The following is a 110867-nucleotide window of genomic DNA, read 5'->3' as shown; positions in this document are numbered from 1 at the left end:
GTATTGGGCCAAAGACGGCTCAACGCGTCGTCAACGAGCTCAAAGACAAGGCACCAGCCGTGATGGCGATGGGGGCCACCACGCCCGCAACCGCAGCCTCTCCCGAAGTGGCGACCGATGATGTCATCGAGCCCGTTGCACCGCCCGCCCCTGCCCCAAGCTCAAATGCGTCACAAGCCGAAGCGCTCTCTGCGCTCAGCAATCTGGGCTATGGCCCCGGCGAGGCGGCCTCCGCGGTCGCTCAGGCTGCGGGCGAACTGCCCGAGGCGGATACAGCAGCGCTCATTCGCGCCGCGCTGAAGCTTCTGGCACCTAAAGGGTAAGTGATGGATCAGCCCGACCCGACCTTGCGCCCGGACCGTTTGCCCGAAGATGTAGATCGCGCCTTGCGTCCGCAGGCCCTGGACGACTTTATCGGACAGGCCGAAGCAAGAGCCAACCTGTCGGTCTTCATCCAATCTGCCCGCCAGCGCGGCGAGGCGATGGACCACACGCTGTTTCACGGCCCTCCCGGGCTCGGCAAGACGACGCTGGCGCAGATCATGGCCAAGGAGCTTGGTGTGGGCTTCCGGATGACCTCCGGGCCGGTTTTGGCCAAGGCTGGCGATCTGGCGGCAATTCTGACGAACCTCGAAGCGCGAGATGTGCTCTTTATCGATGAGATCCACAGGCTCAACCCTGCCGTTGAAGAAGTGCTTTATCCCGCGCTGGAGGACTTCGAGCTCGATCTTGTCATTGGAGAAGGCCCTGCAGCGCGCACCGTGCGCATTGAGTTGCAGCCCTTCACGCTGGTGGGCGCGACCACCCGGCTTGGCCTTCTGACGACGCCCCTGCGTGACCGGTTTGGCATCCCGACACGGCTGCAGTTTTACAGCACCGACGAGCTCTTTGAGATCGTCTCACGCAACGCGCGCAAGCTTGGCGTTCAGGCAGATGACGAGGGCGCACGCGAAATCGCCCGCCGCGCGCGCGGCACCCCCCGGATCGCCGGGCGGTTGCTGCGCCGTGTCGTCGATTTCGCAGTGGTTGAGGGCGACAACAAGATCAATAAGGCGCTGGCTGATATGGCCCTGACCCGGCTGGGCGTGGATCATCTGGGGCTGGATGGCGCAGATCGCCGGTATCTGGCCCTGATTGCCGAGAACTACGCGGGTGGCCCTGTGGGGATTGAAACGCTGTCCGCCGCGCTGTCTGAGAGCCGTGACGCGCTGGAAGAAGTCATCGAGCCCTACTTGTTGCAGCAAGGACTTATCCAACGCACGCCGCGCGGACGTATGCTTGCGCGCAAGGCGTGGCGGCATCTGGGCCTCGCAGACCCCAGCCCCGCAAAACGCGATGGGCCAACGAGCCAAAGCGATCTATTTGAGTGACCCATGAAACTTAAACTGCATCATATCAACCTCGTGACCGAAAACGTCGCCCGTGCGGATGCTTTCTATCAGGACATCATGGGCCTGCCGGCGCCTACGACAGGCCTGCCCACGCTTGAGAAAGACAAGGGTTACGCGGGCGATGTGGCGTTTCGTCATGACGGCGATGTGCAGCTGCACCTGGCGCAAAAGGACGTGCAGGCAGGGTTCAATGCCGGGCAGATCGTCAATCCGGTTTCCCACGGGCATATTGCCTTTCGCACTGATGATCTTGATGCGTTCAAAGCGCATCTGGAGGCAAAGGGTGTGGCATATGCCAATTGGGAACGTGCGGCGGTCAAAGGATGGCGGCAGATTTTCTTTTATGATCCTGACGGCAATGTCGTTGAGGTCCACGAGGTCGCGGACGACGCCTGAGCCGCTGAATAGAAAAGCTGCGCTTGGGTAAATTTCAGTAAAAACTCTGCGGATCGATATCCACGGCCAGTCGCAACTGCCCTTTCAGCGTAAATTGCCCGACCCATTCCGCCAACGCGTTTTGCAAGGCCACGCCCTTCGGCGCTTTGACGAGCAAGCGCACCCGGTGTCGTCCACGCACACGGGCAATCGGCGCGGGCGCAGGCCCGTAGACTTGCGCCCCAACCCGGCGCAGAGCTGTGTCCTGGCGGGCCAGCGCATTGCCCAGATCGAAGGCTTCCGCCGCCTCGGTGGATGAAATGATGATCCCGGCCATGCGTCCAAAGGGCGGCACACCCGCCACGCGACGCTGTTCGGCTTCTGCAGCCCAAAAGCCCTCCTCATCCCCGGCCAGGATCGCGCGGATCACGGGATGATCGGGCTGATGGGATTGCAGCAGGGCCTCACCCGGCTTCTCCGCCCGGCCCGCCCGTCCGGCGACTTGCCGCATCAACTGAAAGGTGCGTTCTGCGGCGCGCAGGTCCGAGCCCTGAAGGCCCAGGTCCGCATCAATGACGCCAACCAATGTGAGCAGCGGAAAGTTATGCCCCTTGGCCACAAGCTGCGTCCCGATGATCACGTCTGCCTCGCCGCCCGCGATCGCTTCGATCTGCTCCTTCAAGGCGCGCGCCGAACCAAAGAGATCTGACGATAGGACCGCGATGCGCGCATCTGGGAAAAGCGCCGTGGCCTCTTCCGCCAAACGCTCCACGCCCGGACCCACGGCGGCCAATCGATCTTCAGCTGCACAGGCGGGACATGCCGTCGGTTTGGGTTCCGTCTCGCCGCATTGATGGCACACCAAGCGTTTGAGAAACCGGTGTTCGACCATCCGCGCATCGCAATGCTTGCAGCCGATCTGATGGCCGCAGGCCCGACACAGCGTGATGGGGGCATAGCCGCGGCGGTTGAGAAAGAGCAATGCCTGCTCGCCGGCCTCGACGCGAGCCTCGACCGCGCGTTGCAGGCTGGGCGAAATCCAGCGATCTCCCGGCAAAGTCTCGGCGCGCATATCAATCGTGCCCATGCGCGGCATGACGGCAGGCCCGAAGCGCGCGTTGAGTTCAACCCGTTCATATTTGCCCGCCTGTGCATTGACCCAGCTTTCCAGAGACGGGGTTGCAGACGCCAGCACCACCCGTGCGCCCTCGATGGAGGCACGCAGAACCGCCATATCCCGGGCGTGATAGAGAACGCCGTCTTCCTGCTTGTAAGACGTGTCGTGCTCTTCATCGACGACAATGAGGCCGAGATTGGAAAACGGCAAGAAGAGCGCCGAGCGGGCGCCCACGACCATCTGCGCATGCCCCTGACCAAGCATGCGCCACAGTCTGCGCCGCTCCGTCATCGTCACGCCGGAATGCCACTCCGCAGGCGGCGCGCCAAACCGCGCCTCGACACGGGAGATAAACTCCTGCGTCAGGGCGATCTCCGGCAACAAGACCAGGGCTTGCCGCCCCTGGTCGAGACAGGCGGCCACAGCTTCAAGATAGACCTCCGTCTTGCCCGCCCCGGTCACACCGCGCAAAAGCGTCGTTCCGTAGCCGCCCGCGCGCAATCCCGCGCAGACATGGTTCGCAGCCTCTGCCTGGTCATTCGTCAGGGGTTTGCCGGGGCGATGCGGGTCGAGCTTGGGATAGGGGCTGTCGCGCGGGGCTTCGACTTCAAGGATGGCGCCCTGCTTGACAAGGCCTTTGACCACCGAGCTGGTCACTCCCGCCAGATCCGCCAATTCCTTGCCGGTGTAGGACAGACCGCCCGTGCTTTCGAGAACCTCAAGGACACGCCGGCGCGCATCGGTTTGCCGATCGGGCTCAGCTTGCCCGCGCACATAGACTTTGCGCATCGACGGCGGATCGCCCAGCCCCGGGGCGCGCGTCGCCAGACGCAGCATTGCAGGCAGGGGCGTCAGCGTATAGGCGCCTGCGCGTGTCAGGAACGCCTGCATGTCGTCGCGCATCGGAACCGCGTCCAGAACCCGGTGAACCGTGCGAAGCTTTGCGCAATCATATCCGCCTTCGCCTGCGTTCCAGACCACCCCGATGACCTTGCGCGGCCCCAGCGGGACTTCCACGAACGCTCCCAGCACAAGGCCGCCTTCGGGCGCAAGGTAGTCCAGCACGCCAAGACGACCGCCCATGATCTGTGCCGTCAGAACGCCCACACGCGCGCCTTCGTCAAAAAACATCACTTCACGCATGATCGCTCAACCCGTATCGCACTGGAAAGCCGCCCCAGAGCGGTGTATGTGCGAGCGCAAACATTCCAAGGAGCGTCCCCATGAAATTCTTCGTTGATACCGCCGACGTCGCCGCCATTTCCGAACTCAATGATCTGGGCATGGTTGATGGTGTGACCACAAATCCCTCGCTGATCAAGAAGTCTGGCCGCGATATTCTCGAAGTGACCAAGGAGATTTGCAATCTGGTCTCTGGTCCGGTGTCTGCGGAAGTCGTGGCGGTCGAAGCAGATGCGATGATTGCCGAAGGCCGCAAGCTCGCCGAGATCGCTGAGAACATTGCCGTCAAAGTCCCGCTGACCTGGGACGGCCTGAAAGCCTGTAAGACCCTGACGGGCGAGGGCAAGATGGTCAACGTAACGCTGTGTTTTTCGGCCAATCAGGCGCTTTTGGCGGCGAAAGCCGGTGCGACCTTTATCTCGCCCTTCATTGGCCGCCTCGACGATATCAACATCGATGGGCTCGATCTGATCGCGGATATCCGTGAAATTTACGACAATTACGGCTTTGAGACGCAAATCCTCGCAGCGTCCATCCGCACCGCCAACCACATGAGCGATTGCGCGAAAATCGGCGCAGATGTCGCCACGGCCCCCCCCGGCGTTATCAAGGCCATGGCCAATCACATTCTGACCGATAAAGGGCTGGAAACATTCCTGAAAGATGCGGCAGACGCGGACATCAAGATCGTTTGATCCACACCTGACTGTGGATTGCTCAGAAGCCTGTGGGTAAATTTATCCACAGGCTTTTTTCATATCCTTCAGTTCGGCACATCACTCATCTTTTACATTCAAAGTGCCCGGTAACTTTTTGTTAATCATTGCAGACCTCTGAGCGGCGTTCGTCAGAAAACTCTCAAATGATGCAAAAATGCGGCAGCCCTGAGTGCGCGCGCATGTTATAGACGCCGAAAAGCAATATGAGGCGCATTATGAGTTCTACCGCACGTATCGACGACAAACTCCGCGAGACGATTATCTCGAAACCATCCGTCATCCTTGATGATCACGATGTGATGCATGCGCTGATTGCGGCCAATGAAAAAGCGATGGGCGGCAATATCGTGGATCTGCGCGGCATAGCGATGGAGCGTCTGGAGACGCGTCTGGATCGTCTGGAAGACACGCATCGCTCCGTCATTGCTGCGGCTTATGAGAACCTTGCGGGGACCAATCAGGTCCACCGTGCCATTTTGCGCATGCTGGACCCTGTCGAGTTCGAAGAGTTTCTGCTCAATCTCTCAGGCGAGGTTGCGGATATCCTGCGGGTGGACGCGGTGCGGCTGGTTCTGGAATCTGATGACGGGCGCGACGATCTTGTGCAACGCAAACTCGGGGACGTGCTGACGACGACCGAACGCGGCTTCATTGAAACCTATCTCGGCGGCGGGGCCACCGGCACGCAACGCGCCGTAACACTGCGCCAGATCGCCGAAGGTATGGACTCGGTCTATCAATCCGACGCCGCAAACATGCGCTCGGAGGCCTGCCTCCTGTTGGACTTTGGCGAAAAGCGGCAACCCGGCTTGCTCGTTCTGGGCTCGGAAGACCCTCATATGTTCACACCACAGCAAGGCGGCGATCTCCTGGGCTTTTTCGCTGGTGTCTTTGAGCGGGCCATGCGCCGCTGGTTGGCGTGAGCTTAGAGATATCCCCTCAGGCGCGCGATGCGCTGGAAGACTTTCTGGACCATCAGCGCGCGCTCCAGGGGCGCTCTGAGAATACGCTCGATGCATATCGCCGGGATGTGCTGGAGTTCATCACCTTCATGACGGGCTATCACGGTGCGGCGCAGGGTCTCGCACCGCTGTCCCGCATCACGCTGCGGGATATGCGCGCCTGGATGGCTGCGTTGCGCGGCCCAAACCTCGGGCCCCGCTCCCAGGCACGCAAACTGTCTGCCGTGAAAACATTTTACCGCTGGCTTGCGGAGCGCGAGGGATTTGAACCCACGGCGGTTCTCTCGGCCCGGGCACCGAAGTTCACGAAAAAGCTGCCGCGCCCGTTGTCGGAAGACGCAGCAAAGGAGATGATCGAAACCGTTGAGTTGCAATCTCAAGACGCATGGATCGCGGCCCGGGATACTGCTGTGGTCACATTGCTCTATGGATGCGGTTTGCGGATATCGGAAGCGCTTTCGCTCAAACGGGCGCAGGCTCCGCTGGGGACATCCTTGCGTATTTTGGGCAAAGGCAGCAAAGAGCGGCTCGTGCCTGTTTTGCCCGCAGCGGCACAATCTGTGGAACGCTATCTGGCCGCCTGCCCCTTTGCACTCAAAGCCGATGATCCACTTTTCGTCGGCGCACGCGGCGGCGCCCTGAACCCTCGGATCGTGCAAAAAACCGTGGCGCAGGCGCGTGCGCAGCTGGGCTTGCCTGCAACCGCGACGCCCCATGCCATGCGCCACAGCTTTGCCACGCATCTGCTCATCGCGGGCGGTGATCTGCGCGCGATCCAGGAATTGCTGGGCCATGCCTCACTGTCGACGACCCAAGGCTACACCGCCGTTGATGCGGCACGGCTGATGGACGTCTACAATCGCGCGCATCCGCAAGCCAAAGGCGCGTGAAAGCCGCTTGATCACACAGCCCTGATCGGTCATCACAATGGGATGGTAAGACTTAAGGCACTCTCCATTCACTGGCTGACCGCGACAGGTGCCGTTTTTGCCATGCTGGCAATGTTGGCCGCCGTTGAGGCCAAGTGGTCCCTGATGTTTCTGTGGCTCGTGGTGGCCTTTGCGGTGGATGGGATCGATGGCCCCCTGGCGCGCAAATATGACGTCAAACAGAACGCCCCGCGCTTTGACGGCGTGCTTCTGGATCTGATCATCGACTACCTCACTTATGTCTTCATACCGGCCTTTGCCCTGTTTTCCTCGGGTCTGTTGCCCGGCTGGACAGGCTGGTTCGCCATCATCGTCATAACCTTCACATCCGCGCTCTATTTCGCAGATACAGGCATGAAGACAAAGGATAATTCCTTTTCGGGCTTCCCGGGATGCTGGAATATGGTGGTGATCGTGCTCTTTGCCCTGCACCCCAACTTCTGGGTTATCCTCGCCATTGTTGCGCTCTTTGCCATCGCGATGTTCTTCCCGCTGAAATTCATCCATCCCGTGCGCACCGAGCGCTGGCGGAGTGTCTCGCTGCCGATGTGTCTGGCCTGGACATTCTTCGCGGGATGGGCGGCCTGGGTCGATTTCTACCCCGACAGCTGGGCGCATTGGGGCCTGATCATCACGTCGCTCTACCTCACCTGTGCAGGGATCGCACAACAGCTGCTGCCAGAGCGGTCTTGAAGCTCGCGCTGACAGTCGCGTTGGTGATGGTGGCCTTTGCGGCCAATTCCATTCTGAACCGTGCGGCCCTTGAAGGCACTGGGACGGGTCCGGCGAGCTTTGCGGCCGTGCGTCTTGCGTCTGGCGCCGCGCTTCTGTGTCTGATCGTAGCCCTGTCAGGTCAGGCCACACACCTGCGATTTACCCGCGCCGCACTGCCCGGAGTAGCGACGCTGGCGCTCTATATGGTGGGCTTTTCGCTGGCCTATCTGTCGCTCGCGTCCGGAACAGGGGCGCTCATCCTCTTTGGCGGCGTGCAGATCACCATGTTTGTGGGCGCTATCCTCTCCCGCGAAGCCTTGCCGCCTTTGCGCATCCTCGGTGCTCTGTTGGCCTTTGGCGGCCTCGTTTGGCTGATGGTGCCCGGCGCAGATCAGCCAGATCCCCTGGGCGCGATTTTGATGAGCATCGCAGCCATCGGCTGGGGTTTGTTTTCTCTCATCGGGCGGACCTCCGGCGCGCCTTTGCCCACGATGGCGACGAGTTTCTTGTGGTGCACCCCGTTGGGTCTGTTGGGTTGGATTCTGGCGCCCGATGGCATGGATATGGCGGGCTTCGGTCTTGCGCTGATCTGCGGCGCGATCACATCGGGGCTGGGTTATGCGCTATGGTATCGCGTTTTGCCGCAGCTGACCGCAAGCCGGGCCGCGGTGGCGCAGCTGACCGTGCCGGTCATCGCCGCGCTTGGCGGCGCCGCCTTCCTCTCCGAGGACCTTACGTTGCGATTTGCATTGGCTGCACTGCTGGTTTTGGGCGGCGTGCTGATCTCCTTGCGCGCCAAGTAACGGCTCACTTGGTCAGACGTTCCAAGGCATCATAGGCAAAATGCGCCTTCCCGAATGCCACATCTGGCAAAGACAGCGGGCGCAAATGCAAGGCTTGAGCCTCCTCAAGTGTCACCCAGCAAAAGCGGTTCACAATGCCTTCGGGATCTTCCCACGTTTGAGAAGTTTGCCCTTCCAGAATGCGGCACCGGAAAAAGACCTCAACCTGGTGGAACGCTTTCTCCGGGGCGTGGAACTCATTGACCAGACACGGCGCCTCGACCGCCACATGCAGGCCCGTCTCTTCCCGGACTTCACGCGCCAGATTGTCTGGCAAACTCGCATGGGGTTCAACTCCGCCCCCCGGCGCGCACCACAGATCGCTTTGCTGACCCGGCCATGCATTGACCAGCAGCAAACGCCCGTCGACAACAATCACTGCCCGTACGGCAAGTCGCATGCTTTTTCCTTCCACCGGCGTGCCGGAATGCCTATCTGACTGCCATGAGATATGCCTTGGCTCTGCTCTTCTTGTTGCTCAGCACCCCCGTCCGGGCCGATTGCGTCGTCCTCTTGCATGGGCTCGCGCGCACGCAGGCAAGCTTTGCCTTGTTGGAGGCAACCTTGCAAGCGGAGGGCTATCGCACGATCTCGCCCTCCTACGCCTCAACGGAATTCAATATCGCCAAACTTGTGCGCGACACCGTGCCCCGCGCCGTGTCCTCCTGCGGCGGCGACAAGGTCCATTTTGTGACCCATTCCATGGGCGGCATCCTGCTGCGCGTCTGGCTCCAGAACAACCGGCCTGCCAATCTGGGCCGCACGGTCATGCTCGCCCCGCCCAATCAAGGCTCTGAATTGGTCGACAAGCTCGGGGGGCTGGAGTTGTTCAAATTGCTGAACGGGCCTGCCGGCCAGCAGCTGCGCACCGATGCCCTTGCAGAAGACCTGCCCCGCGTGGATTTCGATCTGGGCATAATCGCGGGAAATCGCTCTCTCAACCCGTTCTTTTCAACGCTGATCGATGGGCCGGATGACGGGAAGGTCTCTGTCGCGTCGACCAAGGTGAGTGGCATGCGCGCCCATTTGACGTTGCCAGTGACGCATACGTTTTTGATGAACAACCCGCGTGTTATCTATCAAGTGCTGGCCTATCTCGAAGACGGCCGGTTTGAGCCGGACATCAGCTTGGGCGAAGTGCTCTACAAGGCGGTTGTGGATGAGTGAGATCTGGCTTGAGGGGCGGTGGCTGTCAGAGGGCGGTTGGCAGGAGGGTCCTTTGGGGCTCACGCAAGGGTGCGTGGGCGATCCGGGTGCGGCGGCACGCAGGATTGATGCGCGCGGCAAGCTCATTCTACCGGGTCTGATCGATCTGCATGGCGATGCGTTCGAACGCCATATCGCACCGCGCCGGGGCGCTATGAATTCCACGGAAAACGGCCTGCGCGCTACAGAAGCCGAACTCGCCGCCAATGGCATCACGACCGCTGTTCTCGCGCAATTCTGGAGCTGGGAGGGCGGTCTGCGCTCACCGGAGACAGCCAAGCGCATCCTTGCGGGCCTCAGTCAAGCGGCGCCGCAGCTGGACACGGACATGCGTCTGCAACTGCGGCTGGAAACCCATTTCCTCGATACGCTGGACGAGGTCCTCGCGCTCATCGACACCCATCGCATCGGCTATGTCGCCTTCAACGATCACCTGCCCCATGAACGGCTCGAACAGGGGCGCAAGCCGCCGAGACTGACAGGGACCGCGCTGAAATCCGGGCGCAGCCCCGAGGCCCATCTGGCACTCATGCATCAGCTGCACCAGCGCAGCAACGAGGTTCCCGCGGCGATGGAGGCGTTTTGCGCAAAGCTTCAGGCGCGCGGGATACTGATCGCAAGCCATGACGACGGCACCGCAGAAGACAGGCAGATCTGGCGCGCTCGCGGTGCCACGCTTTCCGAATTCCCCGAGACGCGCGCGGCCGCTCTCGAGGCCAAAGACCACGGCGAAGGCGTCATCATGGGGGCGCCCAACGTCGTGCGTGGCGCGTCGCACAAGGGCAATGTCTCTGCGCGGGAGCTTGTGCTGGACGGTTTGGTCGATGCGCTGGCCTCAGATTACCACTACCCCTCCATGCGGCAGGCATTGGTGGAGCTGGACCGTCCGCTGGAAGACCTCTGGCCCTTGGTCTCCAGCGGTCCCGCGCGCTTGCTTGGCCTGACAGATCGCGGCGCGCTCGCGTCTGGCAAGCGCGCTGATCTGGTTGTGCTCGATGCCCAAACGCATCATCTGGAACTGACCATGTCCGGCGGTGCCATCACCTATGCCCGTGGCGAGATGGCACGCCGTCTTCTTTAGGCGCGTCAGCCTTTGGGCAGGATACGGTTCACATGGCCCATCTTGCGGCCGGGCTTGGTCTCTTGCTTGCCATAGAGATGCACTGACAGCTGGCCTTCGCGCAAAAGCGCGGGCAGCCGATCCATATCATCACCGATGAGGTTTTCCATCTCGACATCGCTATGACGTTGCCCATCGCCAAGGGGCAAACCGGCAATGGCGCGAATGTGCTGCTCAAACTGATCCACAGCGCAGCCCATCTGCGTCCAATGACCGGAATTATGGACCCGCGGCGCAATTTCATTCACGATCAGCCCACCGGGCGTCACGAAAAGCTCAACGCCCATGACGCCCACATAATCCAACGCGTTCAGGATCTGCCCCGCCAGAAGCGCTGCATCCATACGGTGAGACGCCGTCAGCTGCGCGGGCACCTTGGTTGTCCTGAGAATTCCGTTTTCATGGACGTTTTCGCCCGGATCAAAACAGACCACTTCACCGGACAGGCCACGGGCCGCAATGACGCTCACCTCATGGGAGAAATCGACGAGCCCTTCGAAAATCGCGGGCGCACCAGCCATATCTGCAAAGGCCTGTGCGGCGTCTTGCGGCTCTTTGATCCGGGCCTGCCCCTTGCCGTCATAGCCAAAACGGCGGGTTTTCAGAATGGCCGGGGCGCCGTGGGCTTCCAGCGCGCGCTCCAGCGCTGCCTGATCCGGGATATCGGCGAAAGGCGCGGTAGTGAGGCCCAAATCTCGCAGAAAAGCTTTCTCGACCAAGCGATCCTGCGACACCCGCAGCGCTTCGCGACCGGGTCGGATGGGCTTGAGCGCCTCCAACACATCTAGGGCACCGGTCGGGATGTTCTCGAACTCGTAGGTGATGACGTCCACGCACGCCGCGAAAGCGCGCAAAGCAGGCTCGTCGTCATACGGTGCTGTCGTGACGCTATGTGCAACATGGCCTGCGGGCGGCGCGGCGCCGGGCTCAAAAACATGGCAGATATATCCCAATCGGGAGGCCGCTACGCTGAGCATCCGCCCCAGTTGGCCGCCCCCCAGAATCCCGATGACCGACCCGGGCGCCAATGCATCACTCATCGACCGGAACCTCGGGGATCGAGGCTGACAAGGCCTCGCGCCACGCATCGAGACGCGCTGCAAGGGCCTCATCCTGCAAGGCCAGAATGCCTGCGGCCATCAGCCCTGCATTCCGCGCGCCCGCGGCGCCAATGGCCATGGTCGCAACAGGATAGCCTCGTGGCATTTGTAAAATAGAGTACAGCGAGTCGACCCCGGAGAGCGCTTTGGTCTGAACCGGGACGCCAACAACCGGGACGCGCGTTTTGGAGGCCATCATGCCGGGCAAATGCGCCGCGCCGCCCGCCCCGGCGATAATGACCTGCAAGCCTCTGGACACGGCGGTCTTGCCGTAGTCCCACAGCCGATCCGGGGTCCGATGCGCCGAAACGATCCGCGTCTCATAGGCCACTCCGAGTTCATCCAATACTTCCGCTGCTTCGCGCATGGTCGGCCAATCAGACTGGCTGCCCATGATGATACCGATCCTTGGCGCGCTCATACCGCTCCCCCATCTGAAGACGCGCGCACTATAGGCGCGCCCGCGCGCGGCGCAATGGGCGCTCAGGCAATAATGTCGGGGGTCAAGCGATCTTCGATCAGCCGGATCCGGTCCTTCAATTGCAGTTTTTTGCGCTTGAGGCGCTGCAACGTCAGCACATCCGCACGGCCTTCGGATTGAAGCGCATCAATCGCCTCGTTCAAATCTGCATGCTCGCGGCGAAACACCTCAAGCTCAACTCGCAAGACCTCTTCGGTTTTCATCGAAAGATCGCTGGGCGCGTTCATGCGAAACTCCTGCTGGCAGTCCTCATGTTTATACTGTGTCCACCAGTTTTTTGCAAAGGCCTTGCGGGCAGCGGCGCGCCTCCCCATATTCGCATCAGCACCGGTCGCCATAAGGGGCCGGAGCTGCGTATGTCGCTTTGCAAAGGACATCAGGACTATGACAAAACTAACTCTTGCGTCTTACCCGCATATGCTCGGTTTCGAGCAGTTGGAGCGCTTGCTGGAACGCGCCGCGAAATCCGGCAACGACGGCTACCCGCCCTTCAACATTGAACAGACATCTGATCATTCCTACCGGATCACGCTTGCCGTCGCAGGCTTTGCGGAGGGCGATCTTTCGATCACGGTTGAAGACCGCCAATTGGTCATTCGTGGCCGGCAAAACGATGACAGCGACGCGCGCGTATTTTTGCATCGTGGCATCGCGGCCCGCCAGTTTCAGCGGACCTTTGTGCTCGCAGACGGTGTGGAAGTGGGCGAAGCCATTATGGAAAATGGCCTGTTGCACGTCGATCTGACCCAGGCGCGCCCCGAAACCGTCGTCCAGACCATCAAGATCAAGAAGGGATGAAAAGATGAACGCACCAGTCGCCTTGCAAGGCAGCCCAAGCAATATCGTCTACGTCAAACCGATTGCGATCACCGAGCTTCCACCGGAAGTTCAGGCGCAAGCCATTGGTTTGGAAAAGCTCTACGCCGTACACAATGACGCCGGCGAACGGCTGGCGCTTGTGGCCGATGAACGTATGGCCTTCGCGCTGGCGCGGGAAAACGATCTCGCACCCGTACAGCTGCAATAGGCAAAGACGCTATCCGCCAAGCGGCGGCCAAATGCCCAAATGCTCCGCGATGTATGTGGCAGCGATAGTGTAGTCGCGTGCACGTGATCCAGTTTGCAAAGGCGCTTCCGCGCTCTGTGGCGTGACCAATCGCCGTGCGAGGGGCACCTCCGTGATCGCGTGACCATAGGCCTCGAACCAGGCCGAAAGCCAAAGATCATCGGCATGGCGCACGGCGTCAGGCACATGATCCGGCAAGGGCACACTTGCGGGCACGTACACACCGGCAAAGCCTTGCGCGACCCGTGCACCGTCGCGCCTAAGACGGCTCACGTCAAAACAGCTCCCGGCGCAAACGCCCGGACCAGAGCGCAATGCATCCAGCCAACCCGGCGCGTAAAGGCAATCGTCGTCGCAAAAGACGATGTCCGCATCCGGGTAGGCCCCGCGCGTGGGCAAGACCTTACTGGCCGGGCCTTGATCCTGCGCGCGCAAAACCTCAACGCCGGGCGGCAGGTCTGGCACGCCACGCGCATCCGGAAATCGTGTCCAGTGGTACGGCACAACCAAAACAACACGGGCCGCGTTTTGCGCCACAAGGCTCTCGAGCACAGAAAAAATCCCGCCGAACCTCGGCGGGATTGTTGTCAGAGAAATAATGACCTCGGTCATTGAGCGGCAATCAGGCCCATCGATTCCAGTTTGAGAATAACCTGGTGCGCGCAATTGTCGACTTCGACATTTTCCGTCTCAACGCTCAGCTCCGGGTTGGCAGGCACGTCATAGGGGTCTGAAATCCCTGTGAATTCCTTGATTTTCCCTTCCCGCGCGAGCTTATAGAGGCCCTTGCGGTCGCGGCGTTCGCATTCCTCGATGGAGGTCGCCACATGCACCTCGACGAAGGCGCCAAATTGCTCCACGTCCTCGCGGACAGCCCGACGCGTTGTCGCATAGGGCGCGATGGGCGCGCAGATTGCGATGCCACCATTCTTGGTGATCTCTGAGGCGACATAGCCGATGCGGCGAATGTTCAGGTCGCGGTGCTCCTTGGAGAAGCCCAGCTCGGAGCTGAGGTTCTTGCGCACGATATCCCCATCGAGAAGCGTCACGGGGCGTCCGCCCATCTCCATCAGCTTGACCATAAGCGCATTGGCGATCGTGGATTTACCCGAACCGGAAAATCCGGTGAAGAATACTGTGAAGCCTTGCTGGGAACGCGGCGGCTTGGTTTTGCGCAGCTCGCGAACGACTTCGGGGAAGGAGAACCATTCAGGGATCTCAAGGCCCTCTTGCAGACGGCGGCGCAGCTCGGTGCCCGAGATGTTGAGGATCGTGACGTCGTCCTTATCCGTGATCTCATCGGCGGGCTCATATTGGGCGCGCTCCTGCACGTAGACCATGTGTTTGAAATCAACCATTTCAGCGCCGATTTCGGATTGATGCGCGCGATACAGCTCTTGCGCGTCATAGGGGCCGTAGAAATCTTCGCCTGCAGAGTTTTTCCCGGGGCCCGCATGATCACGGCCCACGATGAAATGGGTGCAGCCGTGGTTGGCGCGGATCAGCCCATGCCAGACGGCCTCACGCGGACCTGCCATGCGCATGGCGAGGTTGAGGAGCGACATGGTCGTGGTTGATTGCGGATATTTGTCGAGCACGGCCTCATAGCAACGGACGCGCGTGAAGTGGTCCACATCACCCGGCTTGGTCATGCCCACGACAGGATGGATGAGCAGGTTGGCTTCAGCCTCGCGCGCCGCGCGGAACGTCAGTTCCTGATGCGCGCGGTGCAAGGGATTGCGCGTTTGAAACGCCACAACCTTGCGCCAACCCAGTTTGCGGAAATAGGCCCGCAGCTCATTGGGTGTGTCGCGGCGGCCGCGGAAATCGTAGTGCACGGGCTGTTGAATGCCGGTCACTGGCCCGCCGAGATAGACGTTGCCTGCCTGATTGTGCAGGTAGTTGACCGCCGGATGCGCATCGTCATCCGCGCCAAAGACCTTCTCCGCTTCGCGTGCTTTGTTGGGTGTCCAGCGATCCGTGACAGTCATCGTCGCCAGAATAACGCCCTCTTGATCGCGCAACGCGATGTCCTGCCCCACTTCGAGAGAGGCTGCAAAATCGTCCTTCACATCCAGTGTGATCGGCATGGGCCAAAGCGTTCCATCCGCCAGGCGCATAGTCTCGACAACGCCGTTGTAGTCTTCCTCGCTCAGGAAACCCTTGAGGGGATTGAAGCCGCCATTCATCAGCAGCTCGAGATCACAAATCTGGCGCGGGGTCAGATCCCAGCTCACGAGATCAGCGGCGTCCACTTTCAGCTTTTGCGCGGAATCGTAGGAAACGTAGAGTTCCGGGATGGGAGCGAGATTGTTCTGCATCTGCAGTATCCTGTTCTTGAAGGGATTGAGATCGGTGGTCGCGCCGGTCAGCTCGGCGCACAGCGCATTGTATTCAGAGAATTTTCGCGCCAGAAATTGGTCAATCAGCCGGTTCTTCTCGGTTCGCCCAAGCGGCGTTATGGCATAGGTTACGCGGCTGCGCCGGTCGGAGCTTTCGCGCTCCTGAAGTGCTACGAGGCCGAGCTCTACAGCGCGGCGCAGCATGGTATTGATCCGGCCCAGAGACACGCCGAGCGTCTCTGCCATGGCGCGTTGCGAGGGCGTGCCGGGATCTTCCAACTGCCGGAGCAGACGAAAAAGCAGGTCATCACCATCAGCTTGCAATTCTGTCTCAGAGCGGGGCATTGGCACGAATCAATATTTGTTCACGTATGAACGTATTCCACAAAAACTGCGTTCACCAAAGAACAAACCCGATCCCGGTTAATATGTATTCAATGACGTGGCCAATCTGCATCGCGCAAAAAAGCCCTCCTGACACAGTCGGGAGGGCCGTAAATCTGAGAGAATGTTAATCAGGCCGCGCACGACGCACTATTGCGCGGCAAGTCCCGCCGTATCTTCCTGTTCGGCGAGAAAGCGCTCCGCTTCAAGCGCCGCCATACATCCCATGCCCGCTGAGGTGACCGCCTGCCGGTATTTGTGATCCGTCAGGTCGCCAGCCGCAAAAACACCGGGTATGGAGGTCTCGGTGCTGTCAGGCTTGGTCACAACATAGCCGCCCATATGGGTTTCCAGTTTGTCTTTGACGAGATCATTCGCAGGCGCATGGCCAATGGCCACGAAGACGCCCTTGCAGGGAATCTCGGTAATTTCGCCGGTCTTGGTATGTTTGACGCGCACACCTTCAACACCCTTGGGATTGTCCGTGCCGACAACTTCTTCAAGCTCGTGAAACCACAACGGCTCGATCTTGGGGTTTTTAAACAGGCGATCTTGCAGGATCTTTTCCGCGCGCAGCTCATCGCGGCGATGGATGAGCGTCACCTTGGAGGCGAAATTCGTCAGAAACAGCGCCTCCTCGACAGCCGTGTTGCCGCCACCGATCACCACGATCTCCTGTCCGCGGTAGAAAAAGCCATCGCAGGTGGCGCAAGCCGACACGCCAAATCCCTTGAACGCATCCTCGGACGGCAGGCCAATCCACTTCGCATAGGCCCCTGTCGCCAGGATCACTGCGTCAGCTGTGTAGGTCGTGCCGCTGTCGCCGTGGGCCTGAAACGGGCGGCTATCCAGATCAAGAGACTGGATGTAATCGCCGATAATCTCGCAACCCATTGCTTTCGCATGGGCTTCCATACGCACCATGAGATCAGGACCCTGCACTTCCGTGTCCCCAGGCCAGTTCTCGACTTCGGTTGTCGTCGTGAGCTGGCCGCCGGGCTCAAGGCCCTGCACGAGAATGGGTTCCAACATGGCTCGAGACGCGTAGACACCAGCCGTATAGCCTGCTGGGCCAGAGCCAATGATCAAAACGCGAGTGTGACGTGTATCCGACATGTGATTGCTGGCCCCCAATTGAATCGCTGGAGCAGATATAGACGCGCGTGGTCTGGTGTAAAAGAGCGCGCACCGGATCCATCACAGGCCCGTGACACACCCCGAGGCCCGCCTCTCCACACCATCACCGCCCATTATCAAAATTTTCTTGCGCGTCTGCGAAACATTATTGCGCATAAATGCAGGCCCTGTATAACTATCAGCATCACAGGGAGGGGAAGATGCCTGGGACCAGACTCGATCCGATCGATAGAAAAATACTCGCGGAACTGCAGGCTGATGGCCGCATGACAAATGTGGAGCTGGCGCGTCGCGTTGGCATTTCAGCGCCGCCATGCCTCAGACGCGTGCGCACGTTGGAGGAGCAAGGCTATATCCGCGGGTATCACGCCGATGTCGATCCGCGCGAATTGGGCTTCGAGGTGCAGGTCTTCGCCATGGTCGGGCTGGAAAAGCAGGCTGAGGCGGATTTGTCCGCGTTCGAAGAGCATTGCCGCGCATGGCCGCTCGTCCGTGAGTGCCACATGCTAAACGGCGAGGTTGACTTTATGCTGAAATGCGTGGCGCCGGATCTCTCGACGTTTCAAAGCTTCCTGACAGGCGAGCTCCTAACCACACCCAATGTCGGTTCGGTGAAAACGTCGCTTGTCATCCGTGGCGCCAAGGACGAGCCCGGCGTTCCCTTTGACATTCTGGAAGACCGTCTCAGCAAGTCAGCCTAGAACGCACCAACCCTTTCCAACCTGTCCCGCGACGCACGGGGCAGCGTTACCGGGCCGAAGTCCCCCAACGCAGTCAGGTGCGGGAAAAGCGACAAGAGCAGCTGACGCGCATTCTTGCCCAACCGTTCGTGAATATCCGCTCCGGGGTGATAGCTTTCCGCTTCGATGCCACCGATGTTGAAGGTTGCATGACGCCGGAAGGCGATATGAAACATTTGCACAGGCGATGGCGGCATCAACTCGATGACGCTGACCCCATCTACAAAATCCCGCGCCGGGCACAAAACACCGGCACTGGCCAGATCGGCCGCGCGCTCCTGTGAGGCATGCAGCAAACGCGCGCCCTGCCCCAGCACGAGGCAGCTTTGCGGGCGCGATGGACCAAGGCTATCAGCCATGACGCGGACCAAATGGGTCAGCGAGGATCCTTGACCGCCCGGCCCCGTCACAAGCTGAGTCGAGCCGATCCAGGTAATGGCTTGCGGACCGCGAGACGTCTCGACGTAATCCCCTGGCATCAGGTCTTCGACAGCGACAGGCCCATCCACGGTCTGGACAATACAGCCGCGCGCGAAGGCAGCAGCGGCTTCTTCATAGACCGGCAGGCGCGGTACACGATGACGGGTTGTTTTTGTTGTAAGATCCGGAAGCAGATGGGCGACTTCAATCGTGCGCATGAGAGGCTGAGTGCGCTGAAGTCGCCCGTCTGTCCGAGCAAATCGATCCTTCGACGGGACCGGAATAGGAAACATATCGGTTGCCAGGTGGTTCTGGCGCGTGGGGCGGTTCATGTGGCGACCTTTCGGTTTTCACATCTGTGTCGGCCCCCACCGACGACCCAGAAGCTCTGGTATGTCTGTTGAAGGAGTGGTGCCCCATTCTCGCCTGATTTGTCAAAAACCTGGGCCGATCGTTCACGGATCGGGTGACAAAACGGCAGTCGGCGAAAAATTAGTGAAAGAGCATGAACAGCGGCGCCACATTTCCGCCTGAGCTCAGCGGGAATCGGGCGGAATCAGCGCGTAGGGCCCCGCCGGATCAGCGGGTGAAACAAAACGCGCGCCAGACAGACCTGACGCGCGGTTGAAATTCTAGGGGTGTGGCGTATCGCTCAAGCGGATTGGCGCGCCTGCGATTGTGACTGACGCTTGGCGATAAATGCCGCCCGCCGCGCACCGCGCTGCCATGGCATATCCACCTGCGTGGCTTTGGATGTCTGGGCAATAGATTTAATGAACCGGGTATTCACGACTGCTCTCCTTGGACTTATGCCCTTAGGTTTCCCAGCGTAATGCGGCAGCGATTAGGCAAAATTGAATTAAATGCGCGGCGTTCTCAGACGCGGATGACAGAGATCAAGCGCCCGTAATCCGCTTCCAACGCATGGGTCGCGCGGCGATAGGAGTAAAACCTTTCAGGGTCGTGGTAGGTGCAATGGCGGATCCATTCGGCATCCCCCACGCCCGCAGCGCGCAACCGGGACAGACCAAATCCCGGCAGATCGAACTGATAGCGATCGCCCTGTCCATTGGCAAAAAAGCGTGCGTTGTCTGGATCGTCGGCCAGAAAATCTTCCAGAAGCTCAGGCCCCACTTCATAGGCGCGCTGCGAAATTGACGGGCCAATAACCGCCCTGATCCGTTCACGTTCTGCGCCGAGAGCCACCATGGCATCAACAGTTGCCTCCAAAATGCCATCTCGCGCGCCGCGCCAACCTGCATGCGCCGCGCCCACCACGTGCGCCTGTGTATCGGCCATGAGAACAGGCTGACAATCCGCCGTGAGAATACCCAAAGCCACGCCCGGTGTCGCACTGACCATACCGTCAGCCTTGGGTTTCTCCCCGCTCAAGGGTCCGGTGACTTCAACTACATCCGAGGAATGCGTTTGATGAACGGTGACGAGATGCGGCTCTGGCACGCCCATGGCGTCGGCAACACGCGCGCGGTTGATCGCGACGATCTCTGCTTGATCAGAAGAGCCGGAGCCACAGTTCAACCCCTCGAACACACCAGACGAGGCCCCGCCGCGCCGCGTAAAGAAACCATGCCGGAAACCGCTCAGCATGTCTGATGTCAGGATTTCAAGCGTCATAACTCAAGCCCCGCAAGCGGCAGTGCGCCTCTGGGAACAATCCCCAGAACCTTGAACAGGTTTCCCATTTCTAGCGGGCTGGTCAAGCGGCGATGTGCGGCGATATGCGCCTCCAGCGCGGACCCGCTGAGATTTTTGGCCAGCCGCTCGGCGCGCGCGGTGATGCCGAGGCGCTCCAGAAAGACACCTTGCGGCGTCAATTTACTGTGCACGTTAGGCGACGCGGCTGCGGCCAGCGCTTCAAAATCCACATGGGCCGTGAGATCCGCTTTCCCGAGATGGCTCAGGACCTCAACGCTTTTGCCCCTGCGCAGGGCTTGCAGCGTATCTCCCAAAGACCGCCAATCGCCGTAATCAATGATCAGCGCAGCGCCTCTAAACTCCGCAACACGCGCGGAAACCTGCGCCAAAACAGCCGGTGCGGAGGGGCAGATTTCCACAAGATCTCCTTCGCGCGTATCTTCCAGCCTGTGCGCCAAGGCCTCAACCGGCGCGGCGCCCGCCAGCCCAATTTGCAGATTGTCGCCTTGCAACCCGATCCGTCGCTCGCTCCAAAGCGTCTCACCCTGTCGCTGAAATTGCCGGATCGGCAGAGCATCGAAGAATTCATTGGCAACCACGAACAGCGGCTGATCCGGCAACGCATCGGCACGGTCGATCCACTTTGGCATTACGGGGGCCAATCGCGCTTTTTGCACCTGCCGCAAGGCGGGGGATGTCTCGAGAAGCACAACGTCCGCGGCCTCAATAAACCCGGGCACCCGCTCCGCTGCGCGCAACATGTCTGCCATCAGCGTGCCACGTCCCGGACCCAGCTCTGCCAGTGTGAACCGGGACGGAGCCCCTTGATCCAGCCATGCTTGCGCCAAACTGAGGCCAATCAATTCGCCAAACATCTGACTGATCTCGGGCGCCGTTATGAAATCGGCGCCAAGCGGATCGCGCGTTATATAGTAGCCATATTCGGGATGCTGCAGACACAATGCCATGAAGTCAGCGACGGTGATCGGGCCGTCTTGCGCAATGCGTTCGGCGATCACCTGCGCGAGACTCATAGCGTTGACCGAAACCGCAAGACGAGCCAAAGCCCGATAATGATCATGGGCAGCGACAGGAGTTGCCCCATGGTCAGCCCCCAGCCGCCCAAGTGTACCGCGAGGCCCAAAGGATTGCCGTCAGAGATGAATTGCGCATCCGGCTGCCGAAAGAACTCCACGAAAAACCGCGCCGCGCCGTACCCCGCAAAGAACAGTGCCGCGATCCGTCCGGGCGTTTTCAGCCATCCCCTGTGCCAGGCAAGCACCAACAGGACGACGCCCAGAACAAGCCCTTCGAGGATTGCCTCGTAAAGCTGTGACGGATGTCGTGCGCAAATGTCGACCAATGGCCCGCAATCCTGCGCGGCTTGCCCGGGAAAAATGACGCCCCAGGGCATATCCGTCGGGCGCCCCCAAAGCTCTGCATTGATGAAATTGGCCAAACGCCCGAAGAGCAATCCCGGCGGCGTGGCCAGCGCCATGAGATCGGCCAGCGGCAATTTGGGCACATCATTCCGGGCAGCCCAGATCCATGCGGCAATCACAACGCCCAAAAGGCCACCGTGAAAGGCCATACCACCTTGCCAGATCATCAGGATTTCAACGGGATTGGCGAGATAATAGGCGGGCTGGTAAAACAGAACAAACCCAAGCCGCCCCCCCAAAATGACGCCAAGGATGACCCACGTCATCAAATCCTCGACTTTTCCGGGCGCCATGGGCGGGCTCTCATTTTGCCAGAGCGCCACGCGCGCCAAGCTCCGCACGGCCAACCACCAGGCCAGCAAAATGCCCGCGATATACGCCAGAGCATACCAGCGCAACGCAAGCTCAATCCCGGCGATTTCGATTGAAAACAATTCGGGCGATATGGCGGGAAAGGGGATCATGCCGTGTGTCGTGCACTCCCCTGCGACAGAGGTCAACCTTGTGCTTGCCCGCCAAGCGCCCCATATAGAGACAAAGTGAAACAGGGAGCTTCGCCCCATGCAAACGCGCAACAAAATCTTTGACGACATGTCCCAATTGTTCACCAACGCCATGGGCGTGGCGCAGGGGGCCCGTCAGGAAGCCGAGACAGCCATGAGCTCGATGATGGATCGCTGGCTGGCCGACCGAGACTTCGTCACGCGCGAAGAATTCGACGCCGTGCGCGCGATGGCGCAGAAAGCCCGCGAAGAAAACGAGGCCCTGAAAGCCCGTCTGGACGCGCTCGAAGCCAAGAAATAGACCGCTTCTTCGCCCATGCATCCCGCGCGCCTTCATGCGGTGTGGGAACGGGCTTGGCGGCCATTTTTGTTCATTCTTCATTAACATCCACAGAAAACTGCCCTCAGCAGGGGTATTTTCCCGACTTGTCCACAAACTTCCCCTTTACACGCCCCCCTCTCAGGCCCCACCATATAGGTGTAGGGACACAGGCAAACACAGTCCCTAGAGCAGGCACCTAGCGCTTGGGCGCTGCCATTTCCCAAGCGCTACATAACAAATGAGGTGGCGCAAATGGCTGAATCCGAGGCCTTTTTCGATGAGGATGTGCATCCCATCGATATCGTCGAGCATATCGCAGAACATCACGATTGGGATTTTGACAGGATCCACGATGATCAAATCGCCATGGCCGTTGAAGGGCAATGGCGAACCTATTCGATCACGCTGGCCTGGTCCGGCTATGATGAAACACTGCGCCTAATCTGCACGTTCGAGATGGAGCCGCCCGAGCACAAGATGCCGGAGCTGCTCGATACGCTGAACCATGTGAATGACCAGTGCTGGGCGGGCGCGTTTACCTGGTGGGGCAGCCATAAGCTGATGGTCTATCGATACGGTCTGGTCCTCGCCGGCGGCCAACACGCCTCACCCGATCAGATCGACACGATGATTTCAGCGGCCGTCATGTCCGCCGAGCGGTACTATCCTGCGTTTCAGCTTGTGGTCTGGGGCGATCAAGCCCCACGCGACGCAATGCAGGTTGCCATGGCCGAGGCCTACGGGCGCGCTTGAAGCGCCCTAGCTGACCTGCCTTCCGCCGCATGTCGGACACCCGGCGCGCGGTGCGATGGCAATTTTACGGGTTTCGGACCACAGCGCATCATAGATCAGCATCTCACCCCGCAAGGGGGCCCCAGCGTCCGTCAGCAGTTTGATGGTCTCGACGGCCATCATGGCGCCAACGACGCCCGGCAGAGGCCCCAACACACCTGCTTCCGCACAGGACGGCGCGATACCGGGCTGGGGCGGTGTGTCAAAAACGCACTCGTAGCACGGCGCGCCGCGGCTCGGGTCAAAGACAGACACCTGGCCTTCCCACTGGCTGAGCGCGCCTGAGATCAAAGGAATACCCGCCCCGACAGCAGTGCGGTTGGCCAGATATCGCGTCTCGAAATTGTCCGTACCGTCCAGCACCAGATCATAATCGTCGAAAAGGTCCTGCGCGATGTCCTCGCTGAGGCGTCGATGATAGGGCTTGATGGTGATGTGAGGGTTTTGCGCCTCAAGTGCGGCCTGCGCGGAAAAGACCTTGGGCATGCCGATCCGTGCATCTAGGTGGATGACTTGACGCTGGAGATTGGCGTTTTCGACGACATCGTCATCAATGATCCCGATGGTGCCAACACCGGCAGCCGCCAAGTATTGCAACGCTGGCGCACCAAGGCCCCCTGCTCCAATCACCAGAACCCGGCCCTTGGCCAAGCGCTGCTGACCCGGCCCGCCGATCTCACGCAGGACAATGTGGCGGGCGTAGCGCTCCAACTCGGTCTCGGAGAACTGCCCCGGCACCTTTGCAGGCGCATCAGCGGCCTCTTTGGCCTCCGCGGCGCCTTTCAGCCGACGCCATACGAGGCGATAGGCCAGAACGACGCCAAAAGCGCCCGCTAGAAAGAGCCAAATCTCAGCGCTTCCGCCAGTGGCTTCGCGCAAAGGATGCCCATCCGGCAAAATCACCTGCAGGCCAACAACGGCCACAAGAAGCAGGCCGATCATGGGCAACCGCGCCGCGCGCGGCATGCCCATCGCAGCGCCGATGCCCCAAAGCGCTGCCGCCATCGCCAAGACAACCAGCATCAGGACACACCTGTCGAGCCAAAGCCGCCCGCGCCCCGCGAAGTGGCTTCCAGCGCGTCCACCATATGAAACCGGGCCTGAATTACCGGTACCAAAACCATCTGCGCGATCCTCATCCCATGCTCTATGATAAAGTCATCCTGTCCCGCATTTAGAACGATCACGCCCAGTGGCCCGCGATAATCGCTGTCAATTGTGCCCGGGCTGTTGGGCAATGTGATCCCATGTTTGAGCGCCAGCCCGGAGCGTGGCCTCAGCTGGATCTCAAACCCCTCTGGCACCGCGATCCGCAACCCGGTGGGCACCAAGAGACGCGCACCAGAAGTGAGCAAGTACGCTTTGCGATCCGGAAAATTGGCGCGCACATCCGCTCCGGCAGCTCCAGCCGTTTCATATTGGGGCAATGGAATATCCTTATCTGCCCCGTCATCCCACGTCACATCAACCCGCATTGAGTTCCCAATCTGGTTTCACATATCCCGCTGGATGCGCACTCAGGTCGCTGCAAGCGCTGTGGCGATCCGCTCTGCAAGCCGCTGGGCTACATCCGCCTTGTCCATCCGGGGCCAATCCTCGACACCTGCGTCGCTCAACAGGCTCACAGCGTTTTCATGGCCGCCCATAATGCCCGTCTCCGGGCTGACATCGTTGGCCACAATCCAGTCGCACCCCTTGCGGGCGCGCTTGGCCTGCGCATGGGCCAGCACATCATCTGTTTCAGCGGCAAAGCCAACGACCAGCCCGGGACGGCCTTCGCTCATGTGGGAGATCGTTGCGAGGATGTCCGGGTTTTCCGCGAATTCCAGAACAGGCAAAGCCCCGTTTTGCTTTTTGATCTTGCTGTGGGATTGCGTCAGAACCCGCCAATCGGCAACCGCTGCGGCAAAGACGGCTGCATCGCAGGGCAAGGAAGCCTGCACCGCCTCCAGCATTTGCTGCGCCGTTTGTACCTGCACCACCGACACTCCGCTGGGCGGCGCAACATCTGCGGGCCCCGTGACAAACACGACATCTGCGCCGAGGTTGCGCAACGCCTCCCCCAGCGCGGTTCCCTGGGCACCAGAGGAGCGGTTGGCAATGTAGCGCACGGGATCGATCGGCTCGTGCGTTGGCCCGGACGTCACAAGAATGCGCTTTCCGCTCAGGGGCTTGGGCCCGAAATGGTTCTCAATGGCCGCCAAAATGTCAGGTACCTCAACCATGCGGCCGGGGCCATATTCGCCGCAGGCCATATCCCCTTCGACCGGGCCCACCATCTCGATCCCATCGGCCTTGAGCTGCGCGACATTTCTTTGCGTCGACGGGTGCAGGAACATCCGCACATTCATCGCAGGCACCGCCATCACAGGCGTATCGGTCGCCATGAGCAAGGTGGATGCCAGATCACCGGCGAGCCCATTTGCCATCTTTGCCAGGAGATCCGCAGTTGCCGGTGCAACGACGACCAGATCCGCGCTGCGAGACAGTTGAATATGCCCCATTTCCGCTTCCTTGGTGAGATCGAACAAATCCCGATGCACCTCTTCACCCGCCAGCGCCGAGACAGACAACGGCGTGACGAACTGCTCCGCCGCCCGCGTCATGACAGGGGTCACATCCGCGCCGCGTTCGCGCAGGCGCCGGATCAGATCAAGGCATTTGAAGGCGGCAATCCCGCCCCCCAGAATGAGAAGAATGCGTTTGCCTGAAAGCACTTGGCTCGTCCCCATATGATCGGTGCCCAACAGATTAGGTCGCGTGTCCGGCCTTGTCCATGGGCCTCACGTTTGACCTTGCGCGCGCACCGCGCCACACTCGGCGCGATAGGCAGGAGATAGGCATATGCGGCGACTGATCCTTTTTGTTACGTCTCACGGGGTCGCTCTGGCCATTGGTTTTGCACTTGGCGTCTACCTGCTGCCAATCCTGACCGCGCCTGACAGCCCCGATGCCGACATGCTTGAAGCGCAGGCCCAAAGCGCGATGTTTTCAGCCGAGCTGACGCGCGATCTGCGCGGCAGTGATTTCCTGCATTGGGGGGAAGGCACGATCAGCCTTACTGAGACACAGATCATCCACGAAGGCGCTCTTGCACCCGGGCCGGATTACAAAGTCTACCTCACCAAGGAATTCGTGGAACACGAGGACGAATTCAATCCGATCAAGGACAGCGCAGCGCTTGTCGGCGATGTCAAAACCTTTGCAGGCTTCTTGCTCGATATCCCCGCCGGGATCGATGTTACGCAATACACCACCGTTGTCGTCTGGTGCGAAAGCTTCGGAGAATTCATCACCGCCGCGCAATACGCGCCGTGAAGCTCAGGTTTACTTGAACGCTTCGCAGGGGTCGGGCCGCTCGATGGTGGGCCAGACTTCGACGGCATCAAAGGGCGCACTCAGGCTCGCGCCCGTCTCCCCCTGGCCCAGAGCATGTACGCTCACCTCCGGCCGCGCCGCTTCGAGAAAGGCAGGCACGCCCCAGTCGGTGCGCGCATGACCATTGCCTGTGATCAAGACCACAGGCGCGCCGAATTCATTCAGAGCCTCCAGCACAGTGCGGGCGAAAGCCGCGTCCCGGAGACGCTGCGCCTCAACCATGCCGCCCATCATCTCCAATGGCATCGCCTCACAATGCGACATGAACTGAAGCTCCTTGCGGATCTCCAATTGGTCAGGGGCCACGGCATCGGCCAGACCATAAGCCTGCGCATCCGGCCCAAACACAGCCGCAGCACTTTCGCTGAAGGCCCGGCGCACATCCTCACGCGGGAGCGCTGCGCCAATGATTTTCGGGCTTGCAAGAAGCACATCCAGATAGTCCAGCATATTGGACCACTCTGCCTCGCCGGCCTGAACCCGCATGTTTTCCTCAACGCGCGGCGTGTCATCGATCAATTCGGCTTCCTCGGGCCGCAACATCTCAAAGACGACGGCCGTTGGTGCGATCTCCGCAATCAATTCCGCCTGACGGGCGTGATGATGTGGATTGTCGTGAATCTCACCAAGCACAACAACATCAGATGTCAAAAAGCCCGCTGCCAGTGGCAACGGGCTGACGAACAGGAGGATAGTCAGAAGGTGTTTCATGCGAGGAACGAATGCACCTCACGGCTCTGACCTTCAAGCGACTTGCGCATCTTCTGAAAGGCTGCGGCCTCCAGCTGGCGCACCCGCTCTTTGGACAGCCCCAGCTCTTGGCCGAGGCTTTCAAGGGTCCGTGCCTGATCCTTGAGCTTGCGCTCGGTCACGATGAACCGCTCACGCTCATTCAGCGAGTGCAGGGCAACCAGCAACCATTGGCGCAACTGGTCGTTGTCGAGATCGTGCTCAACCGTTTCAGCCGCCTGCGCGCCTTCATCTTCGAGCGTATCGATCCACTCGCGCCCTTCGTCTTCGACGGATTGCGTCGCGTTCAGCGAATAATCCGAGCCGGATAGACGGCCCTCCATCATCTCGACGTCATGCAGCGGAACGCCGATCTCCGTCGCAATCATGCGGCGCATCTGGTGTTTATCCAAAGTCTCACCAACCGCTGCCGCTTCGCGCTCCAGACGCGCCTGAACCCGGCGCATGTTGAAAAACAGAGATTTCTGGGAGGACGTGCTGCCTGTGCGCACCATCGACCAGTTGCGCATGACGTAGTCCTGAATGGAGGCTTTGATCCACCAAACAGCGTAAGTTGAGAAGCGCACGCCGCGATCGGGGTCGAACTTATCGGCCGCTTTCATAAGGCCGAGGCCCGCTTCCTGAATGAGGTCGTTCATTGGCGCGCCGTAGCGCTTGAACTTGGCAGCCATTGAAATGGCGAGGCGCATATAGGCCGTGATCAAGCGGTGGAGTGCCGCCTCATCACGCTCATCTCGCCAAGCATAGGCCAGTCGGAGCTCCGTTTCCGCGTCCAATAATTCCGCTTTCATTGCGGTGCGTGACAGGGACATATCGCGAGTTGTGTCCAAAGCCATAGATGCAGCTCCCGTTGCGTGTTGTTATGTGCACCGTTCCTGGTGCTTACAATTTGTTTACGCCCAGGCCTCGAGATCGGATCACTCGCTAGAGCAAAAAACGTCTACGTCGAGAAAAAACCGTCTAGACACAAAATGATACGACACATCACTAAATTGAATTTTTCTTGCGCTAAGCATGCGCCTAGGCTCATGGCATGGAAAACACATTGTATATTGGCGATTATGCCTATTCGAGTTGGTCGCTGCGCGGCTGGTTGCTCTTCGAGGCCTTTGGCATCGCGCGGAGCCAAGTGATGATCCCCTTCTCCGCCGATGAAACGGTCGGTGATCAAATCACGGCTCTGGCCTATCCCGCACGCACGGTTCCCACAGTCAGTTTCGCAGATGGTGCCATCGCGTCGGACTCTCTCTCAATCGCAGAAGAGCTTGCGACACGCTATCCCGACGCGAGCATCTGGCCTCGCGACCCCGTCCAGCGCGCCCGGGCAAGGTCGCTGGCAGGGGAAATGCACAGCGGATTTTCGCGCTTGCGCAGTGTTTGCCCGATGAATGTGCGGAAGAGCTATGTCGATGTGCCCGTGGATGAAGAACTTGCCCGGGATCTGGCACGCCTCGACACGATTTGGGCCGAGGCGCTTGATGCCTCCAGCGGACCCTGGCTCTGCGGAGCCTACAGCGCGGCGGATGCCTTCTTTGCGCCTGTTGCTGCGCGCGTCGCGGGCTTCTCCCTGCCAGTGGCGCCGCGCTCGATGGATTATGTGGGACGCCATCTGGAAGACCCTGCGTTCCGCCGGTGGCGCGCCATGGGGCTTGTGCATGGTGAAACGCTCCCCTGGTATGCTCAGGACCTTGACACACGAGACTGGCCGGGGCCGCCGCCTCGACCGGCGAAGGCGACTGAGCATGGGCCAGCCCGGAACGCGCATTGTCCGTACTCGGGCAAACCGGTCACGCATTTCCTCGAAATGGATGGAGACGTTTGGGGCTTCTGTAATGCCTTTTGCCGAGACAAAACCGTAGCCGATCCCGAAGTCTGGCCCCAGTTCATCGACATGGTCACTGATTTGACCGCCTCCGCGTAAACGCCTTCCGATGTTTAACGATTTCTAAACGCTTTGCGCAGAGCGTTAACCTTGATGAATCGTGATTGGGCGAGGAGGTGGAATGGTTGCGCGCGCATATACGGTGGCCTTTGAAGGGGTGTCGGCCAGACAGGTCGAGGTTCAGTGCGCCGTCACGCCCGGATTGCCGTCCTTCTCGATTGTGGGGCTGCCCGACAAGGCCGTATCCGAAGCGCGAGACCGGGTCCGGACCGCACTTGCAGCGATGTCGATTGCGCTGCCTTCCAAGAAGATCACCGTAAACCTCTCCCCGGCGGATTTGCCCAAAGAAGGGTCTCACTTCGATTTGCCCATCGCCATGGGGCTGTTGGCCGCGTTGGGGATCATCCCGGAGGACGCCGTGTCAGACACAGTCGCGCTGGGGGAATTGTCTCTTGATGGCGCGCTCATGCCTGTCATCGGGGCTTTGCCCGCTGCGATGGCCGCGGCAGAGGACAATCGTGCGCTTTTGTGCCCGCAAGCCTCCGGGCGCGAAGCCGCCTGGGTCGGCGGCACACAGGTCATCGGGGCGGCCACATTGGCGGACGTGGTTCGGCATTTCACTGGACAATCCCCGCTGCCGCCCTCTGAACCCGGCGAGGTCATGGCCAATTTCGTCAACAAGGATCTGGCTGACGTCAAAGGTCAAGAACGTGCCAAACGCGCGCTGGAGATCGCAGCCGCTGGCCGCCACCATTTGATTTACGTCGGCACGCCCGGCGCGGGCAAATCCATGCTGGCCTCCAGATTGCCGGGCATTCTGCCTGAACTGAGCCCAACGGAGGCCTTGGAGACGTCGATGATCCATTCATTGGCGGGGCTCCTGGATGAGGGCGGCATATCGCGCACGCGGCCCTTCCGCACGCCGCATCACACGGCTTCCATGGCTGCGATTGTTGGCGGGGGTCGGGGCGCTAAACCCGGTGAGATCAGCCTGGCGCACAATGGTGTCCTGTTTTTGGACGAACTGCCCGAGTTTGCGCGCACCGTGCTCGAAACGCTCAGACAACCGATTGAGACCGGGGAAGTCATGGTATCGCGGGCCAATGCCCATGTCAGTTATCCGTGCCGCTTCATGCTGGTTGCAGCGGCGAACCCCTGTCGGTGCGGGCATCTGAGCGATCCGGCCCGGGCCTGCTCCAAAGCACCGGTCTGTGGCGAGGAATATCTTGGCCGCGTCTCGGGGCCGCTGATGGACCGGTTTGACTTACGCGTAGATGTGCCCCCGGTGCACGTATCGGATCTTGAGTTGCCCGACCCTGCCGAAGGATCAGCTGCCGTGGCGGCGCGCGTCGCACGTGCGCGCGACATCCAATTGGCACGGTATCAAGGCTCCAGTGTCATACGCACGAATGCAGATGCCGAGGGCCAGTTGCTCGATGACATCGCCACACCGGATCCGGAAGGGCGGGACATTCTTCTGAAAGCCGCAGACAGGTTCGGATTGTCCGCGCGCGGCTATCACCGGGTGTTGCGCGTGGCGCGCACGATTGCAGATCTCGCAGGAGAGCCGCAAGTCCGCAAACCGCATGTGGCCGAGGCTCTGGCCTACAGGCTGACGGCCTGACGAGAGCGGTTCAGCAGAGCGATTTGCCCTGCACTCTGTGACGGTACATGTAGCTTCTTGCTATTGATGATGTGCCCAGCCACGAGTCTCAGCCGCGTTTTGCCTCAATCGCGTCCCAGATCTGTCCGGCGATGTTGGTCTGATCGAACCGCTCCAGCTCCTGAATACCTGTCGGAGACGTGACGTTGATCTCGGTGAGGTAATCCCCGATCACATCAATGCCGACAAACACCTGCCCCTTCTCGCGCAGAAGCGGACCGATGGCCTCGCAAATCTCGTGATCCCGTTTCGTGAGTGCGACTTTTTCGGCGCGTCCACCGACGTGCAGGTTGGAACGTGTTTCACCGGGCGCTGGCACGCGATTAATGGCGCCGACGGGTTGCCCATCCACGAGAATGACCCGCTTGTCTCCGGCGGAAACCGCGGGCAGGAATTTCTGCATGATCAACGGCTCACGGCTCACATTGGTGAAAAGCTCATGCAGCGAGGTCAGATTGCGATCATCACCTGTCAGTTTGAAAACACCAGCGCCGCCATTGCCATAGAGCGGCTTGAGGATCACATCCCCATGGGTCTCGCGAAACGCTTTCAGCATGTCCAGATCGCGCGCGATCATCGTGGGCGGGGTCAGGTCAGGAAAATCCAGCACAAGCAGCTTTTCGGGGTAGTTGCGCACCCAAAAGGGATCGTTGACGATCAAAACATCGTCGCGCAGCCGATCCAGAAGATGCGTCGTCGTGATGTAGTGCATGTCGAAGGGCGGGTCCTGACGCAACCAGATGACATCGAAATCCGCCAGATCAACATCACGCGGCGCGCCAAGAATGGCTGGCGTGCCCGGCACCCTCTGGATGGTCATGTCCTGACCACGCGCGATGACGCGCCCTTCGCGATAGGCGAGCTTGTCAGGGCTATAGTAAAACAGCGCGTGTCCGCGCGCCTGTGCTTCCTCGGCGAGCCTGAAGCTGCTGTCGGCATTGATGTCGACGCCCATGATCGGGTCCATCTGAAACGCAGTCTGCATGTTTTGCACTCCTTCTTGGAAGGCTACATGAGGCCTGCAGGCGCCAAGCGCAATCTCAATAGGCCACGAGTGCGTGTTCCATCACCTGAACACGCCCTTGTGCATCCACCAGTCCGGCGTCGTATCGGGCCTCGGCAAATGGCCCTTCCGGGCGCGTTTCGAGAAAGATCGCTGCCGCGCGATGCACACGGGCCACTTGCCGCGCAGTGATCCGCTCCAGCGCCGCATCAAAGGTTCTGCTGGCCTTGACCTCGAGGAACACATATTCGGCACCGTCGCGCAAAATGAGATCGATTTCCCCCGCAGGCGAACGCCAGCGTTCCGCGAGACAGATCATTCCGCGCGCTTCACAATGTCTGCGCACGATGTGCTCGGCACTAGAGCCTGAGAGAAAGTTGCGCTGGGATCGGCGCGCGAGGGCTCCGTATTCTCTGTCTCGGGCGCGTGGCAACATCATTCAATCCTTCATCAACTTCAACGCCAGTTGATACACATCGCGCTTCTTCAAGCCAAAAATACCCGCAACTTCTTCGGCGGCATCGCGGACCGACACACGTTGCAACGCATCCCTGAGCGTTGTTTCTATGTCCAAATCGTCAACAACTTCCGAATGCGCGCGGTCAACGACCACAACAATCTCGCCTTTCGGCGGATGGGCCTGCACGGATTGAACAAGGTCTTCGAGACTGCCGCGCCGCACGTCTTCGAATTTCTTGGTCAGCTCCCGGCAAAGCGCGCTCGCGCGGTTGGGGCCGAGAACCTCGCTCATCTGGGCGAGCGAGGCGGCGATCCGGTGTGGGGATTCATAGAAGACCAGAGTTGCGGGCACCTGGGCCAGCTCTTGCAACATGGCCCGGCGCGCACCCGCGGCAGAAGGCAAAAACCCGGCAAAGAGGAACCGGTCTGTCGGCAGGCCTGCCACCGTCAGTGCCGTCAGCACGGCACTTGCGCCCGGCGCTGCATCGACCTGCGCACCAGCCTCAACCGCTGCGCGCGACAGATCAAAGCCCGGGTCGGAAATGAGCGGTGTTCCCGCTTCGCTGGCATAGGCCACGAATTGCCCCCGCGCCAAGGCCTCAAGCAAAGCGGGGCGCGCCTTGTCACCGTTGTGCTCGTGGTAGGCCTGAATGCGACGGCCATTCAGTGCAATGCCATGTATTTCCATCAACCGGCGCAGCGCGCGGGTGTCCTCGGCGGCCAGCACATCCGCATCGCGCAGCACGTCCATGGCGCGCAGCGTGATGTCACGTGCATTGCCGATGGGCACTGCCACAAAAGTCAATCTGCCGCTCATGCGCCACCTTTCCCCATCTTTCCCTCTGGACCAAACCCTGCGTGACCGTATTATCGCGCACAATCAAGAGAGACTTGCCGCATGGGCGAGGTAACAGGGAGTTCAGGTTATGGGTCTTCAATCAAAGGCGTCGTCCAAGCGCGGCCTTCTCAAACGGGCGCTTGCAGGGTTGAGCCTGATTGCCCTGGCTGCATGTGAACCCATTTCGCTCGGTCCCGTGAGTGTCGGCGGAGGCGGGAACTCCGGACAAACCATTGATACGTCGCGCCCCGTGCCTGTTGCGCTTTTGATCCCAAAATCGGATTCCGGTGCGGCATCCGTGGCGCGCAGCCTTGAGAATGCCGCGCGTCTGGCGATTGCGGATCTTGATGGCGTCCAGATTGATCTGCGTGTCTATGACACCGCCGGGGACGCCGGTCGCGCAGCGCTACTCGCACAGCAAGCCGTCAACGATGGCGCAAAAATCATCCTGGGCCCGCTCTTTGGTGAGGCAGCCAATGCCGCGGGCGTAGCCGTCGCGGATGACAATGTGAATGTGGTGGCCTTCTCCAACAACGCCACCATCGCAGGCGGCAACGTCTTCATTCTCGGCCCGACCTTCCGCAACACGGCCAACAGGCTGGCCAATTACATGCAGCGCACCGATCGGGACTCGGTTGTGATCCTGCACAACAATGGCGCATCCGGTCAGCTTGGTCGCGTTGCCGTCCAGGCCGCCTCCGCGCAAAACGGCGTGCGCGTGGATGGCGCGTTTGGCTATGACTTCTCGCAAGAAAGCCTGTCTTCTGCCATGGCGCAGGCAACTGCTGCGATCCAAAGCGCGGGCACCTCGACCGTCATGATCACCGATGATTACGAGGGCGGTCTGCCTCTCATCCTCGATCAACTGCCCGCACAGGGCATATCTCCCGCCAATACGACTTTCGCGGGCCTCGCACGCTTTGACGTTCGCCGGGACGCCTTTTTGCTCAAAGGCATGGAAAACTCGCTCTTTGCGATGCCGGACCAAAACATGATTGGCAATTTCCGCGCCCGCTATCAGCAAGCCTATGGGTCCAGCCCGCATCCGCTCGCAGGCCTTGGTTTTGACGGCATCGCCGCGATTGGCGCTTTGATCGCCCGCGGGGACCAAAACGCGCTGACACGCTCCGGCCTCATGCAATCGGCTGGATTTCAGGGCGTTGGCGGCGTATTCCGGTTCCGTCCTGATGGGACAAACGAACGTGGCCTCGCGGTCGCAACCATTCGAGACCAACAGGTGGTGATCCTTGAACAAGCCCCCCGCAGCTTCTCCGGACCTGGTTTCTGAGCCGGACGCGTTTCACCCGTCCTTTCATGCCGCCCGTGCGATCTTTGATGCCGATGCCATAACGGCCGAGATTTCCGATCTGGCCAATGCGGTGCCGGATGATCAGGAGCTCAGACGCGCGGTCAAGGAGCGGCTCTTGCGCGCGCGCAACGACGGGCGCGCCGCTATCGCGGCGGCTTTGATGGAGAACCCTCTGGCCGCGCGTGAAGCCACGCGCGCCTATACCCACCTGACCGATAGCCTTGTCCTGTGCACCTGGACGATTGCAACGCAGTTTCTGCACCAAAACCACACACCCACAGCGGGCGAGCGCATGGCGCTATTGGCCGTTGGCGGGTACGGGCGCGGCGAAATGGCCCCGCAATCTGATGTCGACCTGCTGTTTCTGACGCCCCACAAGATCACGCCCTGGGCCGAGAGCGTCATCGAGTCGATGCTCTACATCCTATGGGATCTGAAGCTGAAAGTTGGGCATTCCTCGCGGACGATCCGGGATTGCCTCCGGTTGGGGCGCGAGGACTTCACCATCCGCACCGCCATGCTCGAACACCGCGCGCTGGCAGGCGACGCGGAGCTCGCAGAAGAGCTCGACACGCGGCTGTGGGCGGAGCTGTTCAAAGGCACAGAAGCGGAGTTCATTGACGCCAAACTCGACGAGCGCGAAGCCCGTCACAGCAAACAAGGCGGCCAGCGCTATATGGTGGAGCCCAATGTCAAGGAAGGCAAAGGCGGGCTGCGCGATCTGCAATCGCTCTACTGGATTGCCAAATACGTGCACCACACCGACAGCACGGCAGATCTTGTCAAACTCAAAGTCTTCACCGCCGAGGAATTCCGGACCTTTGAAGCCGCTGAGGCCTTTTTGTGGTCCGTGCGTTGCCAGTTGCACCTGATTGCCAAACGTCCACTCGAACAGCTGACCTTCGATATGCAGGTGATGGTGGCCGAGAATATGGGGTATTCGGATCATGGTGGGCGCCGGGCGGTCGAACACTTCATGCAGGATTACTTCCGCCATGCCACATCGGTGGGCGATCTGACCCGGATCCTGCTGACCTCGCTGGAAGCCAGCAATGCCAAGGAATTGCCTCTTCTGGAGCGTCTGTTTACGCGCAAGCCACGGGTGAAAGCGGGCTATCATGTGGTTAACAACCGCCTCGCCATTCAGGATGACGCGGCTTTTCTCGATGACAAACTCAACCTGCTTCGGCTTTTCGAAGAGGCTTTGCGCACGGGCTTGCTTCTGCATCCCGATGCGATGCGGCTTGTCAAAGCCAACCTTTCCTTGATTGACGACACTTTCCGCAACGACCCCGCCGCGCAAAAGCTGTTTCTCGGTTTGATGTTGAAACACGGCGATCCTGAGCGCGCCTTGCGGCGGATGAACGAGCTCGGCGTTCTGGGCGCTTTTATCCCGGAATTCGAACACATCGTCGCGATGATGCAATTCAATATGTATCACCACTACACGGTCGATGAGCATACCATTCAGGTCATCCACGAACTGGCGGAAATCGAGCGCGGAGAGTTGGGCGAAGACCTGCCCGTGTCCACGGAGATCATCGAGACAGGCGTCGATCGCAAGGTCCTCTATGTGGCAATGCTCCTGCATGACATCGGCAAGGGCCGCGAAGAGGATCACTCGATCCTGGGCGCCAAAATCGCACGAAAAGTCGCCCCGCGGCTGGGCCTGAACGCGCGCGACAGCGCCACGGTGGAGTGGTTGGTGCGCTATCACCTGCTGATGTCTGATATGGCTCAGAAACGCGATATCGCAGACCCGCGCACGGTGCGCGATTTTGCCAAGGCGGTGCAAACGGTTGACCGGCTCAATCTGCTTACCGTGCTGACCGTGTGTGACATCCGCGGCGTGGGTCCCTCGACGTGGAACAACTGGAAAGCGGTTCTCATTCGCGCGCTTTATCGGCAGACGCGACGCGCATTGGAAAACGGGCTGGAAGACCTCAACCGTGAAAATCGCGGCGCAGAGGCCAAGAAGCTGCTGCGGGAGCGTTTGTCCGATTGGGATGGCAAAGCGATCCGAACCGAAACGGCGCGCCACTACGATCCGTATTGGCAAGGCCTGCACGTGACGGCCCATGAGATATTCGCGCATCTCCTGCGTGATATCTCCGACGATGAGATTCGCATCGATATCCACCATGACGACGACCGCGATGCCACACGGGTCTGCTTTGCATTGTCGGACCATCCGGGCATTTTCAACCGCCTCGCGGGCGCTCTTGCGCTGGTTGGTGCCAATGTCGTCGATGCGCGGACCTTCACCTCGAAAGACGGCTTCGCCACTGCCGCATTCTGGATTCAGGATCATGACGGCGCGCCCTATGAAGAGGCCCGCATTCCGCGCCTGCAGAAAATGATCCGGCGCACGCTTGCCGGGGAAGTTATCGCCAGTGAAGCCATCAAATCCCGCGACAAGATCAAGAAGCGCGAGCGGGCGTTCCGCGTGCCCACGACCATCACCTTCGACAATGAGGGCTCCGAGATCTACACGATCATCGAGGTGGACACCCGTGACAGGCCTGGCCTTCTCTATGATCTCACGCGCACCCTGGCCAATTCAAACGTCAACATCGCCTCAGCCCTGATCGCGACCTATGGGGAGCAGGTCGTCGATACGTTTTATGTCAAAGACATGTTCGGCCTGAAACTGCACGATGCGCGCAAACAAAAGGCGCTGGAGGCCAAGCTGCGGACAGCCATCACCGAAGGGGTCGAGCGGGCACGCGAGTGATCGCACGAAACTACGGCATCTTTCACGCAGGGCCTTTGATCGCCATCGCGCGCCGCAACAGCTCATGACGGGCTGCGCACCGACACATTCAAATTCTTCGCCTCGGCAAACCGCTTTGCGCGGGAGTAATGCAAGCGCACGATAAAAAAAGCCGCCCTTGGGGCGGCTTTCGTGAGGCTCGGACCAAGAGATCAAGCGGCGTGTTTGATCCGCTGGCGCGCGATACCCAGAGCACCGAGGCCCAACAGCATGAGTGGCAAACCGGCAGGCAATGGAACCGGGGCTGTCGTTACAGTCGACATTTCGCCACGGTAGAGCGATTGCAGCGAGTTGGGTGCGATATCGGTCGTGGAGATGAACCCGACGGTAACACCGCTAAAGTCCGCCGTGGTCAGCGAAGTTGCGACAGACATGAATGTCAGGCTATCACCGAGAAACACCGACAGCCCATCTGTGGTGAAAACAACACCATCAGGCGAAATCTCTTCGCTGTATGCGTTTGCCGAAGTTGGGTCAAAGATGTTTGTTGGGCCCGTGAACTGCGCGGCGTCAAAGCCCTGAACGTAGAACGACCCGCCGCCCTCTGAGCTCAGCAAGCCTTCGAATGTGAGCGATACGCCACCACCGACTTTGTCCGAGATGCTCAGGCTCACAATGTCGTTCGGGGCGGCCGTGGATGACCCGCGCAGAGGTGTATCGTCAAACGTCGCGGTCAGCGTCGCGGCGGAGGCGCTGGCTGCCATGGCAATTGAGACCACAGCAGAGGCCAAGAGTGTTTTGAATGTCATTGGTAATTCCCCTTTAAAACATCCTTGTTAACAGGCGAAAATTCCACGCCTTAACCAACATTTTACCATTTTGCCGAAACTGAGGCAATTCGCCGTGGGTGGTAAAATCGAACCACATCGGATCAAACATTGGCTTTTCAGGGATGCGGGACGCGCGCCTGCGCTTGGATGCGCTCCAACGCTTCACGTGGCAAATGCCCTCGCGCGGCGATCACAACCACACCGGGTGCGCCATGATGGCGGGCCTTACTGAGCGCGGCGCGGCGCCCAACAAGCTGCAAGGTCACGCGCCCCTCGGGCGTTTGCACGGTGCCTTTCGCGCGCACAAGACGCAGCGCAGGTGACACCAGGAGATCCGCCAGCCTTTGCGCATCAAAGGTCCCCTCCCGCGCGATGATCTCGCTGTCAAACAGACCATCGGCATGGCCGGCGGGCCCATGTGATGCGGCGGGCAGAGAGGTTTCAAACTCCTGCAAAAGCACGGCTGTGGGCACCGACGCATGGGCGGCAGCGATCACGGCAGCTTGGGGCGTTTTGTCTTCGAGCCACTTGGTTACCTCCTGAAGCGCGTCCTCTGAGACGAGATCCGCTTTGTTCAGAAGGACAAGATCCGCATCGCTGAGTTGCCGCTCGATCGTGTCGCCAATATAGGGATCGCTGGCCTGTTTGCGGATCGTCTCGGCATCGGTCAGAACGACGATCCCGTCGAGCTTGTAGCCCTCCAGGAGCGTGACGGCTGAAGCAATCGCACCAGGCAGCGCCACGCCGCTGGCCTCCAGCAGAACATGATCCGGCGCAGGGTCCAGCTTGGCGAGATCCATCATCGCTTGAATAAGGTCATTGCCATAGCTGCAACAGACGCAACCGCCCGCGATGGCAATCACATTATCGTCTTGCGCCTCGATCAGATCCTCATCGATGGGCAGCGCGCCGAACTCATTGACCAGCACCGCAAGCCGCTTGCCGTCTGCATGGCGCAGCGCGTGGTTCACCAGCGTCGTCTTGCCCGCGCCAAGATAGCCACCAATCACCGTGACGGGGATCATCGGCGTCAGACCTTGGCGGCGTCAAACACGCGCCCACCCTGCACCGTGCCCCAGACGCGCACGTCCTTGAGCCCGTCCATGCCAACCTCCGTCGGATCATCCTCAAGGATGGCGAAATCGGCGTGTTTACCCGGTTCAATCGAGCCCAACTCCCCATCGAGCTTGAGCGTATAGGCTGCCCCTAGCGTGATCGCATAAAGCGCTTCATCCACGGTGATGCGCTCATGCTCGCCCTGCACCCGGCCCGAGGCGGTGATGCGGTTGACCGCGCACCACGCGGTGAAGAGCGGGCCCAGCGGCGTGATCGGCGCGTCGGAATGGATGCCCATGGGAATGCCATGGTCCAGCGCCGTGCGGCAGGCGTTCATCCGTTCGGCTCGTTCCGGCCCCACGGTGATATTGTAATGCTCGTCGCCCCAATAGAAGTGGTGATTGGCAAAGAGGTTCACACACATGCCAAGCTTGGCCATCTGCCGGAATTGCGCGGCATCGGCGAGCTGACAATGCTGCAACGTGAAGCGGTGATCATGGGTGGGGCGCGCATCAAGGGCGGCCTCCAATGTCTCGATGGCCAACTGCGTCGCCTGATCGCCATTGGTATGGGTGTGCACGAGCAGCCCGTTTTCCAACGCCAGATCGTAGATCTTCCGCATATGCTCCGGCGCGATGTACCACAGCCCATTGGGCGCGCCGTTGAAATAGCCCGGTTCGCGCAGCCGTGCAGAGAAACCCTGAATCGAGCCATCGGCGATGACTTTGATCGCGCCCAGCCGCATCCGGTCTGTGCTGCGCTCGCGCAATTGCATGGCATGGGCAATGAGATCTTCCGCCGTCAGCCCCTGAAAAAAGCGCAGCGCCATGACGCGCGCGGGAAAGCGCGGCTCGGACGTGACGCGCAGCATCATATCGGCCACATCATCGGACATCCGCGCGGCCAGATCGGTCACGGTTGTCACACCCGCGCGCACGCAGAGCTTGCCGAAGTCCCGCAAGCCGCGCTCATCACAGGCCAGCATGTCGCGGTCAAACCCTACATGAGCGCCCACGGGCGTCATGATATCAGGCCCCTTGAGCTCGCCCGTGGGCAGGCCATCGGCGCCCAGCGGCACACCGGGATGATTGACACCGGGCTTGAGAAGCCCCGCGAGCTCCAACGCTTTGGTGTTCACGTTCATGATATGGCCCGAGGCATGCAGGACACCCACGGGCCGTGTGGTCGAGACGCGGTCGAGATCTTCCCGGCTCACGCGGGCATTGTCGAAATAGATCGGGTCCAGTTGCCAACCGGGCAGCGGCGCGTCGGGGTCTTCGAGCTTGGCCTCGGCCTCCTTGAGCCGCTCCAGCACAGAACCGATATTTTTGAGACCGCTCCAGGTCTTGCCGTTGGGATCCACCCGGTCGAAATACCCGCAATAGGTAAAACGCCAGAGCGTACCCTCCATCGTGTGGGCATGGCCCTCCACTAGCCCCGGCATGATGACCTTGTCGGCGAAATCCGTGTTGAGCTTGTGCTCCCCCCAGCGTTGTAGCTCCTCCAAAGGGCCCGCGCCCACGACCTTTCCATCGCGCACCGCCACATGGCTCACAACGGGGCGCGCGGGGTTCATGGTGATGATTTTGCGGGCTTGATAGATGGTGATCACGACAAAGGCTCCCTCACCCGAATGGTTCTTGTTGGCAGCAAGGGTAGAGAAGTTTCGCGGCTGCACAAATGATTTTCAGCGCTTACAACTTTCGTCTGATCTCGCGCCGTTTGCGCGATGCCCTTGCGTAAACTTTCTTGCAACACGCGAAAATATCAGGCCCAATACCGTCAGGATCCGGCCCACGAGGCATACAGAGATCATCGAACCAACCGGGAGACCTCACCTTGAAACAGACATTCCGACACCTGTTGTCCGCCACGGCCATGGCCGCTCTGGTGGCCACATCCGCCGCGGCCGACGAGCCCAAGCGCGGCGGCACGCTGACCATGGCGCTGCAACAGACCCCGCGTCACCTCAACCCTGCTGTCCAATCGGGCACGGCCACCGGCCAGCCCGGCACACAGCTCTTCGCCTCGCTCCTGCGCTATGACGAGGGTTGGGAGCCGCAGCCCTATCTGGCCGAAGCCTGGGAGGTGTCTGAGGATGGGCTCAGCGTGACCATCGATCTGGTTGACGGCGCGGTCTTCCATGACGGCACGCCGATCACCTCGGAAGACGTGGCGTTCTCCATCGACACGGTGAAAGCCAACCACCCGTTCAAATCCATGTTTGCGCCTGTTGAGAGCGTTGAGACGCCGGACCCGAACACGGCCATCATCAAGCTTTCGCAGCCGCATCCGGCTCTTTTGCTCGCGATGTCCTCGCAGCTCCTCTCGATCATTCCCAAGCACATCTACGGCGACGGGCAGGATCCCAAAGCGCATCCCGCCAATTCCGAGAATGTCGTGGGCTCGGGCCCCTTCAAGCTCGTGGAGTTCAAGCGCGGCGAGCATGTGATCCTCGAGCGGTTTGACGATTACTTCATCGAAGGCTTGCCCTATCTCGACCGGATCGTGATGCGCATCATGCCCGACGAGAGCACGCGGACCATCGCGCTGGAGAGCGGCGAGCTGACGATGTCGGGCTTTGAGCAAAACCCGCGCAACATCGTGCGCCTCAAGAAGAACGACGGGCTTGTCGTCAACGGCGAGGGCTACGCGGCCATTGGTCCGGTGAACTGGCTGGCCTTCAACACCAAGGCTGACAAGGTCTCGGACCCGAAGGTCCGTCAGGCAATTGCCTATGCGGTGGACCGGGAGTTTATTAACAAAGCGCTCAACCTCGGCACAGCGCCCGACGCGCTCACAGGCATTCACCCCGGCAGCCCTTTCTATGATGCCAGCGTGCCCTCCTATGACCTCGATCTCGACAAGGCCAATGACCTGCTTGATGAGGCGGGATATCCTGCGGGATCAGACGGCATCCGCTTTGGCCTCACGGTGGACTACGGCTGGCCCGCGATGAAGGCCTATGCCGAATACATGAAGCCGCAGCTCAAGAAGATCGGCATCGATGTGACCGTGCGCTCCTCGGCGGATTTCCCGACCTGGGCCAAGCGCATCTCCACATGGGATTTCGACATGACCATGGACAACGTCTTCAACTGGGGTGACCCGGTCATTGGTGTGCACCGGACCTATAGCTCCGACAACATCAAGGAAGGCGTCATCTGGTCCAACACGCAGCAATATTCCAACGACCGTGTGGATGAGCTGATGGCCATGGCGGGCGCGACGAACGATCCGGCCAAGCGCAAGGCGCTTTATGCCGAGTTCCAGCAGATCCTCGCCGAAGAGCTGCCGCTCTACCCGATCTGGGCCTCGCCCTACCACACAGTGTCCTCCACCTCGGTGGGCAATGCGCCTGTGAGTGTCTGGGGGACGTCTACCCCGCTGGACCGCGTCTACCTGAAGTAAACGCACCAAAGCGCCCAGGCTTCTTGTGGGTCCGGGCGCTGTTTCCCTTTTTCGGGCAGAGCAGGCATATCACATGAGCCTTGGGCAAATATTGGCGAAGCGCGTGGGCTATGGGCTCGTTTTGCTTGTCGCGGTTGTTGTTCTCAACTTCACGCTGATCACAATTGCGCCCGGCGACGTGGCGGATTCCATCGCAGGTGATATGGGCGGCGCGGATGCGGAAGTTCTGGCCGAGATCAGGGCGCGTTACGGGCTCGATCAGCCCTTCGTCGTGCAGCTTTGGCGGTACATCAGCTCGGTCGCTGTGCTCGATCTGGGCTATTCGTATTTCTACAATGCGCCTGTGACAGAGCTGATCCTGCAACGCCTGCCTGCGACGCTACTGCTTGTCTTCTCGTCGCAGATCTTGGCCATCGCCCTCGGCATGCTGCTGGGCGTGATGGCGGCGCGGCGGCCCAATTCGCTGAGCAATCTGGTGGTGACCTTCCTGTCGCTTTTTGGCTTTGCCGCGCCAGTCTTCTGGACAGGCATCCTGCTGATCATCCTCTTTGTTTCGGTCTTCCCGCTCTTCCCCGTGGGCGGCATGATGAGCGCCTCGCTGATTGAAGCGGGGTTCCTCGAGCAAGCCGTGAACGTAGCCTACCACCTCGTTCTGCCGATGATCACGCTCTCGTCGATCTACCTCGCGCTTTATTCGCGGCTGACGCGGGCCTCGATGCAAGAGGTGCTGGGCTCCGATTACATCCGCACCGCACGCGCCAAGGGGCTGGCCGAAAACAAGGTGTTCTACAAACACGCGCTGAAGAACTCGCTGGGGCCGCTTGTCACGGTCGCCGGCCTGCAATTCTCCGCCGTGATGTCCGGCGCCGTGGTCGTGGAGGCGGTCTTCAACTGGCCCGGCCTCGGCACGCTCGCGCTGCAAGCGATCCTCGCGCGCGACACGCCCACGATCATGGGCATCCTGTTTTTCTCCTCCCTCGTTGTGATTGTCGTGAATATCATCACGGACCTCGTGTTGCGCGCCATTGACCCGCGCATCAAAGCGGATTGAGCCCATGACCGACATCCGAACCGACGCCACATCAGAGCCCGAGATCCACGTCACCAGCCCGTGGCGCGAAATGACGACGATGTTCTTTCGCAATTATGCCGCCGTCGCGGGGTTGATCCTGCTTATCGCGATCCTGCTCTTTGTCTTCGTGGGCCCGCTCATCCACAGGGTAGACCCGTTCGAGATGGTCTGGGCGCCCTTCACCGGGCCGATGCAGGAAGGTTTCATTCTGGGCACCGATTATCTGGGCCGCGATATCCTTGCGGCGATGATGACGGGCGGGCAGGTCTCCATGGCCATCGGGCTGGCCGCAGCGCTGGTCTCGGTGATCATCGGCGTCTCGGTGGGGGCTTTCGCGGGCTATTATGGCGGGGTGGTCGAGGAAATCCTGATGCGGTTTACCGAGTTCTTTCAGGTCTTGCCAACGCTGCTCTTTTCCATGGTGATCGTCGCGCTCTTTGGTGCCTCGCTGCTGACCGTCACTCTGGCCATCGGCGTGGTGAGCTGGACCGCTGTGGCGCGTGTGACACGCTCGGAATTCCTGCGCATCCGGGAGATGGAATACGTCGCCGCCGCCCGCTCGGGTTCGGCCAAGGATCTCTACCTGATCTTCAAGGTTATCCTGCCCAACGCCCTGCCCCCCATCGTGGTGCAGGCCAATCTCATGGTGGGCTCCGCGATCCTCTTTGAAGCAGCGCTCTCTTTCCTCGGATTGTCTGACCCCAACGTCATGAGCTGGGGCCAGGTCATCGGCTCCAACCGGCCCTATATCCTGGATGCAGGCTTCGCCGTGGCCATCCCCGGCTTTGCGATCTTCCTGACGGTGCTGGCCATCTCTCTTGTAGGTGATGGGCTCAATGACGCGCTGAACCCCAAGCTGAGGCAACGCTGATGGGCGCGCCGCTTCTCTCCGTCACCGACCTCGTTGTCGATTTCAAAACCCGCGCGGGCAATGCGCGCGTGCTCGATCACGTCTCGCTCTCCATTGGCGAGGGGGAGATACTGGGCATCGTGGGCGAATCCGGCTGTGGCAAATCCATGACGGCGCTCTCGATCATGGGGCTCATCCCCAACCCGCCGGGTCAGATCACCTCTGGCTCGATACAGCTTGAGGGCCGCGAGCTTGTGGGCATGGCACCAGATGAGTTGCGCCAGATCCGCGGCAAGGACATCGGCATGATCTTTCAGGAGCCGATGACCTCGCTCAACCCGGTCTTTACCGTGGGTGAACAGATCGCCGAAAGTGTGCGCCTGCATGAGGGCGTCACGGCCAAGGCGGCTCATGCCCGCGCGGTCGAGATGCTCAAAGCGGTGGAGATCCCCGAGGCCGAGGCCCGCGCCAATGCCTATCCGCATGAACTCTCCGGCGGGATGCGCCAGCGGGTCATGATCGCCATGGCGCTGGCCTGTCGCCCCCGCATGCTGATCGCCGACGAGCCCACGACAGCGCTGGATACCACGGTGCAGGCCCAGATCTTTGATCTGCTGCAAAACTTGCAGGATGAGATGAACACGGCCATCATCATGATCACCCATGACATGGGCGCCATTGCCGAGCTCGCGGATACCGTCGCCGTCATGTATGCGGGCCGAGTCGTCGAGAAGGGACGCGTTGAGACGGTCCTGTCGCATCCCGACCATCCCTATACGCAAGGGCTCATCACCTGCGTGCCGCATCTCTCGGCAGAGCCCGCGCCAGTGCGCGAACGGCTCATGGAGATCCCCGGCGTGGTGCCCGCGTTGACGGATCTCGGCAAAGGATGCGCCTTCGCGCCACGGTGCCCCGCCGTGATGCCACGCTGCCGGACGGAGAAGCCCATGCTTTCCGCCACGCAGGAGGCCCATGAAGCCGCCTGCTGGGCCGCGCCGGAGATGGCCTCATGAGCCCCAAGGATGCAGCCGATATCGCGCTGCGCGTGCAGGATCTCAAAGTGCATTTCGGCGGCAAGAAAGGCCTTTTGTCGGGGCGATCCAGGACCGTGCATGCGGTGGATGGCGTGAGTTTCGATGTACCGGCGGGGACGACTTTCGGGATCGTGGGCGAGAGCGGATCGGGCAAATCCACGACAGCGCTGGCGATCATGCGTCTGGTCCATATCACTGACGGCACCGTCACCCTGCGCGACACGACATTGAGCGATCTCGAGGGCGAAGCCTTGCGTGAAGCGCGCCAAAGATTTCAGATCGTCTTTCAGGATCCCTATTCCTCGCTGGATCCACGCAAACGCGCGGGCGCCATTGTGCGAGAGCCGCTCGATCTGATGCAGATCGGAACCCCTGACGAGCGCCGCAAGAAGGTGGACCAGTTGTTCACCCAAGTGGGTCTGCGCCCCGAACAGCAAGCGCTTTTCCCGCATCAATTCTCCGGCGGGCAACGCCAGCGTCTGGGCCTCGCCCGCGCGCTCTCGACCCGGCCCGAGCTGATCGTCTGTGACGAGCCTGTCTCTGCGCTCGATGTGGCGATACAGGCCCAAATCCTCAACCTGATGGCCGATCTTCAGAAAGACCTCGGGCTGACGTATCTCTTCATTTCGCATGATCTGGGCGTGGTGCAGCATATCTGCGATGTGGTGGCCGTGATGTATCTGGGTCAGATCGTCGAGATCGCGGACCGGGTGAGCCTCTTCACCAATCCGCGCCACCCCTACACAAAGGCCCTTCTTGCGGCCGTGCCCTCCGTGCATGGCAACCGTCAGAACCGCAAGGACCGGGTCCGCCTCAAGGGTGATCCGCCCAGTCCCATCAATCTGCCCAAAGGCTGCCGGTTTGCCTCCCGCTGCCCTATCGCAGAGGAGGCGTGCCGCGCGGCGCCGCCGCCGTTGGAAGAACTGGCAGATGGCCACAAGGTGGCCTGTTTTCTGGCCGACAAGAGCTGAGCTTATCGAGCAACGGCGCGTCGTCAATGAAGCACATGTCAGCCAGCGCATTGACTTTGAGGGGGAAAACCCCCATGTGCCCCCTATTCGGGATCATCTCTGCCGCGTGAGCAGAGTGCGCAGGCCCAGTGCCGCGCCACGGATGACCCGATACAACAGGTTTCCCAATTCACGCGGGGGTCCTGCGCAGTGACGGCTTCCGGACAATTCGGTCTTGAGGTCTGCGCATTGTGCAACCTCAGCTGCGCCAGCCGCCCCTCGGGCCGTGCGCGCATGCGTTTGGCCGTGCCGTTGCATCTGGCCGCTTAGAAAGTTGAAGAATGAGTTTCGAAGACCTGGGGCTGCGTCCCCGTATTGTTCAAGCCCTTGCCGCGCAAGGCATTACCGATCCAACGCCTATCCAGACGAAGGCCATCCCCTTGGCGCTCTCGGGGCGCGATGTCATGGGCATCGCCCAGACAGGGACTGGCAAGACCGCCGCTTACGGCCTGCCGATCATGAACCATTTGCTGGGCGTGGGCAGCAAGCCTGCGCAGAAATCCGTGCGCGGCCTGATCCTTGCGCCCACGCGTGAGCTTGCAAAGCAGATCATGGAGAATCTGCGCGCCTATACGCAAGGCTCCCATATCAAGGTGGGGCTGGTGGTCGGCGGTGTATCGATCAACCCACAGATCAACCGCCTTGAGCGCGGGCTTGATCTTCTTGTGGCCACGCCCGGGCGCTTGATCGATCTGCTGGATCGCAAGGCGGTGCGCCTCGATCTGACGGAATTTCTGGTTCTCGATGAAGCGGATCAGATGCTGGATATGGGCTTCATCCACGCCCTCCGCCGTATCGCGCCGCTCTTGCCCAAGGATCGGCAAACGATGCTGTTTTCGGCAACCATGCCCAAGCTGATGGCAGAGCTCGCGAAATCCTATCTCAAGGATGCAGTGCGTGTGGAAGTCTCGCCGCCCGGCAAGCCCGCCGACAAGATCGGTCAGGCGCTCTATTTCGTGGAGCAAGCCAGCAAGACAAAGCTTCTGATCAGCCATATCATGCATCACGAAGACGATCTGGCGATTATCTTCACGCGCACCAAACACGGTGCCAACCGGCTGGCCAAAGCCTTGGGGCATGCGGGGTATGAGGCCGCGGCCATTCACGGTAATCGCAGCCAGGGACAACGGGACCGCGCGCTCAAGGCGTTTCGCGATGGCGAGTTGAAGCTGCTTGTGGCCACAGACGTGGCCGCAAGGGGCCTCGATATTCCCGATGTGCGCCATGTCTATAATTATGATTTGCCCAATGTCCCTGACAATTACGTACACCGGATCGGGCGAACCGCGCGTGCGGGGCGCGACGGTCAGGCGGTGACTTATTGCGCGCCTGCGGAGATGGGCGAGCTGAAGGCCATTCAGAAAACCATGGGCAAGGACATCCCCGTCAAAGGCGGAACACCGTGGTCGCAGGGAGCTGACACGTCCAAACCCAAGCGGCCGCAAAAACCCGGCAAAGGCCGCCCCGACAACTCGCGTCGGCGCAAACAAAGGTCGTCCCGTTCGCGCAAGGCTGCCTGAGGCTTTCCACCGCACGGATCTTCGAACCGGCTGTGCGGGTTAAAAAATGCGGCAAGGGGGCGGGCCCCTTCCGCACTCTGCTTGGACATGTTGATGCCTCGCGGTAGTATCGCTTGCTCTTTCCGGGCCTCCATTTGCCGTTTGGAATGCCACATGTCGGAGCGAAGCGGCGCGCGAGGTCTTTCGAGGCAGAGACAAACCGACTAAGCCCAAGGAAAACGGCAAGGATCTCCATGAAACCTATCCGCCTCATTTCAGGTGTTCTCACGGTTGGGTTCTGGACCCTGATGAGCCGGGTGCTTGGTGTTGTCCGGGAGGTCCTGATCCTGGGGCTCATCGGTCCCGGGCCTGTAATGGATGCCTTCGTGGCAGCTTTCCGTCTGCCCAATATGTTCCGAAGGTTCTTTGCCGAAGGCGCGTTTAACGCGGCTTTTGTGCCGATGTTTTCCAAGCGATTGGAAGCGGATGAAAATCCGCTGGGATTTGCCTCTGACGCCTTTGCAGGGCTCGCGTTTGTGCTGACGGTCCTGTCGGCTCTCGCGCTCATTTTCATGCCCGCACTGGTTTACGCCACAGCGGCGGGATTTGCCGGAAACGAGCGTTTTGATCTGACGGTTGAATTTGGACGCATCGCCTTTCCTTACATTCTCTTCATCTCCCTCGCGGCGCTGTTTTCCGGAATGCTCAATGCAGCGGGGCATTTTGCAGCAGCCGCCGCAGCACCCGTCTTGCTCAACATCTTCGTCATCAGCGCCATGAGCGCAGCCTATCTGATGGACGGGCCGCTGGTAGATGTCTTGATCTGGACCATTCCCGTCGCGGGCATTGCGCAATTGGCGCTTGTCTGGCTTGCCGCAAGACGGGCCGGTCTGGGGCTCATGCCACGGCGGCCCAAGTGGACACCCGAGATGAAGCATCTGACGGCCGTTGCCTTGCCTGCGGCGTTGGCGGGTGGGGTCATGCAGATCAACCTTCTGGTGGGTCAGCAAGTGGCCTCCAACTTCGACAATGCGGTGGGCTGGCTCTACGCAGCAGACCGGCTGTATCAGCTGCCTCTGGGCGTTGTGGGGATTGCCGTTGGCATCGTTTTGCTGCCCGACTTGTCACGCCGATTGAAAGCTGCCGATGACAGCGGCGCCAAGGAGGCCTTTTCGAGAGCCAGCGAGATGGCCTTGGCCTTGACCATCCCCTGTGCGGTGGCCCTTGTCGTTATTCCTTTGCCGATTGTGTCGGTGCTTTTTGAGCGCGGCGCCACCGGCCCCGATGACAGCGCGGCTATTGCCGTGGCCGTGGCGATCTATGGGTTGGGCCTGCCCGCGTTTGTTTTGCAAAAGCTGTTGCAGCCCTTGTTCTTCGCGCGCGAAGACACGCGCAGCCCGTTTCGCTATGCGGTTTGGACAATGATCCTCAATGCGGCGCTGGCCATTGGACTGTCAGGTACGCTGGGGTGGATTGCGCCTGCGATTGCCACGACAACGGCAGGCTGGGCCATGGTCGCGATGCTGGCCTTTGGTGCGCGCGCCATGGGCGATGTGGCGCGCTTTGACAGCCGCCTGCGCGACCGCCTTTGGCGCATCGTTCTGGCCTCGATGGTTATGGGCGGGGTGCTCTGGTTTCTGAACGCAGCTCTCGGGGGCTGGCTGGTGGCGGATTATGTGCGCTACATCGCGCTTGCGGTGCTGATCGCTTTGGGTGGTGTGGCTTATGCCATTGCCGGCCAGCTCAGCGGCGCGTTCACTATGCGTGAAATCCGCGGAGCTCTGCGGCGCGGCGGCTAGACCATAAGCCCAAAGATCAATCCCGAGACGATTGCCCCGCTGATCCCCAGTGTGATGTAGGCCGCAAAAACCGGCGTTTTGACCAGCGACCAAACCGCTGCCATGGCCGGGATGCAGCTGACCGAGCCTGCGATCATGAAAGACAGCGCCGCGCCCGACGACATGCCTTGCTCAACCAAGCCCGCCAAGAGTGGCGGCGCGACGTAGCCGTTAAGATAGGCGGGCATGCCCACGAGCGCTGCGATCACCACGGGCATGACGCCGTCGCCGCCGACCACGCGTGCGATCATGTCTGCCGGCACATAGGTGATCAGCAACGCTTCCAGCACATAGGCCAGCGCGAGCCACTTCGTCAGGAACAACGCGTTTTCGATCCATTCGCGGCGGAAGGTTTCCCGGCGGGGTGCCTCGGTCCAGGGCTGCCAGTTCGGTTTGGCCTCAAAAGGAGACGGGCCGCAGCCACAACATCCGGTTGCCTTGCGCGGGCGCAGCGGATCGGAGAAGGCGCCCATCGCCATGATGCCGCGCAGAACGAACCCGCCCGCGAGGCCAAGGGCCACGGCGGAGACCGCCTTGCCCACAGCAAACGGCCAACCGAGGGCCTCGGCGGTGATCAGTAGCGTCGGCGGGTCGATCAGCGGCGAGGAGAGCCAGAAGGCCATGACCGCAGGCAGGGGCGCGCCCAGGGCGAGAAGTCCCGCGATGAAGGGGATGACCTCGCAGGAGCAAAACGGGGCAAGCCCGCCGAAGAGCGCGGCCGTGAAGATGGCCTGTGTCTGGCGGCCCTCAAACGCACGGGCGATCATCGCCTCCGCGCCCGCAGCCTTGAGATAGGCCAGGAGCGTCACGGCAAAGACAATGATTGGCGCGGTATGGGCCAGCGAGGACGCAGCCTTGGTGATCACAGCCGTGAATTGCGGCGCATCCAGTAGCGCCACCACAAGCGGCAGCGCGATGACCCAGAAGACCGGGGATTTGATGGCTGCCAAAGGGTCGCGCCAGACGGGGGTGGAGATATCAGCCATGGTTCGCAGCCCTTTGATGGTCATCGGCACAGCATTCACAGAGCAGGAAATGCGCCAGATCTTCGAGATGGGAAAACGCCGCGCGGGAGATAATGGACCGGCCAATCTTCTCCTGCGTGACCACGCCTGCTGCCGCGAGGAACTTGAGATGATGGGTCAGCGTCGAGGCGGGAATGCCCGTGCGGCTCTGGATATCTGCGACAGGCAGGCCCTCGGGCCCGGCGCGCACCAGCGTGCGCAGCACTTGCAGGCGGGCTTCAGAGCCCAGAGCCGCAAAGGAGACCGAGGCGTCATCCCAGTTCAGAGAGGCATGTCTTTTTAATTCCATAATTCTAGAATTATCGAATTAAAGACAGCCTGTCAATCCCGCCGGATGCGCGCCATTAACGAACGCCACCCGCCCGGCGTAAACAGGACGACGAGCCCAAAGCCGCACACGAAGGCCGCCACATCCGCGACCCAATCCAACCCGCCGCCAAAGAGCACGCCAAAGAGGAGCTGCAGGAAGAGCAGAACGCCGATGAGCGAAAAGGCCTTCATCTGTTGCTCGCCCACCTGCCCCAAGCGCAGCCAGAGCATGTAGGTAAAGGCGCCAATCAGCCCGTAGATCGGCGGAAAGCCCCCGACGAGCGGCATCGCGTCATCAAGCAGCAGACCGTAAAACAAAGCCCCGCCCGCACCGGAGACCACAAACACCAGAAGCGTGCGCCATCCGCCCAGCACTTCGCCCACGATCTTGCCCAAGGCGAGCAACATCACACAGGAAAACAGCGCGTGGGTGAAGGCTGTGTGCACAAAAGGATAGGTCACGAAGCGAATGAGGTGCTCCATTGGCCAATAGCCGTTGCGCAGCATCCAATCGAAAATATCGCCGGAGAAGGCGTAATCCTGCACCGCTTGCAACCGCCACCCGACGGCTGCCGGGGTCCCTAGAATGCCCCGTTCTCCCAGCGAGAAGAGCAGTTCTATGCCTGCCATGAACAAAAACAGAGCCACCACAACGGGCGGCAGCGGATTGACGGGAGAGGGGGTTTGGGCAGGCATGGGTCTCTGGCTTGACGGGCTCGGACCTTAGCGATACGCGGGCGGGATTGAAAATTCCAGACGGAGAAATGTCTCATGTCCGATGGCGTCCAAACCCAAGCGGCATTCACCCCACGCGTCTTTTCCGGGATTCAACCCTCGGGCGGTCTGACGCTGGGCAATTATCTCGGTGCGATCAAGCGGTTCGTCGATATGCAAGGCGATGCGTTTGAGACGATCTACTGCATGGTGGATCTGCACGCGATCACCGTCTGGCAAGACCCAGCCGCGCTGCGCCACAACACGCGCGAGCTCTGTGCGGGCTTTATTGCCTCGGGCATTGATCCGGAGCAATCGGTCCTGATCAACCAGAGCCAGGTGCCCGAACATGCCCAGCTGGGATGGATTTTCAACTGCGTCGCGCGCATGGGCTGGATGAAACGCATGACGCAGTTCAAGGACAAGGCGGGCAAGAATGCCGAGAATGCCTCACTGGGCCTTTTTGGCTATCCCGCGTTGATGGCTGCGGACATTCTGATTTATCACGCCACCCACGTGCCCGTGGGCGATGATCAGAAACAGCATCTGGAGCTGACGCGGGATATCGCGACCAAGTTCAACCACGATTTTGGCGTGGATTTCTTTCCCATTACGGAGCCCGTGATTGAAGGCGCAGCCACGCGCGTGATGTCCCTGCGCGACGGCTCCAAAAAGATGTCGAAGTCTGACCCGTCAGACGCCAGCCGCATCAACATGACCGATGATGGCGACGCGATTGCCAAGAAAATCCGCAAAGCCAAGACCGATCCGGACGCACTGCCCTCGGAAGCCAAAGGGCTTGAGGATCGACCCGAGGCGCGCAACCTCGTGAATATCTATGCCGCGCTTGCGGATATGTCCGTGGACGACGTGCTGCGCGATGTGGGGGGCAAGCAGTTCGGGGAGTTCAAGCCGATGCTGAGCGAACTGGCGGTCGAGAAACTGGCGCCGATCTCAGGCGAGATGGCACGTCTGATGAATGAGCCTGCGGAGATCGACCGGATCCTCGCACGCGGCGCAGAGCGCGCACGCGCGATCGCAGAACCCATTCTCCAGCAGACCTACGAGATCGTGGGGATGGTGCGGAGCTGAGCCAAGCTGGGCGGCACCAGCCCCTGGGGTGGTGCCGCACACCAATTTCAACAGCACGTTACAGCTGTCTTGGTTTCGAACCGGCCCTCAGTCCGTAGCGTAATCGTGGCACCAGCCCGCGGGAAACGCTGGCGCAGTCCGGCGATCGCGGCGGGCCTTGTTCCGGGCAATCAGGCGGGCGCTTTCACTTTGCGCAGGTAAGGCAGAACGATCTCCACCTCGCCAAACTTCGCTTCCGCATCCTCGGTCGACATCGCGCCGGGCACGATCACGTCCTGTCCGACTTCCCAATTCGCAGGGGTCGCCACGCCTTTGGCAGACATTTGCAATCCATCCAGCGCGCGCAGCACTTCGGCGAAATTGCGCCCCACGGTCATGGGATAGGTCATGGACAGTTTGAGTTGTTTGTCCGGGCCGATGATGAAGACGGAGCGCACGGTCGCGCTGTCATTGGGCGTGCGCCCATCGGGAAGGTAGGCCTCGGCGGGCAGCATGTCGAAAGCTTTGGACACGGCCAGCCCTTCATCCGCGATGATGGGAAACCCTGCTGGCGTGCCCGCGACGGTTTCGATATCGCCTTTCCACTTCTTATGGTCCTCAACCCCGTCCACGGAAACACCGATGACTTTCGTGCCACGCTTGGCCCATTCCTCCGAGAGCTGGGCTACAGCGCCGAACTCGGTCGTGCAGACCGGCGTGAAATCCTTGGGATGCGAGAACAGGATGGCCCAGCTGTCACCGATCCAGTCATGGAACGTGATGGTGCCGTGATCCGTTTCGGCGGTAAAATTCGGGACGGTGTCGTTGATGCGCAAACCCATGTGGCCTTCTCCTTGAGTGTCGTGTCATCCATGTACTTAAGCTTGTGCGCGTCCCGATACATCCCCCATCTTGCGCGACAGCGTTCGCGGTGACAGTCTGCCGCGCAAACACCCGTTTTGAGCAAGCTTTGTCAGGGAGCATCACGATGGCCACAGGCACAGACATCCGTACCTATTTCGAAGGCCGTTGGCATGAGGGGGATGTGCCGATCATGCGCGCCGCCGACCATGGCAGCTGGCTTGGCACAACCGTCTTTGACGGCGCGCGCATGGTCAATGGCATGGTGCCTGACCTGCATGCCCATTGCGCGCGGGTCAACGCCTCCGCCGAAGCACTCATGATCACGCCAACAGTCTCCACCGAGGAGATGGTCGCCATCGTGCACGAGGGGCTGAAAGCCTATGACATTGGCACTGCCGTTTACATCCGCCCGATGTATTGGGCGCTGGAGGGCGATTTTCTCGCGATTGTGCCCAAGGCGGGCGAGACAGGCTTTGCGATCTCGCTGGAAGCGATCCCGATGGCCGCGCCTGAGGCCTCGACCACGCTGACAACCACGCGCTTTCGCCGCCCGGTGATGGAAGATGCCGTGGTCAATGCAAAAGCCGGGTGTCTCTATCCCAACAATGCCCGCATGTTGGCGGAAGCGCGCGACAAGGGATTTGGCAATGCACTTGTCGCGGATGCGCTTGGCAATGTGGCCGAGACCGCGACCGCAAATGTCTTCACGGTGCGCGATGGCGTCGTCTTTACGCCAGTGCCCAATGGCACCTTCCTCGCAGGCATCACCCGCGCGCGCCATATTGCGAACCTGCGTGCCGATGGCGTTGAGGTGGTCGAGAAGGTCATGAGCTTTGACGACGTGCGCGAGGCTGATGAGGTCTTCCTGTCGGGCAATATGATGAAGGTCACCCCGGTCACCGCTTTCGATGATCGGCAATACCAGATTGGCCCCATCACCCGGCGCGCCCGCGATCTTTACTGGGATTGGGCGGCCAGCGCCTGACATAAAACCTGAGAGGACGCGGGCCGCACCGGCGCATCACAGGAAAACGATATCGTTGTCGCTGATCACATCCGAGAAGACGCCACGCAGCGTGATCGTGGTGTCGGCAAAGGTGATCTGGGTGTGATCTTCGTCGGTGTCGGTGATGGTCAGATCCTCCATCCCATCCACACCGTCGGTGCCCGCGATGACCAGAATGTCGAGATTGTTGGTGAAATCCATGACATTGTAAGTGCCTTGCGCGTTGTTGAAGATGAAAATGTCCGAGCCGCCGCCGCCCGTATATTCATCGCCGCGCCCGATGCCGCCATCGATCGTATCTTCACCGGCATCGCCAAAGAGGCGGTCAAACGCACCGTCGCCCACGCGCAAATCTCCGAGCACCATGTCATCGCCATCGCCGCCATAGATCTCGTTGTGCTGCACATTGGTGCTCTGCAGGCCTTCGAAGATCGACCGTGCGGCACCAGTGTCGAAGTTGAACCCGGCCCCTGAGCCGTGGTTTTCACCAAAATCCGCGCCCATGCCCACGAGCAGGTTGTCGCGTGCATCACCCCGGATGACATCGCCCCCTTCCCCGCCGACAATATTCTCGAAATTCGAAAAGCTGTCCTGGCGCTGCTGCTCGAAAATGACGGTGCGGCTGATCTGGCGGGAGTCGTCGGTGTTGTAATAGCTGGCGATCCCCTCATCCATATCAACGGTGAGGTTGAAACGATCGGGCGTGAGGGCGAAATGCAACGTGTCGTTGAAAATCGTCCCGGTGAAATCCTTGTTGTCGACATCAGAACTCGGGTTCACAACGGGTAGGGGGTAAATGACGGCCATATGAAAAATCCTTTTAAATTGTTTAATAAAGCGCAACTTAGAGAGCAGACACGCCCTTGTCTGGTCACGAATACCCGACTTTCCGGACACCCGTTTTAGGCGAGCCGTGTCGGGCGGCCTTTCCTGCCCCCGGCCCCACAAAGCGGTGCGCTCAATATTGCTCTTGTGTGAAAGCGGGCTTGCCGCACCACGGCGCTTACGCCATGCTGCGGGGTGGCATTGGGAGAGGTGATACAACCATGCGCAAGTTTTTGGTCATTTTGGATGATAGCCGCGAGTGCCTGAACGCGATGCGCTTTGCCGCCATGCGCGCGGCCCATACGGGCGGCGGGGTTGAAGTGCTCTCGATCATCCCGCCCGACGAGTTCAACCACTGGGTGGGTGTGGGCGAATTGATGCGCGAGGAAAGCCGGGAGCGTATTCAGGTGCATTTTGAGGTCTTCGCCAAATGGATGCGTGACAGGCAGGGGATCGACCCGGAGCTTGTGATCCGTGAGGGCGAAGCTGTCGCGGAGATCATGGCGCAGGTGCGCGAGGACACAGAGATTGGCGTGCTCGTGTTGGGCGCGGGCACGGGCTCTGGCGGCCCCGGCCCCCTCGTCACCCAACTGACCAAAAATTCGGGAACCCTTCCGATCCCCATCACGATTGTGCCTGGCGACATGTCCAAAGAACGCCTTGAAGCGATCACCTGATCCGCTTTGATGCATGTCAAGTCCAACTGAGCCCCCTGCATGCTAAACTGCCCGTTGTTGGGAGGTTCCTGTTGGGAGGTTTCTTATGCCAGCGCCTGCGACAAAGCCTGATCTGATCACAGTTTGCGACAAGGACTTCGCCAAACTGATGTCACTTTTGCACACGGTAGACGCATCCCGCGCGACGGAGCGGGATGCAGAGGGCTGGTCGATCCGCGATGTCGTTATCCATCGCAGCCATTGGATCCATCTGACCATGGGGTGGGACCGCACCGGCAGATCAGGAGCGATACCCGAGATCCCGGCGCCCGGCTACAAGTGGAACGATCTGAAAGCTTACAACGCAAACGTCATTGCAGAGGCGCCCGACGTGCCCTGGCGTGAGGCGCTTCAAAGGCTCCAAGCAGCCCATGATGCGTTGATGAGCGCAATCGCGCATTTGTCCGACGCAGAGCTTTTTGGTGCGCCCATGCCAGGCGGCAATGGCAAATGGACAACCGGTCGGTATTTCGCAGCCTGCGGCGCGAGCCACTATCGGTCTGCCGCGAAATTCATCCGAAAACGGCTTCGCGAGCAGAGTGCCCCAGCTTAGAATGGTTCCAAACTATTGACATCACGGCAGCCCGCTTGCATATCTGACCAAAGAGATAAGGAACCGCGCCCATGTTCATCCAGACAGAATCCACGCCCAACCCCGCAACGCTGAAGTTCCTGCCCGGCCAGACCGTGCTGGACATGGGAACGGCCGATTTCCCCACGCCCGATGGCGCAGGCGCGTCTCCCTTGGCCACGCGTATCTTCGGCATTCAAGGCGTGACCGGTGTGTTCTTTGGCAATGATTTTGTCACGGTCACAAAAGGCGACGCTGTCGATTGGGATCATATCAAACCTGCGATCCTGGGCGCGATTATGGAACATTACCAATCGGGCGATCCTGTCATGTCGGGCGATGCGGCCGCTCCTTCGGGCCATGCAGAGCATGATGGCGAGGATGCCGAGGTCGTGGGGCAAATCAAGGAATTGCTCGACAGCCGCGTGCGCCCCGCTGTGGCGCAGGACGGCGGAGACATCACGTTCCACGGCTTTGACCGCGGCGTTGTCTATCTGCACATGCAGGGCGCATGCGCGGGCTGCCCCTCGTCGACCCTGACGCTCAAGATGGGCATCGAGAACCTGCTGCGCCATTACATCCCCGAAGTGACCGAAGTGCGCCCCGTCGCCGTTTAACAGGCGCAGGACACGCGCATGACCAAGGCCCCACTGGTTCTGGGATTTGACACATCGGCCGCGCATTGCGCGGCCGCTCTGCTGTCAGGCGACACAATCCTCGCGCAACAGGTGGACCCGATGGAACGGGGACAGGCAGAACGGCTTGTGCCTTTCCTTGCGAGCATCATAACCCATGCGGGCCATGACTGGTCCGATCTCACCGCCCTGGGCGTCGGCACGGGGCCGGGCAATTTCACCGGTATTCGCATCTCGGTAGCTCTCGCGCGGGGCTTGTCGCTAAGCCTCGGTATCCCGGCCGTGGGCGTGAGCGCGCTTGAAGCTGCGGCTTTTGGCCTGCCCCGCCCCGTGACAAGCGTTCTGGATGCGCGGCGTGGCCGCCTTTACACCCAGCGCTTTCCCGATGGCGCTCCAGAGATGCGCGAGGATCTGCCCGCCGGGCCATTGACCGGCGGAGCAGCGCCGGAGGGTCTCGCGCAGCACACGCCCCTGGCGGAGGCCATTGCACGGATCGCCGCCACGCGGTTCGAGACGGCCTCCCCGCCCAAACCCCTCTATCTGCGCGCCCCGGATGCGGCTCCGGCAAAGGATCGCGGGCCGATCCTCCTCGATGACGTCTGAGCTGCCGGACAACGCAACCATGGCGCACCTGCATGGCGCAGCCTTCCCGCGCGGCTGGAGCGCGCAAGACTTTGCCGCGATGCGCGCCGACCCCGCCTGCTGCATCACCGGCACGGCCCATGGCTTTGCGATCGCACGGCAGGTTCTGGATGAGGCGGAAATCCTGACAATCGTGGTCGCGCCCGAACACAGAGGCCGCGGCGCGGGACAACACCTGCTCACCGGGCTCTGTGCGCAGCTGCGCGCGCGGGGCACGGCGCGGCTCTTTCTTGAAGTGGCCGAAGACAATGCTCCGGCACGCGCTCTCTACGCAAAGCTGGGCTTTGTCGAGACGGGCCGCCGCAAGGCCTATTATCCGCGCGCCAGCGGAGCCGTCGACGCGATTTCGCTCATGTGCTCTCTCTAAGCCCTGATGACGCAAGGAAACCCGGCAAGAATCGGTTGACCTTCCCGGGCAACGCGCCACTAATTGAGGGCGATCCGTGATGTTTCACGGTTTTTGGAAGGCGCGCCAATTCTTGAGCCGCGCCCCATCGAACAGGGAGCTACATATGTCCTTCATGAAAACCATTCTGGCGTCGACAGCCGCCGTCGCGCTGAGCACGGCAGCCGCCGTGGCCGAACCCGCACTGATCTTCGATCTGGGCGGCAAATTCGATAAAAGCTTCAACGAGAGTGCCTTCAACGGGGCCCAGCGTTGGGCCGAGGAAACCGGCGGCACATTCCGCGAGATTGAACTCACGTCGGAGGCACAGCGTGAGCAGGCGCTGCGCCGCTTTGCCGAGGCGGGCGCCAATCCGATCGTCATGACAGGGTTTGCCTTCGGCTCCGTTCTGGGCGAGGTCGCACCGGATTACCCGGATACGAAATTTGCCATCATCGACATGGTCGTTGATGCGCCCAACGTCCGCTCGGTTGTCTTCAACGAGCATGAAGGCTCCTATCTTGTCGGCATGCTGGCGGCAAAAGCGTCAAAATCCGGGACCGTCGGCTTCATCGGCGGCATGGATATTCCGCTCATCCGCAAGTTTGCCTGTGGCTACGCACAAGGTGTGAAAGCCGTGAACCCTGACGCAACCATCGTCGCCAACATGACAGGCACGACGCCTGCGGCGTGGAACGATCCCGTCAAAGGCTCCGAGCTGACCAAAGCGCAGATCAGCCAGGGCGCAGACGTGGTCTATGCCGCAGCAGGCGGCACGGGCGTTGGTGTTCTTCAAACGGCCGCAGACGAGAACATCCTGTCCATCGGCGTCGACAGCAATCAGAACTACCTGCACCCCGGCAAGGTCCTGACTTCCATGATGAAGCGCGTGGACAATGCCGTTTATGAAGCCATGACCATGGGCACGGACCTTGAGGTCGGCATCAATGTCATGGGCATCTCAAATGGTGGCGTGGGCTACGCGATGGATGAGTTTAACGCAGAGCTTGTGAACTCCGACATGCAGGCCGCCGTGGATGCCGCCGCGATGAAGATCGCTTCCGGCGATTTGGCCGTGCATGACTACACCTCCGACGACAGCTGCCCTGCGCTGCAATTCTAAGGCGACAGTCGCACGTTGTGATAAAAACCGCCCGCGCTCTTTCGCGGGCGGTTTTCTGTTTAAGGCGCATCGGCTCACAGTACCGGGAGGTGCATTCGGCGGGTTGGTGAAGAACACCGCCAAAGCGCTGGCGCTTTCATGGTTTCGCAAAGGCAGGTCTGGGCAAACGCGCGGGGCTCTGCAAAACTGTCCAAAGATTCTGCGAGGGGCGGTATGGGCGACGCAATCACCACATTCTTTGATGCATGGGGCATGAGCGATGCGGCATCCCGCAACCAAGCCATCGCACAGGCCCTCACGCCAGACTGCACCTATGCCGATCCACGCAGCGACGGGAGCCTGTCTGGCCCGGATGCCATCGCCTCTTACGTCGCCATGTTCAGCGACAATGCCCCGGGTTGGACGGCCCGCGTCGTGAAAAGCGACATGACCCAGACCTTGGCCCGCGTCACGGTTGCCTTCGGCGGGCCAGGACCCTCGGGCGAAGAGATGGTGCAGCTTGGCCAGTATTTTGCGCGCATCACCAACGAACAGATCGCCGAAATGACCGGTTTTGTCGGCACAGGAGCCCCCGAATGACCGCACCCGCCATTGAACTGAAAGGCATCTCAAAAGCCTTCGGCCCTGTTCAGGCCAACAAGGACATCTCGATCCGCGTCATGCCCGGCACAATCCATGGCATCATCGGCGAGAATGGCGCGGGCAAATCCACGCTCATGTCGATCCTGTATGGCTTCTACAAAGCCGACAAGGGCGAGATCTGGATCGCCGGCAAGGAAACCCAGATCCCCGACAGTCAGGCCGCCATCGCCGCAGGCATCGGCATGGTCTTTCAACATTTCAAACTTGTGCCCAACTTCACTGTGCTCGAAAACGTGGTCCTTGGCGCGGAAGACGGCGCTTTGCTGCGCCCTTCGCTCGCCAAGGCGCGCAAACTGCTCACGGAACTGGCCGCAGAATATGAGCTTAACGTCGATCCCGATGCGATTGTCGAAGAGCTCTCCGTGGGCCACCAGCAGCGCGTGGAGATCCTCAAGGCGCTCTACCGTCAGGCCGATATCCTGATCCTCGACGAGCCCACCGGCGTGCTCACACCGTCTGAAGCAGATCAGCTGTTTCGCATACTGGGGCGGCTGCGCGAAGAGGGCAAAACGATCATCCTGATCACGCATAAACTGCGTGAAATCATGGATATAACCAATACCGTCTCGGTCATGCGCCGCGGTGAGATGACGGCGACGGTCAAGACAGACGAGACAAGCCCGGAGCAGCTGGCCGAACTGATGGTCGGGCGCAAAGTGCTCTTGCGGGTCGACAAAGTGCCAGCACAGCCCGGCGCGCCGATCCTCGAGGTCGAGAACCTGCGTGTTGTGGATGACGAGGGCGTCGAGCGGGTAAAGGGCATCTCGCTCAATGTGCGCGCCGGGGAAATCCTTGGAATTGCGGGCGTGGCCGGGAATGGTCAATCCGAGCTTCTGGAAGTCCTCGGCGGCTACCAGCATGGCACCGGGACAATCCGCATCAACGGCACCGAGATCGACCTGACCGGCAAGGCCTCGGACGGCCAATCGCGCCGGGCACGCGGCATCGCGCACGTCCCCGAAGACCGGCAACGCGAAGGCCTGATCATGGATTACCATGCCTGGGAAAACGCGGCCTTCGGCTATCACCATGACCCGGCGTTCCAATCCGGTCTTTTCATGAACAACCGCGCCATTCGCGCCGACACCCAGCGCAAGATCGAGAAATTTGACGTGCGCCCGCCCAATCCTTGGCTGGCCGCGAAAAACTTCTCGGGTGGCAACCAGCAAAAGATCGTCGTCGCCCGCGAGATCGAACGCAACCCCGATCTCCTGCTCGTGGGCCAGCCGACGCGGGGGGTTGATATCGGGGCGATCGAATTCATTCACGAGCAGATCGTGGCCCTGCGCGATCAGGGGAAGGCGGTCTTGCTCGTCTCAGTGGAGCTCGATGAAATCCTGTCGCTGTCGGACCGAATCGCAGTGATGTTTGATGGACATATCATGGGCGAACGCCTGCCCGCACAGACCGATGAAAAGGAACTTGGCCTTTTGATGGCTGGGATCACAGAAACGGCGGGGGCCGCATAATGAAACGATTTGTTAAGCTCTTGACGTCACTCTGGCCCTCGGAGAGGATACCGTATGACCAAACACTTGCTCACTCCGCAAAAACCGCAGGCCGTGGCCCGCACCAAAGCCAAGACACCGGATCTGCCGCTGTGGCCGGTCGCGCTTCTGTTGATCACTGGCGTGGCACTTCTTGCACTAGTCTGAGCCGCGTCCCTCTCCTGACGGGAGGGCTGCGCTGATGGAACGTATGCCGGCCTGGGCCGATGCGGTCCTCGTCCCTCTGATTTCAATCATCCTGGCTGCGCTGATCTCGGCGTTGGTCATCCTCGCGATTGGCGAAGACCCGTGGGAAGCTGTGAAGCTGATGGTCAATGGCGCGCTCGGCTCCACCTATGGATGGGGCTACACGCTCTACTACACGACCAACTTCATCTTCACCGGTCTCGCCGTTGCCGTGGCCTTTCACGCGCGGCTTTTCAACATTGGCGGCGAAGGTCAGGCCATGTTGGGCGGGCTCGGAGTCGCCATTGTCTGTCTTTACTTTCCTTGGCCGCACTGGACGATTGCGCTCCTCTTCGCGACGCTCTCTGCTGGCCTCTTTGGCGCACTCTGGGCCTTTCTGCCCGCTTATTTGCAGGCCAAACGCGGCAGCCACATCGTGATCACGACGATCATGTTCAATTTCATCGCCTCGGCCCTGTTGAATTACCTGCTCGTGAACGTCATGCGCCCGCAAGGCGTCATGGACCCGGCCACCGCCAAGTTCCCTGAAGCCGCCAGCCTTCCCACATTGCACGAGATGCTCACGCCTTTGGGCATCGCCTTTTCCAAATCAGCCCCCGCGAATGTGACCTTGTTTGTCGCTCTGGTGGCTTGTGTGGTTGTCTGGGCGCTGATCTGGCGGACCCGGTTGGGCTATGAAATACGCGCCTTCGGGCACAGTGAGAGCGCTGCGAAATATGCAGGCATCAGCCCCGTGAAGATCACGGTTGTCGCCATGCTCATCTCTGGCGGTCTGGCCGGGCTCATGGCGCTCAACACCACCATGGGAGAGGCGGAACGCCTGATCCTGAACGCGACCGAGGGCGCAGGCTTCATCGGGATCGCGGTCGCGCTGATGGGGCGCTCGCATCCCGTGGGCGTGGCCATGGCGGCGCTGCTCTTCGGCTTTCTCTATCAGGGCGGCGCGGAACTGGCGCTTTGGACGAATATCCCCCGTGAGTTGATCGTCGTGATCCAGGCGCTGGTGATCCTGTTCACAGGCGCGCTCGACAACATGGTGCGCATGCCCCTTGAGAAGCTCTTCATGGCCTTCAAGCGGGGGCAAGCGTGATGGATTTCCTGACCCTTATTCAAGTCCTCGACAGCACGATCCGACTGGCCACACCGCTGTTGCTGGCCTGTCTGGCCGGGCTCTACTCGGAGCGTGCAGGCATTTTTGATATCGGCCTCGAGGGCAAGATGTTGGCCGCCGCCTTCTTTGCTGCGGCGATTGCCGCGGTTTCCGGCAATGTGTGGCTCGGGCTGCTGGCCGGGATTGCCGCTTCCATGGCACTCTCTGTCCTGCATGGGCTGGCCTCGATCACGTTTCGCGGCAACCAGCTCATCTCCGGCGTGGCTATCAACTTCCTCGCCGCAGGCCTGACCGTGCTGATTGCTCAAAGCTGGTTTCAGCAGGGCGGGCGCACACCGTCGCTCATTGGCAATGGTCGCTTTGAGCCGATCACCCTGCCCTTTGCCGAGGCGCTCAAGGATGTGCCCTTGCTCGGACCGATTTATCACGAGCTCATCTCAGGGCATTCGATCCTTGTCTATGTCGCCTTGGCCATGGTGCCATTGACGTGGTGGGTCCTGTTTCGGACGCGCTTCGGGCTGCGCCTGCGCGCGGTGGGCGAAAACCCCGCAGCTGTCGATACGGCCGGTGTCTCTGTGGTGGGGCTGCGCTTCGCCGCCGTGGCGATTTGCGGCGTGCTCTGCGGGATCGCGGGCGCCTATCTCGCAACGGCCCTGCAAGCGGGCTTCGTGAAGGACATGACGGCGGGCCGGGGGTTCATCGCGCTCGCGGCGCTCATCTTCGCCAAATGGCGGCCCTGGTATGCGCTCTATGCCTGCCTGCTCTTTGGCTTCCTGCAAGCCATTGCCCTGCGATACCAGAATATTGACCTCGGCGCCTTCATCGTTCCCGTCCAATTCATGGATGCCTTGCCCTATATCCTGACGGTCGTAATCCTTGCGGGGTTTGTCGGCAAAGCCATCCCGCCGCGCGCCGGGGGCGAGCCTTACGTCAAGGAACGATAGGTGCCGCCGGATAAGTCCAGTTGAGGATCTCCACTAAGACCAACGCAAGTGCGGCTTCGCTGCGCTTGCGAAACCACGCCACACTGGTCTAACAGACACTATGCAAATCTATCTGCCCATAGCCGAGGTTTCGGTCAATGCCTTCCTACTATTGGGATTGGGCGGGATTGTGGGCATCTTGTCCGGCATGTTTGGCGTAGGCGGCGGCTTCTTGATGACGCCGCTTTTGTTTTTCATAGGCATCCCGCCTGCTGTTGCCGTGGCCACGGAAGCCAACCAGATTGTCGCGTCGTCGTTCTCCGGCGTGCTCGCGCATCTGCGGCGAAAATCCGTCGATCTCAAAATGGGGACCGTGCTGCTCATTGGCGGGTTGGTCGGCGCGGCGCTCGGGGTGGTCCTCTTCAACTACCTGAAGTCACTGGGCCAGGTCGATCTGCTGGTGCGGCTTTGCTACGTCGTCTTTCTTGGCATTATCGGTGGCTTGATGTTCATCGAGAGCCTCAATGCCATGCGCCGCAACAAGAAAGGCGTCACAGCTCCGCGCCGCAAGCAGCGCACATGGATTGACGCCCTGCCCTTCAAGATGCGCTTTCGCACCTCTGGCCTCTATATCTCCGTCATCCCGCCGCTGATCGTCGGGGTGTTCGTGGGTATTCTGGCGGCCATCATGGGGGTGGGCGGCGGTTTCATCATGGTGCCTGCCATGATCTACATCCTCAACATGCCCACCAAAGTCGTCGTCGGGACATCGCTCTTTCAGATCATCTTCGTGACCGGTTTCACGACGCTCCTGCACGCGACAACCAACTTCACCGTCGATATCGTGCTTGCCGTGCTGCTGCTTGTGGGCGGTGTCATTGGTGCGCAGATCGGCACACGGCTGGGCACCAAGCTCAAGGCCGAGCAATTGCGCATTCTGTTGGCCCTTATGGTTCTGGCGGTCTGCGGTAAACTCGCGCTTGATCTGCTGATCATGCCAACAGAGCTCTACTCGCTCGGCGCGGCGGGAGGCCACTGATATGCTGCACCGCCTGCTCCTCTGCCTTTCCCTCATGCTGGCCCCTCTCTTTGCATTGGCCGAAGAGGTTGTGCTGGGCATGAGCCGCGACAGCATTGCGATCACGACGAACTTCGATGGCTCCGACCTTTTGATCTTTGGCGCTGTCAAGCGCGACGCGCCGCTGCAATCCTCCCCGCTGGAGGTCGTCATCACAGTGGCCGGCCCCTCCGCCCCGGTGGTTGTCCGCAAGAAAGAGCGCCGCTTCGGCATCTGGATCAACACCGAAGCCGTAACCGTTGATGAGGCGCCCTCGTTTTATGCCGTGGCCGCATCGGGCCCACTGGACGAGATCCTCTCGCAGACGGAAGACCTGCGCCACAAGATCTCGATTCCCAAAGCCATCCGCCTTGTGGGCGAAAGCGGCGCGGTGGATGATGTCGAGCGGTTTTCCGATGCGGTGATCCGCATCCGCATGTCGCAAGGCGTCTACCAACTGGGCGAAGGCGCCGTCGATCTGCGTGAGGAAACCCTGTTTCGCACGGCCATCGAACTGCCCGCCAATCTGACCGAAGGCGCCTATGTCACACGGGTGTTTCTGGTGCGCGATGGTGGCGTCGTCTCACATCATGAGACGGAACTTGATGTGCGCAAGGTAGGGCTGGAGCGTTGGCTCTTCTCGCTCTCGCGCGAGCAGCCGCTGCTCTATGGCCTGATGTCGCTTGCCATTGCCATTGCCGCCGGCTGGGGCGCCTCTGCGCTCTTCCGCGTCTTGCGTCTGAGCTGATGCGCGCGCGGGCGCGATACCGCTGGCACATGCCCTTGCAGACCCGTTGGGCCGACAATGACGCCTACGGGCATCTCAACAACGCGACCTATCTCTCGCTCTTCGACACAGCTTTGACCCATTGGCAGACCGAGAGCGGACTACTGGCCGCGCACACCCGGTTCCTCGTCGTGGCCAACAACTGTGAGTATCACGCGGAGCTCGCCTTCCCCGATGCGCTTACTTGCGGGCTGGCCTGCGAACACATCGGGCGCACGTCGTTCCGGCTCATCCTCGGGCTGTTCAAGGGCGCGGAGGATCAGGCCGCCACCACTGCGAGCTTCACACAGGTGGCTGTTGATCCTGAGACCCATGAAAAACGCGCCCTCGATGATCGAGAGCGCGCATTGCTTGTGGGGATTGTACCGGCCAGCGGGATGCCGCAGGGGCTCTAGCACGTTTCTTCGGTGCCGCGCTCGGAACAAGGCCGTTTGCGGAAGCCGGGCTGCATCAGCCTTGCCTCAGGCCTCAAAGCTCCTTGTAGCTCACTTCGCGGACATCTGCCCCGGGCCCAACCTTCTGCCGCCGCACGATCAGGCGATTGAGCGCCTGAATATAAGCCTTGGCGGAGGCCACAACCGTATCGGTGTCGGCGGATTGGCCCGTGGCAATCATGCCATCCTCTTCCAGTCGCACCGTCACAGTGGCCTGCGCATCCGTGCCTTCGGTCACCGCGCTGACCTGATAGAGCTGCAAACGCGCTTCATTGGGATGCAGCACACGTACCGCTTTGAAGGTCGCATCCACAGGCCCGTCGCCAGGGGCCTCAGCGCTTTGATCCGTGCCGCCAACGGCCATCTCCAGCGTCGCTTCCGCTGGGCCGCCTGTACCGCAGAGGATTTTCAGGTTGACCAACTCCAGATGATCCTCTTCATCCGTCGTGGCCGAGACGAGGGCCAGAATATCGTCGTCATAGACTTCTTTCTTGCGGTCCGCCAAATCCTTGAACCGCACGAAGATATCCTTGAGCTGGTTGTCCCCCACCTCGACGCCCAACTCCTTGAGCTTGGCCCGCAGCGCCGCGCGCCCCGAATGCTTGCCCAGAGGCAGCGAGGTGCCCGCGATGCCCACGTCTTCAGGCCGCATGATCTCAAAGGTTTCGGCATTTTTCAGCATGCCGTCCTGGTGGATCCCGCTCTCATGGGCAAAGGCGTTTTTGCCGACAATGGCCTTGTTGAATTGGACTGCAAAGCCAGACACCGCTGAGACGCGGCGCGAGATATGCATGATTTTCTGAGTGTCGATGCGCGTCTCAAACGGCATGATGTCGCCACGCACCTTCATCGCCATCACAACCTCTTCGAGCGCGGTATTGCCCGCCCGCTCGCCCAGGCCATTGATCGTGCATTCGATCTGGCGCGCGCCCCCTTCTACAGCCGCGAGGCTGTTGGCCGTCGCCATGCCGAGGTCATTGTGACAATGGGTGGCGAAGATCACATCATCCGCCCCGGGTACCGTCTCGATGAGCCGCCGGATCAGATCCGCACTTTCGCGCGGGGCGGTATAACCAACGGTGTCAGGGATATTGATCGTCGAGGCGCCCGCTTTGATCGCAATCTCGACCACGCGGCAGAGATAGTCCCATTCCGTGCGCGTCGCATCCATGGGCGACCATTGCACGTTGTCACACAGGTTGCGCGCATGGCTGACGGTCTGCTCGATGCGCTCGGCCATCTCATCCATCGTGAGGTTGGGGATCGCGCGGTGCAATGGCGAGGTGCCGATAAAGGTGTGGATGCGCGGCTGAGCGGCCTTCTTCACAGCCTCCCAGCAGCGATCAATATCGGGCAGTTGCGCGCGCGCCAGCCCACAGATCACCGCATCCTTGGAGCGCTCCGCAATCTCGCTCACCGCCCGGAAATCCCCCTCAGAGGCAATCGGGAAACCAGCTTCGATAATATCAACGCCCATATCATCGAGCAGCTCGGCAATCTCCAGCTTCTCGTCATGGGTCATGGTTGCGCCGGGGCTCTGTTCGCCATCGCGCAGGGTCGTGTCAAAAATGACAACTCTATCTTTGGTCATATTCTGGGGTCCTTTGTCCTTAAAGCCTGATGGGCGCGGCATGCATCCTCTGAGCGGTCGCGGCCCGAAAGGCCCGCTCAGAGGCGGCTAAGGAGAAGAAGAAGGCCAAGGCTCGCCGCCGCGCGCGGGCGCGCGGTCAAAGGGGCGATATGATCTTGGCGTGTCATGGCGCTGACTATACCCGGCAAATTCTGAATGAAAAGTGTGAATTATGCGACGGGGGTCGTTTCGCCTTGCGGCGCGGAGACGTATCGAAACACGCCAGTGGAGGAAGCCACCAATGTGCCCAGCTCATCAACCAATCGGCCTTCGGCGAAAAACGTCTTGGCCCCGCCGCCTGTTCTGCGCCCCTCGGCAATCAGACGCGCCCCCTCGGGCCGCCCGATGTAGTTCACACTCAGGTTCAACGTCAGACAGTAGCGGCGCGCCTCGGGATCACCGGTAAAACAGCCCGCATAGCCCATGCAGGTATCCAGCAGGCTGGCATGCACACCACCATGGGGGATGCCATGACGATTGCCGATATGCGGCACGATCGGGAGCTCAATCCGCGCAAAATCCCGCGTCCAGGAGGTCAGATCCATCCCGATATGGCTGGCAAAAGGATATGGGCTCTCCCACGCTGCACCATCCGTGTCACCCATGCGCCGCCTCCAATCCCAATCGTGCGAATTCCGGGACAAACGCCCCCAACTGCCGCGCTTTCTCCGGGTTGGCCGCATTGCCGTCAAGGGCGCGCTTCTTCACGCCCTGCAAAATCGCGCCCATCCGAAAGAAGGCAAAGGCGATGTAGAAACGCAAATCCGCAGGCGGCGCGATCCCCCGCGCCTCCGCATAGGCTGCGACAAAGGCCTCATCGTCCAGCAAGCCAAGCGAGGCGCGGTCAATGCCCGCCAAGCCGCGCCCAAGATCCCCCGGCGGCAAGCGCCACTGCATCAGCACGCCCGCAAGATCCGCGTAAGGATGCCCAAGGGTCGACAATTCCCAATCCAGAACCGCCGTGCACCGCGTATCCTCAAAGAGCAGGTTGTCGATCCGGTAGTCCCCATGGACCAAAACCCGCGCGCCATCATCGGCGGGAAGATGTGCGTCAAGCCAGGCAATCAGCGCATCCATATCCACGATCTGGCCCGTCTCCGACGCGCGGTATTGCTTGCTCCAACGCGCAAGCTGACGGGCATAATAATCCCCCGGCGGTCCAAAATCGTGCAAGCCCACAGCGCCTGGATCCACCTGATGGATCGCCGCCAGAACACGCGCCATCTCCAGAAGGATCGCGCGACGATCAGGCGCGCTCTGATCCGGCAACGAGGGATCCATGTGCACCCGCCCCGAAACATGATCCATCACGAAAAACATCGTGTCCAAAACGGTGTCATCCTCGCACAACCCATGCACCCGAGGCACAGGCACATCGCTGCCCGCCAAAGCCCGCATGACGCGGTACTCCCGGTCCACCGCATGGGCCGACTTCAACAAAACGCCGTCCGGCTTGCGCCGCAAAACATATCGGCCTGATCCCGCTTCGAGCAAATAGGTCGGGTTCGATTGCCCTGTCGAAAACTGCCGCGCGCGCAAACTGCCCTGAAAGCCAGACACATGACGCTCACACCACGCGGCCACACGCACCAGATCTTCGTCTTGCATCACTGCCCCTTCATCTTGCCGGATAAACTCCGGGGGTTTGGGGGCTGGCCCCCAAGACGCCCTCAGCTGTTTGAATACTTCCGCAATTCTGCCCGCGCCACCTGCCGCCGGTGCACCGCATCAGGCCCATCCGCAAATCGCAAGGTCCGGATATGGGTCCACATCGCGGCCAGATCGAGATCCTGAGAGATGCCCTTGGCGCCATGCAACTGCATCGCCTCATCCACGACTTTGCCCGCCATGAGCGGCGCCACAACCTTGATCTTGGAAATCCAGGGCTGCGCCGCGCGGACGCCGGCCGTGTCCATCATCCAGGCCGCCTTGAGGCAAAGCAGCCGCGCCATCTCGATCTCCATCCGCGCGTTGGCGATGATGTCGTAATTGGCCCCGAGTTCCACGATGGGCTTGCCAAAGGCCTCGCGCCCCATGCCGCGCCGCACCATCATCTCAAGCGCCTTCTCCGCCTGACCAATGGCACGCATGCAATGATGAATGCGCCCCGGCCCGAGCCGCCCCTGGGCCACTTCAAAACCGCGCCCCTCGCCAAGGACAACATTCTCCACCGGCACCCGCACATCGGTAAACCGCAGATGCATATGCCCATGGGGCGCATCGTCATGGCCAAAGACCTGCATGGGCCGCAGCACCTCAATGCCCGGCGTATCTGCGTCCATGACAAACATCGTATGTCGCTGATGCTTGGGCGCGCCCGGGTCCGTGCAGGCCATGACGATATAACAGGCACAGCGCGGATCGCCTGCGCCGGAGATCCACCATTTCTCGCCGTTCAGGACGTAATGGTCCCCATCGCGCTTCGCCTCAAAGGCCAGTTGCGCTGCATCGGAGGACGCCACCTCTGGTTCCGTCATGACATAGGCCGAGCGAATTTTGCCCTCCAGCAAAGGCCCGAGCCAGCGCGCCTTATGGGTCGCAGAGCAATAGCGCTCGAGCACCTCCATGTTCCCGGTATCCGGCGCATTGCAATTGAACACCTCTGCCGCGATACCGACCTTGCCCATCTCTTCGGCGAGATAGGCATATTCCACCGTGGAGAGCCCATAGCCCCGCTCAGACTCCGTGAGCCAGAAGTTCCACAGCCCGCGCTTGCGCGCCTCTGCCTTGAGGCCGTCCAGTATCTCCAGCTGTCGCGCGGTATGCTGGAACCGATCGCCCGAGGGGTGCTTGCCCACCTCCGCATGGTACTCCGCATCCAGCGGCGCGATCTCATCCTCGACCATGCGCCGCACCGCCTCGATAAGCGGACGGACTTTCTCCGTAACCCCAAGATCCATGGCTTACCCTTCCCTCAAATCCGGCAATACGTAATCGGCAAACATCTTGCGCAGCGTCAGTTTGGAGACCTTGCCCGTCGCCGTCAGTGGCATCTCCTCGATAAAGACAACGTCATCGGGGAATTGCCATTTGGCGAAATGATCGCCCATCAAGCCATGCACCTCCTCCAGCGTGATCCGCGCCTCACCTGCAGGCACCACAACCAGCAAGGGCCGCTCGTCCCACTTGGGATGGGGCTGCGCGATCACGGCGCAATTGGCCACCTGCGGATGCCCCATCACCACGTTTTCAAGATCGATCGACGAGATCCACTCGCCGCCCGACTTGACCAGATCCTTGGCGCGGTCCTGCAAATTCAGGAACCCGTCCGCCGTGATGGAGGCCACGTCGCCTGTGCCAAACCAACCCTCGTCGTCCATAGCGGCTTCGGTGGCGTCCGGGTTGTTGAAATACCCCGAGACAATGAAAGGCCCGCGCACGTAAAGCTCGCCCGCCGCCTTGCCGTCATGCGGCAACCTCGCGCCCGCCTCATCGACAATCTTGAGATCACAGCCAAAGACCCGGCGACCCTGCAAGCATTGCCTCTCAATCCGCTCTTCCAACGGCTTGGTGCGCGCCGCAGGGCTCAAAATCCCATGGGTGCCCACCGGGCTCATCTCCGTCATCCCCCAGGCATGGCAGACCGAAATGCCCTGTGTCTCAAAGCCCTCGATCATGGCACGCGGCGCGGCGGAACCACCGATCACGACTTGCGCCAGCGCAGACGGGTTGCGTCCCCGCTTGGCGATCTCACCTTGCAGCCCCAGCCAGACCGTGGGCACGCCCCAGGATGACGTCACCTTCTCACTGTCCATCAGATCAAAGACCGACGCCCCGTCGAGCGCGGGCCCCGGCATAATGAGCGACACCCCAGAGAGCGGCCCCACATAGGGCAGCCCCCAGGCATTGACATGAAACTGCGGCACGACGGGCATGACCCGCGCGCCTTCAAAGAGCGTGTCCTTCAATGTCAGCGCGACAGAGAAGGCATGGATCACGTTGGATCGGTGCGAGAAAAGCGCGCCCTTGGGATTGCCCGTCGTCCCCGATGTGTAACACAGCCCCGCCGCGGCATTTTCGTCCAGCAATGGCCAATCAAACGCAGACGCCTCAGTGGCCAAAAGCTCCTCATAGCACAGCAGGTCGAGGCTGGACTCAGGCATATTGGCCCGGTCGGTCATGCAAATCAGCGTGATCCCTTCGGGCAAATGCCCGGACAGCCCCTCAAGAATTGGCAGAAAGGTCAAATCGAAGAAGATCACCCGATCCTCGGCATGGCCAATGATGTAGAGCATCTGCTCTGCCGAGAGCCGCGGGTTGATCGTATGACAGACCGCTCCCATGCCGGAGATCGCATAGTAGAGCTCAAAATGGCGATGTCCGTTCCAGGCCAGCGTAGCGACCCGGTCGCCCTGCGCGACACCTAGTCGGGTCAAAGCATGCGCCATTTGCCCCGCCCGGGCATAAGCTTGCCCGTAAGTCTCGCGATGCAGATCGGCCTCACACCGCGCCGAAACGATGCCCTCCTCAGGGTAGGCATCCGCCGCGTATCGCAAGATATCAATGATCCTCAAAGGATCATTCATCATTTGCCCCATGAGCATACCGAGGTCCCTCCCTGTTCTGGCTTGCCTCACGGGCCAAGCTCGTTGATCGTAAGTCTCGAGATAGCGCGGCGGACGCGCAAGCAAAAACAATGGAGCGCATATGAAACAGGTCGTACTGGCGCAAAGGCCCAACGGGCCAGCCAAGCTGGACAACTTCAGAGTGGAAGAGGGCGCCATGCCGGAACCGGGCGCGGGCGAAGTCCTGATCGAAGTGTCCCATCTGTCACTCGATCCCTACATGCGTGGCCGCATGGATGACGTGAAAAGCTATGCGCCGAGCGTGGCCTTGGGCGAGAAAATGACAGGCCAAGGCGTCGGCCACGTGCTGGCCTCGCGCGCCGACGGGATCAAGGAAGGCGATCTCGTGACCGGGATCACCGGCTGGGCCAGCCACGCCGTTTTGCCTGGCGAAGGCGTGCGCAAACTCGACACGCGCCTGCCTGCCACAACTGCCCTCGGCGTTCTGGGCATGCCGGGCTTCACCGCCTGGGCCGCCATGAAAACAATTGGCGCGCCGCAATCCGGTGAAACGCTGGCCGTGGCCGCCGCCACGGGCCCGGTGGGTTCCATGGTTGGCCAAATCGCAAAACGCGCAGGTCTGCGCACGATCGCTATCGCCGGGGGCGAAGAGAAATGCACATTGGCCAAAGACACCTTTGGCTTCGATGCAGCCCTCGACCATCGCGCCCATGATGTGAAAACCTTGCGCGCCGCTCTCAGCGAGGCCGCACAAGACGGGATCGACATCTATTTCGAGAATGTCGGCGGCAAGGTTCTTCAGGCTGCCCTGCCTCTAATGAACACACATGGCCGCATCCCCTTGATTGGAACCATCGCCTGGTATTCCGGCGTTGATACCTCTGGCCCAGATCACCTGCCAGCTCTGTGGCGCGCCACGTTGGTGAAGCGTCTGCGGATTCAGGGCCTGATCGTCTTTGACCACTGGGACCTTTTCCCGGAATTTCTTGAAGAGATGACAGGCCCCGTCGCGCAGGGAGATATTGCCTATATCGAAGACATAACCGAAGGCCTTGAAAACGCACCATCGGCATTCCTGTCGCTTCTGAACGGCGGCAACACCGGGAAAGCTATCGTAGCCATATAGAGGGGCGCTGCCCCTCGCCTCCTGCGGAGGCTCACCCCGAGGTATTTGAAGACAAAAGAAGATGCAGAGAGCGCAAACTCCCTGCATCTTTCGAAGAGTTCCAACGCTCTTCTTTCGCCACGGTCATCGGCGCCTCCGCCTGTACCGCGCTTTGATACTGACGCATTAACCTTAATGCGGAGTTAGCGGCAGGCTTCTTTTGTCTTGAAATACCTCGGGGGAAACGCCCGCAGGGCGTTGGGGGCAGAGCCCCCTCTAGCGCTTCGATTTGAATTGGGAGGAACTTTGTCGTTGCTTCTCGCAGGAAGCTCGAACCAGAAAAAACAGGCCGGGTTGCCTCCAGGAAAAGTCGAAACGCTTTACCGCTCGGTCAATTTCAACTCGATGCGTCGGTTTTGTGCGCGTGCGGCATCTGTGTCGGCCGTGTTGACCGGTTGGTATTCGCCAAACCCGTTTGCCGCCAACCTGTTGGGGGCGATCCCCAACTCGTCGATCATGTATTTGACGACCGAAAGAGCGCGGGCTTGTGACAATTCCCAATTGTCCTGAAATTCGCCCAGACCGGACAGGGCGACATTGTCAGTGTGCCCATCGACACGGATGATCCAATCGATCTCGGCGGGAATATCATCGCCCACGGCCTGCAGGATGGACGCAACCTTTGCAATTTCAGCTTGCCCCAGATCGGACAAATCCGCCCCACCGGGGGGAAACAGCACTTCCGAGGCGAAGACGAAACGGTCCCCCTCGATACGGATGCCTTCCTGCCCGCCCAACACATCGCGCAGGCGGCCAAAGAACTCGGACCGGAAGCGCTCGAGGTCACGGGCCTGTTCTTCGAGCCGGCGCGCTTTTTCTTCCTCGAGGATGCGTCGTGCGCGTTCCTCTGCCGCCGCGCGCGCCAATGCCGTGTTGAGATCAGAGCCAAGCGTTTCCAGCTGAACTTGCGCCGCGGCATCGCGGGCTTTTGCGTCATCCAGCAGGGCTTGCAATTGACCCAGCTGGGCGCGCAGCGCGGCCACCTGCTGGTTGAGCAGCGCCGCTTGCCTTTGGGCTTCCTGGGTTTGTGCGCTTTGGGCGTTCAGCTCGTCCTGAGCCGCTTCGAGCAGCGCCGCGCGCGTCTCGGCTTCGGTCAGTTGCCGCTTTTGCGCGGCTTCCGCCTCACGAGCGGCTGCGAGAGCCGCTGCCAGGCGCTGTTGCAGGTCTTGTTCCGTACCGGACAAGCTCGCGCGCGCGGCTTCGAGTTCCGCCTGCGTTTGGCTCAATTGAGCGGTCAGATCGGCAATTGCAGCCTCCGCAGTCTCGGCCTGGGTGGCGACGGCGGCCTCTGCTGCCCGTTGCGATGCCAATGCTGCCGCGAGTTCCGCTTCCAGCGCGTCGATCGCGCTTGAGGCCTGTTGCTGTTGATCTTCGAGGGCAGCTTGCGATTGCTGTTGCGCCGCGAGGGCTGCGGCCAGTTCGACTTGCAACTCCTGCGCGCTTTGCGCCTCTTGTTCCAGTGCGCTTTCGGCAAGGCTGCGCGCCGCAAGCGCGGCCGCCAGTTGGTCTGCGAGATCTGCGGCACGGGCCGCATCGGCGGCGCCTTGCGCCTCAGCCTCTTCGATGGCTTGCAGGGCAGCTGCGAGGCGCGATTGCGTGTCTTCTTCCGTGCCCGAGAGGACGGCCACACGATTTTCGGCCTCTTGTTGTGCCAGCAGCGCTGCGGCGAGACGGGCTTCGAGATTGTCGATGTCTTGCGTGGCATTTTCCGCCAATTGGCGTGCTGCCTCCTGTGCGAGCACAGCTTGCGCCAGCCGTTCCGTCAGATCCTGCTCTGCCGATTGCGCGGCTGCAAGTAATGTCAGAGTGTCCTCCGCGGCTTTGCGTTCTGCCTCAAGCGCCAGCGTCATGGCGGTGAGTTCTGCATCTGCCTCAGCAAGGCGCGCGCGCAACGCCTCTGCCGCCGCAGCCTCCGTCAGCCGCGCCGCCTCCTCCGCTGAGAGCGCTTGCGTGGCCTCGTCCAGATCCGCTTGAAGAACCGCCTGCCGCGCAGCGCCCTCCTCGTTGCGGGTCTGCAAATCAGCGATCAGCGCTTCGAGCGCCTCCCGCTGCGCTGCCGCCAACCGCGCGGCCTCTGCGCTGGCGTCAATCTCGTCGCGGGCGCTGGCCAGAGCGAGGGTTAGGGCCTCTTGTTCCGACAAAAGCTCAGCCTGCTCGGCTTCCAGACCGGCGATCTGGGCCAAACCATCCTCTCTCTCGGCCAATAGCGACGCAACTTGCGCTTCAAAACTCGTGATACGCCCCCGGGCCTCGGCCAGTGCGGCGTCTTGCGTGGCCAGATCGGAGCGCAGTTGGGCGATGGTTGTGGCTTGCAGATCGGCGAGCCGCTGACTGTCATCGAGCGTTGTGCGCAAGGTGCCCAGCTCGGTTTCGAGATTGGCAGACCGTGTGCGTTCCAGACCCAAAGCATCCGCAAGAGCGGCCACTTCCGCGGAAAGCTCATTGAGCTCGGTCGCTTGCCCGGAAATCGTTTCGCGCAGGGTAAATTGCACGACCATGAAAATGGTCAACACGAACATCAAAACGAGGAGCAGCCCCGTCATCGCATCCACGAAACCGGGCCAGATCGAAGCCTGCAGGCGGGCGCCGGTGCGGCGGGAGAGAGCCATGGGCTAGCGCTCCTGCTCAGGCCCGCGCAAAGACATCGGGCGCTCGGCACGGGCGCGTTGCTGCCCCTGCTGCAAGGCGCGCGACAGGGCGGAAATGTCGGTGCGCAGCTCTGCCATGGTTTCCTGCCGACCGGCGGAGATTTCCTCGAGTATGCGCAGCATCTGCACATCAATGGAGCGCAGGCGCATGCGGCTTTCGGCATCGATCCCGCCGCCGCCCACACCGTTCTCCAACGTCTCCAGCAGACGTTCCTGCCCTTCGGCAAGCCGCGCCAGTGCCGTGGAGGCCGGTTCCTGCGCCTCAAGCCGTTCCGTCATCCGCTCAACCGCATCGGCCAGTTTGCCGATCTTCTCGTCCACCATGGAGCGCGAGACATCGGAGGCCGTAAACATCTGCTGGATGCCCTCCATCTGCTCGCCCAGATGATCCACCACGGCGACCATGAACTGGTGATCGGCGGAGCTGTTTTCATCGCTGTCGCCGGATGCAAACCCCAGACGGGTGATCGAACTGAGCCATTCCTCCAACTCGCGGTAAAAGCGGTTCTGCCCGTGGCCTGCAAACAGCTCCAACAGGCCGACCACGAGAGACCCGGCCAGCCCGAGCAAAGACGATGCAAAGGCCACACCCATGCCGCCCAGCTGGCTCTCCAGCCCCACTTGCAGACGCTGAAACACCTGCGCGCCGGTCTCGCCTTCTTCGGGAGACAGCGAGCGAATGGTATCGACGAGCGCGGGGACAGTTGTCGCCAATCCGTAAAACGTGCCCAAAAGCCCAAGGAAAATCAACAGGCTGACGATGTAGCGCGTGATTTCGCGCACCTCATCGATACGCTGCGCGATGGAATCAAGGATCGAGCGCTGCGAGCTTTGGCTGATTGTCATGGTTGAGCGGCCCCGCTGGCCCAAGAGCGCGGCCAGAGGCGCCAGCAGACGCGGCGGCGTGTGCGTTGAGCGGCCCCCGCGCGCAAAACTTTCGATCCATCGCACGGAGCCGATCAGCTGCCAGACCTGCCAAAAACAGGCCAGCACGCCAATCACGAAGACAAAGAGAATGAACCCATTGAGATAGGGATTTGCCTCAAAGACAGGCAACACCCGTGGCAGTGCCAAGACCGTGCCAGCGCCGGTGAGGCCCAATACCAGAAGCATCAGGATCACTTGCCTGTAGGGTTGTGTAAACTGCGGGTCTGCCTCGCGGTCTGTTCGGTCCATTCGGGCGCGGTCCTGACAGGGTTGAATTGGCACATATAGTAGGCGAAAGCGCGAGGGCCGCAAAGGGTATTTATGCACCACCCGCGCAAGGGTGTGAGATCACGGCAGGATCGGCCTCAGCGCCGCATCGCGGGGGTCGCTGTCCTAGCCCGGGTCATTCCCCGACAAGGCTGCGCACCCGCTGCGAGAGCCAGTGCAAATCCGCATCCTGAATGCCCAATTGGTCCAGATGCTCCGTCGTGTTCCAGAGGTATTCCGTATTGGGCCCGCGTCCGCCGACCGCGCGCGCGATGATCTGTGCCTGGTCTTCCAGCGGCAGATCACGGCAATATTGCCAATGATCCCGGTTGATCACATAGGCCAGCGCCTCAACCCGGCGGCCATCGTCGAGTCCTAGCATGACATGACGTTCCACATAGGCCGAGGAGATCAGCTCGCGCTCCCGCAGATAGGCCAGCGTGGCCTCTTCCGTGCCGGGTTTTGCGCGCAGAGCCAGCCCATCGCAGACAGCGCCCGACTTTTCATCAAGCGCCAGCACAAGGCCCGGATCTTCTTCCGTTCCGCGGTGATGAATGGAGCGCATGCAGAAAGACCGCGCAAAGTCCTCCAGCGAGGCAAGCCGCTGCTCGGCCACCTCGAACCCGGGGTTCCACAACAGCGATCCATACCCGAACACCCATAGTGTCATGCGCTCTTCCTCTCTGGCTGTGCATGGCTTAAACCGCGTGAGGCCCGAGGGAAAGGGCGGCAACAGGACGTGAAAGACATGTTCAAGAAACTGACACTTCTGCTCGTGCTGGCAGCGGCGCTTTGGTCGGGCTATTGGTTCTGGGGCGCGCAGACGTTAAAATCGGAATATCAAACATGGTTTGACGCGCGCGAATCCGAAGGCTGGCAGGCAGAATACAGCGCGCTGGATGTGCGCGGCTTTCCCAACCGGTTTGACACGACATGGAGCGATCTCGCGCTCGCCGATCCCGAGACAGGTCTTGCATGGGAAGCGCCCTTCTTTCAGCTCCTCATGCTGAGCTACAAGCCCAACCATGTGATTGCCATCTGGCCCGACACCCACCGGTTTTCCTCGGTCAACCAAAGCTTTGATATCACCAACGATTCCCTGCAGGCCTCGCTTGTGACCGATGCCGCGCCGGATTTGCCGCTGCGGCGGGCCAATCTGGCGGCCGAAACCCTGACCCTGACCGAGACGCGCAGCGGCGATGTCACGGCTCTGGCGGCGTTGCGCGCCGCAGTTGAGCGGCAGGAGGACACGCCAAGCTACCGGATCGCGGCCACCGCCGATGGCCTTGCGCTCTCCGCGCCTCTCCTGCGGCAGCTGGGGCGCGCTCTGCCCGAAACCTTTTCGACCGCGCGCCTCGATATGACCGCCACATTCGACACACCCTGGGGTCTGTCCGCCGTCGAGACAGCGCGCCCGCAGCCCACAGCGATCGATCTGGACATCGCAGAGGCAGCCTGGGGCCCCATGCAATTGCGCCTCTCGGGCGAGTTGGAGATTGACCAGACGGGGCGGCCCGAAGGCGCGGTCTCCCTGCAAGCGCGCGAGTGGCGCGATATGCTGGAGCTGGCGGAGGCGACCGAGCTTTTGCCCCGTGGCGCCGCTGAGGCCATCGCGGGGCCCTTGGGCGCGTTGGCCGCGCTCTCGGGCAATGCAGACGCGCTGGATGTCGAGCTGACCTTCCGCCGGGGCCAGGTCTTCCTCGGGCCGCTGCCTCTGGGCCCTGCCCCGCGCATCCAGCTCAGATAGCCCTTGCAACCCGGCTGATCCGGCGCAACTCTCCGCTCATGGCACAGGACATCGCAGAAAGGCTAAAGGCCGAGATCATCGCGCGCGAGCAAGACCTCATTGCGCTCGCGCAGGACCTGATCCGTATCCCGACGCTGAACCCGCCGGGCGAGAACTACGATGCAATCTGCGACTACCTCGACCAGCGGCTGAGCGCGTCCGGCTTCGAGACCACATGGATCCGCGCCGAAGGGGCACCGGGCGACAGCGACAGATACCCGCGCTGGAACCTCATGGCCCGGCGAGAGGGCGCGCGCGCGGGAGATTGCGTGCATTTCAACTCGCACACCGACGTCGTCGAAGTGGGCCACGGCTGGACCCGCGATCCCTTTGGGGGTGCGCTGGAGGATGGCAAGATCTACGGCCGCGGCGCGTGTGACATGAAGGGCGGGCTCGCGGCGTCCATTGTCGCCGCAGAAGCCTTCATCGCGTGCTGCCCTGATTTTTGCGGCGCTATTGAGATTTCCGGCACGGCGGATGAGGAATCAGGCGGCTATGGCGGCGTGGCCTATCTGGCGGAGAAGGGCTTTTTTGATCCCGCCCGCGTGCAGCATGTCATTATCCCCGAACCGCTGGGCAAGGATCGCATCTGTCTGGGTCATCGCGGCGGCTGGTGGGCCGAGATCGAGACCAAGGGTGAGATCGCCCATGGCTCGATGCCCTTTCTGGGCGATTGCGCGGTCCGGCATATGGGGGCTGTTCTGGAGCGGTTTGAGGCGGAGCTCTTTCCTGCCATGGCCGCGCGGCACACGGAGATGCCCGTCGTGCCTGAAGGCGCGCGACAATCCACGATGAACATCAATTCGGTCCACGGCGGACAGGCGGAGCAATCGGAGGATTACACCGGCCTGCCCGCCCATTGCGTCCCTGACAGCTGCCGCATCGTGATTGACAGGCGGTACCTGCCTGAGGAGAGCTATGAGAGCGTCGCGGGCGAAGTGCGCGGGCTGCTCGACGGGCTCAAGGCGGAGCGCCCCCGGTTCGACTATACCCTTGAAGAGATCAACCACGTGGCCCCCTCCATGACAGACAAGGGCGCGCCCATTGTCGAAACGGTGCATGCCGCCATTGCCGATGTCTTTGGCACAGCCCCCGCCTACGTCGCCAGCCCGGGCACCTATGATCAAAAGCATATCGACCGCATTGGCCGGTTGAAAAACTGCATCGCGTACGGGCCGGGCGTTTTGGAGCTTGCCCATAAACCCGACGAATGGATCGGCGTGCAGGACATGGTTGAGAGCGCGCAGGTCATGGCATTGAGCCTGCACCGCTTGCTCGTTGCAGGACTCAGGAGACGCACACAGCATGATATTCGAGAGCAAATCCACCCACGACGCCGAAGAAGACGCCCGCAATGAGGATATCCTCATCTGGGTCAATGGCGAACTGGTCCATAAGGATGAGGCCAAGGTCTCCGTCTACGATTCCGGCTTCATGCTGGGCGACGGGATGTGGGAGGGCATGCGGCTATACAACGGGACATGGGCCTTCTTTGACGAGCATATGGACAGGCTCTTCAACTCCCTGAAATCCGTCTCGCTTGAGATCGGCATGGGCCCGGACGACATCCGCACGATCCTCGATCAGACAGCCGCCGCCAACGGGATGACAAGCGACGCCCATTGCCGGTTGATGATCACGCGCGGGCGCAAGGCCAAACCCTTCCAGCATCCCGCCCTGAGCCGCTCCGGCCCGACGATTGTGGCCATTGTCGAGCATTCAAAACCCGCCACCAGCTTGCAAGCGCAGGGCATTCGCCTGGCCACCGTCCCCCAGGTGCGCGGCCTGCCCATGAGCCAGGACGCCAAGTACAACTCACATTCCAAGCTCAATTGCGTCATCGCCTGCCTGCAGGCGGAACAGGCCGGGGCCGATGAAGCGCTGATGCTGGATCCCCATGGCTTCGTGAACACGACCAATGCCTGCAATTTCTTCATTGTCCGTCGCGGCGAGGTTTGGACCTCCACGGGGGATTACTGCATGAACGGGGTCACGCGGCAGAATGTCATCGACCTGTGCCGGGCCAATGACATTCCGGTCTTTGAGAAGAACTACTCGCTTTATGAGGCCTATGGCGCGGACGAGGCTTTTTTGACAGGCACGTTCGGCGCGCAAACACCCGTGGCCGAGATCGATGGCAAACCCATCGGCGACGGCAACCGGCCCATGACCGAACGCATCCGCGCGCTCTACAAAGCGCTCGTGCAGGCCAATACCGGCGCAGAGGCATGAAACCTGCTGGTCAGAAAGGGATCACCGCCCCAGAAGATATCGCCCGCGTGCCGCAGATCAGCGCAGACCCGTGATGGCGAATTGGCCTTGCGGGACGGGCTCCCCAGGCAATTTGGTTTTATACCTGAGCACCACCACGGCCCCGGGCCCCTTGAGCCGCATGCCAGAGGCCATGAGCCCGATACGCGTGTAGACCGTGTCACTCAGGCTCTGCCAATCCAGCACATCGTTCTTCAAGCCAAAGTCTTTATAGAGCGGCTGATCCGTCGCGCCAAAGCGCGCGCCACACCTCCGCCAATTGCCGCCCTTGTTCGATCGTCATGCTGTCCACGGACAAGGAACAGAGAAAGCTCTTGCGCCTCTCCCCCGACGCGCGGATCAAAACCGTCACACCGAGATCTTCCTTTGTGTAGAACGCAAACGTCCGCAGGCTGGAAATCGTCTTGTCAGAGGCCGAGGTTTTGGGCTTCGTCGTTTTTTCAAAGCCCGATGCCCTGAGCGCGGCCAGCGTCGCTCTGTCATTGGGCGCCGTGCGTGCGCAAATGTCCACGACGCGACGCGCCTCGGTCATGGCCTCTGACGACGCAGGCACTTTGCTGGCACCATAAGGGCCATGGGGCCCGGTACAGCCCATCAGCCAAACCAAAGAACTCACAACCAATGCGCGGGATATGTGAGCAGGACATCTCATGAACCAGCTCCTTTAGCGTTGATAGACCACGTTGCCCCGCAAGGACCGCCCGATGACCTGTTCCACCTGCTGCAAAGTCAGGATCGCGCCTCGCGGCAAGCGCTTTGGCAATTGCCCCGAGCTGAGGTTGAACTCATCGCCTTCGATTAGGGCGGTCATGCGCGCGCCAAAGACCGCGCTGGGCCGACATTCCCAGCGCCCGCCAAATTCATCGGTGACCGGATTGTAGGAGCGGCTGGGGTATTTGAAACAAATCTCCGCGCTTCGCCGTCCAGCTTGTGTCTTCCAAAGGCTGGGCACTGCTGTTGCATTGCCGGGATACCATAAAAACGCCCTGCCGCCCGGCGCGAAATACTCAATTTGCGTGCCATGCCCCGGCCCATCGAATTTTGCCGTACGCCCGGCCAATTGGGCGCGCATGGCCGCTGCATCTTGCGCAAAGGCAAATTCCGGCCCGGCATCTGTCTGGGTCGGCGGGGCACAGGCCAGAAGCATGAGCGGCAAAGCGATCAATGCGCTCAAACGGAGGAATAGTCGTCTCATGGATTTGGTCCTTGTGGCACCCGCCAAAGGGCTAGCGCGCCAAAGACAGAGCGACCATGCGGCACAGCGCCCGTCAAAATCCTACAGATCGCACCCATAGAAGACGACGCCCTCAACGGGGTTGTCATTGTATCTTGGGATCAACGCAAATCCGAGGCTCTCATAAAGCGAACGTGCCACTGTCAGACTGGCCAAAGTATCGAGCACCATGCGCGTGTGCCCCGCTTCCCGCGCCGCTTGCATGACCGCCAGCGCCAACGCCCGGCCCGCTCCCAGTCCCCGGCCTTCCGGCGCGACATACATGCGTTTCATCTCCGAGACGCCCGGCGCAATCCCCTTGAACGCAACGACACCAAGCGCGCGCCCGTCTTGCGCCGCCAGCAGGATGCCTGCGCCACGATCCGCATAGGGCCCTGGCAAAACCTCGTCTGCTTTCTGGCCCGGATTGTCGAAAATCCCGAGACCCAGAGAGACCTTGTAGGCCTGCATCAACCGCGCCACCTCGGCCATATCTTCTGCGCCTGCCTGTCGTATCGTAAGCCCCGACGTCATACCAATGCCCTACATCACCGCCTCTTGATCCCGCCCTTGTTTATCGAAAGACTGGCAAAAGCCAAACGGGAGAAACCCATGACACTTCGCACCCTCCTCGCCACCACGGCGCTCACTCTGATCGCCGCCACAGCACAGGCGAAAGACAGCATCATTGTCGCCATGCAGCTCGAGCCGCCGCATATGGACCCGACCTCCGCCGCCGCTGGCGCCATCGACAGCGTGCTCTATTCCAATGTCTTCGAGGGGCTCACCCGCTTCATGGCCGATGGCTCCGTCGTGCCCGGTCTGGCCGAGAGCTGGGAGATCAGCGCGGATGGTCTGACCTATACGTTCAAGCTGCGCTCCGGCGTGAGCTTCCATGACGGCACGAGTTTCGATGCCGAGGACGTCAAGTTCACCCTCGACCGCATCCGCGCCGAGGACAGCCAGAACGCCCAGAAAGCGCTTTATGCCGGGATCACCGATGTCACTGTCATGGACCCGATGACGGTCCAGCTCACGCTGGATGCGCCCAACGGCAATCTGCTCTTCAATCTGGCCTGGGGCGATGCCGTGATCGTGGCGCCCGAGAGCATCGAGGGGATCAAGCAGCAACCCATCGGCACCGGCGCCTTCACCTTCAGCCAATGGGTGCAGGGCGACCGGGTCGAACTTGCCCGCAACGAGAATTACTGGGGCGAGGCGCCCGCGCTGGCCTCGGCCACGTTCAAATTCATCTCCGATCCCACCGCCGCCTTTGCCGCGATGATGGCCGAGGATATCGACGCCTTCATGAACTTCCCCGCGCCGGAGAACATCCCGCAGTTTGAGGCCGATCCGCGCTTTCAGGTGCTGATTGGCTCGACCGAGGGTGAGACGATCCTGTCGACCAACAACAAGATGCCGCCCTTTGACAATGTGCTTGTGCGCCGGGCGGTGTCCCATGCCATTGACCGTCAGGCGATCATCGACGGCGCGATGTTTGGTCTGGGCACACCCATCGGCACGCATTTTGCGCCGCACAACCCGGCTTACGTGGATCTCACAGGCCAATCCGCCTATGACCCCGAGAAAGCCAAAGCGCTGCTGGCCGAGGCGGGTCTGGCCGAGGGGTTCGAGACAACCCTGCACCTGCCGCCCCCTTCTTACGCGCGGCGCGGCGGCGAGATCATCGCGGCCCAGCTGGCACAAGTCGGCATCAAGGCGGAGATCATCAATGTCGAATGGGCGCAATGGCTCGAGACCGTGTTCAGGGGCAAGGATTTCGGCCTGACCATCGTCAGCCACACCGAGCCCTTTGACATCGGCATCTATGCCCGCCCGGACTATTACTTCCAGTATGACAGCGCGGCGTTTCAGGACCTGATGACCAAGCTCAACGAGACCACAGATCCCGCCATGCGCACGAATATCGTACAAGACGCCCAGCGCATGATCGCGGATGAAGCGGTCAACGGCTATCTCTTCCAGCTGGCCAATCCGGTCGTCGCAAAAGCGGGGATCGAGGGCCTGTGGAAAGACGCACCGACGCAGGCCACCGACCTGACAGGCGTCAGCTGGTCGGAGTAAGTCAGGACGTTGTCACCTGAACACAAGGCGCGGCCCCAAACGGTCGCGCCTTCCCTTGCGCGGCCATGACATGACCCGAAAGATCCCGCTTCTTTTCCGCATCACCGCACTCTGGCTGGCTTTTTGCATCGCCGCAGGTCTCTACTTTGCTGTGGCATCTCTCGCACCAAGCGCTGATATCCAGACTGCGTCGCACGGGAATGTCGTCCGCGTCTCCCTGGAAGGATGGCCCAAGGGCGAGGCACACATCCTCATCCAGAACGAACGGCACATTGTCATCTGGCATCTGGACGATGCGGAACTTGCGCTGGCCATGGCGCAGTTCAACCCGGAAATGCCTGAAAGCGCATGGCGCGCCGCACTGGAAGACGGAACGTTTGAGCGTGAGATGGGCCCGAGGGATTTCCTCAAACTGCGCTGGATCATCGTAAGCCCTGTGAACGACGGCAGCCTTGGTTGCGTCACGCTCGCTCAGGGCTGCGATTATTCCGGGTTCTATGATCCTTGCGAACAAACGCATTTCGATATCTTTGGCCGGTATCAAAAAGGCCCCGAGACGCAAAATCTCAAACATGTTCCCAAAGAATTCTCCGCAGGCGGAGTGTCAGTCCTGTTGGATGTGACCCACATGCCGAAACTGCCCAACAGGTAAGCCCGCCCCCATGGCCGGAGCCTCAGCGCGACCCGGTAACGAAATCCCATTTCCCTCGCAGGCGCACCCCGTTAACCTCCCCCCATGGCCCTCTACGCGCTGCGCCGCTTCTTCTCGCTCGTCGTGAGCCTCCTCGTCGCCTCGGCGGTGATCTTCCTCGTGGTCGAAGTGGCCCCGGGTGATCCGGCGTCGTTCATGCTGGGGATCAATGCGCAGCCCGATACAGTCGCCGCCCTGCGCGCCGAGCTGGGCCTCGATCAGCCCAAAGTCCTGCGCTATCTCGATTGGGTGGGCGGCATGCTGACGGGCGATTTCGGCACGTCCTATACCTACCGCACGCCCGTCTCCCAGATGATCGCGGACCGGCTCGCGGTCTCGCTGCCGCTGGCGCTCTACGCGCTGGCGTTGTCGACAGCCATCGCCGTCCCGGTGGGCCTTTACGCGGCCTCGCGCCGCGGCGCGGCGGGTGACATGGCGGTGATGGGGGCCACACAGCTGGGCGTGGCGATCCCGAATTTCTGGTTTGCCATGCTGCTGGTGCTGCTCTTTGCGATCACATGGCGCATCTTTCCCGCAGGCGGTTTTCCCGGCTGGGAGAAGGGCTTTTGGGTCAACATGCGCGCGCTCACGCTCCCCGCCGTAGCGCTGGCGCTGCCGCAAGCGGCGATCCTCGCCCGCGTCATGCGCTCGGCGCTGATCGACACGCTGGGCGAGGATTACATCCGCACGGCCCGCGCAAAGGGCCTCACGCGGCCCCAAGCGCTCCGCCGCCACGCGCTGCGCAATGCGCTCATCCCGGTGCTCACGATCATAGGGCTGCAGTTTTCCTTCCTGCTCGCAGGCGCGATCATCATCGAACAGGTCTTCTACCTCCCCGGCCTCGGCCGCCTCGTCTTCCAGGCCATCTCCGCGCGCGATCTCATCGTGGTCGAAAGCGTGGTGATGCTCCTGGTCTTCGCCGTGATCATGGTGAACTTCCTCGTCGATCTGGCCTATGCCTGGGTCGATCCAAGACTGAGGGCGCGCGCATGAAACCCGGCTTTCTCCTCGGTCTGATCCTGTCGCTTGCCTGTCTCGCGCTGGCGCTGACCTCCTTCGTCTGGACGCCCTTTGACCACGCGGCGATGAACATCCCCGAGAAGCTTCAGCCCCCCAACGCGACCCATCTGCTGGGCACCGACCACTTCGGCCGCGATATGCTCTCGATGATCATGGTCGGCGCGCAGACCTCGCTGGCCGTCGCGCTGGTCGCCGTGGGGATTGGCATGGGTCTGGGCGTGCCGCTGGGGCTGGCGGCGGCGGCGCGCGCCGGTGGCTGGCTCGATGAGGTGATCATGCGGGGCAATGATCTGGTCTTTGCCTTCCCCTCGCTTGTCATCGCGATCCTGATCACCGCCGTCTTCGGCCCCGGTGCGGTCAATGCCATCATCGCGATCGGTATCTTCAACATCCCCGTCTTCGCCCGCGTCGCCCGCGCAGGCGCCCTGCCGCTCTGGCAGCGGGAATTCATCCTCGCCGCGCGTGTCGCAGGCAAGGGCCGCGCCCGCATCTCCGCCGAACATATCCTGCCCAATATCGCCAATCTGCTCATCGTGCAGGGCACGATCCAGTTCTCGCTGGGCATCCTGGCGGAAGCCGCTCTGAGCTACGTGGGTCTCGGTGCGCAGCCGCCGCAACCGAGCTGGGGCCGCATGCTGGCCGACGCGCAAACTCTCACCGCGATTGCGCCGCACATGGCGCTGGTGCCGGGGCTCGCAATCGTGCTGACCGTGTTGGGCCTCAACCTCCTCGGCGATGGTCTGCGCGACCGGCTCGACCCGCGATTGCAAAAGGTGCGGACATGAGCTTGCTGGCCTTCGAGCAGTTTTCCCTCTCCATCGGAGGCGCGCCGATCCTGCGGGACATCTCGCTGGAGATCGCGCCGGGCGAGATCGTGGCGCTCACCGGTGAGTCGGGCTCGGGCAAGTCCATGACCGCCTTGTGCGTTATGCAATTGTTACCACAAGGGGCAGAACAAACAGGCATTTGTACGATTCAAGGGGTGAATCGTACAAATGCCCCCGAGGCGGAGATGCGCAAACTGCGGGGCAACACCGTCTCGATGATCTTTCAGGAGCCGATGACCGCGCTCAATCCCGTGCAGAGCATCGGCGCGCAGATCATGGAGGCCTGCCTGATCCATACCGAGATGAGCCGCGGCGAGGCAGAGGTCCGCGCCCGCGAAGTCCTTGATCAGGTTGAACTTTCCGAGATCCCGCTGGGGCGGTATCCGTTTGAGCTTTCGGGCGGGCAGCGTCAAAGGGTGGCGATTGCCATGGCCTTGGCGTTACGGCCCGCGCTTTTGATTGCTGATGAGCCCACGACCGCCCTCGATGTGACCACGCAAGCGGAAATTCTCAAGCTATTGAAATCGCTTGTGAAATCCGAAGGTATGGGCTTGATGATGATCACCCATGACCTCGCCGTCGTCGCGGATATGGCCGACCGGATTGCCGTCATGCATCACGGTGTGATCGTCGAGCAAGGCCCGACGGGCGCACTCTTTGCCGCCATGCAACATGATTACACCCGCGCGCTGTTTGCCGCGTCGGCCCATCGCCCTGATCTCCCCAAGCCATTGGTTGGGAACGATATTCTCACCGTGAGCCATGCGACGCGGCGCTATCCGCTTCCCCGCAAGACACTCCTTGCCCCGCGCGAGAGCTTTACCGCCGTGCAAGATGTCTCCTTTACCATACAATCCGGCCAACGCCTTGGTTTGGTTGGAGAATCCGGCTGTGGCAAATCCACCCTGACCCGCGCAATTCTGGGTCTTGAACCCTTGCAGGAGGGCAAGATCACCGCCTTCGGCCATTCCGTTGGCCCCGGCATGCCGGGCACCGCACGCGCGAAATTGCAGGTCGTGTTTCAGGATCCCTATGGCTCGTTCAACCCGCGCCACCGGGTGAGCCGCATCCTGACCGAGCCGTTTCACTTACTGCCCGACCCTCCACAAGGCTGTGAGAAAGCGGAGAAAATCGCGCGCGCGCTGACGGATGTCGGCCTGCAAGCCAGCGATGCGGAGCGCTATATTCACACGTTTTCGGGCGGCCAGCGGCAGCGGATTGCCATTGCCCGCGCGCTGATCAACGATCCTGAATTGATCGTCTTTGACGAGGCGGTCTCCGCGCTTGATGTCCGGGTGCGCGCGCAAGTACTTGATCTTATTGCCGATCTCAGCCGCACGCGTGGGTTGGCCTGGCTATTCATCAGCCATGATCTCTCCGTCGTGCGCGGCATCACCGATGAAGTCATGGTGATGCAGGCCGGCCAAATCGTAGAACGCGGTCCGACCGAACAGGTGCTCAGCGCCCCCACTCATCCCTACACCCGCGCGTTGATTGCCGCCGCGCCTGTCTTGCCAGATCTGGAGAAGCCCCGTGTCCCTGCCTGATTTTCCATTTGATCCCAGTCACATGCTGATTGGCGGCGCATGGCGCGCCAGTGCCGAAACCTTACCCTTGGTGGACCCGTCCACAGCTTTGCCCCTTGCCAAAATCGCCCGAGGGACAGCGGAAGATATCGACGCGGCCGTCATTTCGGCCGGGACTGCTTTGAGCGGGGACTGGGGGCGTATGCCCGCCGCTGAGCGTGGCCGTGTGCTCCTGCGCCTCGCGACGCTTGTTGAGCAACATATTGAAACCCTTGCGATAATCGAAGCCCATGACGTGGGAAAACCGCTGACGCAGGCCCGCGCGGATGCCAAGGCGCTCGCGCGTTACTGCGAGTTTTACGGCGGCGCGGCAGACAAGATCACCGGCGAGACGATCCCCTATCTCGATGGCTACACCGTCTATACGCTGCGTGAACCGCATGGCGTGACAGGCCATATCGTACCGTGGAATTACCCGATGCAGATTATTGGCCGGTCGGTCGGGGCGGCGCTGGCCATGGGCAATGCCTGTGTGCTCAAACCCGCCGAAGAGGCCTGCCTCACAGCGCTTTATTTCGGCTGGCTGGCGCAGGAGGCGGGCTTGCCTCCCGGCGCGCTCAACATCGTGCCGGGCCTCGGCGCAGAAGCCGGTGCGGCGCTCGCGGGGCATGCAGGCGTGCAGCATGTGAGCTTCACAGGCTCCGTCGCCACAGGCCGTTTGATCCAGACGGCCGCGGCGCAAAACGTCGTCCCGGTGACGCTGGAGCTCGGCGGAAAATCCCCGCAACTGGTGTTTGACGACGCGGATATCGACGCCGCTCTGCCCTTCCTCGTGAATGCCGGGATCCAGAATGCGGGCCAAACCTGCTCAGCCTCCTCCCGCATCCTCGTGCAACGCGGGGTTTACGATGAGGTGAAGGCCGCCATGGCCGCGCGGTATGCAGCACTTAGCGTTGGCCCTGCGATGGATGACTTGAATGTCGGCCCGCTGATATCCGCGCGCCAACAGGAGATCGTCACCGGTTTTCTCAACCAAGGGCGTGACTTACAGATCGCAGCACAGGCCAAAATACCCAGTTCGGATGGCTTCTTTGCGCCGCCGACGCTCTTCGCCGATGTCCCGCCAGAGCATGCGCTGGCGCAGGCAGAGATCTTTGGCCCGGTGCAAGTTCTCATCCCCTTCGATAATGAGGCCCAGGCCCTAAAGATCGCGAACGGCACCGACTACGGCCTCGTGGCCTCCGTCTGGTCCCGCGATGGCGGGCGGCAAATGCGGCTCGCAAAAGCGCTGCGCTCCGGTCAGGTGTTCCTCAACAATTACGGCGCAGGCGGCGGAGTTGAGCTGCCCTTTGGCGGGCGCGGCCTGTCGGGCCATGGCCGCGAGAAAGGGTTTGAAGCCCTCTACGGGTTCTCCGCGCTCAAAACAGTGGCGGCCTACCATGGGTAAATTCACGACATTCTTTGCGCTGCTCGTCCTCTCGATGCTAGCCGCTGGCCTCTTTGGCGCGGGGCACAATCAACTCAGCTACTCGGTGGGTCCGAGCTATTTCCATGATCTCAAGTTCGAGCAATTTGGCATCGCGCCGGAACAACACAACCGCTGGGGCGCCGCGCTTGTGGGCTGGCGGGCCAGTTGGTGGATGGGCCTGATCGTGGGCCTGCCCGCGTTTCTGTTCGGCTTGTTTGCCATTGCCCGCCCTCAGACCTTCCTTGCTGCTGGCATTGGCGCGATTGGCGCGGTCATCTTCGTGACGATGGTCGCGGCCCTTGCCGGGTTGGCCTTTGGCATGATCTTTGTGGACGACAATGTCGCGACGACGATGGAGCTGCCCGAAGGCCTCTCTGACCCTGTGGGCTATGTGCGCGCCGGGCTCATGCATGATCTGAGTTATTTCGGCGGCCTCGCGGGAGCACTTGTCGCGCTCTGGACCATGTGGCGCACCAAAAAGATGGAGGAGAAACACCATGCGGCTTGAGGGAAAACGTGCACTTGTGACAGGCGCAGGATCGGGCTTTGGCGCAGGCATCGCGCGGAAGTTCGCAGCGGAAGGCGCCCATGTGATCTGCGCCGATATCAACGGCGACGCCGCCCGGGAGATCGCCGCTGCGATCACCGGCACGCCCGTTGAAGCAGACGTCGCCAGCGGCGCAAGCGTTGACCAAATGCTCGACGCCGCAGGCCCTCTCGACATCGTTGTGAACAACGCAGGGATCACCCATCTGCCCATGCCGATGGAAGAAGTCGGCGAGGAAGAGTTCGACCGGGTCTTTGCGGTCAATTGCAAATCCGTCTACCTCATCGCGCGCAAGATCGTGCCTGCGATGAAGGCCCAAGGCGCGGGCGCGATCCTCAATGTGGCCTCCACCGCAGGCCTCTCCCCGCGCCCCAATCTCAACTGGTACAACGCCTCCAAGGGCTGGATGATTACGGCAACGAAAGCCATGGCCGTCGAGCTTGCGCCCCATGGCATCCGCGTCAACGCGCTCTGCCCCGTCGCGGGCGAGACGCCACTCCTGAGCTCCTTCATGGGCGAGGACACGCCCGAGATCCGCGCCAAATTCCTCTCCACGATCCCGCTGGGCCGCTTCTCCACGCCAGAGGACATGGGCAACGCCGCCTGCTACCTCTGCTCGGATGAGGCCAGCATGATCACCGGTGTGGCGATGGAAGTCGACGGAGGGCGCTGCGTATGAAGACGGTCAATCTGGCGGAGAAACTCGCGCAATTCACCACCCATTGGGATCCTCATGTGGTGGCGCAGTACAATGACAACGACGTCATGGTCGTGCGCTTTGCCGGGGAATTCCCCTATCACCTGCATGAAGAAACCGATGATTTCTTCCTCGTGCTGGAGGGCGAGATGGTCATGGATATCGAGGGCGCGCCGTCCCATCCCGTGAGGGCAGGCGAGCTCTTCATCGTGCCCAAAGGCGTGACCCACCGCCCGCGCGCAGAGGCCGAATGCAAGGTGCTCCTGATCGAGCCCAAGGGAGAGCCCAACACCGGCGATCCCGCCACCGCCGCCGCCAAGCCCCACATCTGACGCCCCTTGGCATCACGCGTGCGCGCGCCCATATCTGAAACAGGAGTTGGGATGAGCACATACCACAAGACACTGGAAGAAATGGAGAAAGAGCGCCCGTGGAGCGCCGCTGAGCAACAATTGCTCGATGAGGCGTGGACTGGCGTTGTCGAGATTTTGTCCGAGCGCCCCGAGGCCGAGAGCGACGCCAACCGCATCCGCGCAGAGCTTATCGTGCATTGCGTGATGGGCGGCTGTGACGACTGTCGAGTGCCGCCGAAGGGCGTCCGAGTGGTCGGCGCGTGGATCAAGGGCGAGATTGATCTGTCCGGCTGCAGCTCACCCTATGCACTTCGACTGTTTATATGCCACCTAGATACTGTACCGTTCTTGCGGGATGCCTATCTACATGGCTTGTACCTCTCTGGCAGCAAAACCCCCGGGATTGATGCACAAAGACTTCGATGCGAATCCAATGTCCAACTGAACAGAGGTTTCGAAGCAACTGGGCCGGTCACCTTAAACGGCATGCGGATAAAGGGACAATTCGCCTGCACCGAAGGCAAATTCGACGGGAAAGGCGCTCGAGCGCTCGACTTAGAAGCTGCAATAATTGAGGCCGACGTATTGCTCAGAGAAGGCTTTTCAGCGAGCGGTACTGTTGCTGCAAACAGAGCTAGGATTGGCGGAGGCGTTTCTTGCCTCGGCGGCAGCTTTGATGGCAGAGGCAGCCCGGCCCTCGAGACACAAGCGGCAGAGATAGGAGCGGATGTGTTCCTGACCAACGGGTTCGAAGCCAGGGGCGTGGTAGACCTCCAACGCGCGCAGATCAAAGGTAATCTTCAATGCCACGGAGGAACCTTCAGCGGCGGGCTTGTCGGCGCGGCGATGAAGGTGAGCGCGGGCTTCTTTTTACGTGATCTCAAAGCGTTCAGCGGCCCACTCTACCTGACCGATGCGGAGATCGGACGGCTAGAGGACGATCTTTCTGCATGGGAGCAGGCCGAGGCGTTGTACCTCTCCGGCTTTCGCTATAAGCGGCTCGGCGGCAACATGCGTGTTTCGGATCGACTGCGGCAACTAGACAGGGTCGCGCAACACAATATTGCACACCCCAAGCCTCGAAATGGATCATGGATCGCGGAAAAGCTGATCGAGACCCGACCCAATAACCGCCCCAGTTTTGACCCGCAACCCTACAGCCAATTGGCCAAAGTGCTGCGCGAACAGGGCAAGGCAAGCGACGCCGCGCGTGTCCTTGAGGCCCGCGACCATCGCCTCGCCACAACCGCCTATGATCGGGCCATCGTGCAGTTTGATGGCAGCAGAGGGGCGTTCCTGCGCTTCCTGTGGGCACCTTTCGGGCTGTTCTTTTCGCGCGCCTTTGGCTGGATATTCGGTTACGGTCACAAGCCCGCCCGCTCGCTGATCTGGGTCATCGCCCTCTTGCTGTGCACAGCGTCGTTCTACAACACCGTCTGGAACGCGGGGCAGTTTGCGCCGACCTCCGATGTGGTGCTCGCCTCGCAGCCATGGATCGACGCCGTTGTCGCCCATGAGACAGACCCGAGCCAACCGATGCCGCTACAGGCATGGCTGAAGACCCCATCCGCGCAAGACTACGAGAGTTTCTCGCACTGGCTCTATGCGTTCGATGTCTTCATCCCGCTCGACGCGCTGGGGCAGGAGACCGCTTGGGCCCCCTCGCCCGCGCGCGGCGATTTGGGCTGGTGGGGCTTCTATCTCAAACCTGTGATCCAGATCGCAGGCTGGGTCATCACCGCCATTGGCGCTGCCGCCGTGGCCGGGCTTGTGGGCAAGCGCGATTAGGGGCAGTCTTGCCCCATGAAATCCGGCCCCAAAAACCTGATCACCGATGTCCCCGGCCTGCGCGTGGGCCATGCCACCGATGCGCGGCTGAAGTCCGGCACGACCGTTCTGGCGGGGGATGCGCCTTTTGTGGCTGGCGTCTCTGTCATGGGCGGCGCGCCCGGCACGCGGGAGACGGACCTTCTCGCCCCTGACAAGACTGCGCCCGCCGTCGATGCGCTGGTCCTCTCTGGCGGCTCCGCCTTTGGTCTGGCCGCCGCGCAGGGCGTGATGGATGCCTTGGCCGAGGCCGGGCGCGGATTTGCCGTTGGCCCCGCGCGCGTCCCCATCGTCCCCGCTGCGATCCTCTTCGATCTCGTGAACGGCGGCGACAAGGCGTGGCGCGAGAACCCCTACCCCGCCCTCGGACGCGCGGCCTTGGCTGATGCCAATGAGGACTTCGCCCTTGGCTCCGTCGGCGCGGGCACTGGGGCCAGCACGATGATGCTCAAGGGGGGCTTGGGCTCCGCCTCGACCCTACTGGACAACGGCACAACGCTGGGCGCTCTCGTTGCCGCCAACCCGGTTGGCTGCGTCACAACGCCGGGAGAGCGGCACTTCTGGGCTGCACCGTTTGAAGTCGGCGATGAGTTCGGCGGCCTCGGACCCGACCCCGCCCCGCAGCCGCGCGATCTCAGCGTTTCGCGCAAAATGGCCATGGTCGCAGGCGCCAATACCACGATCGCCATCGTCGCCACCGATGCCGCGCTCGACAAGGCACAGGCCACGCGCCTTGCCACCGCCGCCCAAGATGGTCTGGCCCGCGCCATTGTGCCCTCCCATGGGCCGATGGACGGCGATCTGGTCTTCGCCGTGAGCACCGGCGGGCGCGCGCTCACCATGCCCGACCTCGAGATGCACGCGCTCTGCCACGCCGCCGCGACCACCCTCTCCCGGGCCATCGCCCGCGCGATCTTCAAAGCACGCCCCGCAAAAGGCGATCCGATCCCCACATGGTCCGAGATCAACCGCTAGACCCGGTGGTCCATGCGGGCTATCAGCGGGTCAAGCAGCCGGAGATTTCCATGACATTCGACCGTTCCCTCAAAATCGCTCCCTCAATCCTTGCCGCCGATTTCGCCAACTTCGGCGCGGAAATCGAGGCCGTCGAGGCCCAGGGCGCGGACTGGATCCACGTCGACGTCATGGACGGTCATTTCGTACCCAACATCTCCTTTGGCGCCACAACCTGCGCCGCCATCCGCCCCCACATCAAAACGGTGATGGATGTGCACCTGATGATCGCGCCTGTCGATCCCTATATCGACGCCTTCGCCGATGCCGGTGCCGATATCCTGACGGCCCATGTCGAGGCCGGCCCCCATATTCACCGCACTCTGCAAGCCATTCGTGGCGCAGGCATGAAAGCTGGCGTCGCGCTGAACCCGGGCACACCCGCCCAGATGATCGAGCACCTGTTGGACTTGACCGATCTGGTCTGCGTTATGACCGTGAACCCCGGCTTCGGCGGGCAGAAATTCATCGACATGACCGCGAAAGTGCGCGAGCTCCGCAAAATGATCGGAGACCGTCCTATCCATATCGAGATCGACGGGGGCGTCGATCCGACGACAGCACCTTTGGTCGTTGAAGCGGGAGCTGATATTCTTGTCGCAGGCTCAGCCGTGTTCAAGGGCGGTTCAGTCACAAACCCCGCGCCATATGGCGCAAACATCCGCGCCATTCGCACGGCCTGCGCATGAGAATAGCCTTTGACCTCGATGGCACGCTCGTCGATTCCATCACGCATATCCACGCCTCTGTTTCCCGTGCGCTGGAAGACCTGATCCTGCCCGCCATTGACCAGCCCACAGTGCAGAGCTTCGTGGGCAACGGCCTGCCCGAAGCCATGCGCCGGGTGCTGGATCACCTGGACCTCAGCCAAGACCTGCACGCAGCCTTGTGCAAAGCCACCATGGGTCACTATATCTCCCTGCCCAGCGATCCCAAGAGCGTCTACCCCCATGTCACCGACGCGCTTGCCGCGCTGCAAGCACAGGGCCACAGCCTGTCCGTCTGCACCAACAAGCCCTTTCAAGCAGCTTTGAACGTGCTCCGCGACATACAGCTTCTGCCCTATTTCGACCTCATCATCGGGGGAGACAGCCTGCCGAACCGCAAGCCCGAACCCCAGATGCTCACGGCATGCGCACCAGACCTTTACGTCGGTGACAGCGAAGTCGATGCCGCGACGGCCCAGGCCGCCAACATCCCCTTCCTGCTCTTCACCGAAGGCTACCGAAAAACACCCGTGGACGAACTGCACCACGACGCAGCCTTCAGCTCATACAAAGACTTCCATTCTTTTGTCGACAAATACCTTCCGGGGTGAATTGGCCGAAGGCCAAGAGGGGGCAGACGGCCCCCTCAATCCGCACCAAAGGTGCACAAACCGGCGCGCCTGCAAGGCGCCCCATTTGAAAAGCCTTCAGTTTTGGAAATGGGCGTAGATCTTTTCAGCCAGCGCTTCCGAGACGCCGTCCACAGCCATCAGATCCGCCAGATTGGCCCGGCCAACCGCCTTGGCAGAGCCGAAATGCGCGAGCAAGGCGCGTTTGCGCGCAGCGCCGACACCGGCAATCTCATCCAGCGGGTTGGCGGTGACGGCTTTCGCGCGTTTGGCGCGGTGCGTGCCAATGGCAAACCGGTGCGCCTCGTCGCGCAGGCGTTGTACAAAATATAGAACCGGATCATTGCGGCGCAGGGCCATGGGGCGCTGACCAATCCGGTGAAATTCTTCTTTGCCGTGATCGCGGTCCACCCCCTTGGCGACCCCCAGCATGGGGACGTCCTCAATCCCGTGCTCCGCCATGATTTCGGCCACCGCCGAGACCTGCCCGGCCCCGCCATCAATCAACAACAGATCGGGCCAAAGCCCCTTGTCGCGTTCCGGGTCTTCTTTTTGCAACCGCGTGAACCGGCGGTTCAGAACCTCTTTCATCATCCCGAAATCATCCCCGGGCGTGAGCTCCTCGCCCTTGATATTGAACTTCCGGTATTGGTTTTTCAGATAGCCCTCCGGCCCCGCGACAATCATAGCACCGACGGCATGGGCTCCTTGAATATGGGAGTTGTCATAAACCTCGATCCGTTTGGGCGGCGCATCGAGATCAAAAGCCTCGGCCAGTCCACGCAGAAGTTTGGCTTGGGTGGCGGTCTCTGCCATTTTGCGGCCGAGGCTCTCGCGGGCATTGCGCACAGCGCTTTCGATGAGTTCTGCCTTCTCCCCGCGTTGCGGCACAAGCAATTGGACACGGCGCCCGAGCTTGTCGGACAGGGCGGCCTCCATAAGGTCGGTATTCTCGATCCCGTGGGAGAGGATAATCTGTTTGGGCGGCTCCTTGGTGTCGTAGAACTGGCCCAGAAACGCTTCCAGGATTTCCGGTGCCTCAACGTCTTCGCCCACACGGGGATAGAAATCCCGGTTGCCCCAGTTTTGCCCGGCGCGAATGAAAAACACCTGCACGCACGCCTGCCCATTCTCCAGATGCAGCGCGATAATGTCCGCCTCGTCGACGGTGCGCGGGTTGATGCCTTGTGCGGTCTGGACCTGGGTCAGCGCACGGATCCGGTCGCGCATGGCGGCGGCGCGCTCAAACTCCATCTCGTCAGATGCCTTTTGCATCTCCGAGGCAAGTTTGGCCTGTATGTTTGTCGATTTGCCGGACAGGAAACGCTCCGCATCCGAGACAGCCTCGGCATAGTCCGCCTCGCTGATCTTGCCCACACAAGGCGCGCTGCACCGCTTGATCTGGTAGAGCAGGCAAGGCCGCGTACGGCTGTCAAACACCGCATCGGTGCAATTGCGCAACTGGAAGACTTTCTGAAGCTGGTTCAGCGTCCGGTTTACAGCACCTGCGGATGCAAAAGGCCCGTAATAAGCGCCTTTCTCTTTCTTCGCGCCGCGGTGTTTTTTGATCTGCGGATAGCCGTGGTTCTTCGCCACGAGAATATTGGGAAAGCTCTTATCGTCGCGCAGCAGCACGTTGTACTTGGGCTTGAGCTGCTTGATGAGGTTCTGCTCCAGAAGCAGCGCCTCGGTCTCTGTGCGCGTTGTGAGGAACATCATCGACGCGGTTTCCCGGATCATCCGCGCGATACGCCCGCTATGGCCCGAGGGCCGCGCGTAATTGGAGACGCGCGCCTTGAGATTGCGCGCCTTGCCCACGTAGAGCACCCGCATTTTCGCATCCAGCATCCGGTAGACACCGGGCGAGCCATCCAGCGTCTTGAGGTAGGATTGGATCAGCGCATGTCCGGTCAGGGGCGCGTCGTCTGTCTGCGGCGTTTCGGTCATGCGAGCAACCTATGATTCCCTTGCTGCGCCTGCAATGCTGCACACGCAGGGGCAAGCGGTATTACATCCACGGCTTTTGTGGATAAGTCCGGGGGTAAGATTTGGAGACGTGGAATTTTTCCTTGTTTTCAGGTGATTTGATTGATTTGCCCATTTTTTAGGCAAAAACTCAACTGATTGTTTTCAAATGAAAAAATTATGATCTGAAACCAAATTATTGATATTATTAAACTTTTGGTAACGCTTTGGTAACGGCCTGTTAAACGGTGCAAAACTTGGCGTGGTTTGGCCTATTCCACACCCAGCACATCAGGGGTTTGCCAAGCGAGATGCTGCCCGCCGTCAATGCAAAGCAACTGCCCGGTCACCGCCGGCGCATCGAGGAAATAGCCCAAGGCCGCCGTGATATCCTCCACGTTGGCACCACGCTGCAGCACAGTGGCCTGTCGTTGGCGCGAAAAATGCGTTTCGGACTGGCGCGCCCCTTGCAAGGTGGGCCCCGGCCCGATGGCATTGACCCGTATGCGAGGCGCCAGAGCTTGTGCGGATGTCTGGGTCAGCGCCCAAAGCCCCATCTTGGCAATCGTGTAGCTCATGAATTCCGGTGTCAGCTTGCGGACCCGCTGATCGACCATGTTCACGATCAGGCCTGCCGCCAAAGGCTCCCCGGCTGCATCCTCGGCGGCCTTGGGGCTTTGCTCTGCAAAGGCCTGTGTCAACACAAACGGCGCGCGCAAGTTACTCTCAAGGTGGCGATCCCATGACGTGCGCGTGGCGGTGCTGATCGTGTCATACTCAAAGATCGAGGCATTGTTGACGAGCACATCGAGCGGCCCCATCGCATCAACGACCTGCGGCACCAGCCCTTGCATATCTGCCTCAGCCGTCAAGTCAGCCTGAAAGGCCTGCGCTTTGCGCCCTGTATCTCTCAGCTCTTGGACAAGAGCTTCCGCCGCCGCAGACGAGCTTGCGTAATGCACAGCAATGTCGTGGCCCCGCCCCGCCAGATAGAGCGCCATCGCCCGCCCGAGACGCTTGCTCGCGCCTGTGATCAGTGCCGTCATCGTGAGGACCTTTCGCTTAGATCAGCAAAAACGCCACATAGGACACATAAAGCGCAGTCAAGAGAATGCCCCACAGCCGCGTGATATTCCAACTGAGGAACACAAAGGGAAAGAGCAGCGCAGAGGCCGCCAGCATGACCCAGAGATCGAATTGCAGGAATTCATCCGCCACGTCGATGGGCGCGATCAAACCTGCAACGCCAATAATGGCCAACAGGTTAAACATGTTCGACCCAATGACATTGCCAAGCGCGACATCAGCCTGCCTACGGATGGCGGCCATGACCGTTGTGGCAAGTTCTGGCAGCGATGTCCCGATGGCGACGAGGGTCAGGCCGATGATCTCATCGGACACGTCATAGGTCTTTGCAATGATCGTCGCATTGTCGACCAGAAGGTCTGCGCCCAAGGGCAAACCGACGAGGCCCAACAGAAGATACATGACGATCTTCCACCACGGCATGTCAGGGTCTGCCCCCTCGACCTCTTCTTCCTCAACCGCCGCAGCCTTGGCATCGCGCCTGTGCGCCATCGCCTCGCGGAAAGCATCAAGCAAAACGAGCGCAAGCGCGCCGAGGAGCACAAGCGCCGTCCACCAGACAAACGTGCCCGTGAAGGCCAGCGCGATGAACAACAGGCTCGCGCCCATCATGAAAACATAGGTTTTGCGCGTGTCACATTCCGATGTGTGAAACACCGCGATCATCGCGGGAATACCCAGCACCAACAGGATATTGGCCGTGTTCGACCCCACGACATTGCCCAAAGCAATACCCGGGACACCATCAAGCGCCGCCTTTATCGCAATCAAAAGCTCAGGCGCCGAGGTGCCGAAGGCCACGATCGTCAAGGAGACGATCAGGGCAGGCACACCCACGCGCAAACTCAGGTTGACCGCGCCTTTGACCAGCGCATCGCCCGCAAGCAACAGGATCAGCAGACCAAGGCCGCACAGCGCCCACACCATCAAACAGATCCTCCCTTGCCACACGGGCAAGGACCCCGGCCGATCTTGTGACGCCCACAGGCGCGGCACTTTTGCGATACCCCGAGCCAACGCCCGGCCGTGCGCAATTTCCCGAACATCGCCAGCACCGCGATAAACACAAGAAACAGGGAGACGATCTTGAAAATCATTCAGGCATCAAAGCCCGTAACGCGCAAAAAGCGCTTGTTCGTTTACCGATGACATGGCGTCTTCGGCCAAACGCAGGCCGATACGCGACGCCAGGGACTTTCTGGATCCAAAGCGGCGGAATTTCACCTTATCTCCGAACTTGTCTTTCATTACGGGCACAAGGTGGCCCACTTGATCGACAAGTCCAACCTTTCTTGCGGCATCGCCAACCCAAATCTCGCCCGTGAAGAGATCCTCTTCGGTTGCCAGCTTGTCGCCCCGCGCCGTTTTGACATGATTGATGAAGATACCGTGCATTTGCTCCAGCAAGCGCTTCAGCCGCGCCACATCTTCTTCGCTCTCGGGCCGGAACGGATCGAGCATGCTCTTGGATTTGCCCGCGGTATAAACGCGCCGCTCAATGCCCTGCCGCTCCAGAAAGACATGGGCCCCGAAGCCCGCAGAGATCACCCCGATAGAGCCCACGACACTCGCCTGATCGACATAAATCTCATCGGCGGCACAGGCCAGCCAATAGCCGCCCGAGGCCGCGACATCCTCAACAAAGGCATAAACGGGCACGTCCTTCTCATCGGCCAACCTACGAATGCGGGAAGCGATGAGCGAGCTTTGCGTCGGCGACCCGCCCGGCGAATTGATCTCAAGGGCAATGGCCTTGGGTTTTCCCTTGGCAAACGCCTTCTCGATCACCTCACGCAGACCTGCATCACTCAAGGAGCCACGCCCGCCAACGCCGATGGCGCCTGCAAGCCGGATAATGGCGACATAGGGGTCTTTCGCGGCGAATGGGATAAATCGTTTCATGGCAAGCGATGTAGAGACGCGCCCGCCACGAAACAAGCGCGGGCGCATGCCTTATTTCGCACGACAGAGTAATCTGCGCTCAAACTGTGGCATTTGCGTCCGGATCACGCGCTATTGCCGGATGCGCCAGCCGGTTTTGAAGATCCACCAGATCGCGCCGAGGCACAGGAGTGTAAAGCCCGCAATCGCCACGAGACTGGTCAGAACCGGTACATCGGCCACCCCAAAGAACGCCCATCTGAAACCTGAGATGAGATAAACCACGGGGTTGAAGAGCGTGATCGTCTGCCAAACGGGCGGCAACATCGAAATCGAATAAAACGAGCCACCCAGGAAGACGAGCGGCGTGACGATCAGCAGGGGCACCAGTTGCAATTGTTCGAAATTCCCGGCCCAGATGCCAATGATGAAGCCCAGGAGCGAGAAACTCAGACAGGTCAGAACCAGAAATGCCAGCATGGCCATCGGGGATTGGATCGTGAGATCCACAAACAGCGCAGCTGTCGCGAGAATAACAACTCCGATAAACAGCGCTTTCGTAGCCGCTGCCCCCACATATCCAATGACGATCTCGAGGAAATTGACCGGCGCGGAGAGCAATTCATAGATCGTGCCAATGAACTTCGGGAAATAGATCCCAAAGGCTGCGTTCGAGGTTGCCTGCGTCATAACCGAAAGCATGATCAGCCCCGGCACAATGAAAGCCCCGTAGCTGACGCCCTCAACCTCCTGAATGCGACTGCCGATCGCGGCACCAAAGACGACGAAGTACAACGATGTCGAGAGCACCGGCGACAGGAAGCTTTGCATCAAGGTCCGGAAAAACCGGGCCATCTCGGAGGCGTAAATCGCCCAAATCGCCTGCCAATTCATGATGCATCCTCATTCACGAGCCCAACGAAAATCTCTTCGAGGCTCGATTGTTCCGTTTGAATATCCCGCATGGTGAGGCCTGCAGCATCAAGATCATTGAGCAGGCGGCGAATACCCGTGCGCTCGGCGCGTGTGTCGTAGGTATAGCGCAGCGCGCTGCCCCCTTTTACGATCTCCAGACCGTAGCGAACCAAGGCTTCGGGCACCTCCTGCAAAGCGTCAGCCAGCTCGATCACCATCGATTTCTGACCCATGCGCGCCATCAGGGCCGCCTTTTCCTCGACAAGCAGGATTTGCCCCTTGGAAATCACCGCCACACGATCGGCCATCTCTTCGGCTTCTTCGATGTAATGCGTGGTGAGAATGATTGTCACGCCCTGCGCCTGCAGGCCGCGCACAACATCCCACATGCCCTTGCGCAACTCCACATCGACACCGGCCGAGGGCTCGTCCAGAAAGAGAACCTTCGGCTCATGCGCCAACGCCTTGGCAATCAGCACCCTGCGCTTCATTCCACCAGACAATTGCATGATCTTGTTGTCTTTTTTATCCGACAACGAGAGCTTTTCCAGAATTTCCTCGATCAGCGCATCATTGCGTGGCAAACCAAAAAGCCCACGCGAAAAGCGCACTGTGTTCATGACAGTCGAAAACGGCTCAAGATGGATTTCTTGGGGTACCAAGCCGATCATGCGCCGCGCCGCACGATACGCGGAGACAACGTCATGACCGCCAACCGTGATCGTCCCGGAAGTGGGCTGCGTAATGCCACAGACAGTGGAGATCAAAGTCGTCTTACCAGCACCATTGGGGCCCAGAAGCGCCAGAATTTCACCGGCCTCGATATCGAGACTGGCCCCTTTCAGAGCCTCGAACGCGCCTTTGGGGCCGCCTTCATAAACCTTTCGCAGATCACGTATCTGCACCACATGCGCCATGGGTCTATCCTTCTCACGAAGTCGGCAAACTAAACAGTAAAGTTCAGAAAACAAGCGCAAGGTCGCATTTGGAATGGTCCCGTTCAAAATCGCCTGATAGCGATACCCTATGACACCCTCACATGATCAAAGCGCCCGGCTTGGTATTCTCTTCATCCTGGCTGGCGTCGTGGCCATTTCGATCAATGATTTGCTCATCAAAAGCCTGTCGGGAGAGTATCCGCTGCACCAATTGGTGTTTACACGCGCGACCATAGGCATCCTGTTTTCGCTGGTGTTCGTGAAGATGGAGGGCGGGTTTCACCTGCTCAAGACACAGACGCCAGGGCTGCACGCGCTGCGTGGGTTTCTGGTCATTATCGCGAATATGACCTTTTATGCCGCCGTTGCGGTCATGCCGCTGGCGCAGGCCACTGCGCTGTTTTTTGTGGCCCCCTTGTTCATCACGCTGCTCTCTATCCCCTTCTTGGGCGAGCGCGTGGGACCAATGCGGCTGGGGGCTGTCGTAGTTGGCTTTGTCGGCGTCGTCGTCATGCAACAACCTTGGAGCGCAGAGCCGCTCGCAGCAGGCCGCATGGCGCTGCTTCTGCCCGTTGCCGCCGCGCTGACCTATGCCTTGATGCAGGTGATGACCCGTCGATTGGGCGCCAAAGCCGCGGCATCAGCCATGGCTGTCTATATTCAAGGCATGTTCCTGTGTGTTTCCGGCATCTTTTACCTGATTGCGGGCGACGGGCGCTTTGCCGAAGGCAGCACCAATGAAAGCGTGCAATTCCTTCTGCGCGCCTGGGTCTTCCCGCCGATGTCGGACTGGACGACCTTCCTGGGTCTTGGCCTGTGCTCCGGGCTCATCGGATATTGCCTGTCTGCCGCCTATAAAGTCGCCAATGCCGCTACGATTGCGCCCTACGAATATGCAGGTCTTCCGCTGGCCATTTTCTGGGGTTGGGTGATCTTTGGCGAATGGCCCGACGGCGCCACATGGATCGGCTGCGCCCTTATCGTCGGGGCGGGCTTGTTTGTCTTCATCCGCGAACAACGCCGCCACAGCACGCCGAACGGATGGCGCCGCCGCTCGATGCGCCGCTGATCCCTTCCTCTTGCCATAAGAGTACTGGAGGACGCGCACACAAGTGCGCGGGGGGCAAAGCCCCCCTACCGCGCCGCAGGCGCATGTTCTGCGTGGCGCAGCCACACATTTGGATTACGTTTGACCCGTCAGGCGAGCGCGGGCTCGCGCACGGCGTCAATCATGCGCTGCACATTGTCCGGATCGGCGTCCGGCGTGATCCCGTGGCCCAGGTTGAAGATATGCGGCCCGCCCGAGAAGGCTTTCACGATAGCGCGCGTTTCATCAACCAGCGCCTGCCCGCCTGTGACCATGTGCGACGACGCCAGATTGCCCTGGACGCACCCGTCTTTCTGCACGTTCTGCGCGGCCCATTCAGCACTCACGGAATTGTCCAGCGCGACGCAATCCGCCCCGGTCGCCTTGGCAAAGCCGATGTAGCCCTCGCCCGCCTCACGCGGGAACGCGATGACCGGCACGCCCGGGTGCTTGTGCTTGAGGACCTGCGTGATCTTCATCGCAGGCTCCAGAGCGTATTTGATGAAATCCGCGCCCTCGAGTGACCCGGCCCAGCTGTCAAAAATCTTGACGACTTCCGCGCCTGCCTCGATTTGCTTCGAGAGATACAGGATGGTCGCGTCGGTGAGCTTGTCGATCAGCGCTTCAAAAAGCGGGCGATTCTCAGCCTTGAGCGCATGGGCCGGGCCCTGATCCTTCGTGCCCTTGCCCGCGATCATATATGTCGCGACGGTCCAGGGCGCCCCTGCAAAGCCAATCAGCGTTGTCTCGCTTGGCAATTCGCGGCTCAGGATGCGGACTGTCTCGTAGATCGGGTTCAGTGTCTCATCAATGTCATCGATGCTGGTGAGTTTGTCGAAGTCGCCTTGGGTGGTGATCGTGGACAACCGGGGGCCTTCGCCCGTGACAAACCAAAGATCTGCGCCCAAGGCCTGCGGCAGAAGCAAGATGTCCGCAAAGAGGATTGCCGCGTCGAAGCCATAGCGCCGGATCGGCTGCAATGTGACCTCGGCGGCGAGTTCGGAATTGTAGCACAGCGACAGGAAGTCACCGGCCTGGGCCCGGGTCGCCCGGTATTCCGGCAGGTAGCGGCCCGCCTGGCGCATCATCCAAATCGGCGGCGTCGGCAGGGTTTCGCCAGCAAGGGCTCGCAGTATTGTCTTTTGGTCCGACATCGATGTCTCCGGTACGTTTCTGGCCCATTTTAACAATTGGCCACTTCATCTCAATTGGCGCGCTTGCCACACCCTGTCAACCAAGCTAGACAGATTCCCATGACAATGCCACTGCCTTCCCCCGACAAAACCCTGAAAATCGGCACTCGCGGGTCTCCGCTTGCACTCGCGCAGGCTTATGAGACGCGCAGGCGCCTGATGGCCGCCTTCGATTTGCCCGAAGCGGCGTTTGAGATCATCATCATCAAGACGACCGGTGACGACCGCGCGTTGATCGCGACGGATACGCCCTTGAAAGAACTGGGCGGCAAAGGCCTGTTTACGCGTGAGATCGAGCAAGACCTGCTCTCCGGCGCTATCGACATTGCCGTGCATTCCATGAAGGACATGCCCACGCTCCAACCCGATGGTTTGATCCTCGACACCTATTTGCCACGGGAAGACACCCGGGATGGCTTTGTGTCTCACAGCCTCTCCTCTATGATGGATTTGCCAGAGGGCGCTGTTGTGGGGACCTCATCGCTGCGGCGCACCGCGCAGCTGAAGCACAAACGGCCTGATCTTCAGGTCGTGCAATTTCGCGGCAACGTGCAAACGCGCCTGCAAAAACTGCAAGATAACGTCGCCAGCTGCACCTTCCTCGCCATGGCCGGCCTGACACGATTGGGTATGCTTGATGATGTGCCCGTCCATCCCATTCCGCAAGATCAGATGCTCCCGGCGGTTGCCCAAGGGGCCATCGGCATTGAGCGGCGCATCGATGACAACGCGACGGCAGCCTTGCTTGAGGCGCTGCATGATGCGGAGACAGGCCAACGCCTGGCGGCGGAGCGCGCGTTTCTCCTGGCCCTGGATGGCTCCTGCGAAACCCCAATCGCGGGGCTGGCTGAGCTGGATGGCGGAACACTCCATTTGCGCGGCGAGGTGTTGCGGCCTGACGGATCGGAAGTGCTTGGCGATGCCATGAGCAGCGCTATCGAAGACGGCGCAGAGATGGGCAAGGCGCTTGGCAACAAACTCAACGCTGAGGCCGGACCGAACTTTTTTGACTGGCGGCACTGATTTTTCTCGCCTTCATGAAATAATTCAGCATATTTTCACGAAACGCGACGTCGTTTAGCGCTCGCAGGACGATTTTGACCTGTTTTGCACTGCAGCAGGGCTTTATCACCCTGCATAAGACGATGTGTTTCATGAGAATCGCCGGGGATATCCTCGCGAAAACCAAGGGAGAAAAGCGCAGATGAAGGTGCTTGTGCCGGTCAAACGCGTGATCGACTACAACGTGAAGGTCCGTGTGAAGGCGGACGGATCGGGTGTCGATCTGGCCAATGTCAAAATGTCGATGAACCCCTTTGACGAAATTGCAGTCGAAGAGGCAATCCGCCTGAAAGAGGCGGGCAAGGCTGAAGAGATCATCGCCGTTTCTGTTGGCGTCAAACAAGCGCAGGAAACGCTGCGCACAGCGCTGGCCATGGGCGCGGATCGTGCGATCCTCGTGATTGCGGCGGATGACGTGCATAACGATATCGAGCCGCTCGCCGTTGCCAAAATCCTCAAAGGTGTCATTGATGAAGAGCAGCCGGGCCTCGTGCTCTGTGGCAAGCAAGCCATCGACAACGACATGAACGCAACAGGCCAGATGCTGGCCGCGCTCATGGGGTGGAGCCAGGCGACCTTCGCATCAGAAGTTGATATCGACGGCGACAGCGCGACGGTCACCCGCGAAGTGGACGGCGGTTTGCAGACCATCAAGGTCAAGATGCCCGCCGTTGTCACGGTTGACCTGCGCCTCAACGAGCCGCGCTATGCCTCGCTGCCCAACATCATGAAAGCCAAAAAGAAGCCGCTGGACGAGAAAACAGCAGCCGATTACGGCGTCGATGTAACGCCGCGTTTGCAGGTCGTGAAAACGTCCGAGCCCGAAGCGCGGGCCGCGGGGATCAAGGTTGGCTCGGTTGACGAGCTTGTAGAGAAACTCAAGGAAGCGGGGGCTGTATAATGGCGGTACTTCTTCTTGCCGAAGTGAACGACGGTGCATTGTCCATGGACGCCACCGCAAAAGCCGTCACGGCTGCGAAAGCCATTGGCGATGTGACCGTGCTCTGCGCGGGCGGCTCTGCTGCGGATGCGGCTGCTGAAGCGGCAACCATCGATGGTGTCTCCAAGGTGCTGTGCGCCGAGGAAGCAGGCCTGGGCCACCGCATGGCGGAAGCCACTGCAGACCTGATCGTGGGGCTTGCAGGCGATTACAGCCACATCGTCGCGCCTGCGACAACCGATGCGAAGAACGTGCTGCCACGCGTTGCGGCCATGCTCGACGTGATGGTTTTGACCGACGTGTCGGCGGTCGTGGATGCGGAAACGTTCGAACGCCCGATTTACGCCGGCAACGCGATCCAGACAGTCAAATCCACCGATGCGACAAAGGTCATCTCTTTCCGGACATCGACCTTCGATGCCGCAGGTACGGGCAATTCCGCATCTGTCGACACCATCGCAGGAACATCGAACGATCTGTCGTCCTGGGTGGAAGACAAGGTCGCCGAGAGTGATCGCCCGGAACTCACATCGGCTGGTGTCGTTGTGTCCGGCGGGCGCGGTGTCGGCTCAGAGGATGACTTCAAGATCATCGAAGCTCTGGCAGACAAGCTCAACGCAGCTGTCGGTGCGTCACGTGCCGCGGTCGATTCGGGCTATGCGCCCAACGACTGGCAAGTCGGCCAGACAGGCAAGGTTGTGGCGCCCGACCTTTATGTCGCCGTAGGCATCTCGGGCGCGATCCAGCACCTTGCTGGCATGAAAGACAGCAAAGTCATTGTTGCGATCAACAAAGACGAAGAAGCGCCGATCTTTCAGGTCGCCGATTTCGGATTGGTCGCGGACCTCTTCGACGCGGTCCCCGAGTTGACCAACAAGCTGGATTGATCCAACTCATGAACAGCGAAAAGGCGGGCTTTTGCCCGCCTTTTTCATTGTGATCGCATCAGCATTGGCGCCAAGGCGCCGCCAAGTATCTGCGCGGCTTCTTCATGGGCCATCACGCTGAGTTGCTCGAACGCCGCAGCCTTGTCCATCGGGTCGTACATCATGCGCGTGATGCCTTCCTCGCGAGCCTCATCGCTTGGAACAACTTCAATAATCCCCGCCGTCTTCGCAGTGATCATCTCCAGCATATCGCTATCGACATAAAGCGGATCGTTCTCGTCATCCTGCCCAACCTCGGGCGGCTTCTGACCGGCGAACCAGAGCAAGAGCATCGGCTTGTTGATTTGCGACAGCAACAAGCGCATGCGCGCGCACCACGCCTGTTTCAACTCGTCGCGCACCATGGCAAAGCGCGCCGCGTCGATGTCCCGCAGTGTCGTCAACATATGGCGCGTGAAGTGGAATTCGGTAAAATCCACCTCCCGATAAACGGCCTTAAGGAGCGATGACGCATTCAAAAAGCGATCATTGCGACGCGGATGCACGGTATACAACCGATTGGACATGTTCTGCGCGCCCATGACTTGCACAATGACGGCACGCGCGGAATTTGCCGCATCTATGATGACGGGATCATGTGCAAATGCATCCACACCGGCATTCAAACATCCAAAGTTCACCACTGGTGTCTGAATGCCATCTTCCAAAATACGCGGGTAAGGCGTTTCAATGAATTTTCCATAGGTCTCGGTGCTGCCCAAGACCGCAATGAATTCACCCTCCAAACGACGTTTGGGGCCACGAAACATTAATCGAGATGCCCCATACCGGCACGGCAAATAGTCCGGGGCCAAGGCCCCCCTAGCTTCATAGGTCATATAACCCACCATTCCTTTTTCACCCGATGGTAGGATTCGCGCAAAAGCCTTGCGATTTGGCTAATGCGACAAATTGATGAGAAGTCATGCGAATTCGGGTGCTCAGTCTTGCACCAGACCGGGACACAGGCCAGAGTCGCCCCGGGAACCACACGAGGACCAGATCATGGAAATTCGCAAGATAGGCGTCGTTGGCGCGGGCCAAATGGGCAACGGGATTGCACATGTATTGGCGCTGGCGGGTTATGATGTGCTTCTCAATGATGTGTCGGAAGATGCCTTGTCGGGCGCGGTGTCGCGGATTTCCGGCAATCTGGATCGCCAGGTCAGCCGGGAAAAGATCACGCAAGGCGCCAAAGACGAAGCCTTGGCCCGCATTCAGACAACCTTAAAGCTGGCAGATCTCGGCCAGACAGATCTGGTGATTGAAGCGGCGACAGAACGCGAAACTGTCAAACAGGCGATTTTCGAGGATCTTCTCCCGCATCTCAAACCAGATACGATTTTAACGTCCAATACATCCTCAATCTCGATCACGCGCCTCGCCAGCCGCACTGATCGCCCCGAAAAGTTCATGGGGTTCCACTTCATGAACCCGGTTCCGGTCATGCAACTGGTCGAACTGATCCGGGGAATTGCGACCGATGAGGAAACCTACACGGCTTGCAAAGCGGTCGTGGACAAGTTGGGCAAAACCTCCGCGAGCGCAGAAGATTTCCCGGCGTTCATCGTCAACCGCATCCTGATGCCGATGATCAACGAGGCCGTCTATACGTTGTATGAAGGCGTGGGATCGGTGAAATCTATCGACGAGTCGATGAAACTGGGCGCGAACCATCCCATGGGGCCGTTGGAACTCGCCGATTTCATTGGCCTGGATACCTGCCTGGCGATCATGAACGTGCTGCACGATGGCCTTGCGGATACGAAATACCGCCCCTGCCCTCTGCTGACCAAATATGTAGAAGCGGGATGGCTTGGCCGTAAGACGCAGCGCGGATTCTATGACTATCGTGGCGAAACGCCTGTACCGACCCGCTAGGCTTCACTCACCCAATGACATCGTGCGTTCGCGCAACCATGTCATCATCTCGCGCGGCGTGCCCTGCCAGGCCTCGATCTCGTCCGGCAGGATCGGCTCACCGATCACCGGGCTCTGCGGTCGCCCGCAGGCATGCATCACCTCATGAATCAGAAGGCCCTGCCGCAAGGTCGCCGAGAGCTTGTTGGCTATTTGATAGGCGCGCGAATTTTGACCCGGGAAGTGGATCGGCAGCACTGTCGCACCGGATCGTGTGATCAATTTAGCCGTGAACGGATTCCAGACGGCCTCAACGGCCTTGCCGAAATACGTCTCGGACGCCGCGACGGATCCGGATGGAAAGAGGACCACCACGCCGCCTTGCTTCAAGTGATCCATGGCGCGTTGCCGCATCAGCAGGCCTTGTTCGCGCGCGTCCTCCTCATGCGGAAACGGGACCGGAATCATGAATTGTTCGATCTCCGACACGCCTGTCAGCAGCGACCGTGTCAGGATGCGATAGTCTTCGCGTACACGCCCGATCAATTCGGCCAACACCATCCCATCGACCAGCCCATGGGGGTGGTTTGCCACGATAATCACGGGGCCTTTGGCGGGGATGCGGGCAATCTGCTCTGGCGGCGTTTGAAGCTCAATCTTCATCAAGCCAAGGGCCTGGCTCCAGAAAGCCTGGCCTTCCGCAGGCCCCATGCGTTCAAACCGCCGCACGAGGCGGAGGAGCGGAATTTTCCCGGTGAGCCACTCCATCGCGCGTATGGTGTTGGCTTTCCACGGGTTGGTAAACGTATTGGCATAGGACAGCTTGCGCTTGTCGTAGGGCGCGTTTGCAGGGGGTCTATGCTCCGCCCGCAGTGCTGATGGCTGGGTCGTTTCTACCATAACTTGGTCGACTTCCCTCGATCCACGCCGTTTGGATACGGCTAAAACGTCTCCCCAAAACGGTCCGCCACCAGCGTTTCAATGGCATCTGCCAAAGCAACGGCGTCAGGCCCGTCGGTTTGAACCTCAATAGTGGTTCCTTTCGACGCTGCCAACATCAAAAGGCCCATGATACTATCACCCGAGGCAGACATACCATCGCGGCTCACCTCCGCTTGC

The 110867-nt window shown here is 60.8% G+C and carries 114 protein-coding genes and 1 pseudogene (2 of these 115 only partly in view); 65 read left to right on the top strand and 50 right to left on the bottom strand.

Going from position 1 to position 110867, the window contains the following annotated elements; translation table 11 throughout:
* The 3 genes in view from ruvA to ACP15S_RS01445 are tightly spaced (at most 3 nt apart) and all read left to right on the top strand, a layout consistent with a single transcriptional unit that may run on beyond the window.
* Positions 1–323, top strand: partial view of a Holliday junction branch migration protein RuvA gene (gene ruvA / locus ACP15S_RS01455; RefSeq protein WP_425037766.1) — the final stretch only. It extends 343 nt beyond the left edge of the window; 323 of the gene's 666 nt are visible here — the last part of the coding sequence; its start codon lies off the left edge, out of view; its stop codon occupies positions 321–323.
* Positions 324–326: 3 nt separating this feature from the next.
* Positions 327–1370, top strand: a complete 1044-nt coding sequence (gene ruvB / locus ACP15S_RS01450) for a Holliday junction branch migration DNA helicase RuvB (RefSeq protein ID WP_425037764.1) — start codon at positions 327–329, stop codon at positions 1368–1370.
* 3 nt (positions 1371–1373) lie between these two features.
* Entirely contained in the window at positions 1374–1787 is a 414-nt protein-coding gene (locus tag ACP15S_RS01445) for a VOC family protein (RefSeq protein WP_425037763.1), read from the top strand.
* Positions 1788–1821: 34 nt separating this feature from the next.
* On the opposite strand, the gene ACP15S_RS01440 is transcribed toward ACP15S_RS01445, so the two are convergent.
* A complete protein-coding gene (locus tag ACP15S_RS01440) occupies positions 1822–4026 on the bottom strand; it encodes a primosomal protein N' (protein ID WP_425037762.1) in 2205 nt (734 codons plus the stop codon).
* Between the two features lie 80 nt (positions 4027–4106).
* Here ACP15S_RS01440 and fsa point away from each other — a divergent pair, with 80 nt between their 5' ends.
* The 5 genes from fsa to ACP15S_RS01415 all read left to right on the top strand — a co-directional run bounded on the left by fsa (position 4107) and on the right by ACP15S_RS01415 (position 8192).
* Complete coding sequence (gene fsa, locus ACP15S_RS01435) at positions 4107–4760, top strand: fructose-6-phosphate aldolase (protein ID WP_425037760.1); 654 nt, start codon at positions 4107–4109, stop codon at positions 4758–4760.
* A gap of 239 nt (positions 4761–4999) precedes the next feature.
* Positions 5000–5707 carry a DUF484 family protein gene (locus tag ACP15S_RS01430; RefSeq protein ID WP_425037758.1) on the top strand — a complete coding sequence of 236 codons (708 nt, stop codon included), beginning with the start codon at positions 5000–5002 and terminating at the stop codon, positions 5705–5707.
* Positions 5704–6636 carry a tyrosine recombinase XerC gene (locus ACP15S_RS01425; protein WP_425037757.1) on the top strand — a complete coding sequence of 311 codons (933 nt, stop codon included), beginning with the start codon at positions 5704–5706 and terminating at the stop codon, positions 6634–6636. The genes ACP15S_RS01430 and ACP15S_RS01425 overlap by 4 nt, the downstream gene beginning before the upstream one ends.
* A gap of 42 nt (positions 6637–6678) precedes the next feature.
* Positions 6679–7368 carry a CDP-alcohol phosphatidyltransferase family protein gene (locus tag ACP15S_RS01420; RefSeq protein WP_425037755.1) on the top strand — a complete coding sequence of 230 codons (690 nt, stop codon included), beginning with the start codon at positions 6679–6681 and terminating at the stop codon, positions 7366–7368.
* Positions 7365–8192, top strand: a complete 828-nt coding sequence (locus tag ACP15S_RS01415; protein WP_425037754.1) for a DMT family transporter — start codon at positions 7365–7367, stop codon at positions 8190–8192. The genes ACP15S_RS01420 and ACP15S_RS01415 overlap by 4 nt, the downstream gene beginning before the upstream one ends.
* 4 nt (positions 8193–8196) lie before the next feature.
* Here the strand turns inward: ACP15S_RS01415 and ACP15S_RS01410 are convergent, their stop codons facing one another.
* On the bottom strand, positions 8197–8631 hold the full coding sequence (locus tag ACP15S_RS01410) for an NUDIX domain-containing protein (protein ID WP_425037752.1): 435 nt from the start codon (positions 8629–8631) through the stop codon (positions 8197–8199).
* A gap of 44 nt (positions 8632–8675) precedes the next feature.
* Between ACP15S_RS01410 and ACP15S_RS01405 the strand changes: the two genes are divergently transcribed.
* Positions 8676–9398, top strand: a complete 723-nt coding sequence (locus ACP15S_RS01405; protein ID WP_425037750.1) for an esterase/lipase family protein — start codon at positions 8676–8678, stop codon at positions 9396–9398.
* Positions 9391–10518: an alpha-D-ribose 1-methylphosphonate 5-triphosphate diphosphatase gene (locus tag ACP15S_RS01400; RefSeq protein WP_425037748.1), complete on the top strand. Its 1128-nt coding sequence runs from the start codon at positions 9391–9393 to the stop codon at positions 10516–10518. Before ACP15S_RS01405 ends, ACP15S_RS01400 begins: the two co-directional genes overlap by 8 nt.
* A gap of 5 nt (positions 10519–10523) precedes the next feature.
* Here the strand turns inward: ACP15S_RS01400 and ACP15S_RS01395 are convergent, their stop codons facing one another.
* The 3 genes from ACP15S_RS01395 to ACP15S_RS01385 all read right to left on the bottom strand — a co-directional run bounded on the left by ACP15S_RS01395 (position 10524) and on the right by ACP15S_RS01385 (position 12365).
* Entirely contained in the window at positions 10524–11597 is a 1074-nt protein-coding gene (locus tag ACP15S_RS01395) for a 5-(carboxyamino)imidazole ribonucleotide synthase (RefSeq protein ID WP_425037747.1), read from the bottom strand.
* Positions 11590–12078 (bottom strand): 5-(carboxyamino)imidazole ribonucleotide mutase, encoded by a 489-nt coding sequence (gene purE, locus ACP15S_RS01390; protein ID WP_425037745.1) that lies wholly within the window; start codon positions 12076–12078, stop codon positions 11590–11592. The genes ACP15S_RS01395 and purE overlap by 8 nt, the downstream gene beginning before the upstream one ends.
* A 62-nt stretch (positions 12079–12140) precedes the next feature.
* Positions 12141–12365 (bottom strand): YdcH family protein, encoded by a 225-nt coding sequence (locus tag ACP15S_RS01385; protein WP_425037743.1) that lies wholly within the window; start codon positions 12363–12365, stop codon positions 12141–12143.
* Positions 12366–12522: 157 nt separating this feature from the next.
* Between ACP15S_RS01385 and ACP15S_RS01380 the strand changes: the two genes are divergently transcribed.
* Both ACP15S_RS01380 and ACP15S_RS01375 read left to right on the top strand, forming a co-directional pair.
* Positions 12523–12936 (top strand): Hsp20 family protein, encoded by a 414-nt coding sequence (locus tag ACP15S_RS01380; protein ID WP_425037741.1) that lies wholly within the window; start codon positions 12523–12525, stop codon positions 12934–12936.
* A 4-nt stretch (positions 12937–12940) separates the two neighbouring features.
* On the top strand, positions 12941–13165 hold the full coding sequence (locus ACP15S_RS01375; RefSeq protein ID WP_425037739.1) for a DUF1150 family protein: 225 nt from the start codon (positions 12941–12943) through the stop codon (positions 13163–13165).
* Positions 13166–13174: 9 nt separating this feature from the next.
* On the opposite strand, the gene ACP15S_RS01370 is transcribed toward ACP15S_RS01375, so the two are convergent.
* The 3 genes from ACP15S_RS01370 to trxB all read right to left on the bottom strand — a co-directional run bounded on the left by ACP15S_RS01370 (position 13175) and on the right by trxB (position 17046).
* Positions 13175–13816 carry a hypothetical protein gene (locus ACP15S_RS01370; protein ID WP_425037738.1) on the bottom strand — a complete coding sequence of 214 codons (642 nt, stop codon included), beginning with the start codon at positions 13814–13816 and terminating at the stop codon, positions 13175–13177.
* Positions 13813–15891 carry a bifunctional sulfate adenylyltransferase/adenylylsulfate kinase gene (locus ACP15S_RS01365; protein ID WP_425037736.1) on the bottom strand — a complete coding sequence of 693 codons (2079 nt, stop codon included), beginning with the start codon at positions 15889–15891 and terminating at the stop codon, positions 13813–13815. The genes ACP15S_RS01370 and ACP15S_RS01365 overlap by 4 nt, the downstream gene beginning before the upstream one ends.
* A gap of 189 nt (positions 15892–16080) precedes the next feature.
* On the bottom strand, positions 16081–17046 hold the full coding sequence (gene trxB / locus ACP15S_RS01360; protein ID WP_425037734.1) for a thioredoxin-disulfide reductase: 966 nt from the start codon (positions 17044–17046) through the stop codon (positions 16081–16083).
* A 221-nt stretch (positions 17047–17267) separates the two neighbouring features.
* Here trxB and ACP15S_RS01355 point away from each other — a divergent pair, with 221 nt between their 5' ends.
* On the top strand, positions 17268–17768 hold the full coding sequence (locus ACP15S_RS01355) for an Lrp/AsnC family transcriptional regulator (protein ID WP_425037732.1): 501 nt from the start codon (positions 17268–17270) through the stop codon (positions 17766–17768).
* Here the strand turns inward: ACP15S_RS01355 and ACP15S_RS01350 are convergent.
* The 4 genes from ACP15S_RS01350 to lgt all read right to left on the bottom strand — a co-directional run bounded on the left by ACP15S_RS01350 (position 17765) and on the right by lgt (position 21789).
* Positions 17765–18445: a Hint domain-containing protein gene (locus tag ACP15S_RS01350; RefSeq protein ID WP_425037730.1), complete on the bottom strand. Its 681-nt coding sequence runs from the start codon at positions 18443–18445 to the stop codon at positions 17765–17767. The two genes, ACP15S_RS01355 and ACP15S_RS01350, sit on opposite strands and share 4 nt — an antisense overlap.
* Positions 18446–19103: 658 nt before the next feature.
* Positions 19104–19862, bottom strand: coding sequence for a peptidoglycan editing factor PgeF (pgeF, locus tag ACP15S_RS01345; protein ID WP_425037728.1), 759 nt, complete (start codon positions 19860–19862; stop codon positions 19104–19106).
* The gene (locus tag ACP15S_RS01340; protein ID WP_425037727.1) at positions 19859–20917 is read right to left on the bottom strand and encodes a class I SAM-dependent methyltransferase; all 1059 of its coding nucleotides are present in this window, start codon (positions 20915–20917) and stop codon (positions 19859–19861) included. Before ACP15S_RS01340 ends, pgeF begins: the two co-directional genes overlap by 4 nt.
* A complete protein-coding gene (gene lgt / locus ACP15S_RS01335) occupies positions 20914–21789 on the bottom strand; it encodes a prolipoprotein diacylglyceryl transferase (protein WP_425037725.1) in 876 nt (291 codons plus the stop codon). Before lgt ends, ACP15S_RS01340 begins: the two co-directional genes overlap by 4 nt.
* A 97-nt stretch (positions 21790–21886) precedes the next feature.
* On the opposite strand from lgt, the gene ACP15S_RS01330 reads away from it, so the two are divergent.
* A complete protein-coding gene (locus tag ACP15S_RS01330) occupies positions 21887–22129 on the top strand; it encodes an accessory factor UbiK family protein (protein ID WP_425037723.1) in 243 nt (80 codons plus the stop codon).
* A 273-nt stretch (positions 22130–22402) separates the two neighbouring features.
* Entirely contained in the window at positions 22403–22903 is a 501-nt protein-coding gene (locus ACP15S_RS01325; RefSeq protein WP_425037721.1) for a YbjN domain-containing protein, read from the top strand.
* Positions 22904–22909: 6 nt separating this feature from the next.
* Here ACP15S_RS01325 and ACP15S_RS01320 read toward each other — a convergent pair whose 3' ends face one another.
* From ACP15S_RS01320 to coaBC, 3 genes are read right to left on the bottom strand one after another with little or no spacing between them, the layout of a single operon-like run.
* Positions 22910–23965, bottom strand: coding sequence for a HesA/MoeB/ThiF family protein (locus ACP15S_RS01320; RefSeq protein ID WP_425037719.1), 1056 nt, complete (start codon positions 23963–23965; stop codon positions 22910–22912).
* Positions 23965–24417, bottom strand: coding sequence for a dUTP diphosphatase (dut, locus tag ACP15S_RS01315; protein WP_425037717.1), 453 nt, complete (start codon positions 24415–24417; stop codon positions 23965–23967). Before dut ends, ACP15S_RS01320 begins: the two co-directional genes overlap by 1 nt.
* Positions 24418–24459: 42 nt before the next feature.
* On the bottom strand, positions 24460–25659 hold the full coding sequence (coaBC, locus tag ACP15S_RS01310; RefSeq protein WP_425039627.1) for a bifunctional phosphopantothenoylcysteine decarboxylase/phosphopantothenate--cysteine ligase CoaBC: 1200 nt from the start codon (positions 25657–25659) through the stop codon (positions 24460–24462).
* A gap of 127 nt (positions 25660–25786) precedes the next feature.
* On the opposite strand from coaBC, the gene ACP15S_RS01305 reads away from it, so the two are divergent.
* Positions 25787–26260: a DM13 domain-containing protein gene (locus tag ACP15S_RS01305; RefSeq protein WP_425037715.1), complete on the top strand. Its 474-nt coding sequence runs from the start codon at positions 25787–25789 to the stop codon at positions 26258–26260.
* Between the two features lie 9 nt (positions 26261–26269).
* On the opposite strand, the gene ACP15S_RS01300 is transcribed toward ACP15S_RS01305, so the two are convergent.
* Positions 26270–27031 carry a ChaN family lipoprotein gene (locus tag ACP15S_RS01300; RefSeq protein WP_425037714.1) on the bottom strand — a complete coding sequence of 254 codons (762 nt, stop codon included), beginning with the start codon at positions 27029–27031 and terminating at the stop codon, positions 26270–26272.
* Positions 27028–27906 (bottom strand): RNA polymerase factor sigma-32, encoded by an 879-nt coding sequence (locus ACP15S_RS01295; RefSeq protein ID WP_425037712.1) that lies wholly within the window; start codon positions 27904–27906, stop codon positions 27028–27030. Before ACP15S_RS01295 ends, ACP15S_RS01300 begins: the two co-directional genes overlap by 4 nt.
* Before the next feature lie 197 nt (positions 27907–28103).
* On the opposite strand from ACP15S_RS01295, the gene ACP15S_RS01290 reads away from it, so the two are divergent.
* Positions 28104–28991 (top strand): glutathione S-transferase, encoded by an 888-nt coding sequence (locus ACP15S_RS01290; protein WP_425037711.1) that lies wholly within the window; start codon positions 28104–28106, stop codon positions 28989–28991.
* An 82-nt stretch (positions 28992–29073) separates the two neighbouring features.
* Positions 29074–30576, top strand: coding sequence for a YifB family Mg chelatase-like AAA ATPase (locus tag ACP15S_RS01285; protein ID WP_425037709.1), 1503 nt, complete (start codon positions 29074–29076; stop codon positions 30574–30576).
* Between the two features lie 88 nt (positions 30577–30664).
* On the opposite strand, the gene gshB is transcribed toward ACP15S_RS01285, so the two are convergent.
* From gshB to rsmI, 3 genes are all read right to left on the bottom strand, one after another.
* Complete coding sequence (gshB, locus tag ACP15S_RS01280; protein WP_425037707.1) at positions 30665–31600, bottom strand: glutathione synthase; 936 nt, start codon at positions 31598–31600, stop codon at positions 30665–30667.
* A gap of 55 nt (positions 31601–31655) precedes the next feature.
* Positions 31656–31964, bottom strand: a complete 309-nt coding sequence (locus ACP15S_RS01275) for a YraN family protein (protein ID WP_425037706.1) — start codon at positions 31962–31964, stop codon at positions 31656–31658.
* A 93-nt stretch (positions 31965–32057) separates the two neighbouring features.
* Positions 32058–32894, bottom strand: a complete 837-nt coding sequence (gene rsmI / locus ACP15S_RS01270) for a 16S rRNA (cytidine(1402)-2'-O)-methyltransferase (RefSeq protein ID WP_425037704.1) — start codon at positions 32892–32894, stop codon at positions 32058–32060.
* A 109-nt stretch (positions 32895–33003) separates the two neighbouring features.
* Here rsmI and ACP15S_RS01265 point away from each other — a divergent pair, with 109 nt between their 5' ends.
* Together ACP15S_RS01265 and ACP15S_RS01260 are read left to right on the top strand one after the other, a co-directional pair.
* The gene (locus tag ACP15S_RS01265) at positions 33004–34203 is read left to right on the top strand and encodes a penicillin-binding protein activator (protein ID WP_425037702.1); all 1200 of its coding nucleotides are present in this window, start codon (positions 33004–33006) and stop codon (positions 34201–34203) included.
* Positions 34193–36958 carry a [protein-PII] uridylyltransferase gene (locus ACP15S_RS01260; RefSeq protein WP_425039626.1) on the top strand — a complete coding sequence of 922 codons (2766 nt, stop codon included), beginning with the start codon at positions 34193–34195 and terminating at the stop codon, positions 36956–36958. The genes ACP15S_RS01265 and ACP15S_RS01260 overlap by 11 nt, the downstream gene beginning before the upstream one ends.
* Positions 36959–37149: 191 nt before the next feature.
* On the opposite strand, the gene ACP15S_RS01255 is transcribed toward ACP15S_RS01260, so the two are convergent.
* The 3 genes from ACP15S_RS01255 to ACP15S_RS01245 form a co-directional block, all read right to left on the bottom strand.
* Positions 37150–37746, bottom strand: a complete 597-nt coding sequence (locus ACP15S_RS01255) for a VPLPA-CTERM sorting domain-containing protein (protein ID WP_425037701.1) — start codon at positions 37744–37746, stop codon at positions 37150–37152.
* 137 nt (positions 37747–37883) lie between these two features.
* Entirely contained in the window at positions 37884–38792 is a 909-nt protein-coding gene (locus tag ACP15S_RS01250) for a CobW family GTP-binding protein (protein WP_425037699.1), read from the bottom strand.
* A 5-nt stretch (positions 38793–38797) separates the two neighbouring features.
* Complete coding sequence (locus ACP15S_RS01245; RefSeq protein WP_425037697.1) at positions 38798–40435, bottom strand: amidohydrolase; 1638 nt, start codon at positions 40433–40435, stop codon at positions 38798–38800.
* A 227-nt stretch (positions 40436–40662) separates the two neighbouring features.
* Between ACP15S_RS01245 and ACP15S_RS01240 the strand changes: the two genes are divergently transcribed.
* From ACP15S_RS01240 to murJ, 7 genes are all read left to right on the top strand, one after another.
* On the top strand, positions 40663–42234 hold the full coding sequence (locus ACP15S_RS01240) for an ABC transporter substrate-binding protein (RefSeq protein WP_425037696.1): 1572 nt from the start codon (positions 40663–40665) through the stop codon (positions 42232–42234).
* A gap of 73 nt (positions 42235–42307) precedes the next feature.
* Positions 42308–43285, top strand: coding sequence for an ABC transporter permease (locus ACP15S_RS01235; RefSeq protein WP_425037694.1), 978 nt, complete (start codon positions 42308–42310; stop codon positions 43283–43285).
* Positions 43286–43289: 4 nt separating this feature from the next.
* Positions 43290–44177: an ABC transporter permease gene (locus ACP15S_RS01230; RefSeq protein WP_425037693.1), complete on the top strand. Its 888-nt coding sequence runs from the start codon at positions 43290–43292 to the stop codon at positions 44175–44177.
* Positions 44177–45169, top strand: coding sequence for an ABC transporter ATP-binding protein (locus tag ACP15S_RS01225; RefSeq protein WP_425037691.1), 993 nt, complete (start codon positions 44177–44179; stop codon positions 45167–45169). Before ACP15S_RS01230 ends, ACP15S_RS01225 begins: the two co-directional genes overlap by 1 nt.
* Positions 45166–46161, top strand: coding sequence for an ABC transporter ATP-binding protein (locus tag ACP15S_RS01220; RefSeq protein WP_425037688.1), 996 nt, complete (start codon positions 45166–45168; stop codon positions 46159–46161). The genes ACP15S_RS01225 and ACP15S_RS01220 overlap by 4 nt, the downstream gene beginning before the upstream one ends.
* A gap of 320 nt (positions 46162–46481) precedes the next feature.
* Positions 46482–47720 (top strand): DEAD/DEAH box helicase, encoded by a 1239-nt coding sequence (locus tag ACP15S_RS01215; protein WP_425037686.1) that lies wholly within the window; start codon positions 46482–46484, stop codon positions 47718–47720.
* Between the two features lie 233 nt (positions 47721–47953).
* Positions 47954–49498 carry a murein biosynthesis integral membrane protein MurJ gene (murJ, locus tag ACP15S_RS01210; protein ID WP_425037685.1) on the top strand — a complete coding sequence of 515 codons (1545 nt, stop codon included), beginning with the start codon at positions 47954–47956 and terminating at the stop codon, positions 49496–49498.
* Here murJ and ACP15S_RS01205 read toward each other — a convergent pair.
* Genes ACP15S_RS01205 through ACP15S_RS01195 form a run of 3 tightly spaced genes read right to left on the bottom strand, consistent with a single transcriptional unit; the run spans position 49495 to position 51567 of the window.
* Positions 49495–50523: a permease gene (locus ACP15S_RS01205; RefSeq protein WP_425037683.1), complete on the bottom strand. Its 1029-nt coding sequence runs from the start codon at positions 50521–50523 to the stop codon at positions 49495–49497. The two genes, murJ and ACP15S_RS01205, sit on opposite strands and share 4 nt — an antisense overlap.
* Positions 50516–50851, bottom strand: a complete 336-nt coding sequence (locus tag ACP15S_RS01200) for an ArsR/SmtB family transcription factor (RefSeq protein ID WP_425037681.1) — start codon at positions 50849–50851, stop codon at positions 50516–50518. Before ACP15S_RS01200 ends, ACP15S_RS01205 begins: the two co-directional genes overlap by 8 nt.
* Positions 50852–50883: 32 nt before the next feature.
* Entirely contained in the window at positions 50884–51567 is a 684-nt protein-coding gene (locus ACP15S_RS01195; protein WP_425037679.1) for a rhomboid family intramembrane serine protease, read from the bottom strand.
* Between the two features lie 75 nt (positions 51568–51642).
* Between ACP15S_RS01195 and trpS the strand changes: the two genes are divergently transcribed.
* Positions 51643–52677, top strand: coding sequence for a tryptophan--tRNA ligase (trpS, locus tag ACP15S_RS01190; RefSeq protein WP_425037677.1), 1035 nt, complete (start codon positions 51643–51645; stop codon positions 52675–52677).
* Positions 52678–52847: 170 nt separating this feature from the next.
* Here trpS and ACP15S_RS01185 read toward each other — a convergent pair whose 3' ends face one another.
* Entirely contained in the window at positions 52848–53498 is a 651-nt protein-coding gene (locus ACP15S_RS01185) for a peroxiredoxin (protein ID WP_425037676.1), read from the bottom strand.
* Between the two features lie 146 nt (positions 53499–53644).
* Between ACP15S_RS01185 and ACP15S_RS01180 the strand changes: the two genes are divergently transcribed.
* Positions 53645–54505, top strand: a complete 861-nt coding sequence (locus ACP15S_RS01180; RefSeq protein ID WP_425037674.1) for a branched-chain amino acid aminotransferase — start codon at positions 53645–53647, stop codon at positions 54503–54505.
* Between the two features lie 36 nt (positions 54506–54541).
* On the opposite strand, the gene ACP15S_RS01175 is transcribed toward ACP15S_RS01180, so the two are convergent.
* A complete protein-coding gene (locus ACP15S_RS01175) occupies positions 54542–55333 on the bottom strand; it encodes a hypothetical protein (protein WP_425037672.1) in 792 nt (263 codons plus the stop codon).
* Between the two features lie 239 nt (positions 55334–55572).
* Here ACP15S_RS01175 and ACP15S_RS01170 point away from each other — a divergent pair, with 239 nt between their 5' ends.
* The 14 genes from ACP15S_RS01170 (at position 55573) to ACP15S_RS01105 (ending at position 66032) form a co-directional block, all read left to right on the top strand.
* Positions 55573–56028 carry a universal stress protein gene (locus ACP15S_RS01170; RefSeq protein ID WP_425037670.1) on the top strand — a complete coding sequence of 152 codons (456 nt, stop codon included), beginning with the start codon at positions 55573–55575 and terminating at the stop codon, positions 56026–56028.
* 85 nt (positions 56029–56113) lie between these two features.
* Complete coding sequence (locus tag ACP15S_RS01165; protein ID WP_425037668.1) at positions 56114–56620, top strand: ClbS/DfsB family four-helix bundle protein; 507 nt, start codon at positions 56114–56116, stop codon at positions 56618–56620.
* A 71-nt stretch (positions 56621–56691) separates the two neighbouring features.
* On the top strand, positions 56692–57255 hold the full coding sequence (locus tag ACP15S_RS01160) for a NifU family protein (protein ID WP_425037666.1): 564 nt from the start codon (positions 56692–56694) through the stop codon (positions 57253–57255).
* 18 nt (positions 57256–57273) lie between these two features.
* Positions 57274–57876, top strand: coding sequence for a tRNA (adenosine(37)-N6)-threonylcarbamoyltransferase complex dimerization subunit type 1 TsaB (gene tsaB, locus ACP15S_RS01155; RefSeq protein WP_425037664.1), 603 nt, complete (start codon positions 57274–57276; stop codon positions 57874–57876).
* Entirely contained in the window at positions 57866–58282 is a 417-nt protein-coding gene (locus ACP15S_RS01150) for a GNAT family N-acetyltransferase (protein WP_425037662.1), read from the top strand. Before tsaB ends, ACP15S_RS01150 begins: the two co-directional genes overlap by 11 nt.
* Before the next feature lie 145 nt (positions 58283–58427).
* A complete protein-coding gene (locus tag ACP15S_RS01145; RefSeq protein WP_425037660.1) occupies positions 58428–59423 on the top strand; it encodes a BMP family lipoprotein in 996 nt (331 codons plus the stop codon).
* A gap of 213 nt (positions 59424–59636) precedes the next feature.
* Positions 59637–60002, top strand: a complete 366-nt coding sequence (locus ACP15S_RS01140; protein ID WP_425037658.1) for a nuclear transport factor 2 family protein — start codon at positions 59637–59639, stop codon at positions 60000–60002.
* Positions 59999–61534: an ABC transporter ATP-binding protein gene (locus ACP15S_RS01135; RefSeq protein ID WP_425037657.1), complete on the top strand. Its 1536-nt coding sequence runs from the start codon at positions 59999–60001 to the stop codon at positions 61532–61534. Before ACP15S_RS01140 ends, ACP15S_RS01135 begins: the two co-directional genes overlap by 4 nt.
* Positions 61535–61588: 54 nt before the next feature.
* Positions 61589–61720 (top strand): hypothetical protein, encoded by a 132-nt coding sequence (locus tag ACP15S_RS01130; RefSeq protein WP_425037655.1) that lies wholly within the window; start codon positions 61589–61591, stop codon positions 61718–61720.
* Positions 61721–61754: 34 nt separating this feature from the next.
* Positions 61755–62849 carry an ABC transporter permease gene (locus ACP15S_RS01125; protein ID WP_425037653.1) on the top strand — a complete coding sequence of 365 codons (1095 nt, stop codon included), beginning with the start codon at positions 61755–61757 and terminating at the stop codon, positions 62847–62849.
* On the top strand, positions 62849–63814 hold the full coding sequence (locus ACP15S_RS01120; protein WP_425037651.1) for an ABC transporter permease: 966 nt from the start codon (positions 62849–62851) through the stop codon (positions 63812–63814). The genes ACP15S_RS01125 and ACP15S_RS01120 overlap by 1 nt, the downstream gene beginning before the upstream one ends.
* Before the next feature lie 100 nt (positions 63815–63914).
* Positions 63915–64832, top strand: a complete 918-nt coding sequence (locus ACP15S_RS01115) for a sulfite exporter TauE/SafE family protein (RefSeq protein ID WP_425037649.1) — start codon at positions 63915–63917, stop codon at positions 64830–64832.
* 1 nt (position 64833) lies between these two features.
* A complete protein-coding gene (locus ACP15S_RS01110) occupies positions 64834–65598 on the top strand; it encodes a TIGR02186 family protein (RefSeq protein ID WP_425037647.1) in 765 nt (254 codons plus the stop codon).
* A gap of 29 nt (positions 65599–65627) precedes the next feature.
* On the top strand, positions 65628–66032 hold the full coding sequence (locus ACP15S_RS01105; RefSeq protein WP_425037645.1) for an acyl-CoA thioesterase: 405 nt from the start codon (positions 65628–65630) through the stop codon (positions 66030–66032).
* 73 nt (positions 66033–66105) lie between these two features.
* Here ACP15S_RS01105 and ACP15S_RS01100 read toward each other — a convergent pair whose 3' ends face one another.
* The 5 genes from ACP15S_RS01100 to ACP15S_RS01080 all read right to left on the bottom strand — a co-directional run bounded on the left by ACP15S_RS01100 (position 66106) and on the right by ACP15S_RS01080 (position 72245).
* Entirely contained in the window at positions 66106–67662 is a 1557-nt protein-coding gene (locus tag ACP15S_RS01100; protein ID WP_425037643.1) for a 2-isopropylmalate synthase, read from the bottom strand.
* Positions 67663–67871: 209 nt separating this feature from the next.
* The gene (locus ACP15S_RS01095) at positions 67872–68306 is read right to left on the bottom strand and encodes a PaaI family thioesterase (protein ID WP_425037641.1); all 435 of its coding nucleotides are present in this window, start codon (positions 68304–68306) and stop codon (positions 67872–67874) included.
* On the bottom strand, positions 68299–69309 hold the full coding sequence (locus ACP15S_RS01090; RefSeq protein WP_425037639.1) for a phosphotransferase family protein: 1011 nt from the start codon (positions 69307–69309) through the stop codon (positions 68299–68301). Before ACP15S_RS01090 ends, ACP15S_RS01095 begins: the two co-directional genes overlap by 8 nt.
* 62 nt (positions 69310–69371) lie before the next feature.
* Positions 69372–70601: an acyl-CoA dehydrogenase family protein gene (locus tag ACP15S_RS01085; protein WP_425037638.1), complete on the bottom strand. Its 1230-nt coding sequence runs from the start codon at positions 70599–70601 to the stop codon at positions 69372–69374.
* Positions 70602–70604: 3 nt separating this feature from the next.
* Entirely contained in the window at positions 70605–72245 is a 1641-nt protein-coding gene (locus tag ACP15S_RS01080; protein WP_425037636.1) for a long-chain-fatty-acid--CoA ligase, read from the bottom strand.
* Between the two features lie 103 nt (positions 72246–72348).
* Here ACP15S_RS01080 and ACP15S_RS01075 point away from each other — a divergent pair, with 103 nt between their 5' ends.
* Positions 72349–73353, top strand: coding sequence for an NADP-dependent oxidoreductase (locus ACP15S_RS01075; RefSeq protein WP_425037634.1), 1005 nt, complete (start codon positions 72349–72351; stop codon positions 73351–73353).
* 359 nt (positions 73354–73712) lie between these two features.
* Here the strand turns inward: ACP15S_RS01075 and ACP15S_RS01070 are convergent, their stop codons facing one another.
* The 3 genes from ACP15S_RS01070 to ACP15S_RS01060 form a co-directional block, all read right to left on the bottom strand.
* Positions 73713–76001 (bottom strand): peptidoglycan -binding protein, encoded by a 2289-nt coding sequence (locus ACP15S_RS01070; protein ID WP_425037632.1) that lies wholly within the window; start codon positions 75999–76001, stop codon positions 73713–73715.
* Positions 76002–76004: 3 nt separating this feature from the next.
* Complete coding sequence (locus ACP15S_RS01065) at positions 76005–77216, bottom strand: biopolymer transporter ExbB (protein WP_425037630.1); 1212 nt, start codon at positions 77214–77216, stop codon at positions 76005–76007.
* A 154-nt stretch (positions 77217–77370) separates the two neighbouring features.
* Complete coding sequence (locus ACP15S_RS01060) at positions 77371–77904, bottom strand: gamma-glutamylcyclotransferase (RefSeq protein ID WP_425037628.1); 534 nt, start codon at positions 77902–77904, stop codon at positions 77371–77373.
* Positions 77905–77982: 78 nt separating this feature from the next.
* Here ACP15S_RS01060 and ACP15S_RS01055 point away from each other — a divergent pair, with 78 nt between their 5' ends.
* Genes ACP15S_RS01055 through ACP15S_RS01045 form a run of 3 tightly spaced genes read left to right on the top strand, consistent with a single transcriptional unit; the run spans position 77983 to position 81252 of the window.
* Positions 77983–78981, top strand: a complete 999-nt coding sequence (locus ACP15S_RS01055; protein WP_425037626.1) for a DUF2125 domain-containing protein — start codon at positions 77983–77985, stop codon at positions 78979–78981.
* Between the two features lie 38 nt (positions 78982–79019).
* Entirely contained in the window at positions 79020–80378 is a 1359-nt protein-coding gene (locus tag ACP15S_RS01050) for an acetylornithine deacetylase/succinyl-diaminopimelate desuccinylase family protein (protein WP_425037625.1), read from the top strand.
* A complete protein-coding gene (locus ACP15S_RS01045; protein ID WP_425037623.1) occupies positions 80326–81252 on the top strand; it encodes an aminotransferase class IV in 927 nt (308 codons plus the stop codon). Before ACP15S_RS01050 ends, ACP15S_RS01045 begins: the two co-directional genes overlap by 53 nt.
* A gap of 57 nt (positions 81253–81309) precedes the next feature.
* Here ACP15S_RS01045 and ACP15S_RS01040 read toward each other — a convergent pair whose 3' ends face one another.
* From ACP15S_RS01040 to ACP15S_RS01025, 4 genes are all read right to left on the bottom strand, one after another.
* Positions 81310–81489 carry a hypothetical protein gene (locus ACP15S_RS01040; protein ID WP_425037621.1) on the bottom strand — a complete coding sequence of 60 codons (180 nt, stop codon included), beginning with the start codon at positions 81487–81489 and terminating at the stop codon, positions 81310–81312.
* A 10-nt stretch (positions 81490–81499) separates the two neighbouring features.
* Complete coding sequence (locus tag ACP15S_RS01035) at positions 81500–81943, bottom strand: hypothetical protein (RefSeq protein WP_425037619.1); 444 nt, start codon at positions 81941–81943, stop codon at positions 81500–81502.
* A gap of 12 nt (positions 81944–81955) precedes the next feature.
* Entirely contained in the window at positions 81956–82486 is a 531-nt protein-coding gene (locus ACP15S_RS01030; protein WP_425037617.1) for a hypothetical protein, read from the bottom strand.
* An 81-nt stretch (positions 82487–82567) separates the two neighbouring features.
* Positions 82568–83038 carry a GNAT family N-acetyltransferase gene (locus ACP15S_RS01025; RefSeq protein ID WP_425037615.1) on the bottom strand — a complete coding sequence of 157 codons (471 nt, stop codon included), beginning with the start codon at positions 83036–83038 and terminating at the stop codon, positions 82568–82570.
* Between the two features lie 78 nt (positions 83039–83116).
* Here ACP15S_RS01025 and ACP15S_RS01020 point away from each other — a divergent pair, with 78 nt between their 5' ends.
* From ACP15S_RS01020 to ACP15S_RS00960, 13 genes are all read left to right on the top strand, one after another.
* The gene (locus tag ACP15S_RS01020; protein WP_425037613.1) at positions 83117–84589 is read left to right on the top strand and encodes an ABC transporter substrate-binding protein; all 1473 of its coding nucleotides are present in this window, start codon (positions 83117–83119) and stop codon (positions 84587–84589) included.
* 70 nt (positions 84590–84659) lie between these two features.
* Positions 84660–85241, top strand: coding sequence for a hypothetical protein (locus ACP15S_RS01015; protein WP_425037611.1), 582 nt, complete (start codon positions 84660–84662; stop codon positions 85239–85241).
* An 84-nt stretch (positions 85242–85325) separates the two neighbouring features.
* On the top strand, positions 85326–86273 hold the full coding sequence (locus ACP15S_RS01010) for an ABC transporter permease (protein WP_425037610.1): 948 nt from the start codon (positions 85326–85328) through the stop codon (positions 86271–86273).
* Positions 86270–87085 (top strand): ABC transporter permease, encoded by an 816-nt coding sequence (locus ACP15S_RS01005; protein WP_425037608.1) that lies wholly within the window; start codon positions 86270–86272, stop codon positions 87083–87085. The genes ACP15S_RS01010 and ACP15S_RS01005 overlap by 4 nt, the downstream gene beginning before the upstream one ends.
* Entirely contained in the window at positions 87082–88674 is a 1593-nt protein-coding gene (locus tag ACP15S_RS01000; protein WP_425037606.1) for an ABC transporter ATP-binding protein, read from the top strand. Before ACP15S_RS01005 ends, ACP15S_RS01000 begins: the two co-directional genes overlap by 4 nt.
* Positions 88667–90100, top strand: coding sequence for an aldehyde dehydrogenase family protein (locus tag ACP15S_RS00995; RefSeq protein WP_425039625.1), 1434 nt, complete (start codon positions 88667–88669; stop codon positions 90098–90100). The genes ACP15S_RS01000 and ACP15S_RS00995 overlap by 8 nt, the downstream gene beginning before the upstream one ends.
* Positions 90093–90629 (top strand): hypothetical protein, encoded by a 537-nt coding sequence (locus ACP15S_RS00990; protein WP_425037604.1) that lies wholly within the window; start codon positions 90093–90095, stop codon positions 90627–90629. Before ACP15S_RS00995 ends, ACP15S_RS00990 begins: the two co-directional genes overlap by 8 nt.
* Positions 90619–91347 (top strand): SDR family oxidoreductase, encoded by a 729-nt coding sequence (locus tag ACP15S_RS00985; RefSeq protein WP_425037602.1) that lies wholly within the window; start codon positions 90619–90621, stop codon positions 91345–91347. The genes ACP15S_RS00990 and ACP15S_RS00985 overlap by 11 nt, the downstream gene beginning before the upstream one ends.
* Positions 91344–91697, top strand: a complete 354-nt coding sequence (locus tag ACP15S_RS00980) for a cupin domain-containing protein (protein ID WP_425037601.1) — start codon at positions 91344–91346, stop codon at positions 91695–91697. Before ACP15S_RS00985 ends, ACP15S_RS00980 begins: the two co-directional genes overlap by 4 nt.
* 156 nt (positions 91698–91853) lie before the next feature.
* Positions 91854–93506, top strand: a complete 1653-nt coding sequence (locus ACP15S_RS00975) for a hypothetical protein (protein ID WP_425037599.1) — start codon at positions 91854–91856, stop codon at positions 93504–93506.
* Positions 93507–93521: 15 nt separating this feature from the next.
* On the top strand, positions 93522–94520 hold the full coding sequence (locus ACP15S_RS00970; RefSeq protein WP_425037597.1) for a P1 family peptidase: 999 nt from the start codon (positions 93522–93524) through the stop codon (positions 94518–94520).
* Positions 94521–94570: 50 nt separating this feature from the next.
* On the top strand, positions 94571–95248 hold the full coding sequence (gene rpe / locus ACP15S_RS00965) for a ribulose-phosphate 3-epimerase (RefSeq protein WP_425037595.1): 678 nt from the start codon (positions 94571–94573) through the stop codon (positions 95246–95248).
* Complete coding sequence (locus ACP15S_RS00960; protein WP_425037593.1) at positions 95245–95877, top strand: HAD-IA family hydrolase; 633 nt, start codon at positions 95245–95247, stop codon at positions 95875–95877. Before rpe ends, ACP15S_RS00960 begins: the two co-directional genes overlap by 4 nt.
* Before the next feature lie 96 nt (positions 95878–95973).
* Here the strand turns inward: ACP15S_RS00960 and uvrC are convergent, their stop codons facing one another.
* From uvrC to ACP15S_RS00930, 6 genes and pseudogenes are all read right to left on the bottom strand, one after another.
* Complete coding sequence (gene uvrC, locus ACP15S_RS00955; RefSeq protein WP_425037591.1) at positions 95974–97842, bottom strand: excinuclease ABC subunit UvrC; 1869 nt, start codon at positions 97840–97842, stop codon at positions 95974–95976.
* A 290-nt stretch (positions 97843–98132) separates the two neighbouring features.
* Positions 98133–98909: pseudogene (locus ACP15S_RS00950) on the bottom strand (SDR family oxidoreductase); the annotation flags it as partial.
* A gap of 13 nt (positions 98910–98922) precedes the next feature.
* A complete protein-coding gene (locus ACP15S_RS00945; RefSeq protein ID WP_425037590.1) occupies positions 98923–99876 on the bottom strand; it encodes a calcium/sodium antiporter in 954 nt (317 codons plus the stop codon).
* A 174-nt stretch (positions 99877–100050) separates the two neighbouring features.
* Complete coding sequence (locus tag ACP15S_RS00940; RefSeq protein WP_425037588.1) at positions 100051–100848, bottom strand: S49 family peptidase; 798 nt, start codon at positions 100846–100848, stop codon at positions 100051–100053.
* A gap of 111 nt (positions 100849–100959) precedes the next feature.
* Positions 100960–101721 (bottom strand): ABC transporter permease, encoded by a 762-nt coding sequence (locus ACP15S_RS00935; protein WP_425037587.1) that lies wholly within the window; start codon positions 101719–101721, stop codon positions 100960–100962.
* Positions 101718–102659: an ABC transporter ATP-binding protein gene (locus ACP15S_RS00930; protein ID WP_425037585.1), complete on the bottom strand. Its 942-nt coding sequence runs from the start codon at positions 102657–102659 to the stop codon at positions 101718–101720. The genes ACP15S_RS00935 and ACP15S_RS00930 overlap by 4 nt, the downstream gene beginning before the upstream one ends.
* A gap of 109 nt (positions 102660–102768) precedes the next feature.
* On the opposite strand from ACP15S_RS00930, the gene ACP15S_RS00925 reads away from it, so the two are divergent.
* Positions 102769–103749, top strand: a complete 981-nt coding sequence (locus ACP15S_RS00925) for a DMT family transporter (RefSeq protein ID WP_425037583.1) — start codon at positions 102769–102771, stop codon at positions 103747–103749.
* Between the two features lie 128 nt (positions 103750–103877).
* On the opposite strand, the gene hemE is transcribed toward ACP15S_RS00925, so the two are convergent.
* Entirely contained in the window at positions 103878–104921 is a 1044-nt protein-coding gene (gene hemE, locus ACP15S_RS00920) for a uroporphyrinogen decarboxylase (RefSeq protein WP_425037581.1), read from the bottom strand.
* A gap of 99 nt (positions 104922–105020) precedes the next feature.
* Here hemE and hemC point away from each other — a divergent pair, with 99 nt between their 5' ends.
* From hemC to ACP15S_RS00905, 3 genes are all read left to right on the top strand, one after another.
* Positions 105021–105983, top strand: coding sequence for a hydroxymethylbilane synthase (gene hemC, locus ACP15S_RS00915; RefSeq protein ID WP_425037579.1), 963 nt, complete (start codon positions 105021–105023; stop codon positions 105981–105983).
* Positions 105984–106164: 181 nt separating this feature from the next.
* Complete coding sequence (locus ACP15S_RS00910) at positions 106165–106923, top strand: electron transfer flavoprotein subunit beta/FixA family protein (RefSeq protein WP_425037577.1); 759 nt, start codon at positions 106165–106167, stop codon at positions 106921–106923.
* A complete protein-coding gene (locus ACP15S_RS00905; protein ID WP_425037575.1) occupies positions 106923–107849 on the top strand; it encodes an electron transfer flavoprotein subunit alpha/FixB family protein in 927 nt (308 codons plus the stop codon). The genes ACP15S_RS00910 and ACP15S_RS00905 overlap by 1 nt, the downstream gene beginning before the upstream one ends.
* Positions 107850–107893: 44 nt before the next feature.
* Here ACP15S_RS00905 and ACP15S_RS00900 read toward each other — a convergent pair whose 3' ends face one another.
* On the bottom strand, positions 107894–108727 hold the full coding sequence (locus tag ACP15S_RS00900) for a DUF6473 family protein (protein ID WP_425039624.1): 834 nt from the start codon (positions 108725–108727) through the stop codon (positions 107894–107896).
* A gap of 166 nt (positions 108728–108893) precedes the next feature.
* On the opposite strand from ACP15S_RS00900, the gene ACP15S_RS00895 reads away from it, so the two are divergent.
* Positions 108894–109769: a 3-hydroxybutyryl-CoA dehydrogenase gene (locus ACP15S_RS00895; RefSeq protein WP_425037573.1), complete on the top strand. Its 876-nt coding sequence runs from the start codon at positions 108894–108896 to the stop codon at positions 109767–109769.
* Between the two features lie 3 nt (positions 109770–109772).
* Here the strand turns inward: ACP15S_RS00895 and ACP15S_RS00890 are convergent, their stop codons facing one another.
* Together ACP15S_RS00890 and ACP15S_RS00885 are read right to left on the bottom strand one after the other, a co-directional pair.
* A complete protein-coding gene (locus tag ACP15S_RS00890; RefSeq protein ID WP_425037571.1) occupies positions 109773–110648 on the bottom strand; it encodes a lysophospholipid acyltransferase family protein in 876 nt (291 codons plus the stop codon).
* 41 nt (positions 110649–110689) lie between these two features.
* A protein-coding gene (locus ACP15S_RS00885) for an HPr family phosphocarrier protein (RefSeq protein ID WP_425037569.1) crosses the window boundary here: on the bottom strand, positions 110690–110867 show its 3' portion. The gene runs 101 nt beyond the window's last position; 178 of the gene's 279 nt are visible here — the last part of the coding sequence; its start codon lies beyond the right edge, outside the window; the stop codon is at positions 110690–110692.

This window comes from Primorskyibacter sp. S187A, assembly GCF_049800955.1.
In the GTDB taxonomy this organism is placed as follows: Bacteria; Pseudomonadota; Alphaproteobacteria; order Rhodobacterales; family Rhodobacteraceae; genus JAKVBH01.
This window is presented reverse-complemented; position numbering and strand designations above follow the sequence as displayed.

Excerpts from the sequence above, each read along its gene's own strand:
- ruvB (WP_425037764.1), top strand. The coding sequence starts at position 327 with ATGGATCAGCCCGACCCGACCTTGCGCCCGGACCGTTTGCCCGAAGAT.
- ACP15S_RS01445 (WP_425037763.1), top strand. The coding sequence starts at position 1,374 with ATGAAACTTAAACTGCATCATATCAACCTCGTGACCGAAAACGTCGCC.
- ACP15S_RS01440 (WP_425037762.1), bottom strand. The coding sequence starts at position 4,026 with ATGCGTGAAGTGATGTTTTTTGACGAAGGCGCGCGTGTGGGCGTTCTG.
- fsa (WP_425037760.1), top strand. The coding sequence starts at position 4,107 with ATGAAATTCTTCGTTGATACCGCCGACGTCGCCGCCATTTCCGAACTC.
- ACP15S_RS01430 (WP_425037758.1), top strand. The coding sequence starts at position 5,000 with ATGAGTTCTACCGCACGTATCGACGACAAACTCCGCGAGACGATTATC.
- ACP15S_RS01420 (WP_425037755.1), top strand. The coding sequence starts at position 6,679 with ATGGTAAGACTTAAGGCACTCTCCATTCACTGGCTGACCGCGACAGGT.
- ACP15S_RS01410 (WP_425037752.1), bottom strand. The coding sequence starts at position 8,631 with ATGCGACTTGCCGTACGGGCAGTGATTGTTGTCGACGGGCGTTTGCTG.
- ACP15S_RS01405 (WP_425037750.1), top strand. The coding sequence starts at position 8,676 with ATGAGATATGCCTTGGCTCTGCTCTTCTTGTTGCTCAGCACCCCCGTC.
- ACP15S_RS01400 (WP_425037748.1), top strand. The coding sequence starts at position 9,391 with ATGAGTGAGATCTGGCTTGAGGGGCGGTGGCTGTCAGAGGGCGGTTGG.
- ACP15S_RS01395 (WP_425037747.1), bottom strand. The coding sequence starts at position 11,597 with ATGAGTGATGCATTGGCGCCCGGGTCGGTCATCGGGATTCTGGGGGGC.
- purE (WP_425037745.1), bottom strand. The coding sequence starts at position 12,078 with ATGAGCGCGCCAAGGATCGGTATCATCATGGGCAGCCAGTCTGATTGG.
- ACP15S_RS01385 (WP_425037743.1), bottom strand. The coding sequence starts at position 12,365 with ATGAACGCGCCCAGCGATCTTTCGATGAAAACCGAAGAGGTCTTGCGA.
- ACP15S_RS01380 (WP_425037741.1), top strand. The coding sequence starts at position 12,523 with ATGACAAAACTAACTCTTGCGTCTTACCCGCATATGCTCGGTTTCGAG.
- ACP15S_RS01375 (WP_425037739.1), top strand. The coding sequence starts at position 12,941 with ATGAACGCACCAGTCGCCTTGCAAGGCAGCCCAAGCAATATCGTCTAC.
- ACP15S_RS01370 (WP_425037738.1), bottom strand. The coding sequence starts at position 13,816 with ATGACCGAGGTCATTATTTCTCTGACAACAATCCCGCCGAGGTTCGGC.
- ACP15S_RS01365 (WP_425037736.1), bottom strand. The coding sequence starts at position 15,891 with ATGCCCCGCTCTGAGACAGAATTGCAAGCTGATGGTGATGACCTGCTT.
- trxB (WP_425037734.1), bottom strand. The coding sequence starts at position 17,046 with ATGTCGGATACACGTCACACTCGCGTTTTGATCATTGGCTCTGGCCCA.
- ACP15S_RS01355 (WP_425037732.1), top strand. The coding sequence starts at position 17,268 with ATGCCTGGGACCAGACTCGATCCGATCGATAGAAAAATACTCGCGGAA.
- ACP15S_RS01350 (WP_425037730.1), bottom strand. The coding sequence starts at position 18,445 with ATGCGCACGATTGAAGTCGCCCATCTGCTTCCGGATCTTACAACAAAA.
- pgeF (WP_425037728.1), bottom strand. The coding sequence starts at position 19,862 with ATGACGCTTGAAATCCTGACATCAGACATGCTGAGCGGTTTCCGGCAT.
- ACP15S_RS01340 (WP_425037727.1), bottom strand. The coding sequence starts at position 20,917 with ATGAGTCTCGCGCAGGTGATCGCCGAACGCATTGCGCAAGACGGCCCG.
- lgt (WP_425037725.1), bottom strand. The coding sequence starts at position 21,789 with ATGATCCCCTTTCCCGCCATATCGCCCGAATTGTTTTCAATCGAAATC.
- ACP15S_RS01330 (WP_425037723.1), top strand. The coding sequence starts at position 21,887 with ATGCAAACGCGCAACAAAATCTTTGACGACATGTCCCAATTGTTCACC.
- ACP15S_RS01325 (WP_425037721.1), top strand. The coding sequence starts at position 22,403 with ATGGCTGAATCCGAGGCCTTTTTCGATGAGGATGTGCATCCCATCGAT.
- ACP15S_RS01320 (WP_425037719.1), bottom strand. The coding sequence starts at position 23,965 with ATGCTGGTTGTCTTGGCGATGGCGGCAGCGCTTTGGGGCATCGGCGCT.
- dut (WP_425037717.1), bottom strand. The coding sequence starts at position 24,417 with ATGCGGGTTGATGTGACGTGGGATGACGGGGCAGATAAGGATATTCCA.
- ACP15S_RS01305 (WP_425037715.1), top strand. The coding sequence starts at position 25,787 with ATGCGGCGACTGATCCTTTTTGTTACGTCTCACGGGGTCGCTCTGGCC.
- ACP15S_RS01300 (WP_425037714.1), bottom strand. The coding sequence starts at position 27,031 with ATGAAACACCTTCTGACTATCCTCCTGTTCGTCAGCCCGTTGCCACTG.
- ACP15S_RS01295 (WP_425037712.1), bottom strand. The coding sequence starts at position 27,906 with ATGGCTTTGGACACAACTCGCGATATGTCCCTGTCACGCACCGCAATG.
- ACP15S_RS01290 (WP_425037711.1), top strand. The coding sequence starts at position 28,104 with ATGGAAAACACATTGTATATTGGCGATTATGCCTATTCGAGTTGGTCG.
- ACP15S_RS01285 (WP_425037709.1), top strand. The coding sequence starts at position 29,074 with ATGGTTGCGCGCGCATATACGGTGGCCTTTGAAGGGGTGTCGGCCAGA.
- gshB (WP_425037707.1), bottom strand. The coding sequence starts at position 31,600 with ATGCAGACTGCGTTTCAGATGGACCCGATCATGGGCGTCGACATCAAT.
- rsmI (WP_425037704.1), bottom strand. The coding sequence starts at position 32,894 with ATGAGCGGCAGATTGACTTTTGTGGCAGTGCCCATCGGCAATGCACGT.
- ACP15S_RS01265 (WP_425037702.1), top strand. The coding sequence starts at position 33,004 with ATGGGTCTTCAATCAAAGGCGTCGTCCAAGCGCGGCCTTCTCAAACGG.
- ACP15S_RS01255 (WP_425037701.1), bottom strand. The coding sequence starts at position 37,746 with ATGACATTCAAAACACTCTTGGCCTCTGCTGTGGTCTCAATTGCCATG.
- ACP15S_RS01250 (WP_425037699.1), bottom strand. The coding sequence starts at position 38,792 with ATGATCCCCGTCACGGTGATTGGTGGCTATCTTGGCGCGGGCAAGACG.
- ACP15S_RS01235 (WP_425037694.1), top strand. The coding sequence starts at position 42,308 with ATGAGCCTTGGGCAAATATTGGCGAAGCGCGTGGGCTATGGGCTCGTT.
- ACP15S_RS01230 (WP_425037693.1), top strand. The coding sequence starts at position 43,290 with ATGACCGACATCCGAACCGACGCCACATCAGAGCCCGAGATCCACGTC.
- ACP15S_RS01225 (WP_425037691.1), top strand. The coding sequence starts at position 44,177 with ATGGGCGCGCCGCTTCTCTCCGTCACCGACCTCGTTGTCGATTTCAAA.
- ACP15S_RS01220 (WP_425037688.1), top strand. The coding sequence starts at position 45,166 with ATGAGCCCCAAGGATGCAGCCGATATCGCGCTGCGCGTGCAGGATCTC.
- ACP15S_RS01215 (WP_425037686.1), top strand. The coding sequence starts at position 46,482 with ATGAGTTTCGAAGACCTGGGGCTGCGTCCCCGTATTGTTCAAGCCCTT.
- murJ (WP_425037685.1), top strand. The coding sequence starts at position 47,954 with ATGAAACCTATCCGCCTCATTTCAGGTGTTCTCACGGTTGGGTTCTGG.
- ACP15S_RS01205 (WP_425037683.1), bottom strand. The coding sequence starts at position 50,523 with ATGGCTGATATCTCCACCCCCGTCTGGCGCGACCCTTTGGCAGCCATC.
- ACP15S_RS01200 (WP_425037681.1), bottom strand. The coding sequence starts at position 50,851 with ATGGAATTAAAAAGACATGCCTCTCTGAACTGGGATGACGCCTCGGTC.
- ACP15S_RS01195 (WP_425037679.1), bottom strand. The coding sequence starts at position 51,567 with ATGCCTGCCCAAACCCCCTCTCCCGTCAATCCGCTGCCGCCCGTTGTG.
- trpS (WP_425037677.1), top strand. The coding sequence starts at position 51,643 with ATGTCCGATGGCGTCCAAACCCAAGCGGCATTCACCCCACGCGTCTTT.
- ACP15S_RS01185 (WP_425037676.1), bottom strand. The coding sequence starts at position 53,498 with ATGGGTTTGCGCATCAACGACACCGTCCCGAATTTTACCGCCGAAACG.
- ACP15S_RS01180 (WP_425037674.1), top strand. The coding sequence starts at position 53,645 with ATGGCCACAGGCACAGACATCCGTACCTATTTCGAAGGCCGTTGGCAT.
- ACP15S_RS01175 (WP_425037672.1), bottom strand. The coding sequence starts at position 55,333 with ATGGCCGTCATTTACCCCCTACCCGTTGTGAACCCGAGTTCTGATGTC.
- ACP15S_RS01170 (WP_425037670.1), top strand. The coding sequence starts at position 55,573 with ATGCGCAAGTTTTTGGTCATTTTGGATGATAGCCGCGAGTGCCTGAAC.
- ACP15S_RS01165 (WP_425037668.1), top strand. The coding sequence starts at position 56,114 with ATGCCAGCGCCTGCGACAAAGCCTGATCTGATCACAGTTTGCGACAAG.
- ACP15S_RS01160 (WP_425037666.1), top strand. The coding sequence starts at position 56,692 with ATGTTCATCCAGACAGAATCCACGCCCAACCCCGCAACGCTGAAGTTC.
- tsaB (WP_425037664.1), top strand. The coding sequence starts at position 57,274 with ATGACCAAGGCCCCACTGGTTCTGGGATTTGACACATCGGCCGCGCAT.
- ACP15S_RS01150 (WP_425037662.1), top strand. The coding sequence starts at position 57,866 with ATGACGTCTGAGCTGCCGGACAACGCAACCATGGCGCACCTGCATGGC.
- ACP15S_RS01145 (WP_425037660.1), top strand. The coding sequence starts at position 58,428 with ATGTCCTTCATGAAAACCATTCTGGCGTCGACAGCCGCCGTCGCGCTG.
- ACP15S_RS01140 (WP_425037658.1), top strand. The coding sequence starts at position 59,637 with ATGGGCGACGCAATCACCACATTCTTTGATGCATGGGGCATGAGCGAT.
- ACP15S_RS01135 (WP_425037657.1), top strand. The coding sequence starts at position 59,999 with ATGACCGCACCCGCCATTGAACTGAAAGGCATCTCAAAAGCCTTCGGC.
- ACP15S_RS01130 (WP_425037655.1), top strand. The coding sequence starts at position 61,589 with ATGACCAAACACTTGCTCACTCCGCAAAAACCGCAGGCCGTGGCCCGC.
- ACP15S_RS01125 (WP_425037653.1), top strand. The coding sequence starts at position 61,755 with ATGGAACGTATGCCGGCCTGGGCCGATGCGGTCCTCGTCCCTCTGATT.
- ACP15S_RS01120 (WP_425037651.1), top strand. The coding sequence starts at position 62,849 with ATGGATTTCCTGACCCTTATTCAAGTCCTCGACAGCACGATCCGACTG.
- ACP15S_RS01115 (WP_425037649.1), top strand. The coding sequence starts at position 63,915 with ATGCAAATCTATCTGCCCATAGCCGAGGTTTCGGTCAATGCCTTCCTA.
- ACP15S_RS01110 (WP_425037647.1), top strand. The coding sequence starts at position 64,834 with ATGCTGCACCGCCTGCTCCTCTGCCTTTCCCTCATGCTGGCCCCTCTC.
- ACP15S_RS01105 (WP_425037645.1), top strand. The coding sequence starts at position 65,628 with ATGCCCTTGCAGACCCGTTGGGCCGACAATGACGCCTACGGGCATCTC.
- ACP15S_RS01100 (WP_425037643.1), bottom strand. The coding sequence starts at position 67,662 with ATGACCAAAGATAGAGTTGTCATTTTTGACACGACCCTGCGCGATGGC.
- ACP15S_RS01095 (WP_425037641.1), bottom strand. The coding sequence starts at position 68,306 with ATGGGTGACACGGATGGTGCAGCGTGGGAGAGCCCATATCCTTTTGCC.
- ACP15S_RS01090 (WP_425037639.1), bottom strand. The coding sequence starts at position 69,309 with ATGCAAGACGAAGATCTGGTGCGTGTGGCCGCGTGGTGTGAGCGTCAT.
- ACP15S_RS01085 (WP_425037638.1), bottom strand. The coding sequence starts at position 70,601 with ATGGATCTTGGGGTTACGGAGAAAGTCCGTCCGCTTATCGAGGCGGTG.
- ACP15S_RS01080 (WP_425037636.1), bottom strand. The coding sequence starts at position 72,245 with ATGCTCATGGGGCAAATGATGAATGATCCTTTGAGGATCATTGATATC.
- ACP15S_RS01075 (WP_425037634.1), top strand. The coding sequence starts at position 72,349 with ATGAAACAGGTCGTACTGGCGCAAAGGCCCAACGGGCCAGCCAAGCTG.
- ACP15S_RS01070 (WP_425037632.1), bottom strand. The coding sequence starts at position 76,001 with ATGGCTCTCTCCCGCCGCACCGGCGCCCGCCTGCAGGCTTCGATCTGG.
- ACP15S_RS01065 (WP_425037630.1), bottom strand. The coding sequence starts at position 77,216 with ATGGACCGAACAGACCGCGAGGCAGACCCGCAGTTTACACAACCCTAC.
- ACP15S_RS01060 (WP_425037628.1), bottom strand. The coding sequence starts at position 77,904 with ATGACACTATGGGTGTTCGGGTATGGATCGCTGTTGTGGAACCCCGGG.
- ACP15S_RS01055 (WP_425037626.1), top strand. The coding sequence starts at position 77,983 with ATGTTCAAGAAACTGACACTTCTGCTCGTGCTGGCAGCGGCGCTTTGG.
- ACP15S_RS01050 (WP_425037625.1), top strand. The coding sequence starts at position 79,020 with ATGGCACAGGACATCGCAGAAAGGCTAAAGGCCGAGATCATCGCGCGC.
- ACP15S_RS01045 (WP_425037623.1), top strand. The coding sequence starts at position 80,326 with ATGATATTCGAGAGCAAATCCACCCACGACGCCGAAGAAGACGCCCGC.
- ACP15S_RS01035 (WP_425037619.1), bottom strand. The coding sequence starts at position 81,943 with ATGAGATGTCCTGCTCACATATCCCGCGCATTGGTTGTGAGTTCTTTG.
- ACP15S_RS01030 (WP_425037617.1), bottom strand. The coding sequence starts at position 82,486 with ATGAGACGACTATTCCTCCGTTTGAGCGCATTGATCGCTTTGCCGCTC.
- ACP15S_RS01025 (WP_425037615.1), bottom strand. The coding sequence starts at position 83,038 with ATGACGTCGGGGCTTACGATACGACAGGCAGGCGCAGAAGATATGGCC.
- ACP15S_RS01020 (WP_425037613.1), top strand. The coding sequence starts at position 83,117 with ATGACACTTCGCACCCTCCTCGCCACCACGGCGCTCACTCTGATCGCC.
- ACP15S_RS01015 (WP_425037611.1), top strand. The coding sequence starts at position 84,660 with ATGACCCGAAAGATCCCGCTTCTTTTCCGCATCACCGCACTCTGGCTG.
- ACP15S_RS01010 (WP_425037610.1), top strand. The coding sequence starts at position 85,326 with ATGGCCCTCTACGCGCTGCGCCGCTTCTTCTCGCTCGTCGTGAGCCTC.
- ACP15S_RS01005 (WP_425037608.1), top strand. The coding sequence starts at position 86,270 with ATGAAACCCGGCTTTCTCCTCGGTCTGATCCTGTCGCTTGCCTGTCTC.
- ACP15S_RS01000 (WP_425037606.1), top strand. The coding sequence starts at position 87,082 with ATGAGCTTGCTGGCCTTCGAGCAGTTTTCCCTCTCCATCGGAGGCGCG.
- ACP15S_RS00990 (WP_425037604.1), top strand. The coding sequence starts at position 90,093 with ATGGGTAAATTCACGACATTCTTTGCGCTGCTCGTCCTCTCGATGCTA.
- ACP15S_RS00985 (WP_425037602.1), top strand. The coding sequence starts at position 90,619 with ATGCGGCTTGAGGGAAAACGTGCACTTGTGACAGGCGCAGGATCGGGC.
- ACP15S_RS00980 (WP_425037601.1), top strand. The coding sequence starts at position 91,344 with ATGAAGACGGTCAATCTGGCGGAGAAACTCGCGCAATTCACCACCCAT.
- ACP15S_RS00970 (WP_425037597.1), top strand. The coding sequence starts at position 93,522 with ATGAAATCCGGCCCCAAAAACCTGATCACCGATGTCCCCGGCCTGCGC.
- rpe (WP_425037595.1), top strand. The coding sequence starts at position 94,571 with ATGACATTCGACCGTTCCCTCAAAATCGCTCCCTCAATCCTTGCCGCC.
- ACP15S_RS00960 (WP_425037593.1), top strand. The coding sequence starts at position 95,245 with ATGAGAATAGCCTTTGACCTCGATGGCACGCTCGTCGATTCCATCACG.
- uvrC (WP_425037591.1), bottom strand. The coding sequence starts at position 97,842 with ATGACCGAAACGCCGCAGACAGACGACGCGCCCCTGACCGGACATGCG.
- ACP15S_RS00940 (WP_425037588.1), bottom strand. The coding sequence starts at position 100,848 with ATGAAACGATTTATCCCATTCGCCGCGAAAGACCCCTATGTCGCCATT.
- ACP15S_RS00935 (WP_425037587.1), bottom strand. The coding sequence starts at position 101,721 with ATGAATTGGCAGGCGATTTGGGCGATTTACGCCTCCGAGATGGCCCGG.
- ACP15S_RS00930 (WP_425037585.1), bottom strand. The coding sequence starts at position 102,659 with ATGGCGCATGTGGTGCAGATACGTGATCTGCGAAAGGTTTATGAAGGC.
- ACP15S_RS00925 (WP_425037583.1), top strand. The coding sequence starts at position 102,769 with ATGACACCCTCACATGATCAAAGCGCCCGGCTTGGTATTCTCTTCATC.
- hemE (WP_425037581.1), bottom strand. The coding sequence starts at position 104,921 with ATGTCGGACCAAAAGACAATACTGCGAGCCCTTGCTGGCGAAACCCTG.
- hemC (WP_425037579.1), top strand. The coding sequence starts at position 105,021 with ATGACAATGCCACTGCCTTCCCCCGACAAAACCCTGAAAATCGGCACT.
- ACP15S_RS00910 (WP_425037577.1), top strand. The coding sequence starts at position 106,165 with ATGAAGGTGCTTGTGCCGGTCAAACGCGTGATCGACTACAACGTGAAG.
- ACP15S_RS00905 (WP_425037575.1), top strand. The coding sequence starts at position 106,923 with ATGGCGGTACTTCTTCTTGCCGAAGTGAACGACGGTGCATTGTCCATG.
- ACP15S_RS00900 (WP_425039624.1), bottom strand. The coding sequence starts at position 108,727 with ATGACCTATGAAGCTAGGGGGGCCTTGGCCCCGGACTATTTGCCGTGC.
- ACP15S_RS00895 (WP_425037573.1), top strand. The coding sequence starts at position 108,894 with ATGGAAATTCGCAAGATAGGCGTCGTTGGCGCGGGCCAAATGGGCAAC.
- ACP15S_RS00890 (WP_425037571.1), bottom strand. The coding sequence starts at position 110,648 with ATGGTAGAAACGACCCAGCCATCAGCACTGCGGGCGGAGCATAGACCC.